This window comes from Spirosoma oryzae (assembly GCF_003002825.1).
Lineage (GTDB): Bacteria > Bacteroidota > Bacteroidia > Cytophagales > Spirosomataceae > Spirosoma > Spirosoma oryzae.
Window position 1 is genome coordinate 1 of sequence record NZ_PVTE01000016.1, and the last position, 115,343, is coordinate 115,343.

The window sequence follows — 115,343 nt, forward strand, 5'->3', positions numbered from 1 at the left end:
TGGTCAGCGTTGGCCACCGCCACGGGGGCGGTGTTGGCCGGACTCGTGCTGGTGCAGGCCGCCAGCCAGTTGTAGCTGTAGCTCACCTCAGCACCGCTGCCCTGAATAGCCCGCAGGCTGATGACCGGATTGTCGGTGTACAAGCGCAGGCTGTAGGGACCAGCCGCCGTGGTGGCGTCGATCTCGTTGGCCACCCGGAAGCGGATACTCTCCCCCGTCAGGCCCGCGTAGTTGGGCAGCAGCGTCACCCGGCGCTCGCTGGCCGTCACCTGCTCGCAGCCGGTCAGACTCACACTCGTAATGCTGAAGGGCACCGTGGGGTTACCAGCAGTAGTCACCGTCAGGCTGACGGTGGTGAAGCTGGTCTGGGGGGTAGGCGTCGTGGCATCGGTTACCGTGACGGTGATGGTCTGCTCACCGGCTGGCAGGCCCGCGACCGTAGCGGTGTTACCGTTGGCAGTGATGGTGCCGGGTCCGGTGAAGCTGTAGTTGTAGGGGGCCTTCCCCCCCGAGACGCTGGCCGTGATGGTGGTGCTCCCCGAAGTCAGGAGCTGGGTCGGGTTAGCCGTGGCCGTTACGGTCAATGCTGTGACGGGTGTAACTAGTTTCGTCAGGTCGAACCGGGTAACAACCGGATTATGGTCCGAGGTCGTATTGCCGTAGTTCGGAATGCTGAACGGTTGCAGCACGTATGTCGCATTCGAGATAGCCGCCGGTGCCAGATCATTCGAGATGATCATGTGGTCGATAAAGCTGGCCGACGAGTTGAAGGTCGAGCAGCCGTTGTTTTCCAGTGGCAGCGTCAGCGCGCTGTAGTTCGACGCATCATCGACAAACGATTTATACGACGATTGCTGTCCCGACGCGATCGAGCCGTTCAGCTTGTCGTTATAATCACCTACGATAATCAGTTTCGCATTCGGATACGTCGCATCCAGACTGGCTTTCAGGTCGACAATATCCTGCTTCCGGCGGTTGTAATCTGCCGTAGCACTACCTGATTTGGCGTGGATGGTAACGACGTGAACCCGCTGCGTAACACCATTGATCGTTACGTCACCAACAAACAGGAACGGCAGTCGACCCGACGACCAGTTATTGGCGCTGGGATAGTTGTACTTATCCGTCAACAGTGGTTTCGTTTCGGCCAGCACAGGCGTTACCGTTGCCTTATTGTAGATAACACACACTTTCTGCGCAAACTTGGTCGGACCGAATACGGTCGGTGGGTTGCCGGTAGGCGTTTGCGTACACTCATCCTGGAAGTAGTAGGAGAAACGATCCGAGCAGGTATAGCTGTAGCTGCCGGGCAGCGACGCTACCGTTGCCGCCAGCCGATTGAGATCACTGACCTCCTCGACACCAACAATGTCAGCCTTCAGCTTAGTCAATACCGCAACGGCATTGCTCTGCTGTAAGTCTTCGTTCGTCGGCCCCATGTCGTTGTAATCCAGGTTACCGTTAGAGCAAATGATTGTGCCGGCATCTGCACCGAAGAACTCCATGTTCCAGGTCGCAATGTCGAGCGTCTGGTCGGTACCGAGCGTGCTGTTGCTCATACCCGCCGTACAGGTCAGATCCTGCGCGGGCGTCGAGCCGGGGATATCGGCCAGAATCCGGGGTTGCAGCTGCAATCCGTCCGTACCGGCGGTCGTTGCACCCGACACAAACCGGTCAGCAATGCCGGTAACGCTAACTGGATTAGCAGGCTGACCGGCACCGGCCAGTGGTGAGTTAGCGTTGATGCGCAACGTAGCCGACTGACCATTCGCGGTGATCGTGTAGTTCGTTCCACCCGTGAACGTCGATGCTACTGGTGCAATCGACGCGTTGGCAACGCTGACCAGTTGGCCCTGATAGTTGGGAAGTTGGTCGAGCGTGATGGCCACTGGCGTCGGTACGCGTGTACCGGCTCCCGACACAACCGTGAAATTGGTTGCCGCTGCCGACGTGATTTCTGTGAATCCGTTGAAGACCGTGATCGGGCCCCGCGCCTGCACCAAGTCACCGAGTTGAACCAGCGTACTCAGGTCCGTACCCGTCGAACCGCTGTAGACAACGATACCACCCGTATCGTCCTGAATGTAAATCTGGCGCGAGCCCAGTTGATTCGTCGCCGTTACGCGACCGGCGATGGTGAAGGTACTCCCGACATTGGCGCGAACCGTCGCGATGGGGGTGTAGGGGGTATTCGACGTTACGGTACCACTAACGGAGACGTTGGATGAAAGCGAGCCACTGACGTTCGAAATCGTACCGGCGGGTGACCCCAGCGACGCACCCGTCAGCCGAACCGAGATGGTCGCGTTTACGGAGCCATTCGACTGTGCCACGGTAAGGGCGTCCTGAAACGTAGCACCGTCCTGACTGACCTGATAACCGGCGGGGGCCGTTACCGTTACGTCGGCGCTGAGACCGCTGCCCGTCAGTGCATACGTTTTGGCGTCGGAAGCTGTACCCTGCGGTGTAGAAAAACCCGACAATGCCGTCGGATTCGCCTGCACAAACATTGTCGTGTTCTGTAACGTAGCCGTTACGCTCAGATCATCAATACCTAGCCCGTGGTCACTACCCACATCGTTGGCATCTGACCATTTAAGGAGTACCTGCTGACCAGCGGCCAGTGGCGTACCAAAGGTTATCGTACCCGTGATGGCAGTCCGGTTAGCCGTAGCGTTTCCGTCCAGTGCAGCAGCGGTAGCCCCCACGATCGGGCTGGTGAAGTCCAGTTCGGCCACGTTCGTACCGGCGGTCGTGATCGTCAGACCAGTCCCAGTGGCATACGAGAACGTCAGCTTCTGCGTGTTTGTGTTACCACCATTTCGCCATTGTTCGCCCGTGTAGCTCACCTGAAGCGACGCTATAGCCGCTCCCGTATTGTTGGTAAAGACGACACCATATTGCGGGGTGGCACTGCTGGAAGCTATCGAACCCAGTGCTCGTTCAGTAGCCCCGGTACTGCCAAAGCTATAAAGTGCACCAGCATTGTCAGACCCGGTACTAGCCCGGTAGGTCGCTTGCGTACTGAGCCAACCCGGCAGCGTCGTGTTATCTGTCCATGAATTGGTGGTACCCGTTGAGGCCAGACTATTGAAGCTCTGCGTGTAGGTTAGATTACCTGACGTAATCGATACCTGCGCCTGCGTTTGTTGCGCAACAAGCAGTGCCAGTACCCACAGCCACAATCGGCTGAGCGAACGTATAGATTGTTTCATTAAAAATGGATTAGTTAGATTTTCAGTAAAAATAGCCGAAACCCGTTTCGCTTTTGTTTCCTGAATGTTAATAACCAATCGTTTTTAATCTATACATGCCTGCGCTGACCTATTATTCTTAGTAAACGTACAGCAAATCCATTCTACAAGAAGACTATTCAGGCCCCGGCAGGCTATTCCAAGATTCGGCAAGTAGCTTTGGCGCGGCTGCGCGAGAGCGCATTAAAATGCCACCACTCGTACTCAATACGCGTAAAACCGGCCCGCAGCATCGCCGTTCGCAGGATCTGTCGGTTGGCCAACTGCTTCCGGGTGAGCTTACCCGCCTGGAACAGTCTGGCTTCCCGCGAGGGGTAGGCCAGCTCACCGAAATAGTCGAAGGACGTACCCATGTCGAGTGGAGTTCCGTCCTGGGTAGCCACCGTCAGGTCGACCGCGCAGCCGTAGCTGTGGATCGACCCCTCGCGTGGATCGGCGACATACTGGCGACGTTGTCGTTCGGGCATGTCGGGCAATGCATTCCAGAGTTTTACCTGCGCCGTTCGGGGTCGGGCGGCATCGTAGACCAGCAGGCGCAGGTCGGGGTGTTTTTCCTGTAGATAGCGACTGGCAGCCGCCAGCTTCAGGGCCGCCATCGGTTGCAGATACGCCCTAGTCAGCTCACCGTACACGTCTTTGTGGACGAAGTTATCGGTCGTCGTGTATTTCAGATCGACCAGGATCGAGGGGTCGGCCTGCTGCACGTCGACAAGCCCCTGTTTTACCATCGACGCTTCGAGAGACTGCGCTTCTGCGCTAAGCGAAAGAGCGAAAGAGTGAAAGAGCGATACCAGCACGGCGGCTATCATTCTGAAATTAACTTGTTTCATGGGTTGGCTATGGGCGAAGTTGATTTGTGCCGGGCTATCGCGTAAACTTACGTCAAATGTCGAATGAGCATTGCCCATCCAGCGAACGCGATGGCAGTAATCGCTCTTTCAATCTTTCGCTCTTTCACTCTTTATATCCCCTTGGCACTTAACTACATCTGGGTTCTTTTCTTTCTGGTTGCGTTTCTGGTCGCGCTGGTCAAGCTGATTTTTCTGGGCGACACCGAGATCTTCCGCATCATTGTCGAAGGGCTGTTCGACTCGTCGAAAGTGGCCGTTATGGACATTGCGCTGCCGCTGGCGGGGGTGATGACCTTCTTTCTGGGACTGCTCAACATCGGCGAGAAGGCCGGTGCCATTAACTTCCTGGCGCGGATTATCGGCCCGTTTTTTCACAAACTGTTTCCCGAAGTACCGCGCGATCATCCCGCCAACGGGCAGATGATTATGAATTTTTCGGCCAATATGCTCGGTCTCGACAATGCCGCAACGCCCTTCGGCCTGCGGGCCATGCAGAGCCTGCAGGAGCTGAACCCGCAGAAAGATACGGCCTCCAATGCCCAGATCATGTTTCTGGTGCTGCACACGTCGGGCCTGACCATTATTCCGCTCAGCATCATGGCGCAGCGGGCTATTCTGGGGGCCAAAGACCCGTCCGACATTTTTATTCCGTGCCTGATTGCCACCTACGTCGCCACGGTCGTTAGCATGATCGCCGTGTCGATCAAACAGCGGATCAACCTAATCAACGGGGTAGTGCTTGGCTGGCTGGGCGGCATTACCAGCCTGATCGGGCTGGCGCTCTGGTACCTGTCGACCAAGACAAAAGAAGAAATCGAAGTGATCTCGAAGGTGACGGGCAACCTCGTGCTGATGACGATCATCGTTGCCTTTCTGCTCGGCGCGATGCGGAAGAAGGTGAATATTTTCGACGCGTTTATCGAAGGGGCCAAAGGTGGCTTTGAGACGTCGGTACGCATCATTCCCTACCTGGTCGGGATGCTGGTCGCCATCAGTGCGTTTCGCAATTCGGGCGCGATGGACTACGTCATCGACGGCCTGAAATACGCATTCAGCCTGACGGGCATCAACACCGAATTTACCGACGCCCTCCCCGTTGCGCTGATGCGTCCGCTGAGCGGTTCCGGCTCCCGCGCCCTGATGATCGACGCCATGAAACAGTTCGGCCCGGATTCCTTCGTTGGTCGACTGGCCTGTATGTTTCAGGGCGCTGCCGACACAACGTTTTACATTGTCGCGCTGTATTTCGGCTCGGTCGGTATTCGTAATTCACGCTACGCCATCCCGTTTGGTTTGTTCGCCGATCTGATGGGCGTCATTGCCGGTATTGCCCTGGGCTACCTTTTCTTTCACTGAAACAGCCCTGAAAATGGTTATCTTTGATAGCAAGACAGCAGCCGCCTATGACAACGATTGAAATTAACGTCAGCGACGAGACCCTGGCTCGTTACGGAGACGCCAGCGCCATTGCCGCCCGATTGGAAAAACTCCTGATCTGGGAAGAATTGAGCGCACAGGCCAAAACGGTTAATTCTTCGTTGCAGGAAGCAGGTGTAGACTGGGAGGAAGTAGCGAAAGAAGCCCGGCAGGAAGCCTGGGATCGTTACAAGTATACGGTTCAGGACAAGCTGCCGCCTGAAGCGTTTAACTGATTAATAGTCCAGGCTACATACCGTTTACATGGTCCAGTCGACGCGCTCATTTGTAGTTGACGCAAATGTGCTTTTTTCCTGCCTGATAAGCGGCTACGATCACTATCTACGCTTTCTTACGGACAACCGTATCTATACACCAGACTTCGCTTTGGAAGAGATACAACTGTATCAGGATCGAATTTTAAAGCGAACCAAGCTCGATACTACGGCATTTAGCCAGTTTACACTGACCTTGTTCGAGCAGCTTATCGTTGTGCCCAACATGCTCATCACAACGCAGAGCTATTACCAGGCATTCGATCTTTGTAAGCGAGTTGACCCGAACGACACCGCTTATGTCGCGCTGGCGATTCAACTGGGTGAACCTCTCCTCACCCGCGATAAAGTGCTTGCTAACGGTTTACGACAGCAGGGATTTGCAACTGTCTTAACCTTGGATGAGTTATTTCAGGGATAGCTACCCAACTCAGCCCCCCCTATGAATATCAATCAGGTACGCGAACAGCTTCATTTGCTCATCGATGAAGTCGACGATTTATACGTACTGAATGGCCTGTATCGCAATCTGCTGGCCGACAAGCGGCAACGCGAAGCCTACGAACGCGAACAGGCCGAGAAGGCAACTAAGAAGAAAGAGAAGCGGTAAGTTTAGAAGAGAGAAGAAAGAGAAAAGAAGAAAGACGGTGGAGCGTACCATGGCTTTGCCGCCCCATCACTCCTCTTTCTTCTTCTGTCTTTCCACTTTCCTCTTTCCTCTATAATCAATTCATCAGCCCCGATACACCGCTGATCGTCAGGGCGATGATGATGGCGTTGAAGACAAACGACAGCACACCGTGCAGCAGGGCCGTCCGGCGCTGTGCTTTCGAACTAACCGCTACATCGGACACCTGACTTGTCATGCCGATAACGAACGAGAAGTAAGCGAAGTCGAGGTAGTCAGGCTCGTCGTCGTTCGGGAAATCGAGTCCGGCGGGGCGCTCCTTTGGGTTCGGCTCGTCGCCATAGTACAGGTGGGCGTAGCGCAGGGTAAACACGGTATGCACCAATGTCCACGAACAGGCGACCGACAGTACGGCCAACCACAAAATCCACGACGGGCTGGTTTTAGTCATCGAATCGAGCAGCATCAGCACGACGAACAAACTCAGCGTAGCCGCCAGCGATACGAGCAACGAGATCAGTGTCCGGCTCGAATCCTCCATCTTCGACAGACCGGGCAGATCACGCGGATGCGCTACCGTGATCGTGACCCACATCATCAGCAAAGTCGACAGCGAAAAGCCAACCCAGGTACAGGCGATGCGAACCGGCCAACTGAATGTCGACGGCGTGACGAAGGCCGTGATAAACGCAATGACAACGGCAATCACCAGCCGATGTCTGGTATCCAAACGACTGATTCGGGTTAGCATAGGCATCAGAGTAAGTGCAAGTAAGTTAACTAAGCGATGAATCCGGTGTCGTTGGCAGCAAGCCCTGTCTGACGGAACAGCTTGCGAACCGGCCTACTTAACCGGAAAACAAGGCTGCTCAGCGACTTAGGCCGTGTAGTGTAGCGGGCCGTGACTATCTTGGTCGATTCCCAGCCTTACCCGGTGCCTGCTTCGCATGATACAACCCAAACTGTCTGCTTTTGATTTGACGATGATCGTCGTCAGCCTGGTTATTGGTATCGGTATTTTTCGGACCCCGGCCATCGTCGCGCAGTCGGCGGGCAACCAGACGATCTTTTTCGGGGCCTGGCTGACAGGGGGCCTGGTCAGCCTGATCGGTGCGCTGACCTTCGCCGAAATCGGCTCCCGCCGACCGGTAGCGGGCGGGTTCTACAAATTGATCTCGGAAGCCTTTCACCCCGTTTTTGCGTTCATGCTCAACTGGGTCATCGTGCTGACCTACGGAGCGGGTAACGTCGGCGTCGCGCTGATCGGGGCGGAGTACATCAACCCGCTGCTACCCGCTTCGTTTCAGGGGCCAACCGGTATCCGGGCGACCGTCATCGTTACGGTACTGCTGTTCTACGGCATCAACCTGCTGGGTATCCGGTCGGGGGCCCGGACCCAGAACCTGCTGAGCGGCCTGAAAGTATTGATGATGGGATTTCTCTGCCTGGGCGCGTTTTTGTCCCCGTTCAGTCGCGACTTTGCTCCTGCGCCGACGCTCACTCCCGACTACACAGCAAGCACCGCTTTTTTCGTCAGTCTGATTGCCGTTTTCTACACCTACGGCGGCTATCAGCAGGTACTCAATTTCGGTGCCGACGTGACCAATCCGCAGCGTAACACACCACGCGGGGTCATCGGCGGCATGCTGCTGATTATGGCCCTGTACCTTACGCTGAACTACGCCTACGTAAAGCAGTTGGGCTTTAGCCAGCTCCCCCATTCCAAACTTGTAGCCGCCGACCTTGCCCGCACCCTTACCGGCGACATCGGCTACACCTTTTTCTCCGTCGCCATTTTCGTATCTGTTCTCGGCTACCTGAATGCCAGCCTGTTGTCGTTGCCCCGCGTTTATTACGCCATGGCCGACGACGGTATCCTACCGCCCATTTTCAAACGGGTCAACGAACGGACACAGACGCAGGAGTTTGCACTGACGTTTCTGGTGGTGGTCATGCTGCTGTCGCTCTTTTTTCTCGGCACGTTCGAAAAGATCGTCAGCTACGTCATGTCCATCGACACCGTTGCCCTCGCCAGCGCGGCTGCGACCCTGTTTGTGTTTCGTCGGCGCGCCCGATCGACCGATACCTACACGGGCTATCGCGTCTGGCTTTACCCGGTTCTACCGGCACTGTTCATCGGCTTTCTACTGGTCGTATCGGCAAACGTCATCATCACCGACCCCGGTCCGGCTGCAATCGGCTGGGGGCTGTTCGCCAGCGGCTTCCCGCTGTATTATCTGCTGAAGCGTGTGTTTTGATGAGAATTTGCGTGTTAAGTAGCCTGGACGTCCACGTCCGGGTGGCCGTTAGGCCAACTACTCAAGGCGGTAGCTTTTTGCCCTGACGGGCACCCGGACGTGGACGTCCAGGCTACATCCCCCCGTCCAGGCTACTCACCACCCCATTTCAAAAACCATATACCAAAACCACTACACATGGACATTTCCTATATCCTCAACGAACTGGGTGAAGAGCGCGACCAGTACTTCAACGCGATTGCGCCCCCCATTATTCAGACCAGCAACTTTACCTTCCCGAGCGTCGCGGCTATGCGGGCCGACCTTCCGTTTGAGTACGAACGGCATTTTTATACCCGTGGCAACAACCCGACGGTGGCCATTCTGCGCAAGAAGCTGGCAGCGCTGGAAGGAACTGAAGATGCATTGGTGCTGGCCAGTGGCAGCGCGGCCATTGCGGCCGCTGTGCTGGCTAACGTACGGCAGGGCGACCACATCGTATGCGTACAGAAACCGTACAGCTGGACGCTCCGGCTCATGCGCGACTACCTGCCCCGCTTCGGTGTGACGACTACGTTTGTCGACGGTACCGACACGGCTAATTTCGAAGCCGCCATCCGCCCCGAAACCCGGCTGATCTACCTTGAATCGCCCAATACGTTTACGTTCGAATTGCAGGACATCCGGGCCGTCGCCCAACTGGCGCGCGAACGCGGCATCCTGACGATGATCGACAACAGTCATTGTACGCCCTTGTTTCAGCGTCCGGCAGACTTGGGTGTCGATATTGTGCTGCATTCAGGATCGAAATACTACGGGGGACACTCCGACGCGATCGCGGGCGTGATCTGCGGCACGACGGCGATGATGAAACGTATTTTTTCGGGCGAATACATGACCCTCGGTGCCATCATCTCCCCACAAAATGCCTGGCTCCTGCTGCGCGGTTTACGTACGCTTCAGCTACGGGTTCAACGCTCCGACGACAGCGCCCGACAAGTCGTCGCGTTTCTGGAACAACACCCCGCTGTCCGTCGTATCCACTTCCCGCTGGCCGACAGTCACCCGCAGATCGAACTGGCCCGGCGGCAGATGACGGGCTGCGGAGGGCTGATTACGATTGCGCTCGATACGGATGCGATTGCAACCGTCGACACTTTTGCTGATGGACTGAAACGGTTTTTACTGGGGGTATCGTGGGGTGGTCATGAGTCGCTGGTTTTTCCGGCCAGTATCGGCTACGACCCGGCTAGCGCCCCCGCCGACGAAAACTACAACCTGATCCGCCTGTACGTCGGTCTGGAAGAACCGGCAGTCCTGATCGATGACCTGCGGCAAAGCCTGGACAGTTTGTAGAGACGTGACCCTTCGCGTCTCAGCACGCGTCAGCCAGCCGGTTGCCAGTCAGTTGCCAGCCAGCCGGTTGCCGAGACGCGAAGGGTCGCGTCTCTACATTTTCGTATTTTTACCGGTTCAAGTCTCAACGCCCTATTTACGCATGCCCCGTACCCGTTTTTTTCTGCTTTTCCTGTTCACCCTGGTCCAGCTGACCGCCGTTGCACAGACCACGCCCGCATTTCTCCAACCCAATCCGCGCATCGATCGCTGGGTTGACTCGGTGTTTACGACGCTGACACCCGACGAACGAGTCGGTCAGCTTATCATGGTCGCCGGCTATTCCAACCGGACACCCGCTTACGAAGATTCGCTGGTCACGCTGGTTCGGACCTACAAACTGGGTGGTGTCGTCATGTTTCAGGGCGGACCGGTGCGGCAGGCGAAACTGACCAACCGGCTACAGGCGCTGTCGACGGTGCCGCTGCTGATCGCGATGGATGCCGAATGGGGCCTTGCCATGCGACTCGACAGCACGGTGCGTTATCCGTATCAGATGACGCTGGGAGCCATGCAGGGGCACGACTCGCTTATCTACAACATGGGCGCGGGACTGGCCAAACAGGCCCGACGACTGGGTGTACACATCAACTTTGCCCCCTCGGTCGACGTCAACAACAATCCCGGCAACCCGGTTATCAACTTTCGGTCGTTCGGTGAAAACAAGTATACCGTTGCCCGCAAAGCCCTGGCGTACATGAAAGGCATGCAGGATAACGGCCTGCTGACCACAATCAAACATTTTCCCGGTCATGGCGACACCGATACCGATTCGCACTACGACCTGCCGCTGATTGCGAAAAGCCGCGCCGAGATCGATTCGCTCGAACTCTATCCGTTCCGGCAACTGATGCAGGCGGGCGCGTCGGGCGTGATGATCGCGCACCTGAACATTCCCGCCCTCGACACGACCCGCAATCGCCCGTCGACCCTGTCGCCCGCCATCGTCACCAACCTGTTGAAAAACGAGCTGGGCTTCAAAGGACTGATCTTTTCCGACGCCATGAACATGAAAGGCGTGACGAAGTATTACCCATCCGGGCAGGCCGACGAACTGGGTCTGGAAGCGGGTATGGACGTGCTGGAATTCACCTACGACGTCCCGGCGGCCCTCCAGCAAATCCGGCTCGGTATTGCCAGTGGGCGGCTGTCGCAGGAGTCGCTCGACGCGCGGTGCCGGAACGTACTGCGCGCCAAAGCCTGGGCCGGTCTGGACAAGTACAAGCCTGTCGTGCTCGACAATCTGGTACGCGATCTGAACCCGGCGAGTTCGGAACTGCTGAACCGGCAGATGACAGAGAAAAGCCTGACCGTCCTGAAAAACGACCGCAGCCTGTTGCCGCTGCAACGGCTCGACACGCTGCGTATCGCATCGGTAGCCGTAGAAAGCAATACCGTCACGGCCTTCCAGAAAATGGCCGCCAACTACACCAAAGTCGATTCGTTTACGATGACGTCGCAAACGCCCGACTCGCTGCTGAACACCCTGCGCGATTCACTGAAGAATTACAACCTGCTGCTTGTGGACGTTCACCTGAGCAACATTCGCCCACCGCGCTACGGCATGCAGGCGCGTACGGCGGCACTGGTGAGTGAACTGGTGGCGACGGGGAAAGCGGTCGTTACGGTCTTCGGCAACGTCTACTCGCTCGACAAACTGACCATGCCGAACGATACCGTTTCAAGCCGTTCCATCGAACAGGCACAAGCCATCGTGATGCCGTATCAGCTGACCAATCACACCGAAGAGTTGGCCGCGCAACTGATCTTCGGGGCCATCGGCGCAGAAGGTCGGTTGCCCGTCACGGTCAATCAGCGGTTCCGGGCGGGTGATGGGTTGAGCATTCCGTCGCTGAACCGTATCAAATACACCATTCCCGAAGAAGTCGGTATCGACGGGGCTTACCTGACGCAGCAGGTCGATTCACTGGTCAATGTCGGGCTGGAGAAGCGGGCGTTTCCCGGCTGTGTGGTCGAGATGGCGAAAGATGGTAAGGTTATTTTCCAGAAGGCTTACGGCACGCACGTCTACGATGCCTCGCTCGGTGGCGACCCCGTTCCCGACAAGGTAGACGACCTCTTCGATCTGGCGTCGGTGACGAAGGTCAGCACCTCTACCCCCGCCCTCATGCAACTGGTCGACGCGGGCAAGTTCAACCTCGACGGTAAGATGGCCGACTACCTGCCAAGCTACAAAAAGTCGAACAAAGCTGACCTCGTCTGGCGTGACGTACTGACACATCAGGCCCGGCTGAAAGCCTGGATTCCGTTCTGGCAGTCGACCAAAAACCCCGACGGTACGTGGAAGCCGAAGACGTTCCAGGACGAGAAATCGAACCGCTACCCAATCGTCGTGACCGACAGTCTGTTCGAGTTCAAAAACTACCCGCAGACGATTTTCGAACAGATTCGCGATTCGCCACTCAACGCCAAGAAAGAGTACGTCTATTCCGACCTGTCGTTTTACCTCTACCCACAGATCGTAAAACGCCTGACGAAAACACCGTTTGAGGATTACCTGAAGAAAAACATCTATCAGCCACTCGGCGCTTATACATTGACGTACAACCCCATGCGCTTCTACTCGCGGGATCGCATCGTACCGACCGAGTATGATTCGCTGTTCCGGAAAACGCTGATCTGGGGCCGCGTTCACGACGAGGGAGCGGCCATGCTCGACGGCTTATCGGGTCACGCGGGTCTGTTCGGAACGGCCAACGATTTGATGAAACTGATCGAACTGTACCGGCGTGGAGGTACCTACGCAGGCAAGCAGTACATCGCGAAGAAAACACTGGACGAGTTCACCCGGTATCAGTTTCCTGAGCTGGGTAACCGGCGCGGCATTGGCTTCGAAAAACCGTCGTTCACCTATACGGGCAACGCCCCCCGGTCGGCGTCGAAAAACAGTTTCGGTCACTCGGGTTTCACGGGTACCTTCGTTTGGGTTGAACCCGACTATAACCTGTCGTACGTGTTCTTGTCGAACCGTGTTTACCCGACGCGTAACAACAACCTGATCAGCTCGCTGAACACCCGCACCTACGTCGCTGAAGCCCTCTACCGGGCCACCAAGCGCGGACTACGGCCAAACTAACGGTTACCGTCGCTTTCGTAGATAAATACGGCTAACCGTAGCGTCTAATATGCAACAACGTTGCATATTAGACGCTACCTTTGTTTGTACCAATCACGAAAATGATCCATGAAAACACTATTCGTACGTATCCCGGTTGCGCTGCTGGCTACCAACCTGCTTGTATCGTCCTGTAAATCGGATAACAAAAATTCCGAAGCGCATCGGGGGCTTGTCGCCGAGCATGCTACGCTGGAGGCTAACCACGAAAAGATGGAGGCCACCCATCACGATATGGAAGCCGAGCATGAGAAGCTGAAGGCTGCGCATGACTCGCTACCGGAGGCCTTCGCCGATCACAAAACGCTGGAAGCTAATCACGAGAAGTTACTGGCGGAGCACGCGCAGATCGTTGCCCGCCATGAAGAAATGATGAAGCAACATGCCGAGCTGGAAGCCAAGCACGAGAAAGGCGAGGTATCGGACGAGCAGATGGCGAAAGATCACGAGAAAATGAAAGCCGAAGACGATCAGATGATGCTGGAAGACAAACACATGGCTGACGAGGAAGCGCAGATGGTGAAAGACCACGAAAAAATGATGGCCGACCACAAAGCAGGCAAAAAGTAATAGCTGCGACACGCTGGCAAAGCCGCATCACTGCTCAGGTGATGCGGCTCTTTTTATTTGTAGCCACTCTTTTAGCTGTTTTTGTAAAAAAGTTAAGAAAAAATTGACCTAGTAATTTTTTCTTCTACATTTGTAGAAGAACTTCTATTTTTATAGAAAATGAAACTAACGGCGGCTGAAGAGGTATTGATGCATCACCTATGGGAATCGGGCAAGGCCTTTATGAAAGACATCCTCGATGCCTACGACGATCCCAAACCCGCGACGACCACGGTGGCAACACTGCTGAAGCGGCTAATCGACAAGGGCGCTATCAGCTATAAAGAGTACGGAAATTCACGGGAGTATTACCCGCTGGTTGCTCGTGACGCGTATTCCCGTACGCAGGTCAGTGGGCTGATTCGAAATTTTTTCAACAACTCATCGGCGCAGTTCGCGTCCTTTTTCGCATCCGAAACGGACTTGTCGGCGGATGAACTGGAAACACTCAAGACGATTGTCGAACAGGAAATTCAAAAGCGAAAAGCATGATCCTCTACGGTCTGAAGTCCATCCTTATGCTATCGGTGCTGGTCATTGCCTATAAGCTGTTGCTGGAAAACGAAACCATGCATCGGTTTAAGCGGGGGTATCTGCTGGCGAGTCTGCTGCTCGCGGTGGTCGGGCCGCTACTGTCGTTTCCGGTGACAGTTCAATCCAACTTTGTCCCACCAACACCGTTACCGGTATCGGTTGTAGCCCAGTTTGAGCCCACCCGTGTTATGTTACCCGCCGGCGCGGTAGCCGCTCCCCCAACCGACCATTCGCCCGATCTGTGGCTGCTGGTATACGGGGCGGTCACAGCGGTACTGCTTATCCGGCTCGTCCGTAATCTAGCCAGTATCGTTTACCGAATTCGTCAGTTCCCAACCGTTCGTCATGCCGAGGCTACAGTCGTTTTGCTACCAGCGACTACGCGTCCGCATACCTTTCTTCATTACCTCTTTATCGGTCAGACCGACTACGAGAAGCAGGGAATTGAGCCCGAACTGTTCACGCATGAACTCACCCATATCCGGCAACAGCACTCGGTCGACATCCTGTTCGTTGAGCTGATTAGCTGCTTCTATTGGTTCAATCCGGCCCTTTTCTTCGTACGCCGGGCGATGCGACTCAATCACGAGTTTCTGGCCGACCAATCGGTCAACACCCAGCACCAGAATGTCGTCCGGTACCAGCAATTGCTACTGAGCAGGCTGACGCCCACGAAGCCCGTCTTTTTAACCAGTGCTTTCACCTTTCAAACCGCTAAACAACGCTTGATTATGATGACCAAATGCACGTCTCCCCTGCGGGCTGGTTTTGCCGTCGGTGCAGCCGCTACCTTGTTTCTGCTACTCACACTGGCCGCTGGACTCCAATCGGTGGCTCAGGTAACGAAGTCCGTTTCTGAAGAATCAACCGGTACAGTCACGAAGGCAAAAGTGCCGACCGATTCGATGACGCTGGAACAGCGCTACAGCGATAAACTGGTCATGACCTGGCCTAAGGCTAACGGAAACTTCCCCAGGAAACAGGTCATGAAGCGGTTTTCTGATTTGTCGGAAGCTGAGAAGAAAAAAGTGTTTTTTGTTCCTCCTCTAGCCGCCAAGACGCCGACAAATGCGCAGTTTGAGGACTGGAAGAATCCAAAACGGTTTGGTATCTGGCTGGATGGCAAACACATCAAAAACAGCGATCTTAACAAATACAAGCCCAGTGATATTGCTTCGTTTATGGGAAGTTACGTGCACAAAAATGCCCGGCAGCCGCAAGGCTATTTATACCAGTTTAGCTTAATGACGCACAAGGAATACGAACGCTATCTGAAGGAACAAACCGAATCACCCTTCTTGGTTGTTTTAGAGAGTAAGCCCAAGCCGAAGACCGTTTGGGTAGAGCCAAAGCAATAAACAACGCTGTCGTGACACCGACGTATCAAACAGTTTGCAGGTAGATCGCTTCGAGCTCATTGGCGGTCAGGTCGGCGGCTGGCAGCGTTTCGACCAGGTGGCCCGCCCGCATGATGCCGATATGCGTACCAACTTCCTTGGAGCGGAAGATATCGTGCGTAGCCATCAGTATGGCGGTTCCGTCGGCGCTAAGCTGGGTCAGGAGTTCCGAGAATTCGTTGCTGGCTTTGGGATCGAGACCGCTGGTCGGTTCGTCGAGCAGCAGCACCTTCGCCTGCTTGGCAAGCGCAATGGCAATGCCCACTTTCTGGCGCATCCCTTTCGAATAGCCACCCAGCGACCGCGTGTGGGCGTCGGCCTGCAAACCCGCCCGCAGCAACAGGCTGCGTAGTTCGTCGGTCGACAGCGCAAAGCCAGCCAGCGAGGCAAAGAAATCCAGGTTTTCCAGTCCGCTCAGGTTTGGATACAACAGCACCGTTTCGGGGAGGTAAGCCAGGTATTTCTTTGTTTCCTGCCCATGGTCGGCGACGGTCAACCCGTTGACGAGGGCCTGCCCCGACGTGGGTTGCAAAAAGCCCAGAAACAGGTTGATCGTCGTCGTTTTACCGGCCCCGTTCTGCCCCAGCAGACAGAAAATTTCGCCGGGCGCAACGGTCAGATTCAGCCCGTCGAGCGCGGGGGGGGCATCGGGTGCGTATCGCTTGGTGAGGTTTATCGCTTGTAGCATATCAGTTTTGCTAGTTATTTTCTGTCATCCCGACACCAGGAGGGATCTTCGGTAGCTAGCCAAAAATACCATTCTACCGAAGATTCCTCGCAGGCTCGGAATGACAGAAACGTCTACTCTTACGCCATAGTGGCCGTTTTGCGGAAGTTCAGCCAGCCCAGTCCGGTGAATACGAGCGTGAACAGCAATAGGGGCAGCAACCCGGTCAGCGCGTCGAAGGGCGTATCGTCGTGAAATGTCTGTACATCGAAACGGGTCCAGTTTTCGGCCTTGACCGGAACGTCGCGGAACAGTCGGTCGTAAAAATGCAGGCGCAGGTTTTCGTGAAAACGCCCCGTCGCTTCCTGAAACCGGAGTTGATTCCCCAGCCCTGACCGGGCGAGTTCATTCAGTTGCAACTGCATATGCAGCGGGGGAATAAACCGGGCCAGTTGGCGGCTGGCGGTTTCCCGTTGGGTTACTTTCGCCCGTAAGGCATTCGCTGCCTTACTTGCTTCATCGTCGCCCAGTTGCTGCATGGCGTAGTACCACGGCCAGTCGAAAGCCAGTTTCGGCGGGGGGATCGACCGGAACTGCGGGTAGTGCGCCAGAAACGCCTGCATCGTCTGCTGCTTGTCGGTATCCCATTTTTCGTGATAGCCTTTCCGGGCCGCTAGTGTCGTTTCCAGGGCTTCCGGCGTCGGGTAGCGTGTAACGAGGTACGTATTGAGTAAGGTCGGCAGCAGCACGATCAGTACCAGCCAACCGCTTACCAGCAACAGCGCGTTGACGCTCGATCGGTTCCGAAGCGACGTTACCCAGAAGCAGACAGCCGCCCAGAACAGTATGTACAGCACCGACAGGCCCACGAAACCGGCCAGGGTTACGTCGATTGGTAAGCGCAGTAGCGGAATCGCTACGGCAACCAGTACGGCCAGCACAGCTAGAATTACTCCAACCCGGATGGCGTAGAGTCGATAGATGACCGACATGACGTTAGGCTGCTGCACGACGACCAGTTTCCAAGTCCCGCGCTCTCGCTCGTCGGACACCAGGTTGTAGCAGCAGGCAATCAGCAGGAGCGGAAACAGGTAGATCAGCACAAAGCTAAAGTCCAGATTTCCCAGCAGCAGATTAGCCGGATTGGTCAGATCAGCATCGTAGCGCTGACTTTCCAGCGCCCGGATCGTAACATTTTGGATTGACGGGTTTACGTCGCGCTGCCCCAGCGACAGGCCACTCAGCGGCAGTGCCTGGTTGACCAGTGAAAACTTCAGGTAATAGAGCAACAGCCCCAGTTCGTCTTTGTGCGTGGCGATGTTCCGGGCAAACTCGGTCTGCTGATACGCCCGGACATCGGCGATGGCCTGCGTTTGTCGGTCGAGGAATTGTCGCCCGATCAACAGGCTAACTACACCCGCCACCAGCAGCAACGCCAGCCCGACGCGCACACCCCCCGACCGAATGAAGTTCTTGAAAGCTAATCGAATCATGTTTCGTATTCTTCTGGGCTATCATTACCTGATTGCGAGGCACCCATTGCGGTACGGCTGCAAACTCTTTTCAGGTAAAAAACCGTTTCTTATTTTTGAGTACACTAGTTCATCCGAATAGACCTATGACGACGGTACAAATTCCAATCACGGAGCAGGTTGCCCAGCGCTTTCAACAGTTGCCTCGTCCTCAACAGCAGGCCATTACCGATAAAGTGGCTTTGCTGTTGATTCAGGAACTGAACCGAGTCGATGTACCGGCGGGAACACTGCACGACTTCCAAGATGCGATGCGAATGAGCGACGAGGACATGCGACTCACGTTCGGCAACGACTACCTGATTCAACACAACTGGCAGGCGACCGATGAGTAATGCGTATGTGTTGGATACCAACACCGTTATCAGTGCGCTTTTCTGGCCGGATTCACTACCAGCCAAGGCTTGCCACAAAGCGCAAACGGGTAAGCCGGTCATCTCCCAGGCTATCGTCGAGGAATGGCGTCGGGTTATCCATCGGCCTAAATTTGACAAACTCATGCCACTTGACCAGCGCAGCGATCGTTTAGAAACGTTTATCGACCAATGCACGCTAATTACGGTCAACCAGGTTATCCGTGTTTGTCGTGACCCTAAAGACGATATGTTTCTATCACTGGCCAAAGAAGCCAATGCTACGTTGATCGTTTCCGGCGACAAAGACTTGCTCACGCTACATCCGTTTGATGGCATCCCGATCATTACGGCTCGTGTATTTCTGGACATGCGGTGAAGCATAAGAAGTCAGGCAACAGTCAGTGTCCGGGCGGTCCAACGGAACGCGAATCCTAAGCCGATGAGCCAGACGACCAGCGTCAGCAGCGACCGCCATGCATGCGCCAGCGTAGCACCAACCGGCAACGGCTGGTAGGTGAAGTCAGGCATGGCCTCCCAGTTGGCGCGGCCGATGGCAGCGGGTTTATCGTTGGGCCCCGGCTTTTTGTTGGCGATGTAGTTTATCTGTAAAGCGTTGAGGTGCTGCGCCATGTCGTAGCGGTAACGCTCGGCCTGTTCCTGAAAATCGGCGTAGGTCGCGTAGTCGGTACCAGCCAGCGCCATCGATAGCTGCCGGATCGCCAGGAAGGGATCGGCAACGGCAACGAGTTCCGACAGGCGATTCTGCCGGGCATATACGTCCTGCAACAGACCGAAATGGTCTGTGTAGATGTGGGCGCTGATCTTCTCTCCCTCGGCCATCACCACCCCGCTGTAATTGATAGGCAGTTGCTGTACCGAGTCGACATGATATGCCGTCAGCAGTGAATCCTTCAGCGTTGCGTAGTGCGGATCGTTCGGGTTGTGGCTGTCACCTTCTTTCAGCACATCGTTCTGGATTCTGGCCAAAAACTGGGCTTTCGACGGAATTTCGTACAAGTAAGCCCCCACCGCCTGAGCCGCGCGGGGCAGCACAATCGCCAGCATCAGCCAGATACCCATGAGCGTCACCAACGCCGTCCGGGCCGACCCGCTCCGCGCCGATACCAGCACCGCTACCCCACAGCAGATAATCAGGTAAGCGCCGTAGGCCAGTACCAGCAATACCAGTCGGATAATTTCGTCCGTTCGGATCGGGCCGTCCTGCACGAGAAACCAGCCCAGCGCCGTCAGGATAACAACGGGTAGGTAAAGCCGCATCACGATCTCGACCAGTCCCAGTAGTTTGCCGGTCAGTAACTGCCGCCCGCTGATACCCTGACTGAGCAGCAAGCGCAGCGTACCCGAATCGCGCTCGGCAGCAATAACGCCGTACCCCAGAAAGAACGTCAGCAGCGGAAGCAGCAGTTGCAGGACCATGGCCAGACTGATCTCGCCGAACCGCAGCAGCCCCGTCGAAAAACTCGCTTCCGAAAAGTTGACCGGGTTTTGCTTATGCGCTTCCAGAAAAATCATGTTTCCCAGATAGCTTTCCATCCCAAAATCGAACAGACTCAGGGGCGACTTGGGCCGAAACGCAAAGTTGCCGAAGTGCGCCATGCGATGTGGGTGCTTATCCGGATTGCTTAACCAGTCGTGCCGGGCTTCCGCCTGATAATGAACACGCTGCGCCATCTGCTGCCGAAAGCTGAGCCAGCCCAGTACGGCCGCATAGATCAGCAGCGCGGCAATAACCAGCGTCGGTAACCAGACGACCGGGCTGGCGAACGCCGTCCGCCGGACATGCCGGGCCAGGAGTCGTTCGGGTGTTGATAGGGGCATAAAAGACTCGTTGAGAACTATGTTTTTATTGGTTTGAACACCCCTAAATCCCCTGAAGGGGACTTTGTTCGCGCGCCAAAGAAGTCCCCTTCAGGGGATTTAGGGGTAGTTCAAGCATCATTAGAATCGATACGTCAACGTCAGGTTGGTATTGCGTGGGGCGCCAGGGAACAGCCGCAGGTAGTTTTGCGCCCCGATCCAGTAAGTCGTGTTCAGCACATTGTTCATGTTCAGCGCCAGTTGTACACTGCTACGCGACGGCGTGTAGTACACGGCCAGATCGAACAGGGTGTAGGCGGGCACCTCAAACCCCCTTGTGAACCAAGGTATTTTACTACCACTGTACTGCGCCCCAAGGCCAATACCCAGATCAGCCAGTGCCGTACCCGACGCAAAGTTATAGCGCGTCCAGAGGTTCCCGCTGTGAATGGGTGTGTTTTGCTTGCGGGCACCAATCAGGCTGGCTTCGCGATCGTTGACGATGATCGCATCGATATAACTGTACGACGCGTTGATCTGCCAGTTAGGCAGCAGATAACCCGCCAGATCCAGCTCAAAACCCCGGCTACGTTCGGCTCCACGCGTCACCAGCAGATCAGGATTAGTCGGGTCGTTGGCATTCATCAGCAGGTTGCGCTGATTGATCTCGTACAGTGCCGACGTAACGTGCAGTCGATTGCCCAGCAGATCAGCCTTGACACCGACCTCCTTTAAGTCACTTTCCAGCGGATCGAACGTGCTACCCGCCGGAGCCGATACCGGCAATAGCGTAACCGTATTCGCCTGGGGCTGATAGCCACGCAGGTAGGTAGCGTACGCATTGACCGACGGGTTAATGGTGTAGGTCAGGCCCAGACGGGGCAGCAGTGCCGTTTTGGTCACCGTAATCGTACCGGGCGCGCCGTAGTTAGTGATGTCTTCGAACCACTCGTTACGCAGGCCCAGCAGCAGTGTCAGCCGCTTTATTTTTAACTGCTCCTGTACATAGATGGCATTGGTCGTCGTCAGGGCCGGTTGCAGAGCCGTGCGTACGTTGATCGTATAATCGTCGGCGCTGCGAATTGTATACGTCGGATTGGTCAGGTCGAAGTGCGGTACGTTGGGCCGGGGGATAACGACACCTCCCGGTACCGTCTGCGTCTGGTAGTTAGCGGCATTGGCAACCGTGTAGCTGTTGGCCACCGAGCCATCTTTAAGCAGGTAACCACGCGCCACATTCTGTCCGCCCCCTTTCAGCTTCTGCCAGCGATGCAGATCATAGCCGACAACCAGGTTATGACCCAGCGGCCCCGTCTGCCCGGTAACGTTCAGATACGCCATCACATTGTCGACATTCCAGAACTGCCGACGCTGTACGAACTGCATAGCAGCCAGTGACGTAACGGGCTGCCCGGCAACATCGACACCGAAGGCCCCGGTAGTACGGTGTTCCTGTAAATCTTCCTGCCAGGTCTGTTTCATATACGACCCGTTCAGACTGACGCGATCGGTAAAGCGGTGCGCCAGCGTACCCGTCAGCAGCAACTGGTTCGACCGGAAATAATCGCTGGCGGCACCCAGGTTCAGGCTGATTGGCGTACTGTTCAGGTCCGTCTGGCCCGCAACGGCACCGAAGATTGGCTGTCCCCGGTCGAGATTCCCGTCCATCCGGCTGATAATCAACTCGGCGTTGATGGCCGTACGCTCACTGGGAATATAAGAGAACGAGGGCGAGAACAGCAGCTGATTATTACGGATCAGATCGCGATAGCTACGGGCTTCCTGATACGCCCCGTTGACCCGGTACAGCAGCGTCTTGCTCGCGTTGAGTGGCCCCGTAAAGTCCATCGTTCCGCGCAGGGTACTGAAACTACCCACACTCAGCCCTATCTCACGCCGGGTCGTGGCCAGTGGCTTCTTGGTAACCAGGTTGATGCTCCCCCCCGGATCGACCGACGAAAAGGCAGCCGTAGCCGGTCCTTTGATTACCTCTACCCGTTCGATGTTGGTCGTCAGCGGCTGCATGAAATAATATTGCCGGGTCCGCATCCCGTTGACAATCTGCCCTTCTTCGTTCTGACTGATGCCCCGGATGGCGTATTGATTGTAGTAACTCGACGGAACTACCCCGCTGATTACTTTCACCGCGTCGGCCAGTTGAAACGCCTGTCGGTCGGCTATCAGCTCTTTCGTCACCGTCCCGATTGCCTGGGGTACGTCTTTGTTGAGCGCGGCAATCTTGGTTGCCGAGAAGGAGTATTCGCTATTGTATTCCCGCGTGGCCCGCCCCACGACTTCCACGGTTTGTAGTTCGTTGGCGGTGGGGATCAGCTCGACAACAAATGCGACGGCCCGACCCGCCATCGTCAGCGGTCGGTACCCGACGGCCGACACCCGGATCGTGCCTTTTCCCGGTAGTGAAAAATGGCCCGTAGAATCAGTTGATGTACCCGTGTTATCATTCGTCAGCTGGACCGTCGCGCCGGGAATGAAACTACCCGTTACGGCGTCGATAACCGTACCCGACATCGTTTGCGCCCGCAGACTGATCGTAAGGCAAAGAAATAAAAAGGTAAATAAGTGCTTCATCAAGTTTTGTTTTAGGTAAGACGTAGCCCAGACCCGCCCGGCGGCTACCGTGGCCACCGCGTGGGCTAGGTCTGAGAAAACACAGCAACAGCCGATGTGCTAGTGGGCCGGACCTGTTAGCCTATTGGCCTCCAGACCTGGACGTCTGGGTTACAACGGCGTCGAAACGGTCTTGTAGCTGACGAATACTGTTTAGGGTCTCGCGCTGTAAATCCCGCATCTGGTCGGCGGGCAGGTCTTTCAGGGTCGCATCGGTATGGTGATGGTGTTCGTGTTTTCCGTGCGTATGGTCATGTTCGTGGGACATACCGGGCACCTCTACCAGATTTTCCTCCCAGGCTTCAAACGCCGTTTTGATACTGTCGAGCGTTGCGATTCGGGCCGCATTGGCAGGCAGTGACTGTTCAGTCAGTACCGTTTTGAGCGAATCAATTTGATCGACTCGTGGCTCCAGTGTCGCCTGAATCACAGTCGCTTCGTTGTGATACCGCGCTGCTTCATCCAGCAACGGATCATGTTTGTCGCTGGATGACGAGCAGTCTTTCAGCCTGCTCAGGGCCAGGCCAAAAGCAACCAGTTGATACGTATTCATAGCTTAACGCGGACTAGTTATCCGGCAAAACTACACATTCGCAACAACGTTGCAAAAACAAAGCTACTAGATCGTCGGCTCCTATCGGTTTGTCCAGACCGGTTATGCGTTCGTTTTCAGCGTGACATAGTAGTGTCTGGCGAACTGGAATTAACGCTCAGCTACGGCCGGATGCGTCAGGTAGCGCAGGTCGTCGGCAATGAGTTCGCCGTTGACAATGGCACCGGCTTTGGCACCTCCCGCGACTGCGTTGGCAACCTGTCGCAGCATGGTCGTTGTATCACCTGCCGCAAAAACACCCGGCACTGAGGTAGCGCCGAACTCAGTCACCTGAACGAAGTTGTGTTCAGCGAGCTGACAACCCAGTTGCTGGGCAATGTCGGACGATTGCCGTAGCGGTACCCGCGCAAACATAGCTGTGGGCGATACCCTCCGCCCGTCGGCCAGAACCAGAGCTGTCAGAAATCCGTCGGTATGCTCGATCGCGGTCAGGGGCGTTTCAACAATCGGGATCGCCAGTTGCGCGAGTACCTGTTGCTGCACATCGGTCAGCGTCGACGGGCCATTCGTGAACAGCGTAAGCTGACGACTCCATTGCTGAAGGAGCCGGGCCATTTCGTAGGCCATTTCGCCATTGGCCAGGATACCCAGCGGTTGTCCGTGAACTTCGTACCCATGACAGTACGGGCAGTGCAGCACCGAACGGCCCCAGCATTCGGCAAATCCGGGTATATCAGGCATTACGTCGATAAGACCCGTGGCCAGTATCAGCCGGCGAGCGCTGTATGTCTCCCCTCCCGCTGTGTGAACGGCAAAACCGTCCGTCAATTGATTCGCCCCCGTTGCCGTCGTCGCGACAAACGTCACCGTTGGGTACTGACTCAGCTGCTCGCGGGCGATAGCCGCCAGTTGCGCGGGCGTTTCACCATCGCGGGTCAGAAATCCGTGTGAATGCGGGGTTTGCCGGTTGCAGGGCTTCCCCGCGTCGATAACCAGCACACGTCGCAGCGACCGCCCCAGCACCAGCGCGGCACTGAGCCCGGCATAGCTGCCACCAATTATAATTACGTCGTAGTTCATTGCTTTATCGTTGAGCAGACCTAAAAGGCTTCCAAACCTTTTAGGTCTCGTATCTACCTATTTTTCAGCAGGTTTCCCTGCAAGTAACTACTATTCCCAGACAGGGAACGGGTCTCTGAAGCTCCCCCCCTTTCCCATGTGCGCCAATTCAGATTCCGAGCACAGGCATTCCTGTAATTCAGCCGTGATCTGCGCCTGATTCAGGTCCTGCCCGATAATGACCAGCTCGTTCTGCCGGTCGCCGAAGCGTTTGTGCCAGCGCGATTCGATAGACGTCCGATTGTCCAGGAACGACCCGTACTGCATCCGTTGGCTGAACGGCATCGAGGCCCACCACACACCAGCCGATTCAGCCCGCAGACTACCACCAGCCTGACTAAAATTTAGCGCGTCGCTGGGGCGCGACGCCAGCCAGAACAGTCCTTTGCTGCGAATGATACCGGCAGGAAAATTCTCGCTCAGGTAAGTCCAGAACCGGGCTGGGTGGAACGGGCGACGATCGCGAAACACAAACGAAGACAGCCCGTATTCTTCCGTCTCGGGCGTATGGCTAATACCGTTCTGGTGATTCTGCAATTCCTGAATCCAGCCCGCCGACTGCGATGCTTCGTCGAAATCGAAGAGGTGTGTATTCAGAATCTGCGCCGGATCAACCTTCGAAAACTCGGATTCGATCAGCCGGGCTTTAGGATTCAGCTTGTGCAGGATTGCCTTTAGCTCGCCAACCTGCTCCCGGCTCATCAGGTCGGTCTTGTTTAGAATCAGCACATTGGCAAATTCGATCTGATCGGTCAGCAGATTCACAATCGTGCGTGTATCGGTAGGGCCGAGCGGTCCGGCGCCCCGGTTCAGGTCACGTTGATGAACGTTGTCGACCGAACTGAAATCACGGAAGAAGTTAAACGCGTCGACAACCGTCACCAGCGTATCCAGCCGGGAAAACCGCGACAGGTCGACACGGTTCGCTTCGTCGACCGAATCATCGGACTGGAAACTGAATGTCTGTGCTACCGGCAACGGCTCCGAAATCCCCGACGACTCGATCAGCAGATAATCGAAGCGGTCTTCGCGAGCCAGCTTTTCCACTTCCAGCATCAGGTCTTCGCGGAGCGTACAGCAGATGCATCCGTTGCTCATCTCGACCAGTTTTTCCTCCGTGCGCGACAGGGTGTTCTGGTCCTTCACCAACTGCGCGTCAACGTTGACCTCGCTCATGTCGTTGACGATCACGGCGACTTTCATCCCCTGCTTGTTGTGCAGGATATGGTTGAGCAGGGTTGTCTTCCCCGCGCCCAGGAAGCCGCTTAATACCGTTACAGGTAGCTGTTTCATCGGTTCGTTATAAATGCAACAATGTTGCAAATATAACGAACCGATTAGAAAGCAACTACTCGTTAGAGAAATATTTGCAACATTGTTGCACAAAAGCACAACTTGATGGTTTAATGTGACCTGGGCTGCGTATGCCATTGGTAAATTTTTTACAGTTGATCATACCCCCACCCCCTGAAGGGCAGGGCTGTTAAGTTCTAGCCCATCCCCCCCCCAGCCCCCTGAAGGGGGAGTGGTTTCTTTGCGGAATGCTCCCCCTTTAGGGGGCTGGGGGGTGGGCTAACCAAAGGAAATTGGGCTATTATCAGCGCCAATTTGAGAACTTAACAGCCCCGCCCCCTGAAGGGGGAGAAATTCGCGGATGGTTATCCCCCCCGCCCCAAAACGTCGGACCGGCCTAAGGGGTAGGGGTACAGCTGACGGATACGGGAAACCAGAAATGATTCGCCCCCCGGCGACGCCGGGTTAACAGCGCAAACACGGCACAAACAAAACCGCCGGACGCTTCCTGAGAAACGCCCGGCGGCTATATGACTTGTCAGGTCCGAACTAGTACGCCCGTACCAGTCGGCCTTCCATGAAATTGACGAAGGCTTTATTGACGACGTTGTTGCCGCCGGGCGTTGGATAGTTACCCGTGAAGTACCAGTCGCCCGAATGATTTGGGCAGGCAACGTGCAGGTTCTCGACGGTCTGATACACCACGGCGACTTCTGCCTTCAGGTCAGTTGGCGTAACGATCTGCGCGACTTTACGCGACAGCTCTTCGTGCGTAAACGGATCGAACAGCGCCTTCACGTAGTTCACTTTCGTTGCGTTGCCCGACTCGATAGCGGCTACGCTCTGCGCGTACACCTCATCGATCAGGTTTTCCATGCCCCGCTCCCGGATCAGTTCCAGAGCCGCCCGGAAACCGACGAACTCCTTGAACTTCGACATATCGATACCGTAGCAATCGGGGAAGCGAATCTGCGGAGCCGACGACACGATGATAATTTTCTTGGGGCCCAGCCGGTCGAGCATGCGCAGGATACTCTTTTCCAGCGTCGTACCCCGTACGATTGAGTCGTCAACAACGACGACATTATCAATGCCTTTGCGGATAACCTCAAACGTCGTGTCGTAGACGTGCGACACCATTTCGTCGCGCTGCGAATCGTCGGTAATGAACGTCCGCATCTTCACGTCTTTCGACACCAGCTTTTCAATACGCGGCCGGAACGAGAGTACCTTGTCGAGTTCTTCCTCGAACAGAATACCGTCCATGATCGCTTTTTTCCGCTGCTTGTACAGGTACTCTTCCAGCCCTTCGACCATACCGAAAAACGCGGTTTCGGCCGTGTTTGGAATATACGAGAACACCGTGTTTTCCAGGTCGTAATCGACCTCTTTCAGGATCTGCGGGATCAGCAGTTTACCAAGCGTTTTCCGCTCGTTGTAAATATCGGGATCGGTCGCGCGGGAGAAGTAGATACGTTCGAAGCTGCACGAACGCTTTTCGGTCGGCTCAACGAACTGCAACTCGTTGTACTCACCGTTTTTGTCGATAATCAGCGCGTGGCCGGGTTGTACTTCCTTGATCTGACTGTAATCGGCGTTGAACGCTGTTTTGATCGCCGGCTTTTCCGACGCAACGACCACAACTTCATCATCGGCATAGTAGTAGGCCGGGCGAATACCAGCGGGGTCGCGGGCAACAAACGACGCGCCGTAGCCCGTCATACCGACCATCGCATAGCCACCGTCGAAGTCGCGGCACGAGCGGTGCAGCACACGCTGCATGTCGATGTTCTCTTCGATGATGTCCGACAAATCGGGGTTCTCGTAAATACCTTTGAAGCGATCGAATACGCGCTGATTCTCTTCGTCGAGGAAGTGGCCGATCTTCTCCATCACCGTTACGGTGTCGACCTTATCCTTGGGATGCTGCCCCAGCGACACCAGTTTGTCGAACAGCTTGTCGACGTTGGTCATGTTGAAGTTACCCGCCACGACCAGGTTCCGGCTGCGCCAGTTGCTTTGCCGCAGCATGGGGTGGCAGTTTTCGATCTCGTTGGAACCGTGCGTACCGTAGCGCAGGTGTCCCATCCAGACCTCACCCGTAAAGGCGACGTTTTCCTGGAGCCATTTGGCATCCCTGGTTTTGTCTTTGTGCCCTTTGGTTGCCTTGCGGAATTTCTTGTTGACCTTCTCGAAGATGTCCGTTACGGGACGCTGATCGACCGAGCGGTAGCGGCTGATGTAGCGGTGGCCGGCTGGTACGTCGATTTTGATGTTGGCGATACCGGCCCCATCCTGCCCTCGGTTCACCTGCTTTTCCATCAGCAGGTACAGTTTGTTGGCACCGTAGAGAGCCGTACCGTATTTGTCGATGTAGTACTGGTACGGTTTGCGGAGCCGGATGAGGGCAATGCCGCACTCGTGTTTGATCGCGTCGCTCATAGCTGGAACCGTTACTGCAACACAAGATTGCCGGAACGGCTGATAGTCAAGTTGATGGGGAAACAACGGTCCCAGAACGGCTTTCGTTCAGCGGGATGGTGAACAAATATAGGAAAAAGCAGGGCGGCTAACCGCCAAAAAAAATGATTTTACGGTCAGATTCGTCCGGTACAATTGCCTTACCATGCATCGTCGCTAGGTTTACTGCAACCGGCCTTCAATCTGGAACGTACTGGAATCGAAATACGAAAGTTTCTGATACCCAGCCAATTTATATTGCGTCACGCGCCAGTTGTTCTGCCCGACAGGCCCGCTGTTGAGGGTCAATCGCCGTTCTGACGCGTATAATGCATTTTCAGTCTTCAGAACAGCCTCTATTTGCTGGGGTTGGTGGGTTTTGGCATCGAGCCGCACGGTTAGGGAACGAACCGCCAGCCGCTCCTCGGTGGGCTTCAGCGTGTACTGATACGTCAGCGAATCAGGGCGGGTGATTTGGTAGCTGCTGCGCAGGGCCGGCTTATTGATATCGGCCTGGGTGAACAAATCCAGCTCACGGGCCCAGTCGATGTCGCGGGTCATGTGTTCGCTATGTTCTTTGTTGATCGTAGCGTCTTTTTTCACCAGTGGCTTCTGCGTCGACAAGCCCGCAATCTGCTGATTAACGTACCCCAGCACGTCGAAGTACACGTTGGGCTGATCGGATTTTGCCGGGTTGGAACAGCTGCTGATACCCAGCACAGACAAAGCAAGATAAAGAACGGGAAGACGCATAGATGAGGTGGTCGGGACGGTCGAATCAGACTGTCTCGCCGACTCAGCAACACGATTTTCGCGAAATCGGTTTGGGCAATGGAATTCTGAACCAAATTTGCACCCGTAATGCTATGCATAGGCATGGTTTACGGTTTGCAGTTTACGGTTTTCTGACGGCCATTATCCGATGGTTTCTTCGCCGAAAACTGTAAACCGAGTACCGTAAACCGAACACCACTAATCTACTATGGACTACGACGTAATTATTATTGGCTCGGGACCGGGCGGCTACACAGGTGCCATCCGTTGCGCTCAGCTTGGTTTGAAAACCGCAGTTATCGAAAAGTACGCGACGCTGGGCGGCACCTGCCTGAACGTCGGCTGTATTCCGTCGAAGGCCCTGCTCGACTCATCGGAGCACTTTTACAACGCGGCCCATTCGTTTGCCGAACACGGCATCAAACTGAACGACCTTCAGGTCGATCTGGGTCAGATGATTGCCCGTAAAAACGGCGTTGTCGATCAGACAACGAAGGGAATCACCTTCCTGATGAAGAAGAATAAAATCGACGAAATTCACGGCTTCGGCTCGTTCGTCGATGCCAACACGATAAAAATCAAGAAAGACGACGGATCGGAACAAACGATTACCGGTAAGAATATCGTCATCGCCACCGGCTCGAAGCCCATGTCGTTTCCGTCGATGCCCATCGACAAAAAGCGGGTCATCACCTCCACTGAAGCCCTGAACCTACCCGAAATCCCAAAGCACCTGATCGTAATTGGCGCGGGTGTAATCGGTGCCGAGCTGGGTTCGGTATACGCCCGGCTGGGGGCTAAAGTATCGTTCATCGAGTTCGCCGATTCGATGATCCCGACGATGGACAAAACGATGGGGAAAGAGTTGCAGCGGGCCGTCAAGAAACTCGGTGCCGATTTTTACTTCAAACACAAAGTCACGAAGGTCGAAAACACGGGCGATGAAGTCGTCGTCAGTGTCGATACGCCCGACGGCAAGTCGATTACGCTCAACGGCGACTACTGCCTGGTATCGGTCGGACGTCGCCCCTACACCGACGGACTGAATCTGGAAGCCGCCGGCCTGAAAGCCGACGAGCGAGGCAAAATTGAAGTCGACGGTAACCTGCGGACTAACGTACCCCACATCTACGCGCTGGGCGACGTCATCCGGGGTGCCATGCTGGCCCACAAAGCCGAGGAAGAAGGTACCTTTATCGCCGAAACCATCGTCGGGCAGAAGCCGCACATTCATTACCGGCTTATCCCGAACGTCGTGTACACCTGGCCGGAAGTAGCCGCCGTCGGGTACACGGAAGAGGAAGTCAAGCAGCAGGGTATTCCGTACAAGACCGGCTCGTTCCCCTTCAAAGCACTGGGTCGTGCCCGCGCCAGCATGGACATCGACGGGCTGGCGAAAGTACTGGCGCATAAGGAAACCGACGAGATTCTGGGTGTTCACATCATCGGACCCCGCGCGGCCGACATGATTGCCGAAGCCGTTGTTGCGATGGAGTTCCGGGCGTCGGCCGAAGACGTATCCCGCATGTCGCACGCGCACCCGACCTACACCGAAGCCTTCAAGGAAGCCTGCCTTGCCGCTACCGACAACCGGGCGATCAATATGTAGGCTCTTTTCGGAGGAAAGAGAAAAGACGTACGAAGAAAGAATCAATACGGCCGGCTACTCACAAGTAGCTGGCCGTATTGGTTAGTACTTTGCAATTTATAACCCCGCATCATGCCCGTCATTTCAATGTTTTATGGAATCATTGTCAGAATGTTTACTTTGACAATAAAGAGCACAAACGCCCACACATTCACGTTGAGTATTCTGGACAGAAAGCCGTTCTCTCTATTCCTGATGGCAGCATTCTTTCAGGTAATCTACCACCGGGAAAATAGGTAATCTACCACCGGGAAAATTAAGACTGGTACTGGCCTGGCTAGAAATACATAGCGATGAACTGATGGCCAATTGGCAGCTAGCGGTAGAGGGTAATACGGTTTTCAAAATTGATGCCCTGAAGTAATTGATGCAAGCACAATCAATATGCATGTACTATCTCAAGTTATTCCACTATCCGATTATCAACTCGCACTAACGTTTGATACAGGAGAAACTAAAGTAGCCGATATAAAACCCTATCTGCAGACCGAAGCCTTCAGAAGCCTGCAAAATCATGTATTGTTCAATACTGTTGAAAACAAAGCATACTACGTGGAGTGGCTCGACGGAGAAGTCGACCTAAGCGCTGATACGTTGTGGCATATTGGCACAATCCGTGGCTAGAATAAAATTAACACGTCCGGCTGCTCGTGAGTAGCCGGACGTATGTTTGTGGTGTGGATAGCTGTATTTCGTTACCACGGTTTCGTTTGTATCCAGTAACTCATCGGGTAGACAAGTGCCATGCCGACAACGCCCGTCAGCGCATCCTGCAACGGCTCCCTCCCTACTGACAGGCCAATCGTAAATCCCAAAAACAGCACAGCCAGGTAAAACGTGTTGGACCACGGTATGTACCGAATGTGCGACCAGTCGCCTGTACCAGAAGCGGTAGGCGGCATACGGTACGCTACTGTTGCAGCACCGATGCCGATTCCAACAGCGCCTTTCAGTCCACTAATTGCCGCCCCGAGTATAAGTCCAATTACCGCCCAAATCAACGCATTTCGTATAGCATTCGGTCGTGCGTTCATAGGTGTAGCCCAGACCCGCCCGGCGGCCACCGTGGCGCGGCCCGGTCCAGGTCTGGTAGCCATCCGGGCGGCTAAAAGAGCATCCAGCTACGTAAGTTAGACTGACGGCTACCCGGACGTGGACCGGGCCGCGCCACGGTGGCCGCCGGGCGGGTCCAGGCTACACTGTTACGCCCATTACTTTTTCCTATCTTGCCTGTTCACGAATACAACCCCAACCATGAAAAAAACGACTACCTTTCTGCTCTCCCTGCTGACGGGTTCGGTGCTGGCGCAGAATCCGGACTCGGTGGCCATCCGAACCATTTACGACGAAGCGTTGAGTCACGGCAAATCGTACGACTGGCTACGCCACCTGACCAAACAGATCGGGCCACGGCTGAGTGGGTCGGACGGTGCGCAAAAAGCGGTCGACTGGACGAAGCAGATAATGGAAAAAGAAGGCTTCGATCGGGTATTCCTGCAGGAAGTGATGGTACCGCATTGGGTGCGGGGTGCCAAAGAAGAAGCGTATATCCACAACGGAAAACAGAAAGTAACGGTCCCGATAGCCGCACTCGGCGGGTCGGTAGCCACGGCACCGAAGGGTGTCGAAGCACAAGTGATCGAAGTAAAATCGTTTCCTGAATTGCGGGCATTGGGGGCCGCGAAGGTTAAGGGCAAAATCGTGTTCTTCAACCGGCCAATGGACCCGACCAAACTCAACACGTTCGACGCATACGGCGGGGCAGTCGATCAACGGGCCAACGGCGCTACCGAAGCCGCTAAACTTGGCGCTGTGGGTGCCATCATCCGGTCGATGAGTAACCGGCACGACGATCAGCCGCACACGGGCGGAACCCGTTATGGCACCGGCGTTCCGCTGATTCCGACGGCAGCCATCAGCACCAACGGGGCCGATCTGCTCAGCAAGTCGCTCACCGAAAACCCGTCGCTGACATTCTATTTCAGACAGAATTGCGAGACGCTGCCCGACGCGAAGTCCTACAACGTAGTCGGTGAAATCAGGGGAAGCGAAAAACCAGACGAGATCATCGTGATCGGTGGTCACCTCGACTCGTGGGATCTGGCTGAGGGAGCGCACGACGACGGGTCAGGCTGTGTGCAGTCGATCGAAGTCCTGCGTATTATGAAAGCACTGGGTATCAAGCCGAAGCGAACGTTACGGGCCGTGATGTTCATGAACGAAGAGAATGGCCTGCGCGGGGGGATCAAGTACGCCGATCTGGCAAAGCAGAACAACGAAAAGACTATTGCCGCCATCGAGTCAGACGAAGGCGGCTTTACGCCCCGTGGTTTCGGCATCGTCGGCAAGCCCGAAGAGCGGGCCAAAGCCATGCGGTGGGCACCCCTGCTGGCACCGTACGGCCTGACCGACATTGGTCCCGGCAGTGGCGGGGCTGACATTGGGCCGCTTGCCCAGACGGGGACGGTCCTGTTCGGCTTCAAGCCCGACTCGCAGCGCTATTTCGACTATCACCATACGCCCGTCGATCGCTTCGAAGCGGTCAGCCAACGCGAACTGGAACTGGGCGCTGCCTCAATGGCCGCGCTGACTTATTTGCTAGACCAGTACGGATTGTAATCGCACACGTTCGCCGATGATACGACACTAATTTGGTGTGAATAACCTACCAACTTTATGCAAACTCAATTGGCCGTATAGACAAACAAGCTGATTTTGTATAAAGTTGGTAGATTATTCAAACCATACAGGAGCCAAATCAATACTTATCTTATTCACCAATTTTTCTGAGACTGACGTAAGGTCCGTTTTCACTAACTACGATATCAATCTGTTTATTACTGTATGTGTACCCCATACTGCCACAGACTAAACCGATTCGTAAGTCGTCTACATGACTAATTGACCACGTACCGTTATAAGCGTTGTATCGAAGCCAATCTTTCGTTTCATCATACGTAAAGCGAGCGTCTAAATTGTTTTTATCGACACGTTTTAAACGTAATGTTACGGTTGTATCGTAAGTAAACTTATAACCGGGCGGATAGCCTAGCGCCGGATATTCATACCTACTGATTTTATATTGACCGTCTAGTATAGAAGCATAGTCTGGCTCGGTTGCTGTCGGCTTGCAACTAATTATACACAGAAATACGAGTAGGGTGAGCGCTGCTCTCATGTGCATTTTACCACGCTGTTGATTTGACGTCGGCACTGTAATGATAGTGCCCAAGGCCGACTGGCCCAAACCGTACGCTATATATACCTACTCAGGGAAGACAAGCATCCATAAACGGTGAACTACTGGTCAGATCCATCCTGGAGAGCGTCAGTGGCACTTTATTCGGGTTCTAACCGCGCAGCACTCAGGGCAGCTTACCCGCCTTGACAATATCGGGGACTTCGAGTACGGGTTTATCGTATCCCTGCTCGGCTGCATGAATCATAGCACGACCCAGTTCGGCCAATGTCGAGCCGGCATTGGCGTAAAACAGCTTCACAACCGGTAGCAGCCAACTAACGAAGCGGTAATACGACTTCACGTTTTTGAGGTCGGGCGTGGGTTCCAGAAAGCCCGGCCTGAACATGTACGCACGACGGAACGGTAATTTCAGCAGGTCGTTTTCGGTTTTGCCTTTGACCCGTGCCCACCGAAGATTACCCCGTTCAGTGCTGTCGGTGCCGGCCCCCGACACGTAACAGAAGGTCATGTCGGGATTCAGGCGGGCCATGGTGCGGGCAAACGCCAGGGTCAGGTCGTAGGTTGTCCGCACGTAATCGTCCGCGCTGACACCGACGGATGAGATACCCAGACAGAAAAAACAGGCGTTATACCCCCTCAGCCGCGACTCGATGGCCGACAGGTTCGTAAAGTCGGCATGAATGATCTCTGTCAGCTTCGGGTGGGTCACCCCGCCCGGCTTCCGGTTAATGACCAGCACCTGTTCAACAGTAGGGTCGAGCAGGCATTCACGCAGTACCCCCTCCCCGACCATTCCGGTTGCTCCGGTTATGATTGCTCTGATTGTCATGCAAGTAGTTTGATTAGTAAGCCGTTTCTGCTTTGATTCGACACCCGTCCGGTCTCAGCTAAACTACGTCGCTTCTATTTTGTCCCGGAATAAACGGGCAACGTTGCGGATTGCGCTGCCACTAATCGATCATTGGGTTTTATCCTGAGTACTGTAGCGGGGATTTATACTGGACATCACCAACCAGTAAATGGCATTACTTGTTGGCTATGCCTTTACTTCTACGAAACAGGTTGCTATCTTACTGGCAACAACCTGTTTCGTGCGCGTCAGTTACCTGACGACAAGATTTCTCCGATGAATACATCCCTGTTTGCACCCTGGCGCTCAACGGCTTCCGCGCTGAACGCGTCTACCCTGCTGTTGCGTCTGATTTTTGGTGGGCTGATGATTCCCCACGGCTATGCTAAGCTGACTCATTTTGCCGAGTACCAGAACGATTTTATGAACTTGCTGGGCCTGGGTACCGCCGTGTCGCTCAGCCTGGCAATCGTTGCCGAATTCGGCTGTTCGATCCTGCTGGTCCTGGGGCTGTTTACCCGTCTGGCCCTTGTTCCGCTGATTGTCACGGCACTGGTTATCGTGTTCGGTGCCCACGGGGGCGAGATACTGGGCGATGGCGAGCATGGCTTTTTATACCTCGGTGTGTATCTGTCGCTCCTGCTAACCGGTCCTGGCCAGTACAGCGTCGATCAGCGGTTATTTGGCCGGTCAGCCAGCGCCAATCGCCGGTTCGTTTAAGGAACCATGAATTATAAGTGGGGCTACCACGCATCGTCGAGTATGATGCCTGGCAACCCCACTGCGTTACGGCTGGGTTTATACGGTTAACGTTCCTTCGATGGAATCGTCCAGGGTTTTGCCGAGGACCGCGCCGATAGCCATCTTCGCAAACGCGACGGTATTGCCGTGCTTGTTGTCCCAATAGTATCCCTGCTGCGTATCGATTCGGATCACCGTAATGCGCGAATCGTCTTCGCCTTCGGTAAACCACGTTTTCAGGAGCGGATTCCAGAGGTCTTTGATCAGCGCCTTATCGGTCGAGATCGACGCATCGCCATAGATGCTTAGAAAATCAGAATTTTCGGACCCCTGAAACAGTAGTTGGACACGCTTGTCGCTGGCAATATCGGCATTCTTGCGGCTGTCGTTGGCGCTCAAAAACCAGAAACTCCCCGACTCATCGACCTTGCGTATCGCCATCGGGCGCGTCCGTAGCGGTTCGCCGGTCGTGATTTTGGTACAGAAATAACAGGTGTCCGCTTTTTCAGCCAGTTCCTTGATTTTCTTGCCTGCTTCGGTGCCCGTCAGGTCTTTGTGGTTCTCTTCGGGCTGCTGTCGATTGATACTGTCCATGCCTTGATTTTTTTGTTGAGTATGCATAGTGGTTAACCGGATAATTAACCGTTTCGCTTTCGACAAAACCGGTTTTCTGAAAGACATTGCCGGTTGGGGAGTAAATTGCCGCGTTTCGTCTGTTCTGTACGTACGCCACCGTGGCGTCATTGCTCGAATCAACGGTTTATGACTTCTCCTGACTCTTCCCTGCGCGTACTGGTTGTCGGCTGTGGCAACATGGGCGCATCACACGCACTGGCGTATCAACTCATCGACGGCTTCACGATCTGCGGCATCGTTTCGACCGGCAACAGCAAGGTCGTCCTGAACGAACGACTGGGCGGTGGCTACCCACTGTTCGACGATTACGCGACGGCCCTCGCCGAAACCCGGCCCGACGCCGTCTGTATCTCGACTTACCCCGACACCCACGAATCGTTCGCCATCATGGCGTTCGAACAGGGTTGCCACGTCTTTATCGAAAAACCAGTGGCCGATACCGTCGAGGGTGCCCAACGCGTGATGGCGGCCGCCCAGAAAGCCGATCGCAAGCTGGTTGTCGGCTATATTCTGCGGCACCATCCTTCTTGGGAAAAGTTTGTCGAGGTAGCCCGCGAGATGGGTAAACCGCTGGTGATGCGGATGAATCTCAATCAGCAAAGCCATGGCCAGATGTGGACCGTTCACCGCAACCTGATGAAAAGCCTGAGCCCGATTGTCGACTGCGGGGTGCATTACATCGACGTAATGTGCCAGATGACGCGTTCGAAACCAGTGCAGGTCAACGCTATCGGTGCCCGACTGACCGACGATATTCCGGCTGACAACTACAACTACGGTCAGTTGCAGATTCGGTTTGAAGACGGTTCTGTCGGCTGGTACGAAGCCGGTTGGGGACCCATGATGAGCGAAACGGCCTTTTTCGTGAAGGACGTAATCGGCCCGAAAGGTTGTGTATCTATCGTGGCCAAAAACGCGGGCGGCACTGGCAAATCCGACAATGTCGATTCGCACACCAAAACGGAATCGCTGCGGGTTCACTATGCCGACATCGACGCGCAGGATCATTTCACTCGGCCCGACGAGTGGATCGACATGCAGGACGAGCCCGACCATCAGGAACTTTGCAACCGCGAGCAGCGCTATTTTCTACGCGCCATCCGCGACAACGTCGACCTGACCGACCACATGCAGGACGCCGTCAATAGCCTGCGCATCGCCTTTGCCTGCGACGAATCTGTCCGCACCGGTCAGCCGGTGATGCTGTAAACGGTTTGTAGTTAGTGGTTGATGGTTCGTAGTTATTCCTGGTAGCAGCAACGAACTACAAACCACTAACTACGAACCATCAACCCAACTCCCTATGACACCAGACGATATATACAATATTCTGACCGACGCCATCAGTACCAATATCACCGACGACTGGACAATCGCGCGGGTGAACGTGCAGATGCTCGACAATGGACAGGATATCGAATTCGACGGCTTTTACCTGACCCCGTCGGGTGACGCCGAAGTGCTGATTACCGAATTCCCGGCCGACGTTACCGATGCCGTTCAGACGCTGTACCGCATGCGACTGGAAGATGGGTTGCCACAGGCCAACCGGCTGCAAATCGACCTGACCCCACAGGGCAAGTTTACCACCGATTTTAGCTGGGATCAGGAAATGCAGGACGAAGACGAGCATTTCAGCCGGGGTGGCACAGCGGCCGACTGGCTGGCGATTCGTGAAGAGCGCTATGGCAAACCGGAAGCCAACGACTAGTGTCTGGCGCAGCAGATTGCTGTGCTTTTTTACCCCCGCCCCCGGTTCAGCGCCTTGACCAGATAGGTGCGGGCGATCCGGCGAATCAGTTCATCCATATCGCCGACATGGTCTGACTCATCGGCGTCAGCGCTGACAATATCGCCGGTTAGCACGTCGTAGGTACCGCAGGGAGTTAGTTGCCGTTCTTGATACCCACCCAACAGAAAATCAGCCGCGTCGGTCAGGTCATCAAACCCCACGGCGTGGTAGTCACTCTGCTGGTTAAAGACGGCAATGAAGCGCATAGACTGGGTGGAAGGGTACTAACGTACTGATATATACGGCAAAAATCGGCTTTCGGTTGCGTCGCGCTGCCGGAACCTTCCGGCCTCTGAACCGCGTTGACCCCAACACCTACCGTACATTTGCCGTATATACGTTATCAACAACGACCATGACATTTGCCGACCTGAATCTGAACAAACCCCTCCTGAACGCGCTCAACGATCTGGGTTACACGACACCGACACCCATTCAGGAGCAGGTCTTTTCGGTCGTCATGTCGGGGCGCGACGTTTGCGGCATTGCCCAGACCGGAACCGGCAAAACGCTGGCCTACCTCCTGCCCTGCCTGCGCCAGTACCAGTTTTCGAAGGAGCATACCACGCAGATCCTGATTTTGGTACCCACGCGTGAACTGGTCGTACAGGTTGTCGACACGATCAAGCAACTGACGACCTACATGAACCTCATGGTCGTTGGGATATACGGTGGTGTCAACCTGCGGCCGCAGCAGGCCGACGTGCAGCAGGGTGCCGACGTACTGGTTGCCACACCCGGTCGACTGGTCGACCTGCTGGTCAGCAAGACGATCAAACTCAAAGCACTGAAAAAGCTGGTGATCGATGAGGTCGACGAAATGCTGACGCTGGGTTTTCAGGCGCAGCTGACCACGATTTTCGATCTGTTACCGAAACGACAAAACCTGCTGTTTTCGGCGACGCTGACCGACGACGTCAATAAACTGCTCGACACGTACTTTGCCAATCCCGTCCGGATTGAAGCCGCCCCCAGTGGCTCGACGGCGGCTACCATTACGCAGGAAGTCTACGAGGTACCTAACTTCTACACGAAAGTCAACCTGCTGGATCTGCTGCTGCGCCGACATACCGACATGAGCCGTGTGCTGGTCTTTACCGATAGCAAAGCCATGACCGATCTGGTTCACGACCAGCTGGCCCCCCGCTTCCCCGATCAGATCGATTTCATCCACGCCAACAAGGCGCAGAATAAGCGGTTCGACGCCGTCGAGCGCTTCCGGTCGGGTGAGGTCCGTGTGCTGATTACGACCGACCTGCTGGCGCGGGGTCTCGACATTGACGACATCACCCACGTCGTTAATTTCGACTTACCCGACGAACCCGAAAGCTACGTACACCGCGTCGGCCGGACAGGGCGGGCCAACCGCAGCGGGGTCGCTATTTCGTTTGTCACCCCCGCCGACGCCGAGCTGCGAACGGCGATCGAAACGCTCATCAACCAGCCAATTGCTACCGCCGATCTGCCCGACAATCTGGTCATCAGCGAGGAGTTGCTGTACGGCGAAAAGCCACAGATTCGCATGAAAATCATCGACACGACGACACCCCGTCCCGACACGGCAGGATCGGCGTTTCAGGAGAAGATTGCCAAGAACCAGAAAGTCAACGTCCGGCGCGACATTGCCGCCGAGAAACGGCTCAAATACGGCCGCCCGATCAAGCGCAGCGGGAAGAAATAATAGGTTTACGGTATACGGTTTACATCTTTCTGTTCGTAGTCAGACGATTTTTCGAAGCAGGTTACTGTAAGCCGTATACCGAAAATCGTAAACTATCAACCATTCGCTCGAACTCATCCTGTAGCGGGGCGGTAACCACAACCGGTTCGCCTGCACCAGGCGGGGTGAAGCGGAGTTGTTGGGCGTGAAGCAGCATCGTATTCATGTCGAAATGCGCCAAAAATAGCTTATTCTGCTTGTTACAGCCGTGGGGCCGGTCGCCGATAATCGGGTGCAGGATATGCGCCATGTGCTTGCGTAATTGATGCATTCGCCCGGTTTCGGGTGTCAGCTCGACCAGCGAATAGCGCGACGTCGCGTGCTTGCCAAACGGAATCGGCACTTCGGTACGCTGTAGGGTGCGTAGGTGTGTCACTGCTTCCTGCAACGTTCCCTGACCCGGCCCTGATCCATCATCGCGCCGAAGCGGGTAGTCGATCGTCTGCTGATCGTCGGTATAACCCCGGACAATCGCCAGATACGTTTTGTGGACCAGTCCATCCATAAACTGCTGTTGCATCAGCGCGTTCATCGACTCGGTCAGCGCGAATAACAGTACCCCACCCGTTTTACGGTCGAGCCGGTGGACGGGATACACGCGCTGCCCCAGTTGATCGCGTAGTAGTTGTACGGCAAACTCACTGGCATCGCTGGCGATGGGCGAGCGATGTACCAGCAAACCGTGGGGCTTATTGATGGCGACAAGGTCGTCGGACTGGTACAGAATCGGTAATTCGGCGGACATCAGGCGTTTGGGTAACCGGGGGCGGCTTTTACGTCGTCGATCTGTTTACGGTGCCGCTCGCCGTGGGCAGCAATCAGCAGCAGGGCCTGATACAGATCCAGCCGTCCGAGAATAAAATGGTCGAAATAGTGCGTGCGCAGATCAGCGTCGGCGTTTTGGGCGAAGTCGATATCCGCAGCGCGAACGGCATCGAACAGTGCCATCGTTGCGGCCGTGTCGCCGTACTTGCCGGTCGGCATGAACGGGACTGGTGCCGCAATCGGTCGGCTGCGCCCCCGCGTCGCCTTGACCAGATCAACATCCGAAATCTTGATGTCACTGCGTTTTTCCGGGTCGGCCGGTTGCTGTATGCCCTGTTGAGCCGCCCGAAAAATCCCCCGTTCCACCATAACAATGTGTTCGACACACTCGGCTATCGACCAGCGGTCAGCGCCAGGTTTGAAGGTAAGCTGCACATCGGATAGACCGTCGACGGCGTCGTGAAGCAGTGTTTGCGTCGTTTGCAGCGCCGTCACGATGTAGTCGCGCTCAGCCTTGGTCAACGGTCCGGTTACGGGGGTAGCGGGTAGGTTTTCCATGATCGGTCAAGGATTTAGGCAAACATACGATGGGATTCTTTGGACAGGATTACAGGATAGACAAGATTTTTGGATGATCTACTAAATCCCCGCTACCAACGTTCTACACTCAAAATCCTATTCATCCTGTAATCCTGTCAAACCAAACCTGTGTACATTTACAAATCAGGCATCGTATCTGATTTATTTCCTTTTGCACCAATGAACGAAACCAGTAAAGCCTTTTTATACCAGTATCTGAACAATGCATCGCCCACCGGCTTCGAGTCGTCGGGGCAGCAGATCTGGCTCGATTACATCAAGCCTTACACCGACAGCTATATTGTCGACACCTACGGCACGGCGGTTGGCGTTATCAACCCCGACCAACCCTACAAAGTCGTTATCGAAGCGCATTCCGACGAGATTTCGTGGTTCGTCAACTACATCTCCGACGACGGGTATATTTACGTCCGGCGCAACGGCGGTTCCGATGCACTGATTGCGCCCTCGATGCGGGTAAATCTGCACACGAAGAAAGGCGTCGTTGAAGGCGTATTTGGCTGGCCGGCCATCCACGTCCGCGACCTGACGAAAGACACCGCCCCCAAAGTAACCGACCTGTTTATCGACGTGGGCGCAGCAACTAAAGACGAAGTGCTTGACATGGGCATTCACGTCGGAACCGTCTGCACCTTTGTCGACGGCCTGACAGAGATGAATAACCGGTACTACGTCGGCCGGGCGCTCGACAACCGGATGGGTGGCTTCATGATTGCCGAAGTAGCCCGACTACTGAAGGAGAACAACGTTACGCTGCCGTTCACCCTGTACGTCGTCAATGCGGTGCAGGAAGAAATCGGATTGCGTGGTGCTGAGATGATCGCCCGGCGGCTACGTCCTGACCTCGCCATCTGCACCGACGTAACGCACGACACACAGTCGCCGAAGTACGACAAGAAAGAGCAGGGCGACCTGAAATGTGGCGACGGTCCGGTACTGTGCTACGGCCCCGCCGTACAGAACAACGTCCTCGATTTCCTGATCGACGTAGCCACGACGAAAGACATTGCCTTCCAGCGGCAGGCCGTCAGCCGCTCGACCGGTACCGACACCGACGCATTCGCCTACGCTACTGAAGGCATTGCGTCAGCCCTGATTTCGCTTCCGCTGAAGTATATGCACACGACAGTCGAAACCGTGCATATGGACGACGTACAGAACGTAATCAAGCTGATGTACGAAACGCTGCTTGCCCTCAAAGGCAACGAAGACTTCCGGTATATCAAATGAGTTTAACGTTTCAGGTTCAATGTTTAAGGTTGCCAGAGGTGTAAAACTTTGAACATTGAGCCTGAAACGTTAAACTTACCAATTTACTGCGTAGCGAGTCGGAGCTTAGCGCCAGATTCGAATCGCAGACTTCCCCCATTTTCATACGACACCGCTTTTGCGCCGGCCTGATAATCAACAGGTAATTCAACAGTGTGCAACACGCGTACCGGCTGCGTGGCCGTTGGCACCTGGCCACATGCCCAAACCGACGGATCGTTCCAGTTACCTGCCTTGACGGTGTAATTAGCGTATCCCGCTACTGCAATACTAGCGGTACCGGGCGGTGATCCGAGAATAGACGTCGTCACGGTGACTGAGTAGACGCCAGCGGTGTTCACAACTGCCTGATTGGTGCTACCGATCTGGGTAGCACCGGGGCTGAACTGGTACGAAAATCCCGGTCCTGTTGGGCTGGCGGTCAACGTCACAGACCCTGGACTGCATGGTGTCGACTGGTTGGTCACCAGCATCGAACGAACTGGATAGGTAACTTTCCGAACGCGCCGGTTATCAAGATCGGCGATATACAGATTACCGGCCGGATCTGTTGCCAGGCCGCTCGGCCTGGCCAGGGACGCATTTATAGCGGGGCCACCATCGCCCCGAAAACCCGCTGCCCCAGTTCCGGCGACAGTCGTAATAATCCCGTTCCGATCTACCTGCCGAATCCGGTTAAAACCCCATTCTGAGATAAATAGCGTACCTGTGCTGTCAATCGCAACTCTTGCAGGGCTATTCATAGGGGCATTTATTGCCTGGACACCCTCTCCACCGTACCCGGCAGATCCGTTTCCTGCTACAGTTATAATAATACCATCGGTACCTATCTTACGAATGCGATTGTTGTCAGAATCAGCAACGTACAGATTCTCGTCCTTATCAAGCGCAATACCGGATGGATAATTTAGTAGTGCGCTCGTAGCGGGGCCACCGTCCCCACTGTATCCTGTAGTAGCTGTTGATCCTGCGACAACGGAAATAACACCGTCCTGCGTTATTTTAAGAATACAGCTCTTGGTAGGAACGTAGACCAGACCAGACTGCGATACGGCAATACCGGTAGAATTGTATATATCTGCACTGGACGAAGGCGGTCGTACGCTAATAAACTCAGGCGATCCATTGCCAGCGATTGTTGTTATTTTTCCTCCCAAATCAATTTTTCGAAGTCGGGCATTATACTGATCGACAAAATAGAGGTTATCGTTTCGGTCGAGCCCCATACCTCGTGGATGACGTAACTGCGCCTGATCGGCATTACCGCCATCGCCTGTATAGCCATTAACACCAGACCCGGCAACCGTAGTAATCATACCAGCGGGCGTAACCTTGCGAATACGGTTTCCGAACTGATCTGATATATAGATGTTACCGTACCTGTCGACAGTCAGCTCGGATGGGGATTTAACCAGTGTCTTTCGAAAGAAGGCGTTCGTAGCCGGTCCACCATCGCCAGTATACCCACCTGCTATGGTATTGATGATGCCGTCGGATGTGATTCGGCGGATTCGGTAATTTGCCTGGTCGGCAACATAAATGGTACCAGTCGCATCAATATCGACGCCGGCTTCGGGTCCAATCAGTGCATTGATGGCCGGCCCGCCATCGCCACTGAAGCCGGACGTTCCGTTACCGGCGACCGCTGATATGATGTCATTCGCCGTGATTTTTCGTACCCGGCTATCAAGCTGAGTTAGGTAAACTGTCCCGGATGCGTCGACAGCTACATCCTGCGGTCCGTATAATGCGGCATTGGTAGCCGGCCCGCCGTCGCCACCTGACTGCGTACTTCCATTCCCACCGATGGTTGTTATCGTTCCGGCTGGGTCAACCTTCCGAATGCGATGATTCGTTGCATCAGCAATGTATAGACTACCATCGGTACCTATCGCGACAGCTGACGGATTATTTAACTGCGCGCCAACAGCAGGCCCACCATCACCAGCAAAACCAGCCGTACCGTTCCCAACCACCGTCGTTATAATGCCATCCGGACTGATTTTCCGAATACGGTTATTGCCCGAATCAACGATGTACAGGTTCTGCGCCTGATCGATCGCTACGTTTTTGGGGAAGTTCAACCGCGCACTTGTAGCCGGTCCGCCATCACCACTAAAGCCAGCATTTGTCGTACCCGCTATCGTTGTTATAATGCCATTAGCACTGATTTTTCGGATTCGACTATTTTGGTAATCGGCTACGTATACAGCGCCATTAACGTCAACGGCGACCCCTCTCGGCAATACAAATCGAGCAGATATAGCGGGTCCGTTGTCGCCCTGAAAACCGTAAACACCATCGCCTGCAAGCGTGGTAATGGTACCATTTGCGTCGATTTTACGGACTCGTATATCCTCGGTATCAACTATGTACAGGTTTCCTTTCTGATCAAATCCGGTAGCAGTGGGCCCACCGAAGGCAGCATTGATGGCCGGTCCTCCGTCGCCGATAGTGGTACCAGATGCGACCGTTGTTATAGTCTGCGCTCGTCCGGTCTGAACGACTATACAGGCGACACTAGCAATACTTATAGACAGGCAATGTAGAAATGTACGCACAAATAGTTGGCTGATTTTATTAATGTGGTGACTAAACAGACGAGCAATTTACAAGTATGTCTATGTACTTTCAGCCGTGAAGCGCCGTTTCTTTCAAGAGATAAAGCGTACTTTTTTTTCTAAAAGACGCTTTATCGTTGGTAACGCTTTATTTTCAACCAAAAACCCAAAAACGGAAACGCTTATGACACTCAATCGACGCTTATTTCTGCAACAGGCTGGTATGCTGACGGCTGGTGCGGCTCTATTGCCCGGCGCGCTTCAGGCGGCTCCCAACACGCCAAAACCCGGTCTGCAATTGTATTCGCTCCGCGACGGTATGGAGAAAGACGCGCGGGGTACGCTGAAGAAAATAGCGACTATGGGCTACAAGGAAATTGAGTCGTATCCGGGTAGCAAAGGCTTTCTGTGGGGAATGTCGCCGTCCGAATTCAAGTCATACCTGAACGGACTGGGGCTGACGCCGATCAGCACGCATACGGGTATCGAACCCGACATGGAAAAGTACATGAACGAAGCGGCCGAAGCCGGTTTCAAGTATTTCACGGTGTCCTCGATTCCGAAGGAGATGCGCGAAAACATGAGTGGCTTCCGTAAGGTGGCCGACGAGTTCAATAAATACGGTGAACTGGCGCAGAAGTCGAACCTCATGTTTGGCTACCACAACCACGACTATCCGTTCACCGAAATGGACGGTATGGTTCCGTTCGACACACTGGCTCGCGGGACTGACCCCAAGCTGGTTACGTTCGAACTCGACATTTTCTGGGTGATCGCGGCCGATAAAGATCCGGTCACGTACTTCAACAAATACCCCGGCCGGTTTACGATGGCCCACATCAAAGACCGCGACCCAAAAGATCATAAAGTGTCGACGGTACTGGGCAAGGGCGACCTGAAAATGACCCCGATTCTGGGGGCAGCCCAGCGCGCGGGCGTCAAACACTACTTCGTAGAGGTAGAAGAATACGGTTCGCAAACACCCCTCGACAGCGTCCGGGCTTCACTGGCCGGCGTGAAGAAGCTGGTGTTTTAACGGTATCCCGTTTACAGTTTTCAGTAAGCACAAAAGCCAGACTTCATCAACCGAGTCTGGCTTTCGTGTTAGCAATTGCGGGAGTTACAGCAAACCGAAAACTGTAAACCGTATACCTATTTCCCCTCCAGCAACGCCAACGCTTCGTCGTTGCCCTGCTGAACGGCAAGGTCACGGACGCTAAGGCCGCGTGCATCGCGGATGGTGGTATCGGCACCGTTGTCGAGCAGGAGTTTAACGAGATTGTTGCGACCAAAGATCGTGGCGAACATCAGCGCCGTTCCGTTATTACCATTCGTCAGATTGAGATTGGCACCGTGATCAATGAGCAGTTGCGCCACCTCTGCGTAGCCTTTGAAACTGACACCCATCAAGGCTGAATTGCCACTACCGTCCTGCCGGTTGACATCGGCACCAGCCACCAGCAGGGCTTTGGCAGCATCAATATGATTGTCGTAGGCAGCAATGATCAGCGGAGTAAAGCCACGTCCATCGGTAGCGTTGACGTCGACGCCCTCAGCAAGTAGTTGATTGACGTAGGCGACATCGCCTTTACGAGCGGCATCGATCAGGAGATCTTCAGGACGGGCAGAATAAAAAGACATAGGTGAGTGGCGTTTATTGTTAAAAACTATCCCGCAGCTACAACCCGGTAGCTGCGGGATAGTTCATTCTGTATCGATCGCATTAGCGGCCCTTCGCGTCTCACCTGCTGATGTATGTGAGACGCGAAGGGTCATCCGTCTAACCACTTGACGGCGCTCGATTTAAAACAGCAATCCTGCATTTTCGGTATTCAGTACACAGCGTTGATCTGATTCTGTTATGACAAATGCAGTACGTCTGATTACCATTGGTTTCCTTCTGTTGGCACTGATGCCATCGCCCGCTCAGTCTCAACCGACCCGGTTCAACAGCCTGAACTACCTGTACAGCATTTCCGGGAAGAAAACAGCGACCGGACAGCACAACCGCGAACCCAGCGCGCAACCCGCGAAATGGACGAACCGTATCGATTCGCTGACGGGCCATTACCCAAAACTGTGGAGTGGCGACTTTCTTTTCCAGGCCGATAACATTGCTAATCGGGGCGTCATGATTGCGGAAGCCAAACGACAATGGAAAAAGGGAGCACTGATCAATCTGATGTGGCACGCCTGCAACCCGGCCCGGTCACAACCCTGCGGCTGGGACAGTACGGGCGTGTTGAGCCGCATGACCGATCAGCAGTGGCAGCAGTTACTCACGGATGGCACGCCGATCAACACACGCTGGAAGCAGATGATGGATGAAGTCGCCGTTTATTTACAGGATCTGGAAGACAGCGGTGTCGAGGTCTTTTTCCGGCCGCTGCACGAAATGAATCAGGGCCTATTCTGGTGGGGCGGTCGACGTGGTGCCAGCGGAACGGCACAGTTATACCGACTCACGCACGATTATTTCACAAAAACGAAAGGCCTGTCGAATCTAATCTGGGTATGGGACATGCAGGATTTCCTGTCCCTCGCTACCGATCTCACCGACTATAATCCCGGCAACGACTACTGGGACATAGCCGCTCTCGACCTGTACGACAGTGGTACTGGCTACTCAGACTACAAGTACAACGCCATGCTCAAGGTTGCGGGCAACAAGCCCATCGCCATCGGCGAATGTCAGGTGCTACCGACGCCCGCGCAGTTGGCCAGCCAGCCCCGCTGGACCTTCTTCATGGGCTGGGCCGAGCTGGTCTTTTCCTTCAACACGCCAACGGTTATTAAGGAACTGTATAACAGCAAGGAGGTGGAGAATTTGAATGAATGAGTGATAGAATGACTGAATGAGTAGTGTAAAGCGGTAGCCTATTCAATCATTCCATCACTCATTCATTCAATCAATCTCCCCACACCTTCGTGCCTTCGGTGCAGTTGCGGCACATCTCGATTTCCGAGCGGGAACGGAGTAGCGTGTTACGGAAGTCCGTATACGCAGGGCCGTGCCAGAGTTCGGCGAAGGATTCGGTTTGCAGATCGCCCAGCCGATGATGTGCGTCCTTATCGAAGCAACAGGGCACAACCAGGCCATCCCAAGTGATAACGCAGGAGTGCCACATCTTCCAGCAGTGATCGCCGAAACCGTTTTTGATCCGGTAGGTATCGTCAGCCTGTCGGGCGTAGCGGCTGTATTGGTCGAGGGTTGGAATCAGGTCGGAGCCGTGTTCGTAGTCGTAGATCTGCGCCGTTTTCAGGCCGACTTCATCGACGCCCAGTTCACGGGCCAGCTTCTTGACTTCGTTGATCTGATGCTGATTCGGTTTGACGACCAGAAACTGAAAGACCACGTGGGGTGTCCGGGATTTCAGCTCTTTCTTCCAGCGAATGATGTTTTTCGTCCCCTCCAACACTTTCTCCAGCTTCCCGCCTACCCGATACTGCTGATACACGTCCTGCGTCGTCCCGTCGATACTGATAATCAGCCGATCCAGCCCCGACTCCACCGTCTTGCGTGCGTTGGCATCGGTCAGGTAATGGGCGTTGGTGCTGGTAGCTGTGTAGATGTTACGATCGGTGGCGTACCGGACAAGGTCGAGGAATTGCGGGTGCAGATACGGTTCGCCCTGAAAATAGAAGATCAGGTAGAGCAGCGTCTCGTGCAGTTCGTCGATGGTGCGCTTGTAGAGGTCTTCGCCGAGCATCCCGGTTGGTCGCGTGAACGACCGTAAGCCGCTGGGGCATTCGGGACAGCGCAGGTTGCAGGACGTCGTCGGCTCAAAGGAGACAGACATCGGCAACCCGCGCTGAGCAGCACGTTTCGACTGCCGGGAGGCATAATAGCTACCGACCACTTTGAGCGCATTGGCTACTCGTTTGGGTGTCAGCTTGGATGCAAAGTTGAGTCCGTCGTACAGATTCCGATTCATACGTTGATGCGATAGCTGTTGACAGCTAGCTAACAAAGGTCGTGAATTGCCGGGGAAGACCGACGTATAGACTACGATTACTGATTTTTTGCTGACGAATCTCATGCCAACAGCCTAGTTAACAGCCAGATATTATTTATTTTCTATATAATCTATAGAATAAATTAACATTAAACCAACACTGCCTGTTGATACCTAAGCTGGTCTCGTTCCGAGCCTGGATTGTATCAACTAACCTTTTCGCTAATGATTCTGAAAATGGATCGGCTCCCTATCGAGCTACCAACCCCCAAAAACCCGTCGGCCAATGACGCGGCTGTTATTCAGGAGTTACTCGGCGGTAAGTTCGGCGAGATGTCGACCCTGATGAACTACACGTATCAGTCATTCAATTTTCGGGGTCGCAAGAAAATACGTCCGTTCTACGACGTTATCAGTAGCATCGCAGGCGAAGAATACGGCCACGTCGAGGTCGTGTCGTACGCCATAAATCTGTTGCTCACCGGCACCACCAAACGCGGGTTCGACCCTACGGTTGGTCCGTTATCGGACGCAGCAAACTGGCGCAACACCCACCACGCCATCGCCAGCGGTCAGGCGTCTCTGCCAATGGATTCGATGGGTCATTACTGGACGGGCCAAAACGTGTTTAGCAGTGGTAACCTGAAGCTCGACCTTCTTCACAATTTCTTCTTGGAATGTGGCGCACGGGCCAACAAAATGCGGGCCTACGAAACCGTCACCGACCCTACGGCCCGGACGATGGTAGGGTACCTGCTGGTACGGGGTGGCTTGCACGTGGTTGCTTACGCGAAAGCACTGGAAAAATTAACGGGCGTCGAAATGACAAAACTGTTGCCGATTCCAGAGTTGAGCAACGATGCGTTTCCGGAGGCCAAGAAGTTTATGGAACAAAAGATGCATCTGTCGCTCTACACGTTCAGTCCGGACGATTACCAGCAGGCAGCCCTGATCTGGAATGGTCCGCACCCCGACGATGGGCAGGAATGTTTCGTCGTGCAGGGCGGTATGGAAGGTTACCCCGTTCCTGATCTGGAAGAAGAACCCCAGCTCAACGCCCCCGGCGGTGACGACTTCGACCCACAGGTATTCGCCGACATGGCGAAGAAAATAGGCATAAAATACGAGTATTAACTTCCTGATACTGTAGATCCGACGTTTCGAGAATCACTAGGTGGTTTTCTGGAACGTCGGATTTTTCATGCCGTTACTGGTCTAAAACTCCTGTGCGAGATTAATGTAGAAGCCGGTGTTGCCCTGCCGGTTGATGGCTCCACTGAATCGTAGTACGAGATTGTAATAGGTAACGAGGTCGAAGCTTAGGCCGGTACCGATCAGGAGTTGGTTGGCCAGCCGACTTTGGTACTGCTCGGCAACGGTACTCCCCACATACCCCGCATCGGCGAAGGCTGTGATGTAGGCAGCGATGGGCAGTGTGTTGAATTGGCGAATCTTCAGCCAGTTGAGTTGCTTCACGGTGTCGAATAGCTGATAGCGTAGGCTGCTCCGGGCCACAACCGACTGCTGTCCGTCAATAACGTACAGTTCGTAGCCCCGGACGTTATCGCTCGAACTACCGATACCGCGCAGGTTAGCATACGGCTGGCGGTTCGGCCAGGTGGTGCGGGCACGCAGGTTGGCAGCTCCATACACTTTTTTGCCCATCGGCCAGTAGCGGCTTACCGACGCGGTCAGATCCAGAAACCGAAAGTCGTCGGCGGGCAGCAGTCCGGATGCACCGACGTAGCCGTTGAACAGGGTTCCCCGCAGCGGATAGGCCACGTTGTCGCGTCGGTCGTAACGGTAGCTGTACGCCAGCGATGAGTAGTGCTGCTCCGTCCGGCCATCCAGGAAATAATTGGGGTTTAGCCGGGCAACCGTATCCGCCACGGTGTTGCGATTGTAGCGCATCTCAACGCTGTGGTAGTGGTACAGGCCGTGCCGGTTAGTCAGTATCAGCGTTCCCCATAGCCGGGTCCGCAGCGTCTGGTCGGCCCGGACATAAAGCCATTTGTCGGCCAGGGTTGTGTACGGGATGTCGTTGTTCGTCTGATACGCCATGTCGACGCGCAGACCGATTCGCTGCGCCTTGTCGATGTAGGGTCGGGCGTACGACACCACAGTACGCTGCCAGAACCCCCGAATCACTTCCACCTGCAGGCGGTCGTTCGAGCCCGTTACGTTGCGGTAACTGAGTCGCCCGCCGTAGATCGTTCGGCGCAGGTCGCGGCCCCGGTCATACCACCACTCGTTCAGGTTCCGGTCGGCGATGTCGAACACGGGATACGCAATCAGATACCAACGCTCTTTCAACTGAACGGTCAGATCGAGTTGCGGGAGCTGCGCCGTATCGACAGGATTCGTCTGCTGCGTAACCAGATCGACTGTGATGAACAGGTTGGTATTGTTGATGTTCCGACGGTCCCAGGTCAGCCGACCACGCAGGTCCGACAGGCGAACGGTATCGCCGGGGTGCAGCGTCATCTCGCGGTAGATGATCCGGTCGCGGGTTTTTACATTGCCCACCAACGTCACCGACCGTATGACCACTGATCGCGACGAATCGACGACCGCTGTTGTATCACTTACGGCGGCTGAAACAGACCGGGTCAGGCTCAGTAGTAACAGCAGTAGACTACTCGGTCCTAGTATCCAACTATAGGTCATTCCAGGTAGCGCCCGTTGTTAAAAAAATAGGATAACAATATCTCCGTATCCTGCAAATCCATTCGTATCATTGTTTCCCTTTCCACTGCAAATGTCGCAGTATTTCTACCGCATAACCTATGAAACAAAAACCCCGCCTGACTTTCTGGCAGATCTGGAACATGAGTTTCGGATTTTTAGGTATTCAGTACGGATTTGGCCTTCAACAGGCCAACATGAGCCCAATTTTCCGGTATTTAAACGCCGACGAAGCAAACATTCCGATTTTATGGCTCGCTGGTCCGGTCACGGGTCTACTGGTCCAGCCAATCATCGGTTCCATCAGCGACCGAACGTGGTCGCCCCGCTGGGGTCGGCGGAAGCCCTTCTTTCTGATCGGTGCCATCGTCACCAGTTTTGCGCTGTTCCTGATGCCCAATTCATCGGCGCTGTGGATGGCCGCCAGCCTGATGTGGATTCTCGACACTGGTCTGAACATCACGCAGGAACCGTTCCGGGCATTTATCGGCGACAAACTAAGCGATGAACAACGCGGACTGGGCTTCGCCATGCAGAGCTTCTTTGTGGGCTTCGGTCAGACGGTGGCGAACCTGATGCCGACGATTTTCCGCCTGCTGGGTATTACGACAACGGCGGCCGTGGCGACAAACGTTATCCCCGACAGCATTAAATTTCCGTTCTACATCGGTGGCGCTGCCGTCATCCTGGCTGTTCTCTGGACAATATACACAACCGACGAATATCCACCCGACGATATGGCGGAGTTCGAGCGTATGAAACGACAGAGCAGCGGTATTGGCGGAGCCCTCACCGAGATCGCCCACGCTTTCCGCGACATGCCGTCGACGATGAAACAGCTGTGGTGGGTAAAGTTTTTTACCTGGTTTGGTCTGCCCCTGATGTGGCAGTACCTGACGCTGGCCGTTGCTCGGCATGCCTTCAACGCGCCCACCGCACAGTCGCCGGGCTTTCAGGAGGGTACGGAGTGGGGGAATCTTTGCTTCGCCGTTTTCAACATCGGCTGCTTCGGCGTGTCGTTTTTTCTGCCCGCAGTGGCCACCAAGATTGGTCGGCGCGGTACCCACGCCTTGTTTCTGACGCTGGGCGGACTGGGGTTCCTGTCGATGCTGCTGTCGAACGACAAATACGCGTTCCTGATCGGGATGGTCTTCGTCGGGCTGGCCTGGGCGTCGATCCTGTCAATGCCGTACGTACTGCTGTCAAGCTCGGTACCGGCCGAACGAATGGGCGTTTACATGGGTATCTTCAACGGGTTTATCGTGATTCCGCAGATCATCAACAACCTGTCGATCAGCTACATTTATCCGCTATTGGGTAACGATCCGCGTAATGCGCTGGCGCTGGCGGGTGTCTGCCTGTTGCTGGCAGCCGGTGCCTGCTTCCTGGTAAAAGAAAACCGGACCAGTCAGGTTGCGGCCTTTCCGATGGGCGCGGGCGGGCACTAAACCTGGCCTTTGCCATTTCACAAAACCATCGTTCTTTGCATCCGGCTGTTCATCATGGCCGGATGTTTTTATAATCAGTAACCTATGAACGTATTTTCCAGTCAGGAACCCTTCGCCATGATTGCCGTCGGCGAACTGCTGGTCGATCTAATCGGCCAATCTATCACCACCAACCTACTCGATGCGAATGAGTTTCGTCGGCTTCAGGGCGGTAGTCCGGCGAATATGGCCGCCAACATGGCCCGGCTGGGCAACCGGTCGGCGCTGGTAGCCTGTGTCGGCACCGACAATCTGGGACGGTTTCTGACGACGCAGGTAGCGGCAGCGGGGGTTGAAACGGGCTTCGTTCAGCAGGACAGCCGCGAACCGACCAGCCTTGTGGTCGTGTCGCGAACGAAGGGAACGCCTGACTTCATCGCATACCGCAATGCCGACCGGATGTTGCAGCCCGACCATTTGCCAGACTCGCTGTTAAGTCAAAGCCGTATTTTTCACACAACCTGTTTTGCCCTTAGTCAGGAACCGGCCCAGCGCACGATTGTCGATGCCGCCCGACGAGCCCATGCATTGGGGTGTCAGATCAGTATCGACGCCAACTATGCCCCCAGTATCTGGCCCGACCGCGAGCAGGCCTGGCAGATTCTGGCTGACTATTGTTCGGCTAAAGCGCTGGTCAAACTAAGTGAAGACGATGCCGCCCGACTCTACGGCATCCGTTCGGGTGATGCCTTACCGTCGCACGAAGCGATTATCGACAAATTTCACCAGATGGGGGCTGAACTCGTCTGTCTGACACTGGGTGCCGACGGTAGCCTGGTCTCGTCGGCAGGTGGTGCCAAGCAGGTCCGGGTGCTGGGCCAACCGGTCGAGGTTGTCGACGCGACGGGAGCCGGGGATGCCTATTGGGCGGGCTTCCTGACGGCTTACCTCGACGGTCAGACCCCGGAAGTCTGCGCGCGCGCGGGGGCTAAACTGGCCCAGCTAAAACTCGAACGATCCGGCCCGCTCCCCGATCAGGTCGATCGTTCGCTGTTGTATTAAGTCTTGAACCGCCGGGCGGCCCCGTGTGATTTTTGTGATGGATGTGATCGCACTGATTCTAAAAAATCATAGCCTATCAGTGTAATCACAAAAATCACAGTTCGAGACAAACCTATTTTCTCAACGTATCCTCCAGCTCCTTCGGGGCTACGACGGGGTGCTTGTAGCTGCGGACGAGGAAGTAAATACCGAGCAGTACGGCGGGAATACTGAGCAGTTGCCCGATGTTGAGCGCCATCGTCGCTTCTTTCGCGACCTGATTTTCTTTGACGTATTCGAACAGGAAACGTAGCGTGAAAATCCAGATCAGGAACATACCCAGCATACTACCACGGGGTGTTTTCTCCTTGTGGCGGTTCCAGAACCAAAGTAGCACGCAGAAAATAATCAGACACGACAGCGATTCGTACAGCTGAGCCGGGTGACGCGGTACGATGTGCAACACTTCTGGTCCGGGGATGTCGCGGTAATCCGCTCTGGGGAACACAACCCCCCACGGCAGATCGGTAGGGCGACCGATAATTTCGGAGTTGACGAAGTTGCCCAAACGAATGAAGGCACCAGCCAGCGCAACCACGATGACGATCCGGTCGGTTACCCACAGAAACGTCTGGTTGGTCGCGATGCTTTCTTTGCGACGCGAATACAGCCACAAAGCCAGCAGAATACCAATCGTCGCGCCGTGGCTGGCCAGGCCGGCGAATGGTGGGGTAATTACCGTCAGTGGATGGTTGATGAGCACTTCTGGCTCGTAGAAAAGAAAATGACCGAGCCGGGCACCAACGATTGTCGACACGACCATATAAATCAGCAGCGAATCGGTATCGGAGACGGGCTTGCGCTCGACTTTAAAGATGTAGGTCATGATCTGCATACCGATCAGGAAACCCATTGCGAAAAGCAGCCCGTACCAGCGAACCGAAAAGGCGCCAATGTGAAAAATTTCGGGATCAGGCTCCCAAATCAAATAATGCAGCATGAGGTTTGTCCGTGTAAGCCCGTTGCGTTCAGCGGGTAGAAGGCAAAGATACAGATTGCGGGAAAGTTTTTGACCATTTTGGTGTTTACCCCAACGTGATGAAATCAGTGGTTATCGGACTCGTACGCGCGTATCAGGCGATGCTCTCCCCGTACCTACCCAACGCCTGCCGGTACACGCCAACCTGCTCGCAGTACATGATCGAAGCGGTGCGGAAACACGGCGCGTGGCGGGGTGGTCGCATGGGCCTGAAACGTATCAGCCGCTGTCACCCCTGGGGTGGCCACGGTTATGACCCGGTACCTTGAGCGGTTTACGGTTGTCAGTTCACCGTTCGCGACAACCGATGCACAACTCCTGCTGCTCTTCACCCACATACCATAAAACGTATACTGAAAACCGAAAACCATACAGTAATGCTTGGAATTTCTGCCGACAATAAACTCAAACGCCTGATCGTCGTGGGCGATCGGGTGCTGATCAAACCAAAAGATGCCGCCGATCGCACAACGAGTGGCCTCTACCTACCCCCGACCGTACAGGAAAAAGAACAGGTGCAGTCGGGCTATGTTATCAAAGTAGGGCCGGGCTATCCCATCCCGACCCCATCGGACGATGAGCCGTGGAAAGAATTGGAAGAGTCTGTGAAATACATGCCGTTGCAGGCACAGGAAGGTGACCTTGCGCTGTACTTACAACGGAACGCCATCGATCTGCAATACGAAGGTGAACAGTATGTGATTGTGCCACAAGGCTCTATTCTGCTGCTGGAACGATCGGAGGATTTAGATTAGCGAACCTCGTTTCAAACAGCTTCCCAGCTGTTTGGTGCCAAAAATCAAGCAGCTAGGCAACCACTTCGGCGGGCCAACGTTCGAGAAAAACCATGCGAAACTGGCTTATTATATTCCCGCTGGTCCTGTTCGGCAGTCTTGCACTGGCGCAGCCGAAACCGTTGAAAACCCTGTTGCGCGAAAAACGGGACAATCGCCGGATATTGCTGTTTTACGGGACACCATCCGGCGGGCTGACCGAACAACAGCGCAAATTACAGGCTGCCCAGGCTGAACTTGACGACCGCGACATGGACGTAATCACGCTTGATGCTTCCTCGATCACTATCGTTGACCGGCAGTTTCTGGAGCAGACGTACAAACTCAATCCCAACGTGGGTTTTACAGGCTGGCTGATTGGCAAAGACGGGGGCGTCAAAGAAACGTACCGGCATCCCGTCGACCCGGCGCAGTTGTTTGGCCTGGTCGACAAGATGCCGATGCGAAAGATCGAGATGCGGAGAAAGCAGTAATCAGCTTTTCTTCTGCTTTTGCGCCAGAGCCCGCTTACCGGCAATGCTATCGATAGCGGCAACCAGCCGGTCGAGGTCTTTGGGCGTGTGGTAGATGTGTGGGGTTACGCGGATACCGTGAATGTTTTCCCAGTCGATACCGACCGTGTGAATTTTATGCTGATTCATCAATTGGCCGTCGATCTCACCGGGCTTCATTCCGTCGATGGAGAACAAAGCAACCGCACCGGCGTGTTCGGGCTTGAACGACGTATGCAGCTTTACACCGGGTATATCTTTCACGCGCTCCATCCAGTAGTTTTTCAGGTAATGCGCCCGGGCAAATTTCCGCGCCGACCCGATGCTGTTGTGAAAGTCAACCGCCGTACCGATGGCCATTTCCGATGCGAAGGACCGTGTGCCCAGACTTTCAAACTTGCGAATGTCAGTCCCGTCGGGCTCGTTGTTCGATAAGAGCGCCCAAACGTTTTTGATCTTCGGCTGACGGATGTAGAGCATACCGCTGCCGAAAGGCGCACACAGCCATTTGTGCAGGCTGGTGGCATAATAATCCGCGCCGAGGTCAGGAATTTTGAAATCGAACAGAGCAAAGGAGTGGGCTCCGTCGGCAATGACTTCGATGCCCCGTTTGTGCGCTTCGTCGGCAATTTTCCGCACGGGTAACACCTGCCCTACCCAGTTGACCAGGTGCGTGACGTGTACCACCTTCGTACGGGGCGTAAACGCCTTGACAAACTGTTCGGTAATCGCGTCGTCGTTCTCGCTGGGCAGATCCAGATTCAGATACACCAACTTGATACCATCCCGCTTTTCGCGCTGCTTCCAGGCGTTAAGCATGTTGGGATAATCCTGCTTTGTTAGCACGACTTCATCACCCGGCTTCAGATTCAGCCCAAAAATTACGGTGTTAAGTCCTTCCGTCGCATTGCGGTTGATCGCTAGTTCCTCGGCCGAACAGCCTGCCAGATCGGCCAGTTTTTCGCGTAGTGCTTCGCGGCCCTGATCCAGAATCCGCCACATGTAGTAAGAGGGCGCTTCATTGGCATACTGATAGAACCGGATGTGCGCATCCTGTACGACCTTGGGCTGCGGACACACGCCACCGTTGTTAAGATTGAGCAGATTAGGCGATACGGTATATTCCGATTTCACCCACGCCCAGAAGTCTTCATCAGTGGCCCATGCTGCCGCCGATTTCAATCCAGCGTCGGTGCCGGTAAGGGGATGTGCAAATGAATCGGGAAGAAACGTAGGGAGTGTCAAGGCGCTGGTAGCGGCCACCGCTGTCTGGCGGAAGAAGGATCGACGGGTTGTCATAGTCAGAAACAGGAAAGGTTGTCAAGTAGATACGTTAGTAAAACTAATCGTTTTCTACTTTTCTGAACTATGATAGTCTTGAACTGTAATAGTCTTGAACTGTGATTCGTCTGATTGTGGTGATTACGCTGATTCAGGGAAGAAAATCATAGTCTATCAATGTAATCAAATAAATCATAGTTCAAGACAAGATTACTGCCCGGAGAAGCGGCCGTTTTCGGTGATACCTTTCCAGCGATCCGTCCGGAAAGGCACGGCGGGAAAACCGGCCTTGTTGTAAAGATTGACGTCGCCATTGTCATCAGCCCAGCCGTAGCGGACAGCCACGGGCGTCGCGACAGCATCGGCGCGCACGATCACGCTGTCGCCCCGGATTTCGGCTTTGGCGTAGTGAAACTGCTGGTCAGCGCCGGCTACTTCAAATCCGCGTACGTAGCCATACCGGTCTTTTGTCATCAGACCATCGGGGGCATTTTTAAATATCAGCACCGCCTGCCCGTTGCTGACGGTCATCTTGTCGAACATCGGCCCGCGCGACTCGGCGGCATTCTTACCAGTTGAATCATACGCAACCCGCATGGCTTCGGCAGCGAGCCGTAGGCCTACATCCTGCTTGTTTTTCGGGTGAATGTCGTGCGACTCACCGATATCCGACGTAACGGCCATTCCGGTGGCGGGCAGGCTCAACGTCATCGTCTGTGCTTCCCGGAGTTCCGCCCAGCCACTACCCTTCTGACTGTTTCCGCCAGTCGCATCGAAGCTGGCTAGTTGAACGAACAGAAAGGGAAAGTCACCTTCGCCCCAGCGCTGCCGCCAATCCTGAATCATGGCCGGAAACGCCCGCCGGTACTGATACGACCGCCCCGCATTCGACTCCCCTTGGTACCAGATTACGCCCTGGATGGCATACGGAATCAACGGTTGCAACATGGCATTGAACAACTGCGTCGGATAAGAGTTGGGGCCTGGTTTATACGACCACGGACTAATTTCCGACACCCGGTATTGCCACTGCCCGGCCAATGGAATTTCATCGTTCGGACCAACCAGTTTAAGCTGATCAGCCGCACCGACAATGCCGCCAGCTCCGCCCGTGTCTTCCACCCGAACAGCTATTACATTCCGACCTGTCTTAAGCAACCCCGATGGCAAGGCATACTCACGCTTATTCATACCCCGCTTTGTCCCAACCAGTTGGCCATTCACGAATGTCGAATCATTGTCGTCAATCGATCCTATCACCAGCGTCATGCTGTCAGGCGATTGCCCCTCGGGAATCAGCACTTCACGCCGGAACCAGACCACGCCGTCGATGTTGGGTAAGCCACTCCATTGCCAGTCGCCGGGCACGTTCATCGATTTCCACTGACTGGTATTCAGCCCCGGATCGGGAAAAGCGCGCTGCTCGGCGGCCGTTGGCATGCCTCCCTGTTGCGTCTGCATGAGTGCTTCTGTACGCTCTTTACCGCTTTTGATAACTTCTTCGGTGTTGGCCGGTAGCTTCTCGACCATGTAGCGTAGCGTGCTGTCGCGGGCCAGCGCTTCACGGCTCGTCCAGGTCTCGGAATGGGTACCGCCCCACGACGTGTTTACCAGTCCGACCGGTACGTTCAGTTCTTTTTGCAGCTTCCGGGCGAAGAAGTAACCCACGGCCGTGAACTGCGCTGCCGTTGCCGGACTGCACACGGCCCATTCACCGGCAATGTCGTCTTTCGGCGTCAGGCTCAGGTCTTTCTTTACCAGCAACTGACGAATCGTCGGATAATTGGCCTGTCGAACCTCTTCTTTACCATTGGTTGCGGCTACCAGTGGCCATTCCATATTCGACTGTCCCGAGCATACCCATACTTCGCCTAGCAACACGTCGCTGAACGTCACGGTGTTGCTTTTGCCGGCGACAGTCATCTGATATGGTCCACCTGCTTCCATGGGATCGAGCCGAAGGCGCCACGTACCGTCTTTACCGGTTTTCACCGTTTTTGTCTGTCCGTTCAGCGCGATAGTGATTCGCTCGCCAGGACTAGCCCAGCCCCAGACAGGTACTGGTTTTCGGCGCTGCAATACCATATGATCGCCAAACACGTGCGGCATCCGAACGGCTGCCAGACTCATCGACGCGGTCAGCAATACCAGCGCCAGCACATAGCCAGATAAACGGTTCATAGAGACAAGTAACGTATACAAAACGACAAAAAGCGACAGCAGGTCGCGTCTACTCCCTGCGGTCGCTTTCACAAACGAATTATGCTTTTCTACCTGTCCAATCGACTACCGGGGCTTTTCAGTACGCTGCGCAACGGCTGACGAATGGCCACACTGTACCGGAGGGTCAGCCCATAGGTCATTCCCGAGCCAATACCTTTCAACTGCGCATATTGGGCGGGTTGACCAGTCGTACTGTAGGTCAGATCAGTATTGATCGAGCTACCTAGTCCTAACAGTTTACGCGCTGAAATACCCAGATCGACGTGGTTGCTCAGGCGGATGTTGTATTCGGCTCCTAACTCGGCAATGACCGTCGGAACCGTGCTCAGCTGCGTCTGACCGGCCAGTCGCAACGTGTCGATTTTTTCGCGGGTAGGGTATGTGTAATCGGCGATCGACAGTTGCCCCCGACTGCCGCCCTTACCGGGAACCAGCCAGGCACCCGCCGTTAGCCAGAACCCCGACCGTCGCCAGGGGCCACTGGTAGAAAAGAGCATGCGCTTACCCCGAACCACAAAATTGTGCTGATCGCTCGTGTATTGAAACAGATCGGCACCGCGTCGCCGGTCGACCTGTAGACTGGTGTGCGCGGGCGACTGAACATAGCCAGCTTCGACGGCCCATTTTTCTTTGTAGGACCAGCCCAGCATGAGCCCCCAGCCCGGTTTGACGACCCGCTTTGCTTCGATCATGCCGCCCATAGGATTGTCAAGCACGGCCTTGTCACTCCGAACGAAGCCCGTTAGAGCGACATACCAGCGGTCTTTTACGTAAGCCCCACCGTAGCGCGTCAGCACGCGATCGTACAGCATTTGGTTTCGATCCGGCAACCGGTAATAATCACTACTGTGCTGCCCCAGCGAGGGAAACGTAGCGAAGCCAATAAGAAGAAATACCAGGTAAAGTTTATGCATGGGCTTTGGACCAATTGGCGTCATGAGCCTGAATGACTCTGTAAACTACCGACAAACGGTCGCGTAAAGCGAGGTTAGTTACTTAAATCGGCCAGTACCATTTCTTCACCTGCTCGCCACCTACTCGACCGCTAGTACAACCCGGATAACCATTTGTCTGTTAGCGAATTACGAAATTTTTTTTGGATTAGCCGTTTTTTGTCGTGTCAACGGGCAAAAAATAATCGTTGACAACCCATTCGTACCCTAACCAGACAAAAAATCCCTTTCTGTTGGGCACCACCAACGGAAAGGGATTCGTCTGCTAGAATTACCTAGTCAGCTTACATGCCGTGCTTCATCACCGGCACCGAAACGGTTGCGTTGTCCCAGGCAATAGCAATGCTGTTGTTGGCTGGTGTAATGGTCAGTTTTTCCATCGGCGTCTTGTTCATCGACACGGGTACTTTCACCATTGCCACGTCGTTGCCTTTGATTTTTTCGTAATCGTAAGCACCCCATTGACCCAGCGTACTGTTCAGAATAACATCCCACTCTTTGGCGTTGGGAATGGTAAACATCGTGTAGGTACCAGCTTTCACCATTTTCCCACCGAACATGACGTCGTTCTTAAAGGTAACCTCCGTTGCTTCGTTAGCTCCGGTCCGCCATACTTTTCCATACTTCTCCAGTCCGTTATCGCCGAAGATCACCCGGCCCCGCTTCGACGGCTGACCGTACACGACCTTGATATTTTTATCAGGACTTTCGGCCGTAACCTTCGGGCTCATGGGTGGCTTTTTGTCCTGTGCCTGCGCCAGTGAAACAAGCGCCAGGAAGAGCGTAAAGAAAACAGCAAGTTTTTTCATGATCAGATGAATTGGTTTGATTTGGTCGTACTGTATACGACGAATGGTAAACGTTGGTTTTTGGTCAACAGTTTATAGTAAGCCCAAAACATGATACTTTTACTTAACGAGCTGTAGGCTTATCATGCCTGGAAGGAAGATATGAGTTAAAAAACGCCTTGCCTGTCAGGCACCTTCTTTCTTCTTACATCTTTCTTCTTACGTCTTTCTTCTACCTGACCTCTTTCATCTACTAAGCGCTAACACGCCCCCATAAATATGGCACCAACCTATTTCAGCAAACGCAATCTGCACTTTCTGCTCCACGAAGTCTTTCGGGCCGAAGAACTGGCCAGATACCCGTATTTCAGTGCACACGACCGCGAAACAATCAACCTAGCGCTCGACTCGGCAACGTACATTGCTGACACGCTTATGTACCCCTACCTGAAAGACGTCGACCGGAATCAGCCGGAACTAAAAAACGGGCAGGTAACGGTACACCCGAAAATCCGGGAGTTTTTGAAAGCGATGGGCGACGCCGGGCTGATCGGTGCTGGTTTCTCCTTCGATCACGGCGGACAGCAGCTTCCCGAAATGGTCAGTTCAGCCATCACGTTTATTCTGATGGCGGCCAATAATGGCATGATGTACGCCGGTCTGACCTCGGGAGCCGCTCACTTGATTACATCATTTGGGTCGCCGGCGCTGATCGATTCATATGTGCCCAACATGCTGGACGGCACGTGGCAGGGAACGATGGCCCTGACCGAACCACAAGCCGGCTCGTCACTGTCTGACGTCACCACCTCAGCGACGCCCCTACCCGACGGCTCGTATAAAATCAGCGGGCAGAAAGTGTTTATCTCCGCCGGTGATCACGACGCAGCCGACAACATTATTCACCTGATGCTGGCTCGTATCAATGGCGCGCCCAGCGGCACCAAAGGCATCTCGCTATTTGTCGTACCGAAACACCGGCCGGACGGACAGGGTGGCTTTGTCGACAACGACGTGCAGTCGACGGGCGTATACCACAAGCTGGGGCAGAAGGGCGTACCAGCTATGCACCTGACGATGGGGTCCAACGACAATACGATCGGCTACCTGCTTGGCGAACCGCATCAGGGCCTGCGGTACATGTTCCAGATGATGAACGAAGCGCGCATCGGCGTCGGCATGACCGCTGCTGCCATCGCTACCGCAGCCTACTACGCAGCCCTGCAATACGCCCGCGAACGACCCCAAAGCCGCCGGTTGAACGAGAAAAACCGGCTCGACGCGCCCCAGACGCCAATCATCAATCACCCCGACGTTCGGCGAATGCTGTTGTTTCAGAAATCCGTAACCGAAGGGTCACTGTCGCTACTATTGGAAGCGGCCCGTTTGTACGATATTAGTGAAGCGGCTGAAGGGCAGGAGAAAGAAGACGCCTTCCTGCTGCTCGATCTGCTGATGCCGGTCGCCAAGTCGTTTCCTTCCGAAATGGGCGTTCAGTCGGTCAGTCAGAGTTTGCAGACGTTTGGCGGCTACGGCTTTACGGAAGATTTCCCGGTCGAACAGTTGTACCGCGACATTCGTATTACACCCATTTACGAAGGCACGACAGGTATTCAGGCGCAGGATCTGCTGGGCCGGAAGATCACGCAGAAAGGCGGCAAAGGCCCGCAACTGCTATTTGCCGAGATGAGCAAAACGATCCGGGAAGCCAGCACCCACGACGAGCTGAAACCCTACGCCCAGCAACTCGGCACCGAACTGAAGCGTACGCAGGACGTTGTCGAGAGCCTGATGCCGCACGCGCTGAATGGCGACACCGAGCGGTACCTGGCCGACGCGACGCTGTTTCTGGAGCTGTTCGGTATCGTCGTCGTGGCGTGGCAGTGGCTGAAGCAGAGCGTCGTTGCTAAACAGGCGATGCTAACGCAGAATCCGCAGGGCGACGAGCTGGCTTTTTACGAAGGCAAGCTGCACACGATGAAGTTTTACTTCCACTACGAAGTGCCCAAAACACTTGGTCTCGCGGTCCGATTGAAAGACCCTGAAGTACTGACCATCGTGACGGAGAAGGAACTGGCACTGTAACGGAAGACGAAAGGGTGACGATAAACACTGGCCAGGTTTACCGTCACCCTCATTAAATATTGACAAGTAAAAATATAATTTTTACGATATAGCGAACCGTAGTATTACGTAAGCCCTTCGAAACCTGTACCTTCGTCCACTGAGTCATCTGCGTCCCGTTCAATGCCGCTGATTGTTCCGTCGACGTACCAGCCACCGGCTTTGCTGTGGACTGGTCACCTGCAAACCATCGTTCCTTCACTATTTCGGAAGGTGTCGGTTGCCTACGTCCGCGAACGCATCGACACACCCGACGACGACTTTCTGGACCTCGACTGGGTTTGCCCGCCAACTACCAGGCCACCGGCAGAACGGCAACTGGTAATCCTGTCACACGGACTGGAGGGGAGTTCTGGAAGCACCTACCTCGCCGGTATGGCGCGCCACCTGAGTCAGAACGGGTTCGATTGTCTAGCCTGGCATTACCGCTCGTGCGGGGGCGACCTCAACCGGCAACAGCGGTTCTACCACCTCGGCGACACCGATGACCTGCACTTCATCATCACCCACGCGCGTGCTAAAGGTTACGCGTCGATGCACCTGATCGGTTTTTCGGCCGGTGGCAGCATCACGCTCAAATACCTTGGCGAACGCGGCTCAGCCCTCGACCCGGCCGTTCGGCGGGCCGTCGCGTTCTCGGTACCGCTCGACCTGATTGGCTCGTCGGACCGACTGGAGCAGTGGGACAGCCTGATTTATAACCGCCGGTTTAGCCGGTCGCTCAACGCTAAAGTAGCGCGCAAAGCGGCTGTAATGCCGGGCGTCTTTCCACTCGATGCGGTGTTACAATCGCGCCGGGTGCGGCAGTTCGACGAGGTATTTACCGCCCCGATGAACGGCTTTCGCGATGCCACCGACTATTACACCCGCAGCAGTTCGCTGCAATACATACCCAACATTGCCGTTCCAACGCTGCTGGTCAACGCCCGGAACGACCCGTTTCTGTCGCCGACCTGCTTCCCGGAGTCGATGGCACGGGAACTGGCCAACGTCTGGATGGAGTTTCCCGAGCAGGGTGGTCATTGCGGCTTCCCGGCCAAAACGGGCGGTATCAACGGTATGTACTGGTCGGAACGGCGGGCACTGGAATTTTTGACACAAACCGTCGACTGAGTACGATCGGCGGACAATTTAGTAGCGAACAGTTATCGGCCCGCCTGTGAAGCCGGGTTTATCTATATGCTTACCAAGACACCAGAACAGACGTTTTTCGTCATCGATTTCGACAGCACCTTCACGAAAGTCGAGGCCCTCGACGTGCTGGGCGAAATTTCACTCGTTGGCCGGCCCGACCGCGACGACGCCCTCAATCAGATCAAGACCATTACCGATCGGGGTATGGCGGGTGAGTTGTCGTTCACCGAGTCGCTCGAACTGCGCCTGAAACTGTTGCGCGCGCACCGCGATCAACTGCCGGCGCTGATCGAAGCCCTGATGGGTAAAATCTCGGATTCGTTTCAGCGGAACCGGGAATTTCTGGTCGAGAATGCCGAGCATATCTACATTGTCTCGAACGGGTTCCGCGAGTTCATTGTACCAGTCGTAGCCTCGCTGGGCATTAAGGCCGATCACGTGCTGGCCAATACGTTTGTTTACGACGAAGCGGGTAACATTGTCGATTTCGACCGGAGCAACCCACTGTCGGCCAACGGCGGTAAGCCACAGGTAATTCGGGGGCTAGCGCTCGATGGCGACGTTTACGTCATCGGCGATGGGTATACCGATTACGAGATTCGGGAGTCGGGTGCAGCCGCTCGTTTCTACGCCTTCACCGAAAACGTTCTGCGGCCACGCGTGGTCGAAAAAGCAGATTTCACGGCCCCTTCGCTCGACGAATTTCTGTACCACAACAACCTGAGCCGGAGCCAGTCGTACCCCAAAAGCCGGATCAAAGTTTTGCTGCTGGAGAACGTTCACCCGGTGGCCGTACAGCTGTTCGAACAGGAAGGCTTCAACGTTGAGATTCGCAAAGGCGCGCTGGACGAAGACGAACTGATCGAAGCCATCCGCGACGTGTCGATTCTGGGAATTCGCTCGAAAACCAACGTCACGGCCCGCGTACTCGAACACGCCAACAAGCTGATGACCATCGGTGCGTTCTGCATTGGTACGAATCAGATCGACCTAACGGCCTGCACCGAGCGTGGGGTAGCCGTCTTCAACGCGCCGTACAGCAACACCCGCTCGGTGGTCGAACTGGCCATCGGTGAAATTATCATGCTGATCCGGGGCATCGTACCGAAAAGCAATTCGATGCACAAGGGTGAGTGGGACAAGTCGGCCAAGAACAGCTACGAAGTGCGCGGCAAGAAGCTGGGCCTGGTGGGCTACGGCAACATCGGCACGCAGTTGTCGGTAGTCGCCGAAGCCCTCGGCATGGAAGTTTATTTCTACGACATCGTTGATAAGCTGGCGCTGGGGAACACCCGCAAGTGCAAAACGCTGGACGAACTGCTGGCGGTTTCCGACATCATCAGCCTACACACCGACGGACGGAAGGAAAACAAAAACCTGATCGGCGAACGCGAGTTCGGCCTGATGAAACAGGGTGTTATCTTCCTGAACCTGTCGCGCGGACACATCGTCGATATTCCGGCGCTAGTCAACGCCATCAAGCAGGGTAAAGTTATCGGTACGGGCGTCGACGTATTCCCGGAAGAACCAAAAACCAACAACGAAGAGTTTATCAGTGCGCTTCGGGACTTACCAAACGTGATTCTGACGCCACACATTGGTGGCAGCACCGAGGAAGCGCAGGCAAACATCGGCAATTTCGTACCCGCCAAGCTGCTCGAATACATCAACAACGGCAGTACCTACGGCAGTGTCAACTTCCCCGAATTGCAGTTACCGCTGCTGAAAAACTCGCACCGACTGCTCCACATCCACGCCAATGTGCCGGGTATCCTGGCGAAAATGAACAACATCTTCGCCAAGTATCACATCAATATTCATGGTCAGTATCTGAAAACCAACGAGCAGATCGGTTACGTCATCACCGACGTCGCCAAAGAATACGCCGACGAGGTTGTGCAGGAACTGAAAGGCATCGACAACACGATCAAGTTCAGACTACTTTATTAATGTTGACTGATTGAGTGATAGAATGATTGAATAGGCTGACGCACGCCACCATTCAATCATTCTGTCACTCAATCAGTCAACCAATACAACCTATGAAAAACACCTACTTCACGCCGGGGCCGGCCGAATTGTATCCGACGTTTCAGCAACACATGCAGACCGCTTTCGATCGGCAGCTCGGGTCGATTTCGCACCGCAGTCAGGCGTTTCGGGACATCTACAAATTCACCGACGAACAACTGCGGACGCTGCTGAATATTCCGAAGACGCACGCGATTTTCTTCACAGGTTCGGCATCGGAAGTATGGGAACGGCTGCTGTTCAACTGCGTCGAGCACGAGAGTTTTCACCTGGTGAATGGGTCGTTTTCGCAGAAGTTCTACGATTATGCCGGCTCGCTGCGGAAGTTTGCGCACAAGATGGAGAAGCCGTTCGGCGAAGGCTTCGATGCTGCTGAAATCGACGTACCTGAATACGCAGAACTGGTGTGTATGACGCATAACGAGACCTCCTCGGGGGTACAGATGCGCGTCGCCGACATGCACAAGCTAAAGAAAAAATACCCGAAGAAGCTGTTTTGCGTTGATATGGTCTCGTCGGCCCCCTACCCCGACCTCGACTATACGCTCATCGATTCGGCGTTCTTCTCGGTGCAGAAGGCTTTCGGGATGCCCGCTGGCCTGGGTGTCTGGATCGTCAATCAGACCTGCCTGGAAAAAGCCACCCGCCTGCAACAGTACGAGAACCTGAGCATCGGGGCGCATCACACGCTGCCGACCCTGTGGAAACACTACAAAGACTTCGAAACGCCCGCCACGCCCAACGTACTCTACATTTACGCGCTGGGTAAAATCGCGGAAGATTTCAACCAGATCGGCATCGGTACGATTCGGAAACAAACCGAAGAGAAAGCCCGATTGCTCTACAAGTTTCTGGAGGAGTCTGATCTGTACAGTCCGTTCGTAACCGAAGAGCGACACCGCTCGCAAACCGTGATTGTGGCCGACACGAAAAAACCCTCGGCAGAAGTAATTGCCGAAGCCAAAACAGCCGGTATGATCGTTGGTAGCGGCTATGGCGCGCTGAAGAATTCGCAGATTCGCATTGCCAATTTTCCCGCCACATCGACTGAGCAGGTTCAGAAGCTCATCGTTCAGTTGCGGAACTCACGGTAATCAAAATATACTTTTTCCGGGCACCCGCTTGCTTCTACCAAGTTGCAGGCGGGTGCCTTTGCATTATTCCGGTTCCTCCCAATCGTATGAGCAAACCTTATTGTATTTAGCTGGTTAATAGCCTAGATCAATAATTGGCAATTACTAAAGGACTCAACACAATGAGAAAACTATTCACAACTACACTGCTGCTGACAGGCTTGTCTGTTGCAGCGCTGGCGCAAAACGATGCGGACTCTACGCGCCGGAAACCAATTATCAGCGACGAAACCAAGCAGGAAGCCCGTCAGGCGGCTACCGAAGCTAAAGAAAAGCTGGAGGATGCTGTCGATCAGTCGCTCAGCTACCAGCAGCGGAATCAGCTCAACTGGTTTCAGCCGGGCAGCCTCTTCGCGGGTGGTGGCGTCGGGTTCGGCGCGACCGACGGTAAGGTGTATGTCGATGTGAACACTCGCCTGGGTTATTTTTTCCAGCCCGGCTTTGCTGCGGGTGTTCGTTATGATTACGATCGGTTAGTCGGTAATCAGTACAGCGCAAGACAGTTTGGCCTGTTTGCACGCTACTATCCATTCCGCACCCGAATCAGTAGCTTTGTGGGTGCCAGCCTGAACTCAGGTCGTGAGTTTTCCGAAAATATTCCGGCCGGTACGAAAGCTAAATATACCAGCGTTGGCCTGGAACTGGGCGTAATGGCCTGGATTCTGCGCCGACTAGGTGCCGAACTTAGCTATGAGGGTAGCTTCTATAACAAGATCGATCCGACGGTAGGCCGTGGCAAAGGCGGTCGGCTGAAATTCGGTGTTAACTACTACTTCGGCCGCGTCGGTCGTAGCGGTAAAGTGACGCTGAATCGTTAACGTAGCCTATTATATACCCAAAAGAGGGCATTCTGAAATAGATTTCGGAATGCCCTCTTTTTATTTCTTAATCAATTGATTGACAATAACTTACAAGACAATACAAGTAACAAACAGGGACTTATTTCTCCGGTGATTTCGTTGTGTATATAGGCCGGCAAACGGGCCATTCTCAACGATATGATAGCTGATTCAACATCTCAACGTCTTCCCCAGCCACTGCTGCGTTCACCGCGTTTGTGGATGCCGAAACGAGTAGTCTTCACGCCCGATGCGCTGAACGAACCGTTCGGACAGGCGATCTACGAGCGGGTAACGGCGCTTGACCTGCCAGTCGACATCGCTAAAGGAAACCGTATTACCGGCCTGCGTGGGGCCGACGAACGCGAGACCTACCGCATCGCCAAAAACACACTGGCAATCGTCAACGCACCGCCGAGTGCCTTTCGGCTGCAACCCATTCCCCCATCAGCCGACTGGCAAATGAATCTGGCCGAAGGGTGTCCGGCTCACTGTCAGTACTGCTATCTGGCGGGTAGCCTGACTGGTCCGCCGGTTGTACGGGCGTATGCTAATCTGCCCAAGATGCTGGCCAACACGGCCACGTACGAGGGAACGTATCCGCCCAACAAAAGCTGGCAAAGCACCGATACCAACCGCCCGACAACGTTCGAGGTAAGCTGCTACACCGACGTTCTCGGCATCGAGCACCTGACGGGTAGCCTGGCCGAGTGTATCCAACACTTCGGTACACGCAAACATGGCCAGCTCCGGTTCGTCACTAAATATGATCAGGTCGACAGTTTGCTCGATCTGCCCCATAACGGACAGACCCGCGCCCGCTTCAGTCTGAACGCCGATTCGATTGCCCGTCGGCTGGAAGGCGGTACCGCGTCGTTGGAAGCGCGGTTGCAGGCGTTGCGTAAGCTGGCTTTGCCGCGCGAGCGGGGTGGTGGGAGCTACCCCATCGGACTGGTCATTGCGCCGATCATGCCCATCCCCGATTGGCGCGCGCACTACACCGCCTTGCTCGACCGCATTGCCGAGGTGATCGACTTCCCGGCTGATATGAACGTCGAGTTTATCAGTCACCGCTTTACGCCCGGCTCCAAGGACGTGCTGCTTCAGTGGTATCCTAACACGTCGCTCGACATGGATGAGGAGACACGGGCCGAGAAGCGTAACAAGTTCGGCGGTACCAAGTACGTCTACCGCCCGGAGGAAATGCGCGAAATGAAAGCGTTCTTCTACGCCGAATGGCAGTCCCGCTTTCCGAATGCGCCGATTTTGTACTGGACGTAAGTTACCTGAGGTATATGTAGCCTGGACCTCCAGGTCCGGGTGGACGCGATAGCGGCCGGTTAGCTGCCGCCTGACGTAGTTGCCCTGACGGGCACCCGGACCTGGAGGTCCAGGCTACACATACTCGCTGATCACCCTACCACACCTTCGCCTGATCGACTTCGGGTTTGTAGAGCTTGTCGCCGGGCTGTACGTTGAATGCCTTGTAGAACGGCTCAAAGTTCGCCAGCGGCCCATTGACCCGGAACTTGGCGGGTGAGTGCGGATCGGTCGTGATGCGTACCCGTTCCGCTTCATCGCGCACTTTGATACGCCATACCTGCGCGAAGCCCAGGAAGAATCGCTGATCGGGCGTGAAGCCGTCAATTTTCTGGTTGCTCTGCCCTTCTTTCGTCAGCTTGAACGCTTGATACGCCAGCGTAATCCCGCCCAGATCGGCCAGGTTTTCACCCAGCGTCAGCCGGCCGTTGACGTGCATGTTGTTCAGGATCGAGTAGCCGTCGTACTGCTTCACCACGGCCTGCGTTTTTGTCGAGAAACGCTCACCGTCCTGCTTTGTCCACCAGTCACGGAGGTTGCCGTTCTGGTCGTATTGCCGTCCCTGATCGTCGAACAGGTGGGTCATTTCATGGCCGATCACCATACCGATAGCGCCGTAGTTGATAGCATCGTCGGCGTCTTTGTCGAAGAACGGAAACTGAAGAATCCCCGCCGGGAACACAACCTCATTGTTGCTCGGGTTGGCATACGCATTCACAGTCGGGGCCGTCATCATCCAGTCAGCCCGGTCGACGGGTTGGTTGACCTTGTCGAAATCTTCCTTCACATGGTGGGCGCGGGCCTGTTGCACGTTGCCGAAATAATCGTCACGTTTTACGTTTACGTCCGTGTACTCTTTCCACTTGTCGGGATAGCCGATCTTTTTCAGAAACTTATCCAGCTTGACAAGCGCGACCTTCTTGGTTTCGGGGGCCATCCAGTCGAGTTTGTCGATGCGCTCACGATACACTTTTTGCAGGTTATCGACCAGCGTCAGCATCCGCTCTTTGGCTTCGGGCGGAAAATACTGCTTCACCCACAGTTGACCCAGCGCATCGCCCAGGTAGCCGTCGACCGCGTCGGCAACGCGTTTCCAACGCTCCGGTTCTTTCAGTTGTCCATTGAGCGTTTTACCCTTGAATGCAAAACTGGCCTCCCGGAACGGTTTGCTCAGCAGCCCCGCATTCCCGTCGATAAGCGTAAACGTCAGGTAATCTTTCAGTTCATCGACCGATGCGGTTGGCAGACTCTTGTTCAACGCCAGGTAGTACTCCGGCTGCCCCATCAGTACCGAGTCGATCTTGCTCAGCCCCATCGTATTGAGCAGCGTACGCCAGTCGAGGTTCGGCTGCTGACGCGTCAGGTCGGCAACGGCCAGTTTGTGGTAATTCGCCACCGGGTCGCGCAGGTCGGCGGGGGCTTTGTGCGACCGGGCCAGCATCGTTTCAAACGCCAGAATACCGTCGGCCTTTGTTTTTGCCGACGTCGGATCGATGCCCGTCAGCGTGAACAGCTTCGCGATATACGTTACGAATGCCTTGCGCACCGCGACGGTAGCCGAGTCGGTCTTGGTGTAATACTCCTTCTCGGGTAGCGACAAACCGGCTTGCACAAAGTTGATCCGGTTGGTACTGCTCTGCCGGTCATCAGCCCCGACGTAAAAACCGATCAGCCGTCCACCGGGGTCCGACTTACTGGTAGCCAGGTAGTTCAGCACGCCTTTGTAATCGGTCAGCGCCTTGATTTTGGCCAGTTCGGGTTTTAGCGGCTCGTAGCCCAGCGATTCGATACGGGCCGTGTCCATACCACTCGCATAGAAGTCGCCGACCTTCTGTTCGACGCTGCCCGCCTTTGCGTCGGCGGCAGCCGCTTTTTCCAGAATGACTTTCGTCTTTTTCAGATTCTCATCATAGAGTGTGTTGAACGAGCCCCAGCCCGTCTGATCATCGGGAATTTTTGTGTTCTTCACCCAGGTGCCGTTGGCGTAGGTAAAGAAATCGTTGCCGGGTCGCACGGTGGTGTCCATGCCCGATTTGTCGAAGAAAACCGTTCGTTCGGGCGCAGAGCTGGTGTCGGCATCGGTGTTTTTGTGGCAGGCCGTCAGCGCCAGAGCGCTCAATCCGGCTACCAACAAACGTGACGTGTGTCGCATGATGAAGGGGTACCTTTTCGTTATAAACTAGTAATTTTGGTTATTGACCAACGAATCGCAACTGCTTAATGATGTACGGTAATGGCGCGATTCCGGTGGCAATTCGTAAAACCAACCGTTTGACCACGTATGAAGACAGTAATGACCCTGATGCTACTCTGTGCATCGATCGCTGGTTACAGTCAGACCAGCTACCATGGCAAGAAAATTTCCGAAGCGGGGGCGATTCCGGCAACCCAGCTGGCGGCAAAAATGAGCGGCAAAGACAAGCTAACGACCAAAGTCGAAGGTACCGTTGAGGACGTCTGCAAGATGAAAGGCTGCTGGATGAAAGTGAAGACCGGCGACGGACAAACGATGCGCGTCATGTTTAAAGACTACGGCTTCTTCGTCCCCAAAGACATCGTCGGCAAAAAAGTAGTAATGGAAGGCATTGCCGAAACTACGACCACGCCCGTCGACGAACTGCGCCACTACGCTGAAGATGCCGGGAAGTCGAAGGAAGAAATCGCGAAGATTACCAAGCCCGAAAAAGCCCTGACATTCATGGCCGACGGCGTCATTGTGAAGTAGAATTTCACATTTCCCTTTCACACCATTATGAAATTAGGACGAATTGGCATTTGGCTGAGTGTAGCCTTGGTTGGCTTTTTCGCAGCCTGCCGACACGCGGCCCCCATTCCCGCCGTACCCGACGGCTACATCGAACTGAAGGCGGGCACTACCGTTCCGGTGATAGATGGTATCAGCGTTGTCGTTGACACGGCGGGGATTTCGTACTGCCCAAAGCCCGTAATCTGTCTCGTCCCAAATAGTGTACATGCCAGCATACGGTTGGTAAAGGCTCAGTCTAGTCAACGGGTGCGATTATTCGATCTTCTCACCGGCACGGTGTATCGTCCCAATGAAATCAACCGCACAGACTCTATTCGACTGGACCTGGCAGGGCAATCCTATAAAGTCATTTTAAAGGGACAGTATCTTGGTGAAGTTGATGGACAGTCAACGGGCCGACCAATTCTTCTGGTTAGTCGCTTATAAGTATTATTGCTTACCAACGATTATTCGGAGATACCGCGATAAATCAATAGATTGAGGGCTGCAACGAACCGGTTGCAGCCTTTTTTGTACCCAACCAATTTAGTCTATGAAAAAAATGTACCTGCTGGCGGGGCTCTCGCTGCTGGCAACGCCGTTACTTGCCCAACGTACCCTTATTCACTGTGGTAATCTCTTCACCGGCACCGGCAACACGCTGCAACCCCAAATGACCGTTGTCGTCGACGGTAACAAGATTACGGCTGTGCAGAAAGGCTACACGGCCGCGTCGGGTCAGGATAAAGTCATTGATCTGAAAAACAAGACGGTACTACCCGGCCTGATCGACATGCACGTGCACCTGGAAAGTCAAACCCGGCGCGGTGGTACCATCGACAACTTCACGATGAACCCGGCCGATGTTGCGTTCCGGTCGGCACAGTACGCCAAAACGACGCTGTTGGCCGGCTTCACGACCGTACGTGATCTGGGTGGGTCGGGTATCAACGTATCGCTCCGCAACGCCATCAACGCCGGCCTTGTCGACGGACCACGCGTGTTGACGGTCGGCAAGTCCATTGCGACAACGGGTGGCCACGCTGACCCGACCAACGGCTATAAGAAAAGCCTACAGGGTGATCCCGGTCCGGAAGATGGCGTTATCAATTCGCCCGAAGAGGCCCGCAAAGCCGTTCGGCAACGGTACAAGGATGGGTCGGACCTGATCAAGATCACGGCGACCGGCGGGGTGTTGAGCAATGCCAAGGATGGGTCGGGACCGCAGTTTACGCAGGATGAAGTCGATGCCGTGGTGAAAGCCGCCAACGATTACGGCTTTGCTGTAGCGGCTCACGCCCACGGGGCCGAAGGCATGAAACGGGCCATCAAAGCGGGCGTGCAGACTATCGAACACGGCACGCTGATGGACGACGAAGCCATCGAACTGTTTAAAAAGCACGGCACCTACTACGTCCCGACGATCATTGCCGGCAAGACAGCCGCCGACTCAGCCCGGCACTTCGGCTACTATCCCCCGCTCGTCGTTCCGAAAGCGCTGGCTATCGGCCCGAAGATTCAGGCGACCTTCGGAAAAGCGTATAAAGCCGGGGTGAAAATTGCGTTCGGCACCGACGCCGGGGTATTCATCCACGGTTACAACGCCAAAGAGTTCGAGTACATGGTTGAAGCGGGCATGCCAGCCGTTGAAGCCATCAACGCGGCCCTGCTGACCAACGCCCGGCTGCTGAAAATGGTCGATCAGATCGGCTCGATCGAAACGGGCAAGTTCGCCGACATCATCGCCGTCGACGATAACCCGATTCAGAATATCAAAACGCTACAGGCCGTCACATTCGTGATGAAGGACGGGAAAGTGTATAAGCAGTAAATCCCTGAATCAACTCGTTCACCCGCTGGGGCGCTTCGTGCTGCACCCAGTGGGTGGTATCGAGGTATTCCACGCGGCCATCGTCGCACAGGCGCAGACTGGCCTGTGCCAGTTCCTGTTTCAGAAACTGGTCGTGAATACCCCAGATAATCAGCGCCGGCATCGTCACCCGAACAGACGGACGGCGAGCCGGTGGCCGACGGATGAGCGCCCGATACCAGTTGATCATACTGCGCACCGAACCCGGTTGCGACCAGGCCGTGCGGTATTGTGCCAGATCGTTGGGGGAAAAGGTACCGGAACGACTGCTTGTGCGCAACGTGCGGGCCAGCATCGCGCTTCGGTTAGCGCCCATAATCCATTCAGGCAATATCGGCAGTTGAAAAAAGGCGATGTACCAGCTACGCAGCAACTGCCCCGGATACTGCCGGATAAACTTCCGCGTGACGGCGGGATGTGGCACGTTCAGAATTACCAGTCGCTCGACCCGCTCGGGGTGCGACACGGCCAGCCACCACGACACGATGCCGCCCCAGTCGTGGCCAACAATAATCGCTTTCTCCTGACCAGCCGCGTCGATCAGCCCGACTACATCGGCAACCAGCGTATCAAGCTGGTACGCATCGATGCCATCAGGTTTGTCGCTCAGGTTGTACCCGCGCTGATCGGGTGCCCAGACCCGGTAGCCAGCCTCAGCCAACCCATCGATCTGTGCGGTCCAGCCATACCAGAACTCGGGGAAACCGTGCAACAACAGCACAAGCGGCCCCGTTTCCGGACCCGCCTGTACGACGTGTAACCGCACGCCATTGGTATCGACAGTGGTGTGCGTCATAGGGTTCAGTCAGATTAAAATCCGAAGTACTGCTCAGCGTTGCGGTAGCAGATATCCTGCACCAGCTTACCGATCCAGTCGACGTCGTTGGGCAGCTCACCGTTTTCGACGTCGTTACCGAACAGGTTGCAAAGAATCCGGCGGAAGTATTCGTGGCGACTGTAGGAGACAAAGCTGCGCGAGTCGGTCAGCATACCGACGAATGCGCTTAACAAGCCCATGTTCGACAGCGCGTTCATCTGCTTCTCCATCCCGTCTTTCTGATCCAGGAACCACCAGCCCGACCCGAACTGTACCTTGCCCCGTACCGACCCGTCGTTGAAGTTACCGGCCATCGTTGCCATCACTTCGTTGTCGGCCGGATTGAGGTTGTACAGAATCGTTTTGGCCAGTTTGTCGCGGTCGTCGAGACCACCCAGAAAACGACTCAGTGCCGCAGCCTGCTGAAAGTCGCCGATGCTATCCCAGCCCGTATCGGGACCAATCTCCCGCAGCCGACGACGGTTATTGTTGCGCAAGGCACCGAGGTGAAACTGCTGTGTCCAGCCTTTTTCGTGATCCCACTCGGCGAACTGCACCAGCATGAACGACTTGAACTTGGCAATATCCACCGGGCTCAGATCAGCCAGGGCGTTGTCGTAATCAGGCAATAGCTGGTTGAAAATCGTGCGAATTTCCGACTCCGTGTAGGGTTCGGCATAGATCATCTCCAGTCCATGATCCGACAGGCGACAACCCAGCTCGGCAAAGTAATCGTGCCGCGATTTCAGGGCGTCGAGGTAATCAGCCAGTGAACGGATCTCGCGGTTCGTTACCTCCTCAACCCGTTTCACGTACGCCCGGAAGGCTGCCGGGTCTTCGGCCGCCATCGCTTTGTCGGGTCGGAACGTAGGCAGAATCTTCACCCCAAACGGATCGGCGGCAATGGCCCGGTGGTGTTCCAGGCTGTCGAGCGGATCGTCGGTCGTGCAGACTACCCGTACGTCGAAATGCCGAAGCAACTTCCGACTGGTGAAATCAGGTAGTTGCTCGTTGCATCGGTCGTACACATCGCGGGCCGTCACCGGGCTAAGCACGTCGGTAATGCCAAACGGATTCTTGAGTTCCAGATGGGTCCAGTGGTAGAGCGGGTTCCGCATCGTGTACGGCACCGTCTCGGCCCACTTGGCAAACTTTTCCCAGTCGCTGGCGTCGCCGGTACAATACCGTTCGTCGACCCCGTTGGTCCGCATCGCCCGCCATTTGTAGTGATCGCCGTACAGCCAAAGCTGCGTTATCGTATCGAACCGCCGGTCAGCGGCAACCTGATCGGGCGGCAGGTGACAGTGGTAGTCGATAATCGGCATCGATCGGGCATAGTCATGGTAAAGCCGCCGTGCCGTGTCGGTTTGCAGCAAAAAGTCGTCGGACAGGAACGTGGGGGAAAGCGTCAGGGTGTTCATAGGAGCAAAAGAAAAAGCCGGTCGGTTTTTCCCGGCTGTCATTTATTTTTTCGGCGGCATCAGCTCGTCCGGCACAAACTGGCAGTCGGCCAGCACCGGCACGGCCTGACTCCAGTCGCGAATAATCCAGTCTTTGTTGGCTTCGGCAATCCAGACCTTCCGGGACTTCGTGAACAGCCAGATTACTTTTTCGACACCGAAATCGAGAAGCTGGGTTGTCTTCCGTTCGTAGTAGTCGAACGGACTGTCGAGTGAATCCAGATCCGCCTTCGTGTCGACCTCAATCGCTACTTTCGGAGCGACCCACGCGTACTTGGTTTCGTCCTGATCGGCCAGATCAGCCAGCGTAAAGATGGCTACATCGCACGCCCGCCAGTCGCCCTTCGCGAACTGAATACCCAGTTCGTTTCCCAATACATCGTATTCGGAAAGGTCCAGTACAGATAGTAAATACGCCGATAGTCGTACAACCAAACGGCTCTGTAAAATACTCGAACTCATTACCTGTTCAACCGTTTTTCGACCACCTAATACGTCCTGATAGCCGGCATAATAGACAGGTTTTCCATTCCACATCTCGTAAACGAGCGACTTACGCAGCCGGGCTCGTTCGGCACGAAGCTGCTGTTGTTCGGGGGTGAGCGACCGTTTTGGTTTTACTACAGTTTCCATTGATCAGCACCTGACGTTAGATAAGCAAGTTACGACCTTCGCCGGGATTTGTGGCCTACCGATCATGGCTCAGCCCCACCATCAGCCCACGCAGTTCAGCCAGGCCACGCAGCCGCCCAATGGCGGTATAGCCGGGATTGGTACGTTTACCCGATGTCAGATCGTCGAGCATGCGGTGGCCGTGGTCGGGGCGAAGCGGCATCTGGTAGTCAGCTCGCCCTTCGGCTTTCCGGCGCTGTTGCTCAGCCAGTAGCGCCTGCATCACACGGGCCATGGGTACGTCGCCTTCCAGGTGGTTGGCCTCCTGAAAACTACCGTCGGCGAAACGCTCGGTACTGCGCAGGTGGACGAAATGAATCCGGTTACCCAGCCGCTGCACCATACCCGCCAGGTCGTTGTCGGGCCGGACGCCGTAGGAACCCGTGCAAAAGCAAAGACCGTTGGCGGGCGAATCGGCAGCCGCCAGCAGCGCACGGGCGTCGGCTTCGGTACTGACGACGCGTGGTAACCCCAGAATCGGATACGGCGGATCGTCGGGGTGGATGGCCAGCCGTACCCCGACCGATTCGGCCACGGGGACGATCTCACGCAGAAACGCGTACAGATTCTGCCGCAACTCCCGGTCGCCGATGTCGGCATAGGTAGCCAGTGCGTCGCGGAACTGTTCGACGGTATAGCTTTCTTCCGAACCCGGCAAGCCCGCGATGATCGTGCGAATCAGCCGTTTCACCTGCTGCTCGGTCATGCTGTGCAGGCGGGCACGGGCGCGTTCCTGCTGCTCGGCCGAATAAAAATAATCCGCACCGGGCCGTTCGAGAATATACAGTTCGAAAGCCGCGAATTCCGTCGCGTCGAAGCGCAGACCAGTCGAGCCATCGTGCATCAGGTAGTCGAGGTCGGTACGGGTCCAGTCGAGAACGGGCATGAAGTTGTAGCAGACCGTGTCGATACCGACCGCAGCCAGATTGACGATCGATTCCTTGTAGTTTTCGATGTACGTCTGAAAGTCGCCACTGCGGGTTTTAATTCCCTCATGTACCGGAATGCTTTCGACCACCGACCAGCGTAGCCCCGCCTGTTCGATGAGTGCTTTGCGCGTCCGGATGTCGTCGACCGACCAGACATCGCCGTTCTTGACTTGGTGAAGGGCTGTTACGATGCCGGTAGCGCCCGCCTGCCGGACGTCGGCTAGCGAAACGGGATCAGTGGGGCCAAACCAGCGCCAGGTTTGTTCAAGCATACGTTAGTGTAACCGATTACGTAAATTTATGCAATGCGTGGATAGGTACTACCAACTGGGTAATTTCCGAATCCGTATTTTTAGGTAAAAAAAGCAGCGACCTCGCTTTTCTCCCCAATTAGACCCCATTTATTTTGCAAACACCGACCACTACCGGCCGCTTTCGCTGGCGAATCGTTGCGCTGCTCTTCCTCGCTACCACCATTAACTACGTCGACCGACAGGTACTTTCGTTCACCATGACCGACGAGGTTTTCCGCAAGGAAATGCTCGATCTGGCCCCCGACGCCGTCCTGACCAAAGAAGCGACTGACCGGTTCAAAGTACTCTACAGCGACGTTGATGCAGCCTTCAAGTTCGCGTACGCCATTGGTTTTCTGCTGGTGGGCTGGCTCATCGACAAGATCGGTACCAAGCGCGGCTTCTCGCTGGGGATCGTGGTCTGGAGCATCGCGGCTGCGCTCACGGCCTTCGTCAGCAACATGACGGGGCTACGCTGGGCACGGGCGCTGCTGGGTCTGGGCGAAGCTGCCAACTTCCCCTCCTCGATCAAGACCGTGGCCGAATGGTTTCCCCGACGAGAACGCTCCTTCGCCAACGGCCTGTTCAACGCGGGTGCCAACGTGGGTATCATCCTGACAGCCCTGGCCGTTCCGTACCTAATTCTGCACTACGGCTGGCGCAGTTCGTTTCTGGTGACGGGCGTTCTTGGCTTTCTGCTGCTGGGCTTCTGGTGGTTTACCTATAGCCGCCCCGAACAGAATCCGAAACTGTCGGCCGACGAGCTGGCGTACATCCGCAGCGACGACGAAACGATCGTGCCACTGAAGGTGTCTTGGGGCAAGCTGCTGGGTTACAAGCAAACGTGGGCTTTTGCCGTGGGAAAATTCATGGCCGATCCGATCTGGTGGTTTTACATGACCTGGCTACCCGACTTTTTCAACTCCAACGACGCCCTTGATCAAAAGCTCGACCTGAAAAGTTTCGGTATTCCGTTCCTGATTATCTACGTCGTTTCCGACGCGGGCAGCATCTTCTTCGGCTGGCTCACCACACAGTTTATGAACAGAGGCTGGACAGCCAACCGCGCCCGTAAAACGACCATGCTGATCTGTGCGCTCTGCGTCGTCCCGATTTTCTTCGCGGCCCAGACGAGCAGCCTGACGGTCGCCATTGCCCTCATTGCACTAGCAACGGCGGCTCATCAGGGTTGGTCGGCAAACATGTATACCTTTGCGTCGGATTTGTTTCCACGTAATGTCGTCGCATCCGTGACGGGTATCGGGGGTATGTTTGGGGCAGTTGGCGGGATTCTGCTGGCACTACTGGCCGGTCGTATCATCACCAGCTTCGGCTACGTACCCATGTTTATCATTGCCAGTTGCTCGTATCTAATTGCGCTGGTGATTATACACCTGGTGCTCCCCCGCATGGAACCCGTCCGGACGGAAGAACTAACCACCGAATTCGTTTAGGTTTACGGTAATCGGTTTTTAGTTTACGGTTTTACCAACGCCACTGCCTATCGGCTACCGGCACACGGGTCCACCGTAAACCGTGAACAGAAAACCGTAAACCGCAGACTGATCCCTACCATGAAAAAAATTGTCACGTTTGGCGAAGTGATGCTTCGTTTGAGTCCACCGGGCGTAAATCGACTGGCCCAAACCGACACGCTGACCATGCACTTCGGCGGTACCGAAGCCAACGTCGCCGTGTCGCTGGCGCAGTTTGGGTTGCAGGCCCACCATGTCACCCGCTTCCCGGAAAACGGGCTGGGCCGGTCGGCAGCGGGTTATTTGCAACGCCACCACGTCAGCACGGAATTTATCCGCTACGGCGACGGACGGATGGGGCTTTATTTTCTGGAAATGGGCGCAGGCAGTCGTGCCAGTCAGATCATCTACGATCGCGTCGACTCAGCCTTTGCCCGCATTCAGGCCAACGATATCGACTGGGATACCGTACTCGACGGGGCCGACTGGTTTCACTGGACAGGCATCACGCCCGCCCTCTCGCAGGGTGCCGCCGACTGTCTGCTGGCAGGTATCCAAACGGCAAACCGGCTGAATATTCCGGTGTCGGGCGACATCGTTTACCGCAGCAATCTGTGGCAGTACGGCAAAACGCCCCAGCAGATTATGCCCGCCCTGACCGAAGGCTGTACGCTGGTCCTGGGCGGGAAAGTCCTGTTTTCAGAAATCTACGGCGTCGTGGGCAGCACGTTTCAGGAAGCGGGCCGGGCCATGATCGAGCGTTTTCCAAGGCTCCGTTACATCACCGATACCAAGCGCAATTCCATCAGCGCGTCGCACAATCAGCTGTCGGCCAAACTATTCGACGGTACAACGGTCTACAAATCGCGTGTCTACGACGTGCAGCCGATCATCGACCGGATTGGTACGGGCGACGCCTATATGGCGGGGCTGATTTACGGGCTGCTTACCTTCAACGATCCGCAACGGGCCGTTGAGTTTGGTTCAGCCGCGTCGGCCCTGAAACACACCATTCCCGGCGACGTCAACCTCGCCACCGTCGCCGAAGTCGAAACGCTCGAACAGGGTGACAGCTCCGGCAAGCTGAAGCGATAAATTGTCGGTATTCGGTATTCAGTTTACGGTTTTCAGTGAACCGCCGACTGCAACCCGAATACCGTAAACCGAATACCGAAATTATGTCCCGCATACCCCGTCTTACCGTTTACCAAACCATCCGGCAGGTGCCGCTGGTACCCGTCTTTTACCACCCCGATGCCGACGTGTGCGACGGTGTCCTCGACGCCTGCTACCGGGCGGGGGTCCGAGCGTTCGAGTTTACGAACCGGGGCGATTTTGCGCACGAACGGTTCGCCGAACTGAGCAAACGTTGCGCCCGTGATTATCCCGACATGGTGCTGGGAGCCGGTACGCTACTCGATGCCCCCACAGCAGCCCTGTACCTGCAACTGGGTGCCGATTTCATCGTCGGCCCCAACTTCAATGAAGAAATTGCCCGGCTCTGTAACCGGCGCAAAGTTGCCTACCTGCCCGGCTGCGCAACACTGACCGAAATTGCGACGGCGCATGAATGGGGGGTTGAAGTCGTCAAGATTTTTCCGGGCGATGTCGTTGGCCCTAATTTCGTCAAAAGTCTGAGCGGGCCGATGCCGTTTGCCAGCGCGATGGTGACGGGCGGAGTCGAGCCGACGCAGGAAAGTCTGGCGCGCTGGTTCAAGGCTGGCGTCGTAGCCGTCGGGATGGGATCGCAGCTTTTCCCGAAGGATGTTCTGGCAAACCGCACATTCGATAAAATAGAGACCACCGTTCGCGACGTAGTTCGTATTATTGCTGAATTGTAATCCGGTTCACGGTTTTGGTTTGCGTTTTTTCGGCAGTCTGTCGATCCGTCAGAAACACGTTATTCGAAAACCGTATACTGAAAAACCGTAAACCGCCCCAACCCTATGCTTACCGATACCATGCCCCCACTGAGTCGTCTTGTCCACCCCGCCCCTAAACTCCCCGAAAAAGTACTACAATTTGGCACAGGCGTGCTGCTACGCGGCCTTCCTGACTATTTTATTCAGAAAGCCAACGAACGCGGGAGCTTCGGCGGGTCTATCGTCATCGTCAAATCGACGGACGGACAAACCGATGAGTTTGCCAGTCAGGACAATCTGTACACGGTGGCAGTGCGCGGGATTCAGCAGGGGAAAGCCATCGAAACCAACACGGTCGTATCGGCGGTAAGCCGGGTCATGGCGGCTCAGACGCAGTGGAATGAAATTCTGATGCTGGCGCGTAACCCGCACCTGCAAATCATTATTTCCAACACGACGGAAGTCGGTCTGGATTACGTCGAGGAAAGCATTTTTCAGAAGCCCCCCAAGTCGTTCCCGGCTAAACTGACGGCATTTCTGTACGAGCGGTTTCGCAGCGTAGGCGGTTCGAAAGCCAAAGGCATGATCGTTATCCCGACGGAACTGGTCACGGATAATGGGCTCAAGCTACGCGAGGCCGTTGAAAAGCTGACAGCTTACAACGAACTGGGCAAGCTGTTTACCAAATGGCTCAAATTCCACGTCCGTTTCTGCAATTCGCTGGTCGACCGGATCGTAACACGCCCGACCGAAGAAGCCCGGCAGGAGCTACAGGCCGAAGTAGGTTATACCGATGATCTGCTGACGTTTACGGAGCCGTATCATCTGTGGGCGATCGAAGGCGACGATCGGGTACGTGAGATGCTACCCTTCGCCGACACACCCGAAATCATCATCGACGAAGACATCAACTTTTACAAGGAGCGTAAATTGCGGGTGTTGAACGGTACGCACACGCTGACGATGCCGCTGGGCTACCTGCTGGGTCTGGAAACCGTAGCCGATGAAATGAACCACCCGCTCATGAGCCGGTTCATCGAATCACTGATGCTCGACGAAATCGTACCGACGGTACCCCACTATAGCGAGCCAGGCATGGACGCTGCCGCAATCAAATCATTTGCCGACGACGTACTCGACCGATTCCGCAACCCCTACCTCGACCACCTGCTGCTGAACATTTCGATGCAGGAAACGGCCAAGATGCAGGCCCGTAACGTCGCAACGCTGCAACGCTACTACGAGCAGGGCAAGGGCGTACCAGCGCAGATGGCTTTTGGGTTTGCCGCTTACCTGCTGTTTATGCGGGCGATCCGCGAAGAAAACGGGCAGTTCATCGGCGAAATCAGCGTGCCGGGCGGTGGCATCCTCGCCTACCCGATCCGCGACGACAAAGCCGGCTATTTTTACGGCGACTGGCAGACGGTAGAAGACAACTCACTGGATGCCGTTCAGGCGTTTGTCAAAAGCGTTTTGTCGGACACCACACTCTGGCAGGCCGACCTAAACGCGCTTCCTGGCTTCAGCGAGGCCGTTGCCCGTCATCTGCACGCCATGCTGACGGACGGTGTCGAGCCGACGCTGGAAAAGCACCTGGGAGCAGCCTGAGTCTGGCGTAGCTGCCTACCTTTGCGCGCATGAATTACATCTTCGTGCTGCTCGCGTTTCTGACCGGTATTGCTATCTCCATTCAGGCCGGCGTCAACGCCAACCTACGGCAATCACTGGGCAATCCAGTACTGGCCGCTGCCGTTTCCTTCGGCAGCGGCTTTTTGTCGTTAGCCATTGCCCTACTGTTCATGCGGGTCCCCCTACCCGCCCTCGACGCGGTCCGGCAAATCAGCTGGTGGAAATGGACAGGGGGCATGATCGGGGCCATTTACGTCACGACAGTCATCGTTAGCGTACCCCGCATCGGCACCGCGAATCTGGTTAGCCTCAGCGTAGCCGGTCAATTACTGGCGGCCGTCGTCCTGGATCATTACGGGCTGTTAGGATTCGCGCAGCACCCGGCCAACGGCTGGCGGTTACTGGGCTTGTTGCTTATCGTAGGTGGTGTGCTGCTGGTGGTAAAAAACTAATCCGTTCATTTCGCGTTCGGTTTTATAGGAAAACGACTCCTTTCCGACGCTGCTATGCCGATTCAGTACCGCTTTTACCCCTCGCTGCTCAACACCTTTTCGCGCTATATGCAGGGTGGTAACCTATCCGTTCAGCAGCTTATCGATAGCATCAACCGCGTGCCGACGCCGACCACCGCTGCGCAGGAACGCGGAACGTCCTTCGAAGAAGCCGTCGTCAAAGGTACCGACGAAGAGCGGTTCAACCCCGATATCATCAAGCGCGTTCGAAAATTGCTTCCCCGCCCCATTGTCGACACGCAGGTGTATTGCCAGTTAGAAATCGAGGACGTGCTGTTCTACGGCTATGTCGACCTGATCGGCTCGTTCAAAGCGGTTGACTTGAAAACGACGGGCAACTATCAGCCGGGACGTTTTGTACACAATCACCAGAATCTGTACCTACACGCCCTCAAACGCAAAGGCATCAAGCTCATGGAATACGTCATTACCGACTTCAACGACGTTTACGTGGAAAGCTACAGTCTGACGCACCCCATCGACAGGCAGGTCGAGGAAATCCGGCAGTTCAAAGCGTTTCTGGACGAACACCGCGCGCTGATCACCGATAAAAAAATCTTTGTCACGCCCGGCGAAAACCCCGACGCCCGACGCCGATGACTTGTCAGACGAACTATGTTGAAATCGGCTATTCTGTTGCTTTTCTGGCAAATAAGTAATCCTTGACTTTAGACTGGTTATCGAAGTAAACGATCAATGTCGACTGACCGGAAATGTAATACCAATTTTCACGGGTTGCGCTCATCAGCACTTTTGTTGGTTCGCCTAACTCCTTCTCAACATCATCAACGTCAGCTATTCCTTTCTTGATCGAACGAATCATATCTGACGTAAAAGCAGCTGAGTTATTCAGGTCAGCGTAGTACTTAAAATCTTTCACGACTTGCGGTTGCGAAAGGCTGTAATTCACAACTATATTTTTCTCACCCGACTGCTTATTACCGAATTTGTAATACCAGGTTTCTTGGGCGTTTTCTATGATTACCTGCTGAGGATAACCAAGTTTAGTAAGGATCTCATCCTTTGACGAGCCGAAACGCGCTTCTTTAGCTTTAGCGTATTGTAGTTGCGTCAATGGCCTTTTTCGCCGATCATCCAGCGTGAACGAGCGTAATGTTCGATCATCGCCAAACTTGAATAAAACCTGAGTACTATCGACTTTTAGTTTGTACAGTAGCAGGTGTGATTCAGGAGAAATTAATTCGTCAGCAGGCTCGTTAAATTGCGTTTTTACCTGGTCAGCAGTGGCCGTACCGATCAGTTGTCCTACCGTTTTCAAACTGCGCTGAATGCTGCTTTTGTCCTGGGCAGAAACAGCTTGTGCAACCAACAAAATACTAGACAAAATGATAGTTTTCATACGAGTCGTTTTTTATGTTGAGCAACGACTAGCACAAGTCTTTAGTACAAAAAATACCTAGTTATATCATAAAACGGGTGCATCATTATTTGCCGGTAACGAACAGGTACGGGTTAGCTTCACAAGATGATAACGCAATGACTATTTCCAAAACGTACCTTTTTCGTAAACTTACCTTTTCTCTGTCTGAACAAGCACCGTTCAGACAGGCAGGCTTTTACCAGTATGATTCAGCAGACACTGCGGCTTTATCGGCGGGCGTATACGGGCTTATCTCCTTCGGTTTGGCTGTTGGCGGGCGTTATGCTCATCAACCGAATCGGGACGATGGTACTCCCCTACCTGACGCTGTACATGACCGAACGGCTTCATTTTTCCGTCGCACAGGCGGGTATCGTAATGGCCGTGTTTGGCAGTGGGGCGTTCATCGGTACCTTCATCGGCGGTCGCCTGACCGATCGATTTGGTTTCTACTACATACAACTTCTGAGTCTGCTCTTCGGCGGACTGGCGCTGATCGGTCTACAGTTTGTTACGAACTTCTACGCGCTCTGCGTCAGTGTCTTTCTATTTACACTGCTGGGTGATGCATTTCGTCCAGCCAATCAGGCGGCACTGACGCACTACGCAACGCCCGAAACGCGCACCCGTTCGTTTTCCCTGAACCGACTGGCAATCAACCTCGGCTGGACGATTGGCGCATCGCTGGGTGGCTTTCTGGCGCAGCTCGACTATCACTTGCTGTTCTGGGCAGATGGGCTTACCTGCCTGCTTGCTGCGCTGGTCCTGTTCGTCCGGCTCCCCGTCCCGGCCCGACAGATTATAGCTGTCAACCATACCGATCCGATTCAACCTGCGCAGCTATCGCCCTACCGCGACCGGGCGTATCTGTTTTTCACGGTGCTGGCCACGCTTTACTTTATGGGCTTCATGCAGTTTTTCAGCATCGTCACGCTCTATTTTCAGGAAGTCCTGCACCTGACCAAAGCGCGGATTGGCCTGCTGATGTCTTTGAACGGGCTGCTGATTGTATTGATCGAAGTGGCGCTCGTATACAGTCTGGAGCAGCGGATTCGCAACCGCCTGGCCCTGGCCGGCATTGGATCATTGCTGTTGGGGGTTTCTTACCTGCTGATGACGCAATCACAGCTGGCGGGCGTGGCCTTATGGGCGGTGCTGGTCATTACGGCAAGCGAGATGCTGGCGATGCCGTTTATGCAGTCGTTTGCCGCTAACCGGGGGTCGGTGCAGAACCGGGGGCAATACCTGGCCTTGTACTCAATGGCCGGGGCGCTGGCCCAAACGGCCTCTCCCGCGCTCGGCGCGCAGATCGTGGCGCGTTTCGGCTTTTCAACCAACTGGCTCGTACTGGCTTGCCTGACTACGCTGGCGGCAGCTGGCTTCTGGTGGCTGGGCCAACGCGAAACACCCGCTCACTTGCCCGATACCCACTCGTCTGTCGCTTCGGTTTGATTACCATTGTCTTCGTGGTGTCAGGTTCGCAGCCTGCCATCACCATTGACCCATTGCCCCTAGTCATCAGTACGCTTCATACCGATACGTCGTTACGTCGTCGGTGTAGGCACCTGTTTTTACGCGCCGGATCAGTAGGCCCCGGCTGTCGTGGTAATGCGTCGTATTTTCGGTGATAACGTTGTTGCGGTTGAACGACGTAATACCGGGATACAGCGCGAAAAAATTCCGGTAGATGTTCGGGGCACCATCGAACCGCACCGTCGATTGTGTAATTCGGGGCTGTGCCGTGTAGGCCGTTGTACTTGTCAAACCCACCAACGTCGCATTGCCATCGGTGAACGTAAATCGGTACATATCGCGGGCATAGCGGGGACCAGGACCAGTAACCGTCAGTGTCGCCGGTAAGCCATCTGAATCGTAGACGTACTGGTAAGTCTGCACCGGCTTCAGTTGATCGAAATCAGCCTGCGCTTTCAACTCACCGACGGTTTCCAATTGCCCTTTCTCGTTGTACGCATATGTTCGGCGCGTACCGGTCACTATTCCGTCGAAATCAGTCGTGGGTTGTGCCAGCCGCCGGTCGACATGATTGATACGAGTGGGTTGCGATGCATCGTAGTAGACGGTCGTTTGCGCCGTGGCGGGACCGGATGCCGTTGTGTCGGGATAGTCCGTGATCGTTGCCAGTCGCCCCTGTGCATCGTAACTATATGTCATGGTCGCTTTCACGCCATACCCGATTTCCGACGCCCGCACCACCCTGTACTGCCGCAGGTCAGCATCGCTGGTCCGGCAACCGAACAGGAAGGTAAGCAGCAGAACGATGATGGGTTTAAACACGGAGTCACGGAATTGATTCACAGAGATTATAGAGGCTGACACAATGGAAAATTACTCTGTTTACTCCGGGAAATTCTCTGTGACGCTGTGGTTAAAACATAACTTTTCCCCCTTCCGTCGATACGTCGAGCTGAACAGTCCGCCCGATGGGGAGTGTCAGGTTGTAATCGACGTGCCCGGCCGGCAGATCGAACAGCACCGGATAGGCATAGTCAGCCACTATGCTGGCAATAATTTCATACGCGTCCTGCCCGAACGGCAGCGACATATTCAGGCGCATGTCGGTGAATTGCCCCACCACCAGCCCAGCCAGTTTGGCCAGCCGCCCCGACCGATGCAACTGCCGCATCATCCGGTCCAGCGAAAACAAGGTCTCGTCGATATCCTCAATAAACAGCACCGCGCCATCGTACGAAACGTCGGTCGGCGTATCGATGGAATTGATGAGCATGGTCAGATTCCCCCCGATCAGTGGCCCCGTTGCCCGACCGGGTCGGTTTAGTGGGTGCGCCTTGACCGCGTACAGGTCCGGCACTTCCCCGAACAACCATTGCCGCAGCGATTCCAGCGACTCAGCCCGGTCGGGACCACCAAACTGCCGGGGCATGATACCGTGCAGACTCGCCACCCCATGCCGGTAAAACAGACTAAGTAGCACCGTAATGTCGCTGAAGCCGATCAGCCATTTCGGGTGCCGCAGCAGCCCCGTCAGGTCCAGCCCATCCGCAATCCGGTAGCAGCCGTAGCCGCCCCGCGACGCAAACACAGCCCGCACCGATGGATCATCGAACAGTCGTTGCAAATCAGCCCGACGCAGGTCGTCGGAGCCGGCAAACGGGCCATCCGTCGCGTGCAGGCTGTCGCCTTCGATTACGTTTAGCTGCCAGTCGTCGCGTAGGATACGCAAGCCTTCGGTCAGTTCAGCATACGGCACCCGACTCGCGGGCGACACTACGCCAACCGTATCGCCGGGGCGCAGAAATGGGGGAAATAGCAAGCGATTAGTTTTTTTGTAGAGACGCGACCCTTCGCGTCTCATTTGCCGGATGGTTTTGCTGACGCACGATGAGACGCGAAGGGTCGCGTCTCTACAAATTTAGCTTCGCCGGTTTGGTGTCGTCCAGTTTGTTTAGGTCCAGCGCGACCATGCCGTGCTGCGCCCCGTCAAACATCGGCACAAAGGTATGACCCCAGCGCACTTCGTCGTAGCGATACGACGTGCGACTATGCACCTGCTGCGAAAAGGTATCGTCCATGGCGCGGAACAGAATTAAAAACTCCGCGTCGGCCGCAGCCAGTTCTTCCGGTGTACAACCGTAGAGCGGGCTCGTTTCGGTAATCGGGTGAACGAGCGTCCAGTTGGTTGGGAAAAAGGCCACCTTGCTGCGCTCCAGTTTCAGGGCGTGATACCGCCGGTACCGGGTACCGTCCGGCTTGGCTTCCAGCCTTGACAGCGACACTTCCATTTCTACGTCGATTAACTGATTCGCCCGGCTGTTGACCACCCGAAACATCCACGCATTCACATCCAGGTAAGGTGCGAAAACAGCTCCTTTCGAAAAGCGAACGTGCGCCAGGGGCCGGGAGAAACGACCGTATAGTAACCCCGTTACCAACGCAAAGGACAGCAGCCCGATCATCGATTCCATAGCGGCAATAATGCTGGCCAGAAAACTGACGGGGGCAATATGGCCGTAACCAACGGTGGTCATTGTCTGCGAACTGAAAAAGAACGCTTTCCAGAAGGAACCGTACGGCTGACCATCGACGCTGCTTTGCAGGTTTTCGGCACCCACCAGCAGATAAATACCCGCAAAAACGCCGTTAACGACAAAATAGAAAACCAGTACCCAGCCCAGAAACTGCCACCAGGACATGGTAATCAGGCGGTTGTACAGGTTAATGCGGTCCCAGAATCGTTCGTTGACCCGGTCGATGTTGAAGCTACCGTCTTTATTGACCAGCCGGGAGTATGCATCGCTAATTTTGGCCCCGAAACCAAGGTCCTGACGCTGTTCTTCCTGTTGAACCAGCCGGCTATTCGTGCCGTGCAGGTTCTGTCCACCCGGCTCTGTTCCTGCTTCACTTTTTGTTTCCATACCAACGTGACCGACAAATTTGTCAGGAATGATCAACTAACAATTCGTAGCTAAAGCGTGTATTATCATTAATAGCGGGTGGAACTCAGCCTTGTCACTAACAGTTTACTCACCATACTTTCAGCATTTGTTCAGCTGATTCAGCCGCTTTTTTTAAGCACCATTAAAATTTAAGTAGTTATACTTAACTTCGCTACGGTTTTACAGACTGAGTTGCTGTTTACCTCAACCTATGACTAAGACACCGCTTCAGCGGATGATAAGCGTGGTTGTCCCCGCTTATAACGAAGAGGAAAATTTGCCCGTTTTGGTTCACCGGCTTATGACGGTACTGGAACCTTACGAGTCGTACGAGATCCTGATCGTCGACGATGGCAGTTCCGATCAGACCCGTCACGTACTGCGGCAGCTCAGCCGCGCGTACCCGGTCGTTCGATTTCTTTCCTTTTCCCGCAATTTCGGTCATCAGATGGCGTTGCGGGCCGGTTACGACCACGCCCGTGGTGATGCGGTAATCTGCCTTGATGCCGATCTGCAACACCCCCCCGAGCTGATTCCCACGCTGATCGACAAATGGCAGGAAGGTTACGACGTCGTGTATACCGTGCGGCAACCTGACCCCAAGCTATCCTGGTTTAAACGGACCAGTTCGCGCAAGTTTTACAGCATGTTGCGGAACGTATCGGGACTCGACATCGAAGACGGCGCGGCTGATTTTCGGCTGCTCGACCGTAAGGTTATCAATACGCTGAAGCAGTTCAAGGAAAATGACTTGTTTCTGCGGGGAGCTATCTCGTGGGTCGGTTTCCGGCAGTGCCGTATCCTGTACCAGCCTGCCGCCCGGTATGCCGGCCGGTCGAAATACTCGCTGCGCAAGATGATGCAACTGGCCGCCATGGGAATTACGTCCTTCTCGACCAAGCCGCTGTATATGTCAGTGCTGCTCGGCTTCGGCATGTCGCTGTTTGCCCTGCTGTTCGGTGCGGAAGCTACCTACGAATACTTCTTCACCGACGCGACCGTATCGGGCTGGACAACGCTCGTCGTGCTGTCGGTACTCATCGGTGGCGTGCAGTTTATCATGATCGGTATTATCGGCGTATATTTGGGCAAAACGTTCGTGGAGGTCAAGAACCGACCAGCCTACATCATTGGCGACACGGACGAGATTGACGAAACGACTACATGGGTACAGCCGGACGAAGCCGACCGCAAATTTTATTCACCGTTGACGTAGAGGAGTTCGATACCGCCGTCGAGTTCGGCCACGACATCTCGCTTGCGGAACAGATTGCGGTCTCGACGCGGGGGCTCCGCTTACTGGCGGAACGTTTCGACGCGGTAGGTGCCCGCACCACGCTGTTTACGACGGCCAACTATGCCCTGCACGAGACCGAGTTGATTCGATCGCTGGCGACAAAACACGAAATTGCGTCGCACGGCTATTACCACACGACATTCGAACCAGCCGACCTGCTTAAATCACGACTGGCACTGGAAGAATTACTGGGGCAACCCATCACGGGTTTCCGGCGGGCACGCATGGGCTTCGTTGACCCGACAGATGTACAACAGGCTGGTTATGCCTACAATTCATCGCTGCACCCGACCTGGCTACCGGGTCGCTACAACCACTGGGGCGAACCGCGTCATCCGTTTCGGGAGCAGGGGGTCTGGCAAATTCCCGCGTCGGTGACACCTACGCTGCGTTTACCCCTGTTCTGGCTGAGTCTGAAAAATTTTCCCTGGGCCTATTACAAGCAGTTGTGCCGACAGACCCTCAAGGCCGACGGCTTTCTGAACCTGTATGTACACCCGTGGGAGTTCACCGACCTGTCGGCATACGAAAAAATACCGGCTTATGTGAAACGGCACTCACGCGACGAATTGCTCGATCGCGTCGAAAACCTGCTCCGTTACCTCAAGCCCCAGGGCGAGTTCCGGACGATGGGAGAATTTGCGGAGGGACTGTAGCCCAGACCTCCAGGTCTGGAGGACGCAACAGCGTCCAATGAGTGTCCCTGCACGTAGTTAGCCTTCGGCTACCAGACGTGGACGTATGGGCTACACGTAGCTAGATAAATATCACGTCAGTAATCACCTCACTACCCATGTCGCGGTTGACGAGCTGGATGAGCTTCTGCTTGGCGTTGACGAGTTCGTTGCGGAGCGGAGCCGACGACAGCTCTATATACAGCTTGCCGTCGCGAACGTAGAGCCGCTTGGTGCGGGTCGCGATGGCAGGGCCCATCATCCGACCCCAGAAAGCTTCCAGATACGTTTCGTTGAACCGCCCCTGTAGCTGATACGCCTTGAGCAGTTGCCCGATGGCATCCTTTAGCGAGGTGACGCCAGCTATGCGGGTGGCGTTGTCGCGGTTGTATCGGTAGGTTTGCTGGCTCATACAGTTGGATCTCTACACAAAGGTAAAGAACGGCTTCGGACGCCGAATAACCGCCGGTAAATTTTACCCGTTTTTTGACGGAGCGCGGCAAATCGGCACGGGTATTTGGTAGCCTGCCGCCTGCGTACTATACTTGCATCATCAAGTCAATTGCCAGGCGCTACCCATTCTGGTCGGCGCGGATTGATTTATATAGAAGCGGGGAGAGATCAGGCTCTGTGAACCGCTGGCAACCTACCACACGGCAAGGTGCTAACTCCTGCCTACAGCAACCGCTACGGCGGACGTTAGGGACTATAAATCGGTATTAACTATGTATTTCAGCGCTTTCTGCCTGCCCGTTTGGGTACGCTAATCATCACCTCCGCATCGCACTATCGACATCGGACGTGACTTGTCATTCCCTCTGTCGAGTGGTGCTTCAGCAACGCTACGTCACCGGGCCGCGCTGATGCCGGAGCCATTTTATACACCATGTCTGCTCCATCGACACTCCACCACTTCGACTACAAATACTCGTTTCCACTGGAATCAGGCGCGACGTTGCCCGGTTTTCGGCTGGCCTACACCACGCAGGGTACACTGCGACAAGACGGCGGCCAGTCGAACGTAGTCTGGGTATGCCATGCCCTGACGGGCAACGCCAACGTCAATGACTGGTGGGGCGGTATGGTCGGGCCGGGAAAGTTCTTCGATCCGGAACGACATTTTATCGTTTGCGCCAACGTGCTGGGGTCCTGCTACGGTTCGTCGGGGCCACTGACAACGAATCCGGCAACTGGTGAACCGTTCTATCATGACTTCCCGATCGTCACCGTACGCGACATCGTCGGGGCGCTTGACTTGCTGCGGCAGGAACTGGGTATCGACCGTATACACACCTGTATCGGCGGGTCGCTGGGCGGTGAACAGGCCGTCGAATGGGCGATCGATCAGCCCGATCTGATTCAACAATTGATTCTGATTGCTTCGGGCGCGGTGGCTTCGCCCTGGTGCATTGCCTTCAACGAAGCACAACGTATGGCCATCGAAGCCGATCCTACCTGGACCGAACGGCGCGCCGACGCCGGTGCGATGGGCATGAAAGCCGCGCGCGCCATGGCCATGATTTCGTACCGGAATTACGATACGTACGGCTTCACGCAGGCGCTCGACAACAACGAACAACTGGACGAGTACAAAGCCGCTACCTACCAGCGGTATCAGGGCGAAAAAATCGTCGACCGGTACAATGCGTTCACGTACCGGCTGCTGTCGAAAGTGATGGATTCGCACAACGTCGGACGCAACCGGGGCAGTATTCCGCAGGCGTTGGGCCGGGTGAAGTCGCGTACGCTGGTTGTTGGTATCCGCTCCGACCTGCTGTTTCCGCCGTCCGAGCAGCAGTTTCTGGCCCGGCATATTCCCAATGCGTCCTACCGGGAGATCGATTCGCTCTATGGCCACGATGGTTTTCTGATCGAATTTCGGCCACTAACGGCCCTCATTCGGAACTGGACAGCGACCATCGATACGGCCGTTGCCGCTACGCAGCCGATCAGTACCAATTCGTAATGCAAGAGGCTTACGACCAACGGCGTACGGCACAACTATTTTTTAACAGATGATGTTACGTTGGTTATTCACATTAGCCCCTTTGTTGTAATCGATTATGAGCAGTCGCGCTGAGCTATCCTACGTGGTAGTCGATGATGATGAAGATGACCGCATGCTGATGCGCATTGGTCTTCAGCAGGCCCAACGCACCTTACCCATACTGGAATTCTCGGACGGTCAGGAGTTGATCGACTACCTGTCGCAGGACGCGGACGCCCGCCCCGATGAAGACATGCACTGGCTGGTGGTTATGGACGTCAACATGCCCCGTATGAACGGGCTCGACACGCTTCAGGCGCTTCGCCAGCATCCCTATTGGGCCAAACTGCCGGTGCTGATGCTGTCGACCTCCGATAACCCCGACACCCGGCAGGCATCACTCGACCGGGGTGCGAACGGCTATCTGGTCAAGCCGGCTTCCATTCAGGCCTACAGTTCCCTGTTCGATCAGCATTTTGCCCCCTGGCTGGCCAGTCGCTCCGATCAGTGGCCCGACTACAATCAGGAATCCGACTCCGCTTTGTTAACGCAGTCATGAACCAGCTATCTGAAAAGCAACCGACTGAGGACGAACTGTATCCAATCTGTTACGTCGTCGCCGATGACGATCCAGAGGAACTGTTTCTGATGCGTACGGCGCTACAGCAGCAGGAACGCCCGTTACCCATTCGCGAGTTCTACGACGGCCAGCACGTCATTGATTATTTGCACCAAAACAGTGCTATCCGGGAAGATGAGGACACTCATTGGCTGCTGGTGCTGGATATGCAGATGCCACGGCTGAACGGCCTGGAAACCATCAAAGCCATCCGAAAAAATCCGGACTGGGACACTATCCCAATCTTATTGTTTACGGACGAACAGGATCAGGCGCTCATTTACGAGGCAATTGCCAGTGGTGCCAACGGCTGCGTGACAAAACCGGTACAGCTGGAGGATTATCGTCAGTTATTCGACGACTTTTTCAAGCCATACCTGCGCGATCCGCAGTAGCAGTAGACCCAATTGACAATCAGGGTAACTTACGAACCAGATCGAGGTAGGGCGTCAGCAGGTGGTTAATAAAAATCTTGTCGCGTTCCTGCGGATATTTCTTGTAGTACGCTTCGTCGGGAACAAGTGAAATGATTGTTCCCGTCCGGACATAATCGCTCGACTGGTGGAATGTGGGCGGCACGTATTCTTTCAGATTTGTTTTCACGTACCGGCTCGCATACTCACCCAGGTATTTCCGGTAGATGTTTCGCGCTTTCTGCGCCGGTTTCGACAATCGGTTAAATACATAGCGTAATGCCAGATTTTTCGGGAACGTCTGCTTTTTGATCAGCGCAGGCGCATTCGCAAACGGGTTGACCGGGTTGAAATCATCGAGCGTCTGAATCGTAATCGGCATTTCAGGTACCCAATCGGCCGCGTTGACCACGTTGAACGACCACCCGCCCACCGTCATGGCTTCGTATTCATAGGCGAACTGTAGATTACCCGGCTTGGGGGCCGCGCTGCAATAGGTCTTGAACCGGACCGATGCGGGTATCTTGCCAGCCCGCTGCAGCTGTTTCAGATGCGCCGTCATCAGATACGCAATCGCTCCGCCCTGACTGTGCCCCATGACGTAAAAATTGGTGATACCCTTCCTAACACAGGAGTCGAGCCGGGGCTGAATATCCTGCGCCAGAAACGCCGTTCCGATCAGCCAGCCGATGTGCACAGCCGCGCGGGGATCGTTGGCCAGCTGGTAGTCGAATTTGTAATCATTCGACAGCACGATATTCCCTTTAGCCGGCACCATGGCGGCATAGAAATTTTCCATCCAGCCAACCGGGTTCAGCGTTGTCCCGCGAATACTGATTACGGCAACCGAGTCGGGGCTGGTCCAGAGATCCCAGCGATTATCCAGCCCGACAATGGGCGACCGGTAGGCGAACGAAAACCGCTGTGGTTTTGGAATCGGGCTGTTGGCGGGTAAGGTATCGACCTGCCGGGCAAAAACACTCAGCAGTTCGATGTACTCGGCCTTGTCGAAACCAGGCGTCAGTTTCTGCGCCCGTGTGCTGACAGCCACTCCCAGACAGGCAATCAGCACAAGTAGTCTTTTTTTCATTGCCCACTACGGTTATCGGTTCGTATCAGATCAGCATCTGTTCGGCCACCGGCATCGCGGCAGCAACGTCGGCCTGCGCCTGTAGTAGTGCCTGCGCATATGGTTCGTGCAGTATCCGGCCCGGTGGTGTGGTCGACAGGTCGGCATCCCACAAGCCCGCTTTGTGCCAGGGCGTCAGATGGTCCCAGTCGGGCCGGTCGATGATAGGGTACAAACAAACGCCCCACAGCGGGACACCGGCCTGCACGACAGCCGCACACTCCTGACCGATCATGCGTATCCACTGGGGCCGGTCGACGCCGGGGTGGCTCGTTTCGGTCAGGGCAATGGGCCGGTTGTAGCGGTTGTACGCGTCGGTCAGCAGCTTACGCAGCGGCACCCAGCGTGGATCGGGCACAGCATCGGCCCAGCCCAGCCACTTGTGCGTGTTCACGTCCCACTGATTGTTGTAGTAGTAGTTGAACCCCAGAATATCCAGAAATTCGGGCGACCCACCCAGATCGGGCGACAGTCGTCCCGCCAGCATATCGACCGACTGAAACTGGTTGTTGTGCGCTTCGGCAGCTCTGGCGCGATCGGCGTCGGTAGCAGGCAGGGGCGGCACGATGTGCACCAGCGGCTCCGTCGTCAGGATACGAATCGACGGGGCGATCTCGCGCATGGCGGCTACGCATTCGATATAGCCGCGCATCAGCCCTCGCTTCACTTCCCAACCCTGCCTGGTACAATAGGGTGACGTACCCCGCACGTCGCCCCCCAGCCACGACATAAAACTAACTTCATTGATTGGCGTAACGATCAGGGGTTCATCGGGATACCGATCACGGTAAAACCGGACAAAGGCACGACCCAGTGCGGCAAACCGACGGGCAAACATTGGATGCAAGGGGGTCAGATCGTCGGGATAGCCGAAGTGACAAAGGTCCCACACCTGTTGAATTCCCTGCCGATGCCCTTCGGCCAGCATCGCTTCAACCGTACGCCAGTCGTACTGATACGCCGTTTTCTCCACCTGGCTCCAGCGAATCCCTTCCCGGACGGTGTGCAGATTAAACGTCTGTATGTCGACATAATCCTGCTGAAGGAATTGAAGATGGCCCGTCAGCGGGAGGAAGTCGACGCGGTTTCCGAAGGCATTGAGCTGATCGGTACATTCATAACCAGCCCACCAGAAAGAACGAAATGGATTTTCGGCAACCGATGCGGGTAACGTTGAGCGCATGAGAAAGACAGTCAGCGGACTGTGCGAGTGAACTCAAAGGTGCCGAAAAATGGGGCAGCAGGCAAGTTTGCGGCTGAGTTTGTGACGAACAGGCATTAGAGCGCCTGTACGATTGCCAGCACAAGTTTGGCCGAATTGCGGGCCGCTGTGGGGTAAAATTTGTCGTAGGCGATGTGCGCTTCGGCATCGGCACGGTCGCTCAGGCTGCGGATAATCAGGTGCGGCACCTGTAACTGATAACATACCTGCGCCACGGCCGCCCCTTCCATTTCCGTCGCGTCGGCCCCGAAGTCTGCCCGTAAACTACTTCCCTTCTGCGCCGACGCTACAAACACGTCGCCCGTGACAACCGTACCCGTTATAACACGCACTGATCGGTCCGACACGCCCCCGCCTGCCAGTGGTATACCTTCCAGCGTCACGCCACGACTCACCCGCTGCGCCAGACCGAGCAGGCTCGAATCGGCCGGAAAATAAAGCGGGTTAAATTGCTTGGTGATCGCGTCACGCGTTTGCCGGACGGGCGTATTTTTATCGGTGACCGAGCTATAGTCGTGATGAGCCGTTCGGCTGGCAATAACGATGTCGCCGGGTTGCAGATCAGGATTGGTCCCACCCGCGATACCGGTAAACAGTACCCGCCGGGGCCGGAAGTGATCGAGCATCAATGCTGTTGTCATAGCGGCATTTACCTTACCGATACCCGTCTCGGCCACCACGACGCGTCGACCGTTCAGCTGCCCGGTCGTAAAGACGATACCATCAACCACGACTTCCTTCGGCTTTTTTAGCGACTGCTTTACCAGTGCAACTTCGGCTCCGAATGCGCCCAGCAACCCGGTGACAGGGCGGGCTTTATACCGTTGTGCGTGGGCGGGCTGTAACAGCAGACAAAGGGCAATGAGCAGATACGGTTTCATGGATACGTTACGGTCAATCGTTGGCAAGTTACGGCGTTTAGCGGGTTCGTTTAATGTACTAACTTCTTCTACTTATACAGCCGAAGTAGCGTACGGACTACCGACACGGCGGTTCTCGTCCTTTCGGCAAGCCGCCAATGAAGCAGCCATAAGCCGACTGTACGGGGGCATTCACTACCGGGAAGCCTGCGAACACGGACAGCAGCAGGGGCAGCAGGTTGGCCAACAGGTGCTGACGACCGTACGGCTGATCGATCCCAACCAGGCAAAACAGCCGGCCTCCCCTACTGGTACAACCGACCGGCGCGGGGGCAAGCGCTAGGGTATGTCAGCTGTCATCCCGACGACAAAAAATTCCTGTGTTCTCCGTGTAAATCTCCGTACCTCCGTGGTTAAAAAACTACGTTACGGCGAAGAGTTTCGCCAGCAGGCGCGACAGGGGAAGCAGGCAAAACACCAGCATCGCCAGTGGGAAGGAGGCAAAGGCGGCTACCCAGGCAGCATTCATCACGATCAGCGACAGAACACCCGCTTTCACCGCCCGCCCGATGTTAGGACCGATGGGTTCGCGGACAGCCCGCCACAGTGGCGGGAAAATATAGTAGCCAAATAGCGCCAGGAACGGAAAGGCGGTACCAAGCTGTTGCCGGTCCTGCGCCAGCGCGGCCACACAACCGATCACCAGCGCGTACAACAGTCCGGCGACACGTAGCACTACTGGATTACCACCGTGTACTTCGCCCCGGCTGATCATGGTAATAGCCGCAATGTAAATGATCGGGATGATGCCAACCCATAGCCACGGCAGCAGTTGGTCGGGCATAACACTGATACCCAGCAGCAGATTCAGGCCCCGGCACAGACCCATATTCAGCGGACCGGCAATCGAGTGGTGTTTCCCGAAGCGGTCGTAAACAAGCGACGCAACGACAATCGCCAGCGCCAGCAGACCGGCCGTATTGTTGACCAGAAAGGCCGCTACAATGCCCAGCAGATACAGACCAGCGCCCAGCCCGGTAGCCGCACCCTTACTGACGACACCGCTTGGAATGGCCCGCTCGGGTCGCTCGATGGCGTCGAGCTCGGCGTCGAATACATCGTTGAACACAACCCCGCCCCCATACAAACCAATCGTCGCCAGGGTCAGCCAGCCGATGGGTGCGGGGGCCGGGCTATTGGTCGAAAAATAACCGGCGATGGCCATACCGGCCAGTACGTCGGCGACGGCGGTCACGAGGTTGGCCGGACGCGTAAGTGAAAGTAATGCTTTGATCATTCGATGCTGATTCCTGAAAGCGGACGTCAGCCCTGCGCCCGCTTGATGACACTCCCCAACAGACTACCGATAAACGTCAGGCCGATGGAGCCGTATAGACTAAAATTTTCGAGATCCTGCCGATGGCCGCCCGTGGCCGGCCCGGTAATAAACGTGTAGCCCAACCAGAGCAGCAGCGCCTGTTCGACGGCCAGTGCCCAGCCTTTACGCGTTTCCAAAAAGCCGATCATCACCCCGACAACGGCAGCCGCCAGGTACGGCCAGTGAATCACATTACTACGCTTGACAACCAGCAGCAACAGCGCACTCGTCAGCCCGATCAGACCCATGTGCAGCACGAAGCGCCGATCGAAAAAACGGGTCGACGCCGACAGGTTGGTAATAGCCGGTGCCGGTGTCTTTTCCAGGACAGCGGCCCGCTCCAGATCGTGCTGACTCAGGTCGGTTCGATGCAGCTTCTGACCGGCCATGCCCCGCCAGCGGTACGGCTCGGCTTGGTTCGCGGCATTGTGGAAAACGGCTTTGTCGAAGTCTTTGAATGCCTGCTCGTAGTCGCCCTGTTCGTAGTGTATCTTCCCCGTTTCCAGGTGCAGCTCGGCAATACTATCATCGTAACTCTTGGCCTGCTCCAGATCGGCCAGTGCCGCCACCGAATCGCCCAGATCCCGGTAAATACGGGCCCGGTACAAGTAAGCAACACTCGACTTGGGCTGAGTTGCCAGAGCCGCGTTGAAATACGTCAGCGCGCCCGCCGTCTGTCCGGCGTCGTACAGGACAATACCCTCCCGCAGTCGGTCGGCTTCTTTTTGTGCAGCCGTCCGCTGATCGGCATAGTACCGGAGGTAAACGATGTAACCGACAAACGCCGTGATGATCAGTAGTTCCAGCATAATCAATCTGGTTTACTACATAACACCGATTGGCCCACAGTCATTCGGCCAACCGCTTATTTAATGATCGTAGATTCTTTGTCGACACGGGGAGCCTGCCCGCCACGCAGTACGGAACTCCCGTTGAACCGCTGACTTTGATCGATACCCAGCGGCTGACTTAGTTCGTCCAGACTGAGCTGACCGCTCTGCGCAAAGGCGGTTACGGCGTTGGTAAACGTAACCAGCCGAATCGCTTCGTCGGCGATACCGCGCTCTTTCATAAGTGCCGCCGTTTTAGGCACGGCCAGCGGATCACTGATGCCCCAGTCGGCTGCCGAGTTAATCATGATGCGCTCCGGCCCGTACTGCTTCACGATCTCGACCATGCGCTCGTTCCCCATCTTGGTAAACGGATAGATGGTAAATCCCGCCCAGAAGCCCCGGTCCAGCGTTTCGCGCACGGTCTCTTCGTTGTTGTGGTCGACGATAACCATGCCGGGGTCGAGACCGTGCTCGATGGCAATGTCCATGCTCCGGGTCGTCCCCTGCTTTTTGTCGCGGTGGGGCGTATGAATCTGCACCGGCAGACCGGCTTCTTTAGCCAGATCGAGTTGGGCCCGAAAGTATTTTTCCTCGGCGGGCGTCTGATCATCGAAACCGATTTCACCCACCCCAACGACGCCTTCCTTGTAGATAAACTGCGGCAGGATTTCCATGACCTGTTCGGCCAGTTCTTCCTGATTGGCTTCTTTCGAGTTCAGCCCGATGGTACAGTAGTGTCGAATGCCGAACTGCGACGCCCGGAACCGCTCCCACCCGACCAGACTGGCAAAGTAGTCGCGGAATGAGTCGACACCCGTGCGGGGCTGCCCCAGCCAGAACGCCGGTTCGATCATGGCCACCACGCCCGCATCGGCCATAGCCTGGTAGTCATCGGTGGTACGGGACGTCATATGTACGTGCATGTCGAAAAAAGACATACCGCGTATGGAATCCATAAAATTCATAACTGAGTGGGGTTTAGCCTTGCGGGATCGGCAGATGAACACGATCGCCTACACAAAGATACGGCCAGATGACGCAGCCCATTCGCCCCGGCCGAATCCTTTTTTAATCCACTGTTCATAACCCAATCCGCACCGGCTCCGTTTTATACAGTAGTAAACAACAAATACTAGTTATGACACGCTCTCAATCGACTCGCTCCAGCCGATGGATGCTGGGAATTGCGGTTGCGCTGACGATCGGAACCGGGTTGACCGCCTGCAACAAAAACGCGATCAACGACCTGACCCCCGAAGATTCACAGGTGTACATCACCAACTATGACCGGTCGGTCAACTTTGCGCAGTACAAAACATTTAGCCTGCCCGACTCCGTCGTTATCGAGTCGAACACCGGCTACACCACCTCATTGGGCAGTGTTGAAAGCCAGTTTATTACGAATGTGGCGACGGCGTTGACGAACCGGGGTTTCACCCGCGTTGCGGCTGGTCAGAAGGCGGACATGGGGGTTGCCGTTATCAAAGTCAACAACCGGTATACGGGCGTCGGCGTCGATCCGTATGGCTCTTATTATTCGAACTATTGGGGGGGCGGTTTCGGCTACGGCGGCTTTGGGGGCTACTATCCCTACTACCCAACGTACTACACCTACCAGGTAACCGACCGGTACTGGGAAATCCAGATTGTTGACTTGAAAAATGCACCGACCACCGGAACGGGTACAGGAACAGGCACCGGGACGGGCACGGGCACCGGACAGACGCAGCTGAACGTCATCTACGACGCCACAATACGGGGCGACGAGATTACCGATACGCAATCCGTCAACACCGCCACAACCGCTATTTTCAATCAGTCGCCTTACCTGCGGCCTAACTAACCACCGACCATGAAGCGTTTTCTTCTGCTGGCGTTGTTAGCCGGCACCCTCCCCTATTCGACAAAAGCGCAGTACGTCAACGAGCCGTATTCGAATGTGCTGGAGTCGACATACAATCGCTACGTTACGTTCAACTTCTCGGCCCGCTACGGGGTAGCCCTTCCGATGGGTGGTCAAAAGACGTACATCGATAAGGTATCGGCAACTAACCTCGCCCTCGACGGAGAGTGGCTGTTCCCACAACGCTTTTCGATTGGCCTGAAGTCCGGTTATCAGTACGCGCAGATGCGGTTACCCCGGCAGGCCATCGACTACGACGGGCAGACGATTTCGGCGGTGCAAACCCGGACGTTTTCCGTCATTCCGGCTATGGCATCGCTGTCGTACTATTTCGCGGAAAACGCGGGTGCGATCCGGCCCTACGTGCAAATGGCGGGTGGTGGCGCGTTCGTTAATTACGTCAACTATTTCGGTACGCTGGCCGATCAGAGTCGGGTGTTCCGGGGAGCCATCGCGCCAGCCGTCGGGGTGAAATTCTACGGGCAGCGCGAGAACAAGTTCGGTGCTGAAATTCAGGCGCAATACCAGAATGTATTCTTCAATTACGGGCAGTTGTCCGGTAGCGCCCCGTCGCTCATGCTCTCCGCCGGTTTGATTTATCGGTGGTACTAGTCGAGTTTACGGTTTTCGGTTCCCCGTATACGGTCGGCTATCGCATAGCAGCTGTGTACGGGGAACTGCTTTTTTGTAGTTCCCGGTTAGGAATAGACAGGATTACAGGATTCGCAGGATTTTCTTGCTCCGGTTCCAGCCAGATACGACTAGAAGTGATACAGGTCAACCGGGGGGGCATGCCGCCGATTCTATTTCAATTCCACTCAGGTACGATTAGAAGCCTACGCAGTGGCGGGCCTGATTGTGCAGCTAGAACCATTTCAATTCCACTCAGGTACGATTAGAAGGATAGGCCGATGCCCGTTTTAGATACAAACCACATAATTTCAATTCCACTCAGGTACGATTAGAAGATACGACCTGACCGTCAACGGACAGCCGCGTATCAACGATTTCAATTCCACTCAGGTACGATTAGAAGACCGAAGAAGGCGAGGCAACCACAACGCCACCATCGACATTTCAATTCCACTCAGGTACGATTAGAAGGTTGGCTGGTCGCCCGACAGAAGCTGGGCACGTTGCATTTCAATTCCACTCAGGTACGATTAGAAGCCGCCACCGCTGGCCACATACAGTTGCACCCGGTTCGCACATTTCAATTCCACTCAGGTACGATTAGAAGATCAGATCACCAACTGCACCCGGCACCAGATCCTGATTTCAATTCCACTCAGGTACGATTAGAAGGGCTGAGGTTCGGTATTGCGCTTGTGATCGAGGAAAGATTTCAATTCCACTCAGGTACGATTAGAAGATCGTAGGTCTTCCCCGTAGCCGGATTTGTGTTGAAGCATTTCAATTCCACTCAGGTACGATTAGAAGCTGGACATCAACGAGAAGATCAACCTGAAGAGTGTCATATTTCAATTCCACTCAGGTACGATTAGAAGTCTGACCAACGAACAGTTTGCGCTGCTGCGTAAGCGCATTTCAATTCCACTCAGGTACGATTAGAAGGTGACATGAACAAGATATACGTGAATATGGCCTTGACATTTCAATTCCACTCAGGTACGATTAGAAGGGCAATACCAGCCCGCCCACGACCACGACGACGGTATTTCAATTCCACTCAGGTACGATTAGAAGCGCACCACCCGAACGACGCCGGACATGCGGCTATTGCATTTCAATTCCACTCAGGTACGATTAGAAGTTCTCCCTCTCTGGTTAACGGACCGCCCTCCGTGGCCATTTCAATTCCACTCAGGTACGATTAGAAGTGAGTACAAGTTTGTGACCTACGCTAACGAGGATGATTTCAATTCCACTCAGGTACGATTAGAAGCTGATTATCATAAAACACCAACTACATACATGTACTTATTTCAATTCCACTCAGGTACGATTAGAAGTAGAAGTTTTTAACTCAGTAGAAAATGTAATCTCTATATTTCAATTCCACTCAGGTACGATTAGAAGCCGCTACGCTCTTAACAATGTCGAGCGTTCGACCAAATTTCAATTCCACTCAGGTACGATTAGAAGTGATTGAATGAGCGGCCGTTTACTGAACTGGTAGTACATTTCAATTCCACTCAGGTACGATTAGAAGTGTAGCATTCACGCCACCGATGCCAACTGTGGCTGATTTCAATTCCACTCAGGTACGATTAGAAGCACCAGGACAAGAGCACCAACGATCAGGTATACACGTATTTCAATTCCACTCAGGTACGATTAGAAGTTGATCTTGTTCTAATTGAACTGTATGAAACCCCTAAATTTCAATTCCACTCAGGTACGATTAGAAGTTACCAGCTAAGCTTATAGCGCTTTGCCTGTTCGAAATTTCAATTCCACTCAGGTACGATTAGAAGTTGAGGAACAGCGGAAGGTACGTAATCGGCAAGCATTTCAATTCCACTCAGGTACGATTAGAAGGGAAAAAGTGGAACGCGTTGGGCGATTCAATTACGTAATTTCAATTCCACTCAGGTACGATTAGAAGGGCGCAGTGCGCGTAACCGGGTCAGCCCTCTACAATTTCAATTCCACTCAGGTACGATTAGAAGGGCAACTGACAGTTCGTTCTTCACCTGCTCAGCCTGTATTTCAATTCCACTCAGGTACGATTAGAAGCTATTGTACGGGGTGAATAGGGTCAACCCGTAGCCCATTTCAATTCCACTCAGGTACGATTAGAAGAGCACGAGCGGCAATCTGGCGACGACGCTGCCCAGATTTCAATTCCACTCAGGTACGATTAGAAGAGTGAGCTTAAATTCTTTCTCTGGCCCCGTCACTGGCATTTCAATTCCACTCAGGTACGATTAGAAGTGCCCAGTTGATCCCCTGAGTATCGAACACGACGATATTTCAATTCCACTCAGGTACGATTAGAAGGATCTCAATCGTACCGCCCCGGCCTACGCCGTAGAATTTCAATTCCACTCAGGTACGATTAGAAGCTACTGCAACGCGTATAGGGGTCGGGTCGATTCGCATTTCAATTCCACTCAGGTACGATTAGAAGAGATCGTGGCAGCGCCTAAACTGGTCACGGCCATTGGATTTCAATTCCACTCAGGTACGATTAGAAGAATCCAGGGCGCAACCGGTATTCAGCTGTCGGCAAATTTCAATTCCACTCAGGTACGATTAGAAGCTGCTGACCGGTGCCGCCGTCGCCGTAGCGATCGTAGATTTCAATTCCACTCAGGTACGATTAGAAGGCCGCCAAAGAAGCCGCAGGAGACACGATCACGTTCGATTTCAATTCCACTCAGGTACGATTAGAAGGCTGGTTCCTGTTCCTCAGTGCGCGCCCGGTTGGTGTATTTCAATTCCACTCAGGTACGATTAGAAGCGTCTTATCGTTGCGACCCAACCGTTCCTGTAGGCATTTCAATTCCACTCAGGTACGATTAGAAGCGAAAGAGAGATGATGTATACAGGCAAGTCACATGAATTTCAATTCCACTCAGGTACGATTAGAAGCCCGGCGGTGGCCGCGCCGTGCTGCCCATTCAACATTTCAATTCCACTCAGGTACGATTAGAAGCGAATCCGTATTGTTGAACGCGTTGAAGTAGCCCTATTTCAATTCCACTCAGGTACGATTAGAAGCAGTATCACCCTTTCAGCCCCGGTGGGGGGTACCAACATTTCAATTCCACTCAGGTACGATTAGAAGATCGCCGGTATCACCCTTAATGCCCTGAATTCCTTGATTTCAATTCCACTCAGGTACGATTAGAAGCCGCCGTACTTATTGAAGATTAACTCGCGCTCTTTCTATTTCAATTCCACTCAGGTACGATTAGAAGACCGCGCCCGACGGATTGGTATAGAATAGACAGTATTTCAATTCCACTCAGGTACGATTAGAAGACGACGCGCTGAAAAATATCCTGGAAGCCTTTCCTGGATTTCAATTCCACTCAGGTACGATTAGAAGGGGCTTGATAGGCGGCACTACCTGCGGCACAGCTTTATTTCAATTCCACTCAGGTACGATTAGAAGTATGTCGCCGGGACCGCACTCGCCCCGGTAGGTCGCATTTCAATTCCACTCAGGTACGATTAGAAGGGGCGTAAAGGTAGGCGGCTATATCGCGTATATCTTATTTCAATTCCACTCAGGTACGATTAGAAGGCCCTGAATGCTTCGACGTCTTCGGGCAGAATACGGATTTCAATTCCACTCAGGTACGATTAGAAGCTTCTTCTTGATGCGCAAAAAATACTCTTTCTCCCAATTTCAATTCCACTCAGGTACGATTAGAAGCTTGATTCATGATGTGTGATTTAATAAGAGATTGTGAATTTCAATTCCACTCAGGTACGATTAGAAGACGCCCGCCGGCTAGCCGGCTCGGCGAGTCTGGAACATTTCAATTCCACTCAGGTACGATTAGAAGGTGTCTATACCCCAAGGCCAATACTCTCTTGAGTTTATTTCAATTCCACTCAGGTACGATTAGAAGCAGGCACGATCCCAAGCTGATGGTTGCGGCAAATGACATTTCAATTCCACTCAGGTACGATTAGAAGACCCGGTCAATTGGTGCGGTTAAATCCTGCTGATTCAATTTCAATTCCACTCAGGTACGATTAGAAGATCATGGGTACAAAGCAACCCGTTCGCCTATCAAAAATTTCAATTCCACTCAGGTACGATTAGAAGGGGCCTGTTCTAAGGCAAACGTTAATTTTTTATATAATTTCAATTCCACTCAGGTACGATTAGAAGACCGCCCGAATAGCCGCTACCGAGCAGCCCAATTGCATTTCAATTCCACTCAGGTACGATTAGAAGCCAGGGGATGTCAGTAGGCAGGGTGGATTCGGGAATATTTCAATTCCACTCAGGTACGATTAGAAGGACCTTATTATTGAACTTTTCAAACGCTCCAGCTAAATTTCAATTCCACTCAGGTACGATTAGAAGCCGAGCAGGTCAACGTAAAGACCAAAAACCTCAATATCATTTCAATTCCACTCAGGTACGATTAGAAGAGACTAAGCCAGATAGTACGACGTTGGCAATGATCAATTTCAATTCCACTCAGGTACGATTAGAAGGGGCACGATCACCGGCAACGAATACGCCTACATGAACATTTCAATTCCACTCAGGTACGATTAGAAGGTCTGACGCAGCCGTTGATCGATTGGAAGACTATGATTTCAATTCCACTCAGGTACGATTAGAAGCTGGTACTGCCTACGGCGCGACGCCTGCACTAGCAATTTCAATTCCACTCAGGTACGATTAGAAGGACCTTTTGCATCTTCCTTACCAGTCCATCCAAAAAATTTCAATTCCACTCAGGTACGATTAGAAGCGGCTTCGGTGCCGCTGCCGACGCGTTGCGCTTCAATTTCAATTCCACTCAGGTACGATTAGAAGGTTTGAGTTTGTACTGCTTCCCGGCGAGTCAAAACGATTTCAATTCCACTCAGGTACGATTAGAAGTCGGGTTGCCCTTCTTGTCGCGATCCTTTAGGTCTTATTTCAATTCCACTCAGGTACGATTAGAAGCTGAACCCAAAAACGGTCGGCAAACTGCAAACTACGTATTTCAATTCCACTCAGGTACGATTAGAAGGCAGGATTTGTTTGCGGCAAAGGCTGTAGTGAACGAATTTCAATTCCACTCAGGTACGATTAGAAGTGGCTGGCTAAGCCGGTTACATCTCGAATCAATCTAATTTCAATTCCACTCAGGTACGATTAGAAGGGACTTAGCAAACGTGGACAGCACGGGCCTGCCCATATTTCAATTCCACTCAGGTACGATTAGAAGCGTACGGTAACCGGTATGTTCTTGTTCGCTTCATGCATTTCAATTCCACTCAGGTACGATTAGAAGCCCTTCGGCGCGTCGATAATCGTCAGCAGTGTCTGATATTTCAATTCCACTCAGGTACGATTAGAAGGGCTGTAACCGTCTCTTCGCGAATGAGTGTAGCCAATTTCAATTCCACTCAGGTACGATTAGAAGGCGCTGGCGCAGCCGACGGGTGGCAGTATCATCATTTCAATTCCACTCAGGTACGATTAGAAGGCGGACGGCACTGGACAACGCGGAGTTTTCGGGCTTATTTCAATTCCACTCAGGTACGATTAGAAGCCGTTAAGTTAGGGAACAGAAAGGGTGGTTTCAAGGCTGTCAGCCCATTTTTCCAATCCGGCAGCTTGCGCTAAAAAGCGTCGACCGGTAATCATACGAAAAACCCCGGCGATCGACGACGGCTTATAATCAGCGCGTTACGCTTCCTGGGCCGCTGTGTGCAGTTACTATCCGTTTGTCAAAGAACGATGGTTTATCCGATCGACGCGATTTATCGACCGAAAACCACATCGATTTACCGTTACTATATCGTCACAATCTGTTAGTTACGTATCGTTCACCGACGGATTGTACGCTGTCTATAGCAATTCCTCCATGTGGGGTGGCAAGGTGCGTCCGGCGGCCCGACGCTCGGCTGCGTAGTCGGTCAGTGTCTGCCTTAGACGGTCGTTGTTACGGTCGTGCAGACCAGTAATTTGCGTAATGTCTTTGTCGGTGAAAAAGGCTTTCAGGATAAGCTGATTCCAGGCGGCTTCGTCGAACTGTTCGGCGGGGTACGGGTTGTGCAGCATAATGGCCGACTGCACATCCGCGATGTTGTTTCGAATACCCTCGGTTGCCAGAAATCGCCACCGCTCGGGATACGACAGTACGGGCAGGGCCGAATAAAGCGCGACCAGTTCGTTGAGTTCTGCGCCTTTGAACAACTGCGTGATGGTGCTGACGTAGCGCTCCTCATCGTCGGCCGGTAGTTGCAGCAGCCACCACACCCGCGCCAGCCGGTCGCGTGTCCAGCCCGCTACGGAGAAGCCGGGCCGAATACGCTCGATAGCAAACGCCATATCGGGTGGCAAGTCGATTAGCTGTCTGCCGACGTAGCGGGGCATGGCGGTGAAGACACGGTAAAACTGGGCAGGTCTAGGGTCAATCTGGAACTGATCGGTCTGTTGCCGCAGGTACTGAACGGCAGCGGCCGAATCGGGCTGCTGTTCGAGCAGGTAAAGCAGCGTCTGGCTCATCGCGAGAATAGTCATACGACAAACTTTGCCACTATTTTTGACTTTGTCAATCGACGGATCGGCAGTGACGCAACCTGGCCGGTGAGCAGGTCGAAAAACAGGTAGAAAGCTGGCCTGGTCCGCTTCGCCTGTAGTGTCCACCTTTTCGACAAATGGCTTCCCCCGTACTACACACAACACCAACCACCCAACCAACCGATCTGAGCCACCGACCCATGTCGGGGTTTCAGTGGCTGATGGTCGGCATCTGCTTTATCCTGAATTTCAACGACGGTATCGACGTCCTGATCGTATCGTTTTCGAGTACCGCAATCATGGCCGAGTGGCAGCTGTCGAAAGCCGAAATGGGCTACGTGTTCAGCGCCGGGCTGGCCGGTATGACACTGGGCTGCTTTCTGATTGCCCCCCTCGCCGACCGCTGGGGCCGACGAACGATCTTTCTGCTGTCCGTCGCGATGATTGCGCTGGGCATGCTGGGGGTCGGTATCTGTCGGCTCTATAGCCTGATGCTGGCCCTGCGTTTTCTGACCGGGCTGGGCATTGGCGGAATTCTGCCCACGATGGCGGCTACGGCCGCTGAATTCTCGAACCGGAAGTATCAGGATTTCAACGTCGGACTGGTGCAGGCTGGCTGGCCCATCGGGGCTATCCTGACGGGTCTGTTCTGCGCGAAATACATTCCTGACTACGGCTGGCACAGTGCGTTTCTGGTTGCCGGTGGCCTGGCGGTACTCATGTGGCTGCTGGTCTTTTTTTTCATGACCGATTCGCTGGAGTTCATGCTAAACAACCGACACGAAAACTCCCTGTCGGCCGTCAACAGACTGCTCAACCGGATGACTGTCCCGGCCCTGACAGCGCTGCCCCTGATGCAGCCGGAAACACGTCGCCCAGGGGCTTCGGTACTGTTTAGTCCGGCCTACAAACGCAATACGCTAGTCATCTGGGTGGCCGCTTTTTTCGGCTTTCTGACGCTGTATACGCTGATGAGCTGGGTACCCACCATTGCCAAAGACGCCGGCCTACCGTTCGAACAGGCAACCGGCGTCGGGATCATGCTGAACATCGGCGCGGCCCTAGGCTCAACGGCAATCGGAGCACTGGGCAGCCGGTTTGGGCTACGGCCAACGATCCTGACCTTTATGCTGATCGCCTTTGCCATCATGCAGGTGTATGCCTTTTCGACGCTGACACCAGTGCTGATTTTCAGTCTGGTGCTACTGATCGGCTTCTTTGTGCAAGGTGGCTTCAACGGTATCTGGCCCACGCTGTCGCGGCTGTACAGTGCCTCCGTTCGGGCCACGGGTGTGGGCTATACCGTTGGCATTGGTCGGCTGGGCGCTATTTTAGGCCCGTTGTTGTTTGGTTACCTCGCCGACGGTGGCCTGACGATCGGGCCGCTCTTTGTACTGTTCTCCATTCCCCTGCTGGTCATGGGAGGCTGTATCTGGGCGCTCCGGTCCGGGAAATTATAACCGAAAACTGGCCCGTCCAGCCGTTTCTATGAATGCTGTCTTTTTGGAAAAACCCCGCCAACTGGTTGCCCGCGACATACCCATGCCGGAACCGATGCCGGGCGAAATACGGGTTCGACTCCTGAATGTCGGTATCTGCGGGTCCGACGTTCACTTGTTTCTGGGCCACCGACCACTCAGTCGGCCTACCGTCATTGGGCACGAAGGCTATGGCGTTGTCGACAAACTGGGCGAAGGCGTTGCGGATCGGTCACTGGGCGAACGTGTCGTTATCGAGCCGAATATTCCGTGTGGGCAGTGCCGCTTCTGCCGGTGTGGACGGGGGAACATCTGCCCGAACAAACGGGTAATCGGCCTGACCGAAAACGGCTGCTTCGCCGAATACATCTGCGTACCGGCCGCGTTTAGCTGGCCCGTTCCCGACGACGTCAGTGCGCAGGATGCCGTTTGTGTCGAGCCAATGGCAGTGAGCGTTCATGCGCTGTCGGCATCGTCGGCCCGGCCGGGCGATACGATTGCAATTGTCGGCCTGGGCGCTATCGGACTGCTGCTCAACCATCTGGCGCTTCGCCTGGGGTACCGGGTACTGGTCAGTGAACTTAACGAAGCAAAGCGACAGAAGGCGGTAGACGAAGGGGCAATTGCCGCACAGGGCGATGCGCCGACGCTGAACGCGATCTGGGAAGCACACGAGGTTGTGGCCGTCTTCGAGTGTGCGGGCTCGGCGGGAACGGCCTCGCTGGTAACGGCGGCCGCACCACGCGGTTCGGAGATTGTGCTGGTGGGGCTGTCGGAACAGGCCGCGACCTTCACCCCACTCCGGATAGCCCGCGAAGGCATTACCCTACTACCGTCGCTTATTTATCAGCACCCTACCGATTTCCGACGGACCATCGACCTAATTCAACGGCGGGTCATTCGTCCGTCTACAATCATTTCGGGCTACTATCCGCTGGGCCAGTTACAGGAAGCGTTCGACACAGCCGCATCCGGTACCGAAAGCAAGCTGATTATCGAGTTCTCCGGCTAGCTGGTCAGCGTGAATAGCTTCTTTTTCAGTGGTGTCAGGTTACGAACCTGACACCACTGCCTTCCTTTGTCCTGCTGGCGAAGGTTGCCAAAGTAGCGCCCTGTCACCTACTCTTTCTTTGCTTTGGGATGCGCCTGATCGTATGTTTTCTTTAGTTGTTCCAGACTGGTATGCGTATAAATCTGCGTGGCAGCCAGACTGGAGTGACCCAGCAAATCCTTGATTGCGTTGAGGTCGCCCCCCCGGTTGAGCAGATGGGTTGCGAAGGTATGACGCAGCACGTGCGGGCTCTTCTTTTCCAGCGTCGTCACGACCGACAGGTGCTTTTTAACAATGCGCTGAATCAGCATCGGGTAAGCCCCGATCCCTTTATCGCTTACGATCAGTACCGCGTTGTCGGCCTGTCCGTTGAATTCACGTTCCTTGTACTGAATGTACTGTTGAATCAGCTCGAACAGCGACTGTGTTAGCGGAATCAGGCGATGTTTGTTACGCTTTCCCAGCACCGTGATTGTCCGGTTATACAGGTTGACGTCCGTCGATTTTAGCCCGGTCAGTTCACTGAGCCGGATGCCGGTACCGTAGAGCAGTTCAATCACCAGCTTATCACGCAGGCCTTCAAACGTATCGGGAAATTCGACCTCGTCGAGCAGCGTTCCCATCGGCTTTTCCTCAACGTAAACGGGTAGTTTACGCGACATTTTCAACGCCTGAATCTTCGTCATCGGATCGACGGCAACTACTTTCCGACGCAGGAGATAGCCGAAAAATGCGCGCAGTGTAGCGATCTTCCGGTTCACCGACGACTTATCCATCCCACCCTCAACCAGACTGACAATCCACGAGCGGATATGCCGGAAATCCGCCTGCTCGGGTTGCTCGACCTTGCATTCCGTCGTGAGAAACTGGCTAAACTGCGCCATGTCGCCCGTGTAGGCCGTCAGCGTATGCTGGCTTAGTCGTTTTTCGAAACGGATATGCTTCAGGAAGTCGTCGGTCTGATTCACGGTCATGCGATTGGTAAGCGAATGTACGACGGAACCAACGGTTTCTGGTCTGACTACGCAAACGGTTACTACTCGCGTTAACCAGGGATAGTACCCTACCCGGCAGCACCCGACCGCTCTAACGCATACAGGGTAGGGCTGTTCAGTACTGGCCTGTTTGCCCCCGCCCCGAAACGTCGGCCCGGCCTGAAGGAGGAGAAATCTATCGGCGACTTTCTCCCCCCTTCAGGGGTTGTTTGGAGAGCAATTTCTGGGGCGTAAAATCACATTTTTTGTCATTCCGACGCAGGAGGAATCTTCGGTAACTGGCGGTTTTGTTTGCTTCTACCGAAGATCCCTCGCAGGCTCGGGATGACAAAAAGACTCTTTTACATGGTCAATGCCTTCCCCAAACAACCTCCTAGAGGGCGGGTATATCGTCAATCGAAGCGTTACACTGATCTCCCAGTCATCGCCTGGTCAACTAGTTCGATGACCGCGTCGATTTCCGCTTCCGTGTTGAAATAATGCGGAGACAGCCGGATGATCCAGTCAATTCCTTTTCGGGTAAAATCGATGATCGCGCCCTGTTTATGCTGCACCGTAAACAGAACCCCGCCCTGCCGGAGGGCCGCTTCCAGCGTCGCCAGCGACTGACGCGTTGAGTGGAACGTCAGGATGTTGCTTTGTACTGAGCCCCAATCCGTCAGGTCAAGCCCGTCGATCTGACCAAGGCCCGTTCGTAACCGATGCATCAGCCCCTGATTCGCCTGCCCGATAGCCTCGATACCCAGCTGATTGGCGTACCGTACGGCCTCCACTAACCCAACAACAGACAACGACTTTTCCTGCGGCTCGAACCGTCGTGCATCCACCCGTATAGCAAACGTATCGGAACCGGTCCAGTCAGCCCCCTGACGATCGATGAAAAGCGGTGTTAGCCCTGTATCAAGCACGTTGTCCGACACGTAGAGAAACCCGGTGTTGCGCGGTCCCCGCAGAAACTTACGCCCGGTAGCTACCAGAAAATCGGCCTGAATCCGATCGACGTCGAGCGGCAATTGGCCTACCGACTGGGCCGCATCGAGCAAATACCAGCAGTCGTACCGACTACAGATGGCCCCGATTGCTTCAGCCGGTTGTACCAGCCCGGAGTTGGTCGGAATATGCGTAATCGCAACCAGCACCGGCCGATGCTGCTGAATCAACTGCTCCAGATGCATCAGATCGAGATCGCCGTTATCGAGATCGTGAATGCGAATGAGCCGGATACCCAATCGCTGTTGCAGGCTTAGAAATGCGAGCTGATTGGAAATGTAGTCATTAGTCGTGGTCAGAATGACATCGCCGGATCGAAACGGAATGGCCGACAGCGCCTGCATGTACGCGGCCGTCGTGCTGTACGAAAACGCGATGTTATTAGGCCGGGCGTTGATCAGTCTGGCGGCTTCGCCATACAGTTGCGCCATATGGTCGGCCCGCAGTCGTTCGGCTTCGTAGCCGCCTACCTGCGTTTCCAGTTGCAGGTAATCCTGCATGGCCGTTATGACGGAGCGGGGCATCAGCGACGCGCCAGCACTGTTCATGAATAGCGTAGAAGTAGCCAGACCGGGCGTATCGTTCCGGACGGTTTCCTTATCGATGGGTACGAATTGGTTTGTTTGCATAGGGCAAAAGACGGCCGTTTTTTCACGATCCGCCAGATACACTCCCGCCTTTTTCAAGCCGTACAGCTTTTCTGTCTGCCCAACAAACTGTACGATTCTCTATTACCTGCTGTGCGTCTGGTATAGCACAGTTCACACAGCTACTTTTACGTTTTTCCGTTGCTAACAGCCCGAAGTCATGACGAGTCGAACGCCTAAATACCAGACCATTGCCCGGCAGCTCGGCGATAAACTGCGACTTGGACAACTGGATGACGATGTCAAACTACCGTCTGTCCGTACGCTGAGTCGGGAGCTTCGGGTCAGTATCAACACCGTACAGCAGGCGTACTATTGTCTGGAAGCCGAAGGGCTGGTCGAAGCCCGTCCGCAGTCAGGTTACTACGCGCGGAGCCGTGCCCGCCGGCAGGATGCGTTGCCGAACCGGTCTCAGCCCACGGCTAATCCGCAGCAGCCCGACGTTCCCGCCCGGGATTCGCTTCTGCTCCGGCTTATCGCGCTGCAAAACCAGCCCGACTGGCTACCATTTTCGATGAACGTCCCGGCTCCCAGCCTGATTCCGATTCAGAAACTGAATAAGGCGCTACAACAGGCGCTGCGCACCATGCCGAACGCGGGAATTGGCTACGATGCCATCCCCGGCAACCTGGCGCTACGCCAGCAGATTGCCCGCTACAC

At 54.8% G+C, this 115,343-nt stretch carries 103 protein-coding genes, 1 CRISPR repeat array and 1 riboswitch (1 of these 105 running past the window's edge); of the genes, 56 read left to right on the forward strand and 47 right to left on the reverse strand.

What is annotated here, in order from left to right; translation table 11 throughout:
• Both CLV58_RS18050 and CLV58_RS18055 read right to left on the reverse strand, forming a co-directional pair.
• Positions 1-3,215 (reverse strand): endonuclease/exonuclease/phosphatase family protein (locus tag CLV58_RS18050; RefSeq protein ID WP_211300879.1); only part of this gene is annotated, 3,215 nt, incomplete at its 3' end.
• Between the two features lie 173 nt (positions 3,216-3,388).
• Positions 3,389-4,084 (reverse strand): M15 family metallopeptidase, encoded by a 696-nt coding sequence (locus CLV58_RS18055; RefSeq protein WP_106139225.1) that lies wholly within the window; start codon positions 4,082-4,084, stop codon positions 3,389-3,391.
• A gap of 141 nt (positions 4,085-4,225) precedes the next feature.
• Here CLV58_RS18055 and CLV58_RS18060 point away from each other — a divergent pair, with 141 nt between their 5' ends.
• The 4 genes from CLV58_RS18060 to CLV58_RS28425 are packed head-to-tail and all read left to right on the forward strand — an operon-like array spanning position 4,226 to position 6,406.
• A complete protein-coding gene (locus CLV58_RS18060) occupies positions 4,226-5,461 on the forward strand; it encodes a nucleoside recognition domain-containing protein (RefSeq protein WP_106139226.1) in 1,236 nt (411 codons plus the stop codon).
• Positions 5,462-5,508: 47 nt separating this feature from the next.
• Positions 5,509-5,757 (forward strand): hypothetical protein, encoded by a 249-nt coding sequence (locus CLV58_RS18065; protein WP_106139227.1) that lies wholly within the window; start codon positions 5,509-5,511, stop codon positions 5,755-5,757.
• A 28-nt stretch (positions 5,758-5,785) separates the two neighbouring features.
• Entirely contained in the window at positions 5,786-6,217 is a 432-nt protein-coding gene (locus CLV58_RS18070; protein ID WP_106139228.1) for a PIN domain-containing protein, read from the forward strand.
• 21 nt (positions 6,218-6,238) lie between these two features.
• Entirely contained in the window at positions 6,239-6,406 is a 168-nt protein-coding gene (locus tag CLV58_RS28425) for a hypothetical protein (protein WP_170108737.1), read from the forward strand.
• A 115-nt stretch (positions 6,407-6,521) separates the two neighbouring features.
• Here the strand turns inward: CLV58_RS28425 and CLV58_RS18075 are convergent, their stop codons facing one another.
• Positions 6,522-7,154: a DUF1345 domain-containing protein gene (locus CLV58_RS18075; RefSeq protein ID WP_245882375.1), complete on the reverse strand. Its 633-nt coding sequence runs from the start codon at positions 7,152-7,154 to the stop codon at positions 6,522-6,524.
• Positions 7,155-7,371: 217 nt separating this feature from the next.
• Here CLV58_RS18075 and CLV58_RS18080 point away from each other — a divergent pair, with 217 nt between their 5' ends.
• From CLV58_RS18080 to CLV58_RS18105, 6 genes are all read left to right on the forward strand, one after another.
• On the forward strand, positions 7,372-8,682 hold the full coding sequence (locus tag CLV58_RS18080; RefSeq protein WP_106139230.1) for an APC family permease: 1,311 nt from the start codon (positions 7,372-7,374) through the stop codon (positions 8,680-8,682).
• A gap of 177 nt (positions 8,683-8,859) precedes the next feature.
• On the forward strand, positions 8,860-10,017 hold the full coding sequence (locus CLV58_RS18085) for an aminotransferase class I/II-fold pyridoxal phosphate-dependent enzyme (protein ID WP_106139231.1): 1,158 nt from the start codon (positions 8,860-8,862) through the stop codon (positions 10,015-10,017).
• A gap of 142 nt (positions 10,018-10,159) precedes the next feature.
• On the forward strand, positions 10,160-13,153 hold the full coding sequence (locus CLV58_RS18090) for a serine hydrolase domain-containing protein (RefSeq protein ID WP_106139232.1): 2,994 nt from the start codon (positions 10,160-10,162) through the stop codon (positions 13,151-13,153).
• A gap of 108 nt (positions 13,154-13,261) precedes the next feature.
• Positions 13,262-13,762, forward strand: coding sequence for a hypothetical protein (locus tag CLV58_RS18095; RefSeq protein WP_106139233.1), 501 nt, complete (start codon positions 13,262-13,264; stop codon positions 13,760-13,762).
• 159 nt (positions 13,763-13,921) lie between these two features.
• A complete protein-coding gene (locus CLV58_RS18100; protein WP_106139234.1) occupies positions 13,922-14,293 on the forward strand; it encodes a BlaI/MecI/CopY family transcriptional regulator in 372 nt (123 codons plus the stop codon).
• Positions 14,290-15,693 (forward strand): M56 family metallopeptidase, encoded by a 1,404-nt coding sequence (locus tag CLV58_RS18105; RefSeq protein ID WP_106139235.1) that lies wholly within the window; start codon positions 14,290-14,292, stop codon positions 15,691-15,693. The genes CLV58_RS18100 and CLV58_RS18105 overlap by 4 nt, the downstream gene beginning before the upstream one ends.
• 25 nt (positions 15,694-15,718) lie before the next feature.
• Here the strand turns inward: CLV58_RS18105 and CLV58_RS18110 are convergent, their stop codons facing one another.
• Together CLV58_RS18110 and CLV58_RS18115 are read right to left on the reverse strand one after the other, a co-directional pair.
• Positions 15,719-16,420, reverse strand: coding sequence for an ABC transporter ATP-binding protein (locus tag CLV58_RS18110; protein WP_106139236.1), 702 nt, complete (start codon positions 16,418-16,420; stop codon positions 15,719-15,721).
• Between the two features lie 119 nt (positions 16,421-16,539).
• On the reverse strand, positions 16,540-17,892 hold the full coding sequence (locus CLV58_RS18115) for a DUF3526 domain-containing protein (protein ID WP_106139237.1): 1,353 nt from the start codon (positions 17,890-17,892) through the stop codon (positions 16,540-16,542).
• A 125-nt stretch (positions 17,893-18,017) separates the two neighbouring features.
• On the opposite strand from CLV58_RS18115, the gene CLV58_RS18120 reads away from it, so the two are divergent.
• Together CLV58_RS18120 and CLV58_RS18125 are read left to right on the forward strand one after the other, a co-directional pair.
• Entirely contained in the window at positions 18,018-18,266 is a 249-nt protein-coding gene (locus CLV58_RS18120) for a hypothetical protein (RefSeq protein ID WP_106139238.1), read from the forward strand.
• Complete coding sequence (locus CLV58_RS18125) at positions 18,259-18,663, forward strand: putative toxin-antitoxin system toxin component, PIN family (protein ID WP_106139239.1); 405 nt, start codon at positions 18,259-18,261, stop codon at positions 18,661-18,663. Before CLV58_RS18120 ends, CLV58_RS18125 begins: the two co-directional genes overlap by 8 nt.
• Positions 18,664-18,674: 11 nt before the next feature.
• On the opposite strand, the gene CLV58_RS18130 is transcribed toward CLV58_RS18125, so the two are convergent.
• From CLV58_RS18130 to CLV58_RS18160, 7 genes are all read right to left on the reverse strand, one after another.
• A complete protein-coding gene (locus CLV58_RS18130; RefSeq protein WP_106139240.1) occupies positions 18,675-20,126 on the reverse strand; it encodes a DUF3526 domain-containing protein in 1,452 nt (483 codons plus the stop codon).
• A gap of 120 nt (positions 20,127-20,246) precedes the next feature.
• Positions 20,247-22,694, reverse strand: a complete 2,448-nt coding sequence (locus CLV58_RS18135; protein WP_106139241.1) for a TonB-dependent receptor — start codon at positions 22,692-22,694, stop codon at positions 20,247-20,249.
• Positions 22,695-22,815: 121 nt separating this feature from the next.
• Positions 22,816-23,286, reverse strand: coding sequence for a hypothetical protein (locus tag CLV58_RS18140; RefSeq protein ID WP_106139242.1), 471 nt, complete (start codon positions 23,284-23,286; stop codon positions 22,816-22,818).
• Between the two features lie 150 nt (positions 23,287-23,436).
• Positions 23,437-24,366 carry an NAD(P)/FAD-dependent oxidoreductase gene (locus CLV58_RS18145; protein WP_106139243.1) on the reverse strand — a complete coding sequence of 310 codons (930 nt, stop codon included), beginning with the start codon at positions 24,364-24,366 and terminating at the stop codon, positions 23,437-23,439.
• Positions 24,367-24,456: 90 nt separating this feature from the next.
• Entirely contained in the window at positions 24,457-25,698 is a 1,242-nt protein-coding gene (locus CLV58_RS18150; protein ID WP_106139244.1) for a GTP-binding protein, read from the reverse strand.
• Between the two features lie 549 nt (positions 25,699-26,247).
• Positions 26,248-28,140, reverse strand: a complete 1,893-nt coding sequence (locus CLV58_RS18155) for an amidophosphoribosyltransferase (protein WP_106139245.1) — start codon at positions 28,138-28,140, stop codon at positions 26,248-26,250.
• Between the two features lie 201 nt (positions 28,141-28,341).
• A complete protein-coding gene (locus tag CLV58_RS18160; protein WP_106139246.1) occupies positions 28,342-28,911 on the reverse strand; it encodes a hypothetical protein in 570 nt (189 codons plus the stop codon).
• A gap of 229 nt (positions 28,912-29,140) precedes the next feature.
• On the opposite strand from CLV58_RS18160, the gene lpdA reads away from it, so the two are divergent.
• From lpdA to CLV58_RS18175, 4 genes are all read left to right on the forward strand, one after another.
• Positions 29,141-30,541: a dihydrolipoyl dehydrogenase gene (gene lpdA, locus CLV58_RS18165; RefSeq protein WP_106139247.1), complete on the forward strand. Its 1,401-nt coding sequence runs from the start codon at positions 29,141-29,143 to the stop codon at positions 30,539-30,541.
• Between the two features lie 89 nt (positions 30,542-30,630).
• Positions 30,631-30,816: a DUF4160 domain-containing protein gene (locus tag CLV58_RS29015; RefSeq protein WP_281257931.1), complete on the forward strand. Its 186-nt coding sequence runs from the start codon at positions 30,631-30,633 to the stop codon at positions 30,814-30,816.
• Positions 30,817-30,848: 32 nt separating this feature from the next.
• Positions 30,849-30,944 (forward strand): DUF4160 domain-containing protein, encoded by a 96-nt coding sequence (locus CLV58_RS29020; RefSeq protein WP_281257933.1) that lies wholly within the window; start codon positions 30,849-30,851, stop codon positions 30,942-30,944.
• A 20-nt stretch (positions 30,945-30,964) separates the two neighbouring features.
• The gene (locus CLV58_RS18175; RefSeq protein ID WP_106139248.1) at positions 30,965-31,204 is read left to right on the forward strand and encodes a DUF2442 domain-containing protein; all 240 of its coding nucleotides are present in this window, start codon (positions 30,965-30,967) and stop codon (positions 31,202-31,204) included.
• A gap of 71 nt (positions 31,205-31,275) precedes the next feature.
• Here the strand turns inward: CLV58_RS18175 and CLV58_RS28080 are convergent, their stop codons facing one another.
• Positions 31,276-31,482 carry a hypothetical protein gene (locus tag CLV58_RS28080; protein WP_146141469.1) on the reverse strand — a complete coding sequence of 69 codons (207 nt, stop codon included), beginning with the start codon at positions 31,480-31,482 and terminating at the stop codon, positions 31,276-31,278.
• 352 nt (positions 31,483-31,834) lie between these two features.
• Between CLV58_RS28080 and CLV58_RS18185 the strand changes: the two genes are divergently transcribed.
• Positions 31,835-33,199, forward strand: a complete 1,365-nt coding sequence (locus CLV58_RS18185) for a M28 family peptidase (protein WP_106139250.1) — start codon at positions 31,835-31,837, stop codon at positions 33,197-33,199.
• A gap of 746 nt (positions 33,200-33,945) precedes the next feature.
• On the opposite strand, the gene CLV58_RS18195 is transcribed toward CLV58_RS18185, so the two are convergent.
• Complete coding sequence (locus CLV58_RS18195) at positions 33,946-34,611, reverse strand: NAD-dependent epimerase/dehydratase family protein (protein WP_106139252.1); 666 nt, start codon at positions 34,609-34,611, stop codon at positions 33,946-33,948.
• Between the two features lie 297 nt (positions 34,612-34,908).
• Here CLV58_RS18195 and CLV58_RS18200 point away from each other — a divergent pair, with 297 nt between their 5' ends.
• On the forward strand, positions 34,909-35,352 hold the full coding sequence (locus CLV58_RS18200; protein WP_106139253.1) for a DoxX family protein: 444 nt from the start codon (positions 34,909-34,911) through the stop codon (positions 35,350-35,352).
• Between the two features lie 78 nt (positions 35,353-35,430).
• Here CLV58_RS18200 and CLV58_RS18205 read toward each other — a convergent pair whose 3' ends face one another.
• Positions 35,431-35,994 carry a pyridoxamine 5'-phosphate oxidase family protein gene (locus tag CLV58_RS18205; RefSeq protein WP_342748929.1) on the reverse strand — a complete coding sequence of 188 codons (564 nt, stop codon included), beginning with the start codon at positions 35,992-35,994 and terminating at the stop codon, positions 35,431-35,433.
• Positions 35,995-36,135: 141 nt separating this feature from the next.
• Here CLV58_RS18205 and CLV58_RS18210 point away from each other — a divergent pair, with 141 nt between their 5' ends.
• Positions 36,136-37,218 (forward strand): Gfo/Idh/MocA family protein, encoded by a 1,083-nt coding sequence (locus CLV58_RS18210; RefSeq protein ID WP_106139255.1) that lies wholly within the window; start codon positions 36,136-36,138, stop codon positions 37,216-37,218.
• Positions 37,219-37,312: 94 nt separating this feature from the next.
• Complete coding sequence (locus CLV58_RS18215) at positions 37,313-37,720, forward strand: hypothetical protein (protein ID WP_106139256.1); 408 nt, start codon at positions 37,313-37,315, stop codon at positions 37,718-37,720.
• 29 nt (positions 37,721-37,749) lie between these two features.
• On the opposite strand, the gene CLV58_RS18220 is transcribed toward CLV58_RS18215, so the two are convergent.
• Positions 37,750-38,007, reverse strand: coding sequence for a hypothetical protein (locus CLV58_RS18220; protein WP_106139257.1), 258 nt, complete (start codon positions 38,005-38,007; stop codon positions 37,750-37,752).
• Positions 38,008-38,156: 149 nt separating this feature from the next.
• Between CLV58_RS18220 and CLV58_RS18225 the strand changes: the two genes are divergently transcribed.
• Positions 38,157-39,482, forward strand: a complete 1,326-nt coding sequence (locus tag CLV58_RS18225) for a DEAD/DEAH box helicase (protein ID WP_106139327.1) — start codon at positions 38,157-38,159, stop codon at positions 39,480-39,482.
• Positions 39,483-39,543: 61 nt separating this feature from the next.
• Here the strand turns inward: CLV58_RS18225 and CLV58_RS18230 are convergent, their stop codons facing one another.
• Positions 39,544-40,266, reverse strand: coding sequence for a pseudouridine synthase (locus CLV58_RS18230; protein ID WP_106139258.1), 723 nt, complete (start codon positions 40,264-40,266; stop codon positions 39,544-39,546).
• Complete coding sequence (locus tag CLV58_RS18235) at positions 40,266-40,844, reverse strand: DinB family protein (RefSeq protein ID WP_106139259.1); 579 nt, start codon at positions 40,842-40,844, stop codon at positions 40,266-40,268. Before CLV58_RS18235 ends, CLV58_RS18230 begins: the two co-directional genes overlap by 1 nt.
• A 201-nt stretch (positions 40,845-41,045) precedes the next feature.
• Here CLV58_RS18235 and CLV58_RS18240 point away from each other — a divergent pair, with 201 nt between their 5' ends.
• Positions 41,046-42,116 carry a M42 family metallopeptidase gene (locus CLV58_RS18240; protein ID WP_106139260.1) on the forward strand — a complete coding sequence of 357 codons (1,071 nt, stop codon included), beginning with the start codon at positions 41,046-41,048 and terminating at the stop codon, positions 42,114-42,116.
• An 83-nt stretch (positions 42,117-42,199) separates the two neighbouring features.
• On the opposite strand, the gene CLV58_RS18245 is transcribed toward CLV58_RS18240, so the two are convergent.
• A complete protein-coding gene (locus CLV58_RS18245) occupies positions 42,200-44,716 on the reverse strand; it encodes an NHL repeat-containing protein (RefSeq protein WP_106139261.1) in 2,517 nt (838 codons plus the stop codon).
• A 184-nt stretch (positions 44,717-44,900) separates the two neighbouring features.
• Between CLV58_RS18245 and CLV58_RS18250 the strand changes: the two genes are divergently transcribed.
• The gene (locus tag CLV58_RS18250) at positions 44,901-45,752 is read left to right on the forward strand and encodes a sugar phosphate isomerase/epimerase family protein (RefSeq protein ID WP_106139262.1); all 852 of its coding nucleotides are present in this window, start codon (positions 44,901-44,903) and stop codon (positions 45,750-45,752) included.
• A 116-nt stretch (positions 45,753-45,868) separates the two neighbouring features.
• On the opposite strand, the gene CLV58_RS18255 is transcribed toward CLV58_RS18250, so the two are convergent.
• Positions 45,869-46,357 (reverse strand): ankyrin repeat domain-containing protein, encoded by a 489-nt coding sequence (locus tag CLV58_RS18255; protein WP_106139263.1) that lies wholly within the window; start codon positions 46,355-46,357, stop codon positions 45,869-45,871.
• Positions 46,358-46,577: 220 nt separating this feature from the next.
• Between CLV58_RS18255 and CLV58_RS18260 the strand changes: the two genes are divergently transcribed.
• On the forward strand, positions 46,578-47,555 hold the full coding sequence (locus CLV58_RS18260; RefSeq protein ID WP_106139264.1) for a glycoside hydrolase family 26 protein: 978 nt from the start codon (positions 46,578-46,580) through the stop codon (positions 47,553-47,555).
• Positions 47,556-47,625: 70 nt separating this feature from the next.
• Here CLV58_RS18260 and CLV58_RS18265 read toward each other — a convergent pair whose 3' ends face one another.
• The gene (locus tag CLV58_RS18265) at positions 47,626-48,651 is read right to left on the reverse strand and encodes an SPASM domain-containing protein (RefSeq protein ID WP_106139265.1); all 1,026 of its coding nucleotides are present in this window, start codon (positions 48,649-48,651) and stop codon (positions 47,626-47,628) included.
• Between the two features lie 246 nt (positions 48,652-48,897).
• Between CLV58_RS18265 and CLV58_RS18270 the strand changes: the two genes are divergently transcribed.
• Positions 48,898-49,806 (forward strand): manganese catalase family protein, encoded by a 909-nt coding sequence (locus CLV58_RS18270; protein ID WP_106139266.1) that lies wholly within the window; start codon positions 48,898-48,900, stop codon positions 49,804-49,806.
• An 81-nt stretch (positions 49,807-49,887) separates the two neighbouring features.
• On the opposite strand, the gene CLV58_RS18275 is transcribed toward CLV58_RS18270, so the two are convergent.
• A complete protein-coding gene (locus tag CLV58_RS18275) occupies positions 49,888-51,339 on the reverse strand; it encodes a BamA/TamA family outer membrane protein (RefSeq protein ID WP_106139267.1) in 1,452 nt (483 codons plus the stop codon).
• 119 nt (positions 51,340-51,458) lie between these two features.
• Here CLV58_RS18275 and CLV58_RS18280 point away from each other — a divergent pair, with 119 nt between their 5' ends.
• Both CLV58_RS18280 and CLV58_RS18285 read left to right on the forward strand, forming a co-directional pair.
• Positions 51,459-52,805 carry an MFS transporter gene (locus tag CLV58_RS18280; protein ID WP_106139268.1) on the forward strand — a complete coding sequence of 449 codons (1,347 nt, stop codon included), beginning with the start codon at positions 51,459-51,461 and terminating at the stop codon, positions 52,803-52,805.
• Between the two features lie 84 nt (positions 52,806-52,889).
• Entirely contained in the window at positions 52,890-53,846 is a 957-nt protein-coding gene (locus tag CLV58_RS18285) for a carbohydrate kinase family protein (protein WP_106139269.1), read from the forward strand.
• A gap of 112 nt (positions 53,847-53,958) precedes the next feature.
• Here the strand turns inward: CLV58_RS18285 and lgt are convergent, their stop codons facing one another.
• Positions 53,959-54,825, reverse strand: a complete 867-nt coding sequence (gene lgt, locus CLV58_RS18290) for a prolipoprotein diacylglyceryl transferase (RefSeq protein ID WP_106139270.1) — start codon at positions 54,823-54,825, stop codon at positions 53,959-53,961.
• Positions 54,826-54,923: 98 nt separating this feature from the next.
• Between lgt and yidD the strand changes: the two genes are divergently transcribed.
• From yidD to CLV58_RS18305, 3 genes are all read left to right on the forward strand, one after another.
• On the forward strand, positions 54,924-55,133 hold the full coding sequence (gene yidD / locus CLV58_RS18295) for a membrane protein insertion efficiency factor YidD (RefSeq protein WP_106139271.1): 210 nt from the start codon (positions 54,924-54,926) through the stop codon (positions 55,131-55,133).
• 108 nt (positions 55,134-55,241) lie between these two features.
• Positions 55,242-55,619: a co-chaperone GroES gene (locus CLV58_RS18300; protein WP_106139272.1), complete on the forward strand. Its 378-nt coding sequence runs from the start codon at positions 55,242-55,244 to the stop codon at positions 55,617-55,619.
• A gap of 92 nt (positions 55,620-55,711) precedes the next feature.
• Positions 55,712-56,131 carry a DUF4174 domain-containing protein gene (locus tag CLV58_RS18305; protein ID WP_106139273.1) on the forward strand — a complete coding sequence of 140 codons (420 nt, stop codon included), beginning with the start codon at positions 55,712-55,714 and terminating at the stop codon, positions 56,129-56,131.
• Here the strand turns inward: CLV58_RS18305 and CLV58_RS18310 are convergent, their stop codons facing one another.
• The 4 genes from CLV58_RS18310 to CLV58_RS18325 form a co-directional block, all read right to left on the reverse strand.
• Complete coding sequence (locus tag CLV58_RS18310) at positions 56,132-57,448, reverse strand: aminotransferase class V-fold PLP-dependent enzyme (protein WP_106139274.1); 1,317 nt, start codon at positions 57,446-57,448, stop codon at positions 56,132-56,134.
• A gap of 192 nt (positions 57,449-57,640) precedes the next feature.
• A complete protein-coding gene (locus CLV58_RS18315) occupies positions 57,641-59,611 on the reverse strand; it encodes a sialate O-acetylesterase (RefSeq protein WP_106139275.1) in 1,971 nt (656 codons plus the stop codon).
• A gap of 89 nt (positions 59,612-59,700) precedes the next feature.
• Positions 59,701-60,567 carry a hypothetical protein gene (locus CLV58_RS18320; RefSeq protein WP_106139328.1) on the reverse strand — a complete coding sequence of 289 codons (867 nt, stop codon included), beginning with the start codon at positions 60,565-60,567 and terminating at the stop codon, positions 59,701-59,703.
• A 323-nt stretch (positions 60,568-60,890) separates the two neighbouring features.
• Positions 60,891-61,415 carry a DUF2911 domain-containing protein gene (locus CLV58_RS18325; protein WP_106139276.1) on the reverse strand — a complete coding sequence of 175 codons (525 nt, stop codon included), beginning with the start codon at positions 61,413-61,415 and terminating at the stop codon, positions 60,891-60,893.
• Positions 61,416-61,673: 258 nt separating this feature from the next.
• Here CLV58_RS18325 and CLV58_RS18330 point away from each other — a divergent pair, with 258 nt between their 5' ends.
• From CLV58_RS18330 to CLV58_RS18355, 6 genes are all read left to right on the forward strand, one after another.
• Positions 61,674-63,479 (forward strand): acyl-CoA dehydrogenase, encoded by a 1,806-nt coding sequence (locus CLV58_RS18330; RefSeq protein WP_106139277.1) that lies wholly within the window; start codon positions 61,674-61,676, stop codon positions 63,477-63,479.
• A 162-nt stretch (positions 63,480-63,641) separates the two neighbouring features.
• Positions 63,642-64,631 carry a YheT family hydrolase gene (locus tag CLV58_RS18335; RefSeq protein ID WP_106139278.1) on the forward strand — a complete coding sequence of 330 codons (990 nt, stop codon included), beginning with the start codon at positions 63,642-63,644 and terminating at the stop codon, positions 64,629-64,631.
• A 66-nt stretch (positions 64,632-64,697) separates the two neighbouring features.
• Entirely contained in the window at positions 64,698-66,602 is a 1,905-nt protein-coding gene (serA, locus tag CLV58_RS18340; RefSeq protein ID WP_106139279.1) for a phosphoglycerate dehydrogenase, read from the forward strand.
• Between the two features lie 92 nt (positions 66,603-66,694).
• Entirely contained in the window at positions 66,695-67,777 is a 1,083-nt protein-coding gene (locus CLV58_RS18345) for an aminotransferase class V-fold PLP-dependent enzyme (protein WP_106139280.1), read from the forward strand.
• A 161-nt stretch (positions 67,778-67,938) separates the two neighbouring features.
• Positions 67,939-68,634: a hypothetical protein gene (locus tag CLV58_RS18350; protein ID WP_106139281.1), complete on the forward strand. Its 696-nt coding sequence runs from the start codon at positions 67,939-67,941 to the stop codon at positions 68,632-68,634.
• 243 nt (positions 68,635-68,877) lie between these two features.
• The gene (locus CLV58_RS18355) at positions 68,878-69,936 is read left to right on the forward strand and encodes a spore photoproduct lyase family protein (protein ID WP_106139282.1); all 1,059 of its coding nucleotides are present in this window, start codon (positions 68,878-68,880) and stop codon (positions 69,934-69,936) included.
• Between the two features lie 136 nt (positions 69,937-70,072).
• Here the strand turns inward: CLV58_RS18355 and CLV58_RS18360 are convergent, their stop codons facing one another.
• The gene (locus tag CLV58_RS18360; RefSeq protein WP_106139283.1) at positions 70,073-72,127 is read right to left on the reverse strand and encodes a M13 family metallopeptidase; all 2,055 of its coding nucleotides are present in this window, start codon (positions 72,125-72,127) and stop codon (positions 70,073-70,075) included.
• A 129-nt stretch (positions 72,128-72,256) separates the two neighbouring features.
• Between CLV58_RS18360 and CLV58_RS18365 the strand changes: the two genes are divergently transcribed.
• The gene (locus CLV58_RS18365) at positions 72,257-72,700 is read left to right on the forward strand and encodes a DUF4920 domain-containing protein (protein ID WP_106139284.1); all 444 of its coding nucleotides are present in this window, start codon (positions 72,257-72,259) and stop codon (positions 72,698-72,700) included.
• A gap of 33 nt (positions 72,701-72,733) precedes the next feature.
• Here CLV58_RS18365 and CLV58_RS18370 read toward each other — a convergent pair whose 3' ends face one another.
• Positions 72,734-72,949, reverse strand: coding sequence for a hypothetical protein (locus CLV58_RS18370; RefSeq protein ID WP_106139285.1), 216 nt, complete (start codon positions 72,947-72,949; stop codon positions 72,734-72,736).
• A 325-nt stretch (positions 72,950-73,274) separates the two neighbouring features.
• Between CLV58_RS18370 and CLV58_RS18375 the strand changes: the two genes are divergently transcribed.
• Positions 73,275-74,552 (forward strand): metal-dependent hydrolase family protein, encoded by a 1,278-nt coding sequence (locus CLV58_RS18375; protein ID WP_106139286.1) that lies wholly within the window; start codon positions 73,275-73,277, stop codon positions 74,550-74,552.
• Here CLV58_RS18375 and CLV58_RS18380 read toward each other — a convergent pair.
• Genes CLV58_RS18380 through uxuA form a run of 4 tightly spaced genes read right to left on the reverse strand, consistent with a single transcriptional unit; the run spans position 74,512 to position 78,741 of the window.
• On the reverse strand, positions 74,512-75,387 hold the full coding sequence (locus CLV58_RS18380) for an alpha/beta fold hydrolase (RefSeq protein ID WP_106139287.1): 876 nt from the start codon (positions 75,385-75,387) through the stop codon (positions 74,512-74,514). The genes CLV58_RS18375 and CLV58_RS18380 overlap by 41 nt on opposite strands.
• 14 nt (positions 75,388-75,401) lie before the next feature.
• Positions 75,402-76,829 (reverse strand): glucuronate isomerase, encoded by a 1,428-nt coding sequence (gene uxaC / locus CLV58_RS18385; protein WP_106139288.1) that lies wholly within the window; start codon positions 76,827-76,829, stop codon positions 75,402-75,404.
• Positions 76,830-76,871: 42 nt separating this feature from the next.
• Positions 76,872-77,501: a PDDEXK family nuclease gene (locus CLV58_RS18390; protein WP_106139289.1), complete on the reverse strand. Its 630-nt coding sequence runs from the start codon at positions 77,499-77,501 to the stop codon at positions 76,872-76,874.
• Between the two features lie 55 nt (positions 77,502-77,556).
• Complete coding sequence (gene uxuA / locus CLV58_RS18395; RefSeq protein ID WP_106139290.1) at positions 77,557-78,741, reverse strand: mannonate dehydratase; 1,185 nt, start codon at positions 78,739-78,741, stop codon at positions 77,557-77,559.
• A 134-nt stretch (positions 78,742-78,875) separates the two neighbouring features.
• Here uxuA and CLV58_RS18400 point away from each other — a divergent pair, with 134 nt between their 5' ends.
• From CLV58_RS18400 to CLV58_RS18425, 6 genes are all read left to right on the forward strand, one after another.
• The gene (locus tag CLV58_RS18400) at positions 78,876-80,216 is read left to right on the forward strand and encodes an MFS transporter (RefSeq protein ID WP_106139291.1); all 1,341 of its coding nucleotides are present in this window, start codon (positions 78,876-78,878) and stop codon (positions 80,214-80,216) included.
• 120 nt (positions 80,217-80,336) lie between these two features.
• Positions 80,337-81,332, forward strand: a complete 996-nt coding sequence (locus tag CLV58_RS18405; protein ID WP_106139292.1) for a sugar kinase — start codon at positions 80,337-80,339, stop codon at positions 81,330-81,332.
• An 83-nt stretch (positions 81,333-81,415) separates the two neighbouring features.
• Positions 81,416-82,078, forward strand: coding sequence for a bifunctional 4-hydroxy-2-oxoglutarate aldolase/2-dehydro-3-deoxy-phosphogluconate aldolase (locus tag CLV58_RS18410; RefSeq protein WP_106139329.1), 663 nt, complete (start codon positions 81,416-81,418; stop codon positions 82,076-82,078).
• Between the two features lie 105 nt (positions 82,079-82,183).
• Complete coding sequence (locus tag CLV58_RS18415; RefSeq protein WP_245882376.1) at positions 82,184-83,707, forward strand: tagaturonate reductase; 1,524 nt, start codon at positions 82,184-82,186, stop codon at positions 83,705-83,707.
• Positions 83,708-83,736: 29 nt separating this feature from the next.
• The gene (locus tag CLV58_RS18420; protein WP_106139293.1) at positions 83,737-84,180 is read left to right on the forward strand and encodes a DMT family transporter; all 444 of its coding nucleotides are present in this window, start codon (positions 83,737-83,739) and stop codon (positions 84,178-84,180) included.
• 54 nt (positions 84,181-84,234) lie between these two features.
• A complete protein-coding gene (locus CLV58_RS18425; RefSeq protein ID WP_106139294.1) occupies positions 84,235-84,840 on the forward strand; it encodes a PD-(D/E)XK nuclease family protein in 606 nt (201 codons plus the stop codon).
• Positions 84,841-84,868: 28 nt separating this feature from the next.
• On the opposite strand, the gene CLV58_RS18430 is transcribed toward CLV58_RS18425, so the two are convergent.
• Complete coding sequence (locus tag CLV58_RS18430) at positions 84,869-85,600, reverse strand: hypothetical protein (protein WP_106139295.1); 732 nt, start codon at positions 85,598-85,600, stop codon at positions 84,869-84,871.
• Positions 85,601-85,825: 225 nt separating this feature from the next.
• On the opposite strand from CLV58_RS18430, the gene CLV58_RS18435 reads away from it, so the two are divergent.
• Positions 85,826-87,073, forward strand: a complete 1,248-nt coding sequence (locus CLV58_RS18435; protein WP_106139296.1) for an MDR family MFS transporter — start codon at positions 85,826-85,828, stop codon at positions 87,071-87,073.
• 66 nt (positions 87,074-87,139) lie between these two features.
• Here CLV58_RS18435 and CLV58_RS18440 read toward each other — a convergent pair whose 3' ends face one another.
• From CLV58_RS18440 to CLV58_RS18450, 3 genes are all read right to left on the reverse strand, one after another.
• Positions 87,140-87,937, reverse strand: a complete 798-nt coding sequence (locus tag CLV58_RS18440; protein ID WP_146141470.1) for a hypothetical protein — start codon at positions 87,935-87,937, stop codon at positions 87,140-87,142.
• A gap of 70 nt (positions 87,938-88,007) precedes the next feature.
• Positions 88,008-88,913, reverse strand: a complete 906-nt coding sequence (locus CLV58_RS18445; protein WP_106139331.1) for a S66 peptidase family protein — start codon at positions 88,911-88,913, stop codon at positions 88,008-88,010.
• A 91-nt stretch (positions 88,914-89,004) separates the two neighbouring features.
• Positions 89,005-90,015, reverse strand: coding sequence for an ion channel (locus tag CLV58_RS18450; protein WP_106139332.1), 1,011 nt, complete (start codon positions 90,013-90,015; stop codon positions 89,005-89,007).
• A gap of 232 nt (positions 90,016-90,247) precedes the next feature.
• On the opposite strand from CLV58_RS18450, the gene CLV58_RS18455 reads away from it, so the two are divergent.
• Both CLV58_RS18455 and CLV58_RS18460 read left to right on the forward strand, forming a co-directional pair.
• The gene (locus CLV58_RS18455) at positions 90,248-91,252 is read left to right on the forward strand and encodes a glycosyltransferase family 2 protein (RefSeq protein ID WP_245882377.1); all 1,005 of its coding nucleotides are present in this window, start codon (positions 90,248-90,250) and stop codon (positions 91,250-91,252) included.
• A complete protein-coding gene (locus CLV58_RS18460; RefSeq protein WP_106139334.1) occupies positions 91,201-91,989 on the forward strand; it encodes a polysaccharide deacetylase family protein in 789 nt (262 codons plus the stop codon). The genes CLV58_RS18455 and CLV58_RS18460 overlap by 52 nt, the downstream gene beginning before the upstream one ends.
• 100 nt (positions 91,990-92,089) lie before the next feature.
• Here CLV58_RS18460 and CLV58_RS18465 read toward each other — a convergent pair whose 3' ends face one another.
• Positions 92,090-92,419, reverse strand: a complete 330-nt coding sequence (locus CLV58_RS18465) for a DciA family protein (RefSeq protein WP_106139298.1) — start codon at positions 92,417-92,419, stop codon at positions 92,090-92,092.
• 185 nt (positions 92,420-92,604) lie between these two features.
• A riboswitch (SAM riboswitch) is annotated at positions 92,605-92,722 on the forward strand.
• Positions 92,723-92,893: 171 nt separating this feature from the next.
• Between CLV58_RS18465 and CLV58_RS18470 the strand changes: the two genes are divergently transcribed.
• The 3 genes from CLV58_RS18470 (at position 92,894) to CLV58_RS18480 (ending at position 95,008) form a co-directional block, all read left to right on the forward strand.
• Complete coding sequence (locus CLV58_RS18470; protein WP_106139299.1) at positions 92,894-93,973, forward strand: homoserine O-acetyltransferase family protein; 1,080 nt, start codon at positions 92,894-92,896, stop codon at positions 93,971-93,973.
• A 97-nt stretch (positions 93,974-94,070) separates the two neighbouring features.
• The gene (locus tag CLV58_RS18475; RefSeq protein WP_106139300.1) at positions 94,071-94,553 is read left to right on the forward strand and encodes a response regulator; all 483 of its coding nucleotides are present in this window, start codon (positions 94,071-94,073) and stop codon (positions 94,551-94,553) included.
• Positions 94,550-95,008 (forward strand): response regulator, encoded by a 459-nt coding sequence (locus CLV58_RS18480; RefSeq protein WP_106139301.1) that lies wholly within the window; start codon positions 94,550-94,552, stop codon positions 95,006-95,008. Before CLV58_RS18475 ends, CLV58_RS18480 begins: the two co-directional genes overlap by 4 nt.
• Positions 95,009-95,027: 19 nt before the next feature.
• Here the strand turns inward: CLV58_RS18480 and CLV58_RS18485 are convergent, their stop codons facing one another.
• The 3 genes from CLV58_RS18485 to CLV58_RS18495 form a co-directional block, all read right to left on the reverse strand.
• Entirely contained in the window at positions 95,028-96,116 is a 1,089-nt protein-coding gene (locus tag CLV58_RS18485; protein ID WP_106139302.1) for a lipase family protein, read from the reverse strand.
• Positions 96,117-96,141: 25 nt separating this feature from the next.
• Positions 96,142-97,338 carry an amine oxidase gene (locus CLV58_RS18490; protein ID WP_106139303.1) on the reverse strand — a complete coding sequence of 399 codons (1,197 nt, stop codon included), beginning with the start codon at positions 97,336-97,338 and terminating at the stop codon, positions 96,142-96,144.
• Between the two features lie 95 nt (positions 97,339-97,433).
• The gene (locus CLV58_RS18495; protein ID WP_106139304.1) at positions 97,434-98,258 is read right to left on the reverse strand and encodes a 5'-methylthioadenosine/adenosylhomocysteine nucleosidase; all 825 of its coding nucleotides are present in this window, start codon (positions 98,256-98,258) and stop codon (positions 97,434-97,436) included.
• Between CLV58_RS18495 and CLV58_RS28665 the strand changes: the two genes are divergently transcribed.
• Positions 98,257-98,580, forward strand: coding sequence for a phosphatase PAP2 family protein (locus CLV58_RS28665; RefSeq protein WP_211300880.1), 324 nt, complete (start codon positions 98,257-98,259; stop codon positions 98,578-98,580). The two genes, CLV58_RS18495 and CLV58_RS28665, sit on opposite strands and share 2 nt — an antisense overlap.
• 78 nt (positions 98,581-98,658) lie before the next feature.
• On the opposite strand, the gene eboC is transcribed toward CLV58_RS28665, so the two are convergent.
• From eboC to CLV58_RS18515, 3 genes are read right to left on the reverse strand one after another with little or no spacing between them, the layout of a single operon-like run.
• Positions 98,659-99,534, reverse strand: a complete 876-nt coding sequence (gene eboC, locus CLV58_RS18505) for a UbiA-like protein EboC (protein ID WP_106139305.1) — start codon at positions 99,532-99,534, stop codon at positions 98,659-98,661.
• 26 nt (positions 99,535-99,560) lie between these two features.
• Positions 99,561-100,424 carry a tetratricopeptide repeat protein gene (locus CLV58_RS18510; RefSeq protein ID WP_106139306.1) on the reverse strand — a complete coding sequence of 288 codons (864 nt, stop codon included), beginning with the start codon at positions 100,422-100,424 and terminating at the stop codon, positions 99,561-99,563.
• Between the two features lie 56 nt (positions 100,425-100,480).
• Positions 100,481-101,413: a TatD family hydrolase gene (locus tag CLV58_RS18515; RefSeq protein WP_106139307.1), complete on the reverse strand. Its 933-nt coding sequence runs from the start codon at positions 101,411-101,413 to the stop codon at positions 100,481-100,483.
• Positions 101,414-101,586: 173 nt separating this feature from the next.
• On the opposite strand from CLV58_RS18515, the gene CLV58_RS18520 reads away from it, so the two are divergent.
• Positions 101,587-102,291: a DUF4136 domain-containing protein gene (locus CLV58_RS18520; RefSeq protein ID WP_106139308.1), complete on the forward strand. Its 705-nt coding sequence runs from the start codon at positions 101,587-101,589 to the stop codon at positions 102,289-102,291.
• A gap of 9 nt (positions 102,292-102,300) precedes the next feature.
• Positions 102,301-102,963 carry a YdgA family protein gene (locus CLV58_RS18525; RefSeq protein ID WP_106139309.1) on the forward strand — a complete coding sequence of 221 codons (663 nt, stop codon included), beginning with the start codon at positions 102,301-102,303 and terminating at the stop codon, positions 102,961-102,963.
• A gap of 193 nt (positions 102,964-103,156) precedes the next feature.
• Positions 103,157-108,548: direct repeats of the CRISPR family, unit length 30 nt; unit sequence ATTTCAATTCCACTCAGGTACGATTAGAAG.
• Between the two features lie 299 nt (positions 108,549-108,847).
• Here the strand turns inward: CLV58_RS18525 and CLV58_RS18530 are convergent.
• A complete protein-coding gene (locus CLV58_RS18530; RefSeq protein WP_106139310.1) occupies positions 108,848-109,522 on the reverse strand; it encodes an EboA domain-containing protein in 675 nt (224 codons plus the stop codon).
• Between the two features lie 137 nt (positions 109,523-109,659).
• Between CLV58_RS18530 and CLV58_RS18535 the strand changes: the two genes are divergently transcribed.
• A complete protein-coding gene (locus CLV58_RS18535) occupies positions 109,660-110,982 on the forward strand; it encodes an MFS transporter (RefSeq protein WP_106139311.1) in 1,323 nt (440 codons plus the stop codon).
• Positions 110,983-111,010: 28 nt separating this feature from the next.
• Complete coding sequence (locus CLV58_RS18540; protein ID WP_106139312.1) at positions 111,011-112,012, forward strand: zinc-dependent alcohol dehydrogenase; 1,002 nt, start codon at positions 111,011-111,013, stop codon at positions 112,010-112,012.
• A gap of 107 nt (positions 112,013-112,119) precedes the next feature.
• Here the strand turns inward: CLV58_RS18540 and CLV58_RS18545 are convergent, their stop codons facing one another.
• Positions 112,120-113,019: a tyrosine-type recombinase/integrase gene (locus tag CLV58_RS18545; protein WP_106139335.1), complete on the reverse strand. Its 900-nt coding sequence runs from the start codon at positions 113,017-113,019 to the stop codon at positions 112,120-112,122.
• A 431-nt stretch (positions 113,020-113,450) separates the two neighbouring features.
• A complete protein-coding gene (locus tag CLV58_RS18550; RefSeq protein WP_106139313.1) occupies positions 113,451-114,665 on the reverse strand; it encodes an aminotransferase class V-fold PLP-dependent enzyme in 1,215 nt (404 codons plus the stop codon).
• A gap of 178 nt (positions 114,666-114,843) precedes the next feature.
• On the opposite strand from CLV58_RS18550, the gene CLV58_RS18555 reads away from it, so the two are divergent.
• A protein-coding gene (locus CLV58_RS18555; protein ID WP_106139314.1) for an aminotransferase-like domain-containing protein crosses the window boundary here: on the forward strand, positions 114,844-115,343 show its 5' end (the start). It continues 946 nt past the right edge of the window; only the first 500 of its 1,446 coding nucleotides appear in the window; the start codon lies at positions 114,844-114,846; its stop codon lies off the right edge, out of view.

What these genes read in the sequence shown, in the direction of transcription:
- CLV58_RS18055 (WP_106139225.1), bottom strand. Translation starts at nt 4,084, where the DNA reads ATGAAACAAGTTAATTTCAGAATGATAGCCGCCGTGCTGGTATCGCTC.
- CLV58_RS18065 (WP_106139227.1), top strand. Translation starts at nt 5,509, where the DNA reads ATGACAACGATTGAAATTAACGTCAGCGACGAGACCCTGGCTCGTTAC.
- CLV58_RS18070 (WP_106139228.1), top strand. Translation starts at nt 5,786, where the DNA reads ATGGTCCAGTCGACGCGCTCATTTGTAGTTGACGCAAATGTGCTTTTT.
- CLV58_RS28425 (WP_170108737.1), top strand. Translation starts at nt 6,239, where the DNA reads ATGAATATCAATCAGGTACGCGAACAGCTTCATTTGCTCATCGATGAA.
- CLV58_RS18080 (WP_106139230.1), top strand. Translation starts at nt 7,372, where the DNA reads ATGATACAACCCAAACTGTCTGCTTTTGATTTGACGATGATCGTCGTC.
- CLV58_RS18085 (WP_106139231.1), top strand. Translation starts at nt 8,860, where the DNA reads ATGGACATTTCCTATATCCTCAACGAACTGGGTGAAGAGCGCGACCAG.
- CLV58_RS18090 (WP_106139232.1), top strand. Translation starts at nt 10,160, where the DNA reads ATGCCCCGTACCCGTTTTTTTCTGCTTTTCCTGTTCACCCTGGTCCAG.
- CLV58_RS18095 (WP_106139233.1), top strand. Translation starts at nt 13,262, where the DNA reads ATGAAAACACTATTCGTACGTATCCCGGTTGCGCTGCTGGCTACCAAC.
- CLV58_RS18100 (WP_106139234.1), top strand. Translation starts at nt 13,922, where the DNA reads ATGAAACTAACGGCGGCTGAAGAGGTATTGATGCATCACCTATGGGAA.
- CLV58_RS18105 (WP_106139235.1), top strand. Translation starts at nt 14,290, where the DNA reads ATGATCCTCTACGGTCTGAAGTCCATCCTTATGCTATCGGTGCTGGTC.
- CLV58_RS18110 (WP_106139236.1), bottom strand. Translation starts at nt 16,420, where the DNA reads ATGCTACAAGCGATAAACCTCACCAAGCGATACGCACCCGATGCCCCC.
- CLV58_RS18115 (WP_106139237.1), bottom strand. Translation starts at nt 17,892, where the DNA reads ATGATTCGATTAGCTTTCAAGAACTTCATTCGGTCGGGGGGTGTGCGC.
- CLV58_RS18120 (WP_106139238.1), top strand. Translation starts at nt 18,018, where the DNA reads ATGACGACGGTACAAATTCCAATCACGGAGCAGGTTGCCCAGCGCTTT.
- CLV58_RS18125 (WP_106139239.1), top strand. Translation starts at nt 18,259, where the DNA reads ATGAGTAATGCGTATGTGTTGGATACCAACACCGTTATCAGTGCGCTT.
- CLV58_RS18130 (WP_106139240.1), bottom strand. Translation starts at nt 20,126, where the DNA reads ATGCCCCTATCAACACCCGAACGACTCCTGGCCCGGCATGTCCGGCGG.
- CLV58_RS18135 (WP_106139241.1), bottom strand. Translation starts at nt 22,694, where the DNA reads ATGAAGCACTTATTTACCTTTTTATTTCTTTGCCTTACGATCAGTCTG.
- CLV58_RS18140 (WP_106139242.1), bottom strand. Translation starts at nt 23,286, where the DNA reads ATGAATACGTATCAACTGGTTGCTTTTGGCCTGGCCCTGAGCAGGCTG.
- CLV58_RS18145 (WP_106139243.1), bottom strand. Translation starts at nt 24,366, where the DNA reads ATGAACTACGACGTAATTATAATTGGTGGCAGCTATGCCGGGCTCAGT.
- CLV58_RS18150 (WP_106139244.1), bottom strand. Translation starts at nt 25,698, where the DNA reads ATGAAACAGCTACCTGTAACGGTATTAAGCGGCTTCCTGGGCGCGGGG.
- CLV58_RS18155 (WP_106139245.1), bottom strand. Translation starts at nt 28,140, where the DNA reads ATGAGCGACGCGATCAAACACGAGTGCGGCATTGCCCTCATCCGGCTC.
- CLV58_RS18160 (WP_106139246.1), bottom strand. Translation starts at nt 28,911, where the DNA reads ATGCGTCTTCCCGTTCTTTATCTTGCTTTGTCTGTGCTGGGTATCAGC.
- lpdA (WP_106139247.1), top strand. Translation starts at nt 29,141, where the DNA reads ATGGACTACGACGTAATTATTATTGGCTCGGGACCGGGCGGCTACACA.
- CLV58_RS18175 (WP_106139248.1), top strand. Translation starts at nt 30,965, where the DNA reads ATGCATGTACTATCTCAAGTTATTCCACTATCCGATTATCAACTCGCA.
- CLV58_RS28080 (WP_146141469.1), bottom strand. Translation starts at nt 31,482, where the DNA reads ATGCCGCCTACCGCTTCTGGTACAGGCGACTGGTCGCACATTCGGTAC.
- CLV58_RS18185 (WP_106139250.1), top strand. Translation starts at nt 31,835, where the DNA reads ATGAAAAAAACGACTACCTTTCTGCTCTCCCTGCTGACGGGTTCGGTG.
- CLV58_RS18195 (WP_106139252.1), bottom strand. Translation starts at nt 34,611, where the DNA reads ATGACAATCAGAGCAATCATAACCGGAGCAACCGGAATGGTCGGGGAG.
- CLV58_RS18200 (WP_106139253.1), top strand. Translation starts at nt 34,909, where the DNA reads ATGAATACATCCCTGTTTGCACCCTGGCGCTCAACGGCTTCCGCGCTG.
- CLV58_RS18205 (WP_342748929.1), bottom strand. Translation starts at nt 35,994, where the DNA reads ATGCATACTCAACAAAAAAATCAAGGCATGGACAGTATCAATCGACAG.
- CLV58_RS18210 (WP_106139255.1), top strand. Translation starts at nt 36,136, where the DNA reads ATGACTTCTCCTGACTCTTCCCTGCGCGTACTGGTTGTCGGCTGTGGC.
- CLV58_RS18215 (WP_106139256.1), top strand. Translation starts at nt 37,313, where the DNA reads ATGACACCAGACGATATATACAATATTCTGACCGACGCCATCAGTACC.
- CLV58_RS18220 (WP_106139257.1), bottom strand. Translation starts at nt 38,007, where the DNA reads ATGCGCTTCATTGCCGTCTTTAACCAGCAGAGTGACTACCACGCCGTG.
- CLV58_RS18225 (WP_106139327.1), top strand. Translation starts at nt 38,157, where the DNA reads ATGACATTTGCCGACCTGAATCTGAACAAACCCCTCCTGAACGCGCTC.
- CLV58_RS18230 (WP_106139258.1), bottom strand. Translation starts at nt 40,266, where the DNA reads ATGTCCGCCGAATTACCGATTCTGTACCAGTCCGACGACCTTGTCGCC.
- CLV58_RS18235 (WP_106139259.1), bottom strand. Translation starts at nt 40,844, where the DNA reads ATGGAAAACCTACCCGCTACCCCCGTAACCGGACCGTTGACCAAGGCT.
- CLV58_RS18240 (WP_106139260.1), top strand. Translation starts at nt 41,046, where the DNA reads ATGAACGAAACCAGTAAAGCCTTTTTATACCAGTATCTGAACAATGCA.
- CLV58_RS18250 (WP_106139262.1), top strand. Translation starts at nt 44,901, where the DNA reads ATGACACTCAATCGACGCTTATTTCTGCAACAGGCTGGTATGCTGACG.
- CLV58_RS18255 (WP_106139263.1), bottom strand. Translation starts at nt 46,357, where the DNA reads ATGTCTTTTTATTCTGCCCGTCCTGAAGATCTCCTGATCGATGCCGCT.
- CLV58_RS18260 (WP_106139264.1), top strand. Translation starts at nt 46,578, where the DNA reads ATGACAAATGCAGTACGTCTGATTACCATTGGTTTCCTTCTGTTGGCA.
- CLV58_RS18265 (WP_106139265.1), bottom strand. Translation starts at nt 48,651, where the DNA reads ATGAATCGGAATCTGTACGACGGACTCAACTTTGCATCCAAGCTGACA.
- CLV58_RS18270 (WP_106139266.1), top strand. Translation starts at nt 48,898, where the DNA reads ATGATTCTGAAAATGGATCGGCTCCCTATCGAGCTACCAACCCCCAAA.
- CLV58_RS18275 (WP_106139267.1), bottom strand. Translation starts at nt 51,339, where the DNA reads ATGACCTATAGTTGGATACTAGGACCGAGTAGTCTACTGCTGTTACTA.
- CLV58_RS18280 (WP_106139268.1), top strand. Translation starts at nt 51,459, where the DNA reads ATGAAACAAAAACCCCGCCTGACTTTCTGGCAGATCTGGAACATGAGT.
- CLV58_RS18285 (WP_106139269.1), top strand. Translation starts at nt 52,890, where the DNA reads ATGAACGTATTTTCCAGTCAGGAACCCTTCGCCATGATTGCCGTCGGC.
- lgt (WP_106139270.1), bottom strand. Translation starts at nt 54,825, where the DNA reads ATGCTGCATTATTTGATTTGGGAGCCTGATCCCGAAATTTTTCACATT.
- yidD (WP_106139271.1), top strand. Translation starts at nt 54,924, where the DNA reads ATGAAATCAGTGGTTATCGGACTCGTACGCGCGTATCAGGCGATGCTC.
- CLV58_RS18300 (WP_106139272.1), top strand. Translation starts at nt 55,242, where the DNA reads ATGCTTGGAATTTCTGCCGACAATAAACTCAAACGCCTGATCGTCGTG.
- CLV58_RS18305 (WP_106139273.1), top strand. Translation starts at nt 55,712, where the DNA reads ATGCGAAACTGGCTTATTATATTCCCGCTGGTCCTGTTCGGCAGTCTT.
- CLV58_RS18310 (WP_106139274.1), bottom strand. Translation starts at nt 57,448, where the DNA reads ATGACAACCCGTCGATCCTTCTTCCGCCAGACAGCGGTGGCCGCTACC.
- CLV58_RS18315 (WP_106139275.1), bottom strand. Translation starts at nt 59,611, where the DNA reads ATGAACCGTTTATCTGGCTATGTGCTGGCGCTGGTATTGCTGACCGCG.
- CLV58_RS18320 (WP_106139328.1), bottom strand. Translation starts at nt 60,567, where the DNA reads ATGCATAAACTTTACCTGGTATTTCTTCTTATTGGCTTCGCTACGTTT.
- CLV58_RS18325 (WP_106139276.1), bottom strand. Translation starts at nt 61,415, where the DNA reads ATGAAAAAACTTGCTGTTTTCTTTACGCTCTTCCTGGCGCTTGTTTCA.
- CLV58_RS18330 (WP_106139277.1), top strand. Translation starts at nt 61,674, where the DNA reads ATGGCACCAACCTATTTCAGCAAACGCAATCTGCACTTTCTGCTCCAC.
- CLV58_RS18335 (WP_106139278.1), top strand. Translation starts at nt 63,642, where the DNA reads ATGCCGCTGATTGTTCCGTCGACGTACCAGCCACCGGCTTTGCTGTGG.
- serA (WP_106139279.1), top strand. Translation starts at nt 64,698, where the DNA reads ATGCTTACCAAGACACCAGAACAGACGTTTTTCGTCATCGATTTCGAC.
- CLV58_RS18345 (WP_106139280.1), top strand. Translation starts at nt 66,695, where the DNA reads ATGAAAAACACCTACTTCACGCCGGGGCCGGCCGAATTGTATCCGACG.
- CLV58_RS18350 (WP_106139281.1), top strand. Translation starts at nt 67,939, where the DNA reads ATGAGAAAACTATTCACAACTACACTGCTGCTGACAGGCTTGTCTGTT.
- CLV58_RS18355 (WP_106139282.1), top strand. Translation starts at nt 68,878, where the DNA reads ATGCCGAAACGAGTAGTCTTCACGCCCGATGCGCTGAACGAACCGTTC.
- CLV58_RS18360 (WP_106139283.1), bottom strand. Translation starts at nt 72,127, where the DNA reads ATGCGACACACGTCACGTTTGTTGGTAGCCGGATTGAGCGCTCTGGCG.
- CLV58_RS18365 (WP_106139284.1), top strand. Translation starts at nt 72,257, where the DNA reads ATGAAGACAGTAATGACCCTGATGCTACTCTGTGCATCGATCGCTGGT.
- CLV58_RS18370 (WP_106139285.1), bottom strand. Translation starts at nt 72,949, where the DNA reads ATGTACACTATTTGGGACGAGACAGATTACGGGCTTTGGGCAGTACGA.
- CLV58_RS18375 (WP_106139286.1), top strand. Translation starts at nt 73,275, where the DNA reads ATGAAAAAAATGTACCTGCTGGCGGGGCTCTCGCTGCTGGCAACGCCG.
- CLV58_RS18380 (WP_106139287.1), bottom strand. Translation starts at nt 75,387, where the DNA reads ATGACGCACACCACTGTCGATACCAATGGCGTGCGGTTACACGTCGTA.
- uxaC (WP_106139288.1), bottom strand. Translation starts at nt 76,829, where the DNA reads ATGAACACCCTGACGCTTTCCCCCACGTTCCTGTCCGACGACTTTTTG.
- CLV58_RS18390 (WP_106139289.1), bottom strand. Translation starts at nt 77,501, where the DNA reads ATGGAAACTGTAGTAAAACCAAAACGGTCGCTCACCCCCGAACAACAG.
- uxuA (WP_106139290.1), bottom strand. Translation starts at nt 78,741, where the DNA reads ATGCTTGAACAAACCTGGCGCTGGTTTGGCCCCACTGATCCCGTTTCG.
- CLV58_RS18405 (WP_106139292.1), top strand. Translation starts at nt 80,337, where the DNA reads ATGAAAAAAATTGTCACGTTTGGCGAAGTGATGCTTCGTTTGAGTCCA.
- CLV58_RS18410 (WP_106139329.1), top strand. Translation starts at nt 81,416, where the DNA reads ATGTCCCGCATACCCCGTCTTACCGTTTACCAAACCATCCGGCAGGTG.
- CLV58_RS18415 (WP_245882376.1), top strand. Translation starts at nt 82,184, where the DNA reads ATGCTTACCGATACCATGCCCCCACTGAGTCGTCTTGTCCACCCCGCC.
- CLV58_RS18420 (WP_106139293.1), top strand. Translation starts at nt 83,737, where the DNA reads ATGAATTACATCTTCGTGCTGCTCGCGTTTCTGACCGGTATTGCTATC.
- CLV58_RS18425 (WP_106139294.1), top strand. Translation starts at nt 84,235, where the DNA reads ATGCCGATTCAGTACCGCTTTTACCCCTCGCTGCTCAACACCTTTTCG.
- CLV58_RS18430 (WP_106139295.1), bottom strand. Translation starts at nt 85,600, where the DNA reads ATGAAAACTATCATTTTGTCTAGTATTTTGTTGGTTGCACAAGCTGTT.
- CLV58_RS18435 (WP_106139296.1), top strand. Translation starts at nt 85,826, where the DNA reads ATGATTCAGCAGACACTGCGGCTTTATCGGCGGGCGTATACGGGCTTA.
- CLV58_RS18450 (WP_106139332.1), bottom strand. Translation starts at nt 90,015, where the DNA reads ATGGAAACAAAAAGTGAAGCAGGAACAGAGCCGGGTGGACAGAACCTG.
- CLV58_RS18455 (WP_245882377.1), top strand. Translation starts at nt 90,248, where the DNA reads ATGACTAAGACACCGCTTCAGCGGATGATAAGCGTGGTTGTCCCCGCT.
- CLV58_RS18460 (WP_106139334.1), top strand. Translation starts at nt 91,201, where the DNA reads ATGGGTACAGCCGGACGAAGCCGACCGCAAATTTTATTCACCGTTGAC.
- CLV58_RS18465 (WP_106139298.1), bottom strand. Translation starts at nt 92,419, where the DNA reads ATGAGCCAGCAAACCTACCGATACAACCGCGACAACGCCACCCGCATA.
- CLV58_RS18470 (WP_106139299.1), top strand. Translation starts at nt 92,894, where the DNA reads ATGTCTGCTCCATCGACACTCCACCACTTCGACTACAAATACTCGTTT.
- CLV58_RS18475 (WP_106139300.1), top strand. Translation starts at nt 94,071, where the DNA reads ATGAGCAGTCGCGCTGAGCTATCCTACGTGGTAGTCGATGATGATGAA.
- CLV58_RS18480 (WP_106139301.1), top strand. Translation starts at nt 94,550, where the DNA reads ATGAACCAGCTATCTGAAAAGCAACCGACTGAGGACGAACTGTATCCA.
- CLV58_RS18485 (WP_106139302.1), bottom strand. Translation starts at nt 96,116, where the DNA reads ATGAAAAAAAGACTACTTGTGCTGATTGCCTGTCTGGGAGTGGCTGTC.
- CLV58_RS18490 (WP_106139303.1), bottom strand. Translation starts at nt 97,338, where the DNA reads ATGCGCTCAACGTTACCCGCATCGGTTGCCGAAAATCCATTTCGTTCT.
- CLV58_RS28665 (WP_211300880.1), top strand. Translation starts at nt 98,257, where the DNA reads ATGGATACGTTACGGTCAATCGTTGGCAAGTTACGGCGTTTAGCGGGT.
- CLV58_RS18495 (WP_106139304.1), bottom strand. Translation starts at nt 98,258, where the DNA reads ATGAAACCGTATCTGCTCATTGCCCTTTGTCTGCTGTTACAGCCCGCC.
- eboC (WP_106139305.1), bottom strand. Translation starts at nt 99,534, where the DNA reads ATGATCAAAGCATTACTTTCACTTACGCGTCCGGCCAACCTCGTGACC.
- CLV58_RS18510 (WP_106139306.1), bottom strand. Translation starts at nt 100,424, where the DNA reads ATGCTGGAACTACTGATCATCACGGCGTTTGTCGGTTACATCGTTTAC.
- CLV58_RS18515 (WP_106139307.1), bottom strand. Translation starts at nt 101,413, where the DNA reads ATGAATTTTATGGATTCCATACGCGGTATGTCTTTTTTCGACATGCAC.
- CLV58_RS18520 (WP_106139308.1), top strand. Translation starts at nt 101,587, where the DNA reads ATGACACGCTCTCAATCGACTCGCTCCAGCCGATGGATGCTGGGAATT.
- CLV58_RS18525 (WP_106139309.1), top strand. Translation starts at nt 102,301, where the DNA reads ATGAAGCGTTTTCTTCTGCTGGCGTTGTTAGCCGGCACCCTCCCCTAT.
- CLV58_RS18530 (WP_106139310.1), bottom strand. Translation starts at nt 109,522, where the DNA reads ATGACTATTCTCGCGATGAGCCAGACGCTGCTTTACCTGCTCGAACAG.
- CLV58_RS18535 (WP_106139311.1), top strand. Translation starts at nt 109,660, where the DNA reads ATGGCTTCCCCCGTACTACACACAACACCAACCACCCAACCAACCGAT.
- CLV58_RS18540 (WP_106139312.1), top strand. Translation starts at nt 111,011, where the DNA reads ATGAATGCTGTCTTTTTGGAAAAACCCCGCCAACTGGTTGCCCGCGAC.
- CLV58_RS18550 (WP_106139313.1), bottom strand. Translation starts at nt 114,665, where the DNA reads ATGCAAACAAACCAATTCGTACCCATCGATAAGGAAACCGTCCGGAAC.